86 protein-coding genes, 2 tRNA genes and 3 pseudogenes are annotated in these 89,174 nt (G+C 67.6%); 45 read left to right on the forward strand and 46 right to left on the reverse strand.

The window, feature by feature from the left end; translation table 11 throughout:
* Window positions 1–133 precede the first annotated feature (133 nt).
* The 3 genes from BU28_RS22895 to BU28_RS0112455 all read right to left on the reverse strand — a co-directional run bounded on the left by BU28_RS22895 (window position 134) and on the right by BU28_RS0112455 (window position 1,484).
* A complete protein-coding gene (locus tag BU28_RS22895; protein WP_036762821.1) occupies window positions 134–625 on the reverse strand; it encodes a BrnA antitoxin family protein in 492 nt (163 codons plus the stop codon).
* Between the two features lie 207 nt (window positions 626–832).
* Window positions 833–1,060 (reverse strand): DUF1150 family protein, encoded by a 228-nt coding sequence (locus BU28_RS0112450; protein WP_028719773.1) that lies wholly within the window; start codon window positions 1,058–1,060, stop codon window positions 833–835.
* Between the two features lie 13 nt (window positions 1,061–1,073).
* Window positions 1,074–1,484 carry an Hsp20 family protein gene (locus tag BU28_RS0112455; protein ID WP_028719774.1) on the reverse strand — a complete coding sequence of 137 codons (411 nt, stop codon included), beginning with the start codon at window positions 1,482–1,484 and terminating at the stop codon, window positions 1,074–1,076.
* 181 nt (window positions 1,485–1,665) lie between these two features.
* Between BU28_RS0112455 and BU28_RS0112460 the strand changes: the two genes are divergently transcribed.
* The 3 genes from BU28_RS0112460 to BU28_RS0112470 are packed head-to-tail and all read left to right on the forward strand — an operon-like array spanning window position 1,666 to window position 3,455.
* On the forward strand, window positions 1,666–1,884 hold the full coding sequence (locus BU28_RS0112460; RefSeq protein WP_028719775.1) for a YdcH family protein: 219 nt from the start codon (window positions 1,666–1,668) through the stop codon (window positions 1,882–1,884).
* A 49-nt stretch (window positions 1,885–1,933) separates the two neighbouring features.
* Window positions 1,934–2,419: a 5-(carboxyamino)imidazole ribonucleotide mutase gene (purE, locus tag BU28_RS0112465; RefSeq protein ID WP_028719776.1), complete on the forward strand. Its 486-nt coding sequence runs from the start codon at window positions 1,934–1,936 to the stop codon at window positions 2,417–2,419.
* On the forward strand, window positions 2,412–3,455 hold the full coding sequence (locus BU28_RS0112470; RefSeq protein WP_028719777.1) for a 5-(carboxyamino)imidazole ribonucleotide synthase: 1,044 nt from the start codon (window positions 2,412–2,414) through the stop codon (window positions 3,453–3,455). Before purE ends, BU28_RS0112470 begins: the two co-directional genes overlap by 8 nt.
* Here BU28_RS0112470 and cobD read toward each other — a convergent pair.
* Window positions 3,439–4,404, reverse strand: coding sequence for a threonine-phosphate decarboxylase CobD (gene cobD, locus BU28_RS0112475; RefSeq protein WP_028719778.1), 966 nt, complete (start codon window positions 4,402–4,404; stop codon window positions 3,439–3,441). The genes BU28_RS0112470 and cobD overlap by 17 nt on opposite strands.
* A 213-nt stretch (window positions 4,405–4,617) precedes the next feature.
* On the opposite strand from cobD, the gene BU28_RS0112480 reads away from it, so the two are divergent.
* The 3 genes from BU28_RS0112480 to BU28_RS0112490 all read left to right on the forward strand — a co-directional run bounded on the left by BU28_RS0112480 (window position 4,618) and on the right by BU28_RS0112490 (window position 6,995).
* The gene (locus tag BU28_RS0112480; RefSeq protein ID WP_028719779.1) at window positions 4,618–5,121 is read left to right on the forward strand and encodes a type III secretion system chaperone family protein; all 504 of its coding nucleotides are present in this window, start codon (window positions 4,618–4,620) and stop codon (window positions 5,119–5,121) included.
* A gap of 46 nt (window positions 5,122–5,167) precedes the next feature.
* The gene (proC, locus tag BU28_RS0112485; protein ID WP_028719780.1) at window positions 5,168–5,971 is read left to right on the forward strand and encodes a pyrroline-5-carboxylate reductase; all 804 of its coding nucleotides are present in this window, start codon (window positions 5,168–5,170) and stop codon (window positions 5,969–5,971) included.
* 70 nt (window positions 5,972–6,041) lie between these two features.
* Window positions 6,042–6,995, forward strand: coding sequence for a 2-hydroxyacid dehydrogenase (locus BU28_RS0112490; RefSeq protein ID WP_028719781.1), 954 nt, complete (start codon window positions 6,042–6,044; stop codon window positions 6,993–6,995).
* 3 nt (window positions 6,996–6,998) lie between these two features.
* On the opposite strand, the gene BU28_RS0112495 is transcribed toward BU28_RS0112490, so the two are convergent.
* A complete protein-coding gene (locus BU28_RS0112495; RefSeq protein WP_036762823.1) occupies window positions 6,999–8,117 on the reverse strand; it encodes an amidohydrolase family protein in 1,119 nt (372 codons plus the stop codon).
* A 174-nt stretch (window positions 8,118–8,291) separates the two neighbouring features.
* Between BU28_RS0112495 and BU28_RS0112500 the strand changes: the two genes are divergently transcribed.
* Complete coding sequence (locus BU28_RS0112500; protein ID WP_028719783.1) at window positions 8,292–9,242, forward strand: magnesium transporter CorA family protein; 951 nt, start codon at window positions 8,292–8,294, stop codon at window positions 9,240–9,242.
* On the opposite strand, the gene BU28_RS0112505 is transcribed toward BU28_RS0112500, so the two are convergent.
* The 4 genes from BU28_RS0112505 to BU28_RS0112520 all read right to left on the reverse strand — a co-directional run bounded on the left by BU28_RS0112505 (window position 9,239) and on the right by BU28_RS0112520 (window position 14,136).
* Entirely contained in the window at window positions 9,239–9,919 is a 681-nt protein-coding gene (locus BU28_RS0112505) for a DUF1045 domain-containing protein (RefSeq protein ID WP_028719784.1), read from the reverse strand. The two genes, BU28_RS0112500 and BU28_RS0112505, sit on opposite strands and share 4 nt — an antisense overlap.
* A gap of 90 nt (window positions 9,920–10,009) precedes the next feature.
* Window positions 10,010–11,821, reverse strand: a complete 1,812-nt coding sequence (locus tag BU28_RS0112510; protein ID WP_028719785.1) for an aminopeptidase P family protein — start codon at window positions 11,819–11,821, stop codon at window positions 10,010–10,012.
* 20 nt (window positions 11,822–11,841) lie between these two features.
* Window positions 11,842–13,704 (reverse strand): cobaltochelatase subunit CobT, encoded by a 1,863-nt coding sequence (gene cobT / locus BU28_RS0112515; protein WP_028719786.1) that lies wholly within the window; start codon window positions 13,702–13,704, stop codon window positions 11,842–11,844.
* A 66-nt stretch (window positions 13,705–13,770) separates the two neighbouring features.
* Complete coding sequence (locus BU28_RS0112520; protein WP_028719787.1) at window positions 13,771–14,136, reverse strand: carboxymuconolactone decarboxylase family protein; 366 nt, start codon at window positions 14,134–14,136, stop codon at window positions 13,771–13,773.
* Between the two features lie 67 nt (window positions 14,137–14,203).
* On the opposite strand from BU28_RS0112520, the gene BU28_RS0112525 reads away from it, so the two are divergent.
* Window positions 14,204–14,533, forward strand: a complete 330-nt coding sequence (locus BU28_RS0112525; RefSeq protein ID WP_198406656.1) for an ArsR/SmtB family transcription factor — start codon at window positions 14,204–14,206, stop codon at window positions 14,531–14,533.
* Window positions 14,530–15,045, forward strand: a complete 516-nt coding sequence (locus tag BU28_RS0112530; RefSeq protein WP_028719789.1) for a rhodanese-like domain-containing protein — start codon at window positions 14,530–14,532, stop codon at window positions 15,043–15,045. The genes BU28_RS0112525 and BU28_RS0112530 overlap by 4 nt, the downstream gene beginning before the upstream one ends.
* A 102-nt stretch (window positions 15,046–15,147) precedes the next feature.
* Here BU28_RS0112530 and cobS read toward each other — a convergent pair whose 3' ends face one another.
* Entirely contained in the window at window positions 15,148–16,122 is a 975-nt protein-coding gene (gene cobS, locus BU28_RS0112535; RefSeq protein ID WP_028719790.1) for a cobaltochelatase subunit CobS, read from the reverse strand.
* Window positions 16,123–16,260: 138 nt separating this feature from the next.
* Between cobS and BU28_RS0112540 the strand changes: the two genes are divergently transcribed.
* Together BU28_RS0112540 and BU28_RS0112545 are read left to right on the forward strand one after the other, a co-directional pair.
* Window positions 16,261–17,226, forward strand: a complete 966-nt coding sequence (locus BU28_RS0112540) for a DUF808 domain-containing protein (RefSeq protein WP_028719791.1) — start codon at window positions 16,261–16,263, stop codon at window positions 17,224–17,226.
* A gap of 123 nt (window positions 17,227–17,349) precedes the next feature.
* Entirely contained in the window at window positions 17,350–18,723 is a 1,374-nt protein-coding gene (locus tag BU28_RS0112545; protein WP_028719792.1) for an FAD-binding oxidoreductase, read from the forward strand.
* An 82-nt stretch (window positions 18,724–18,805) separates the two neighbouring features.
* On the opposite strand, the gene BU28_RS26330 is transcribed toward BU28_RS0112545, so the two are convergent.
* Entirely contained in the window at window positions 18,806–18,949 is a 144-nt protein-coding gene (locus BU28_RS26330; protein WP_233144994.1) for a hypothetical protein, read from the reverse strand.
* 6 nt (window positions 18,950–18,955) lie between these two features.
* Here BU28_RS26330 and tnpB point away from each other — a divergent pair.
* Window positions 18,956–19,132: pseudogene (gene tnpB, locus BU28_RS26335) on the forward strand (IS66 family insertion sequence element accessory protein TnpB); the annotation flags it as partial.
* 143 nt (window positions 19,133–19,275) lie between these two features.
* Here tnpB and BU28_RS22900 read toward each other — a convergent pair.
* From BU28_RS22900 to BU28_RS0112570, 3 genes are all read right to left on the reverse strand, one after another.
* Window positions 19,276–20,925: a GMC family oxidoreductase gene (locus tag BU28_RS22900; RefSeq protein WP_051578178.1), complete on the reverse strand. Its 1,650-nt coding sequence runs from the start codon at window positions 20,923–20,925 to the stop codon at window positions 19,276–19,278.
* A gap of 4 nt (window positions 20,926–20,929) precedes the next feature.
* Window positions 20,930–22,492 (reverse strand): acetolactate synthase large subunit, encoded by a 1,563-nt coding sequence (locus BU28_RS0112565; RefSeq protein WP_233144991.1) that lies wholly within the window; start codon window positions 22,490–22,492, stop codon window positions 20,930–20,932.
* A 62-nt stretch (window positions 22,493–22,554) separates the two neighbouring features.
* Window positions 22,555–23,802 (reverse strand): CaiB/BaiF CoA transferase family protein, encoded by a 1,248-nt coding sequence (locus BU28_RS0112570; protein ID WP_028719795.1) that lies wholly within the window; start codon window positions 23,800–23,802, stop codon window positions 22,555–22,557.
* Between the two features lie 219 nt (window positions 23,803–24,021).
* Here BU28_RS0112570 and BU28_RS0112575 point away from each other — a divergent pair, with 219 nt between their 5' ends.
* From BU28_RS0112575 to BU28_RS0112595, 5 genes are all read left to right on the forward strand, one after another.
* On the forward strand, window positions 24,022–24,768 hold the full coding sequence (locus tag BU28_RS0112575) for a TetR/AcrR family transcriptional regulator (protein WP_158212785.1): 747 nt from the start codon (window positions 24,022–24,024) through the stop codon (window positions 24,766–24,768).
* Window positions 24,769–24,990: 222 nt separating this feature from the next.
* A complete protein-coding gene (locus BU28_RS0112580; protein WP_143809722.1) occupies window positions 24,991–26,244 on the forward strand; it encodes an extracellular solute-binding protein in 1,254 nt (417 codons plus the stop codon).
* Between the two features lie 71 nt (window positions 26,245–26,315).
* Window positions 26,316–27,407, forward strand: coding sequence for an ABC transporter ATP-binding protein (locus tag BU28_RS22905; protein ID WP_036762824.1), 1,092 nt, complete (start codon window positions 26,316–26,318; stop codon window positions 27,405–27,407).
* Window positions 27,404–28,315, forward strand: coding sequence for an ABC transporter permease (locus BU28_RS0112590; RefSeq protein WP_028719798.1), 912 nt, complete (start codon window positions 27,404–27,406; stop codon window positions 28,313–28,315). The genes BU28_RS22905 and BU28_RS0112590 overlap by 4 nt, the downstream gene beginning before the upstream one ends.
* 72 nt (window positions 28,316–28,387) lie before the next feature.
* Window positions 28,388–29,170 carry an ABC transporter permease gene (locus BU28_RS0112595; RefSeq protein ID WP_198944951.1) on the forward strand — a complete coding sequence of 261 codons (783 nt, stop codon included), beginning with the start codon at window positions 28,388–28,390 and terminating at the stop codon, window positions 29,168–29,170.
* A gap of 24 nt (window positions 29,171–29,194) precedes the next feature.
* Here BU28_RS0112595 and BU28_RS0112600 read toward each other — a convergent pair whose 3' ends face one another.
* Window positions 29,195–30,487: an NAD(P)/FAD-dependent oxidoreductase gene (locus BU28_RS0112600; protein ID WP_028719800.1), complete on the reverse strand. Its 1,293-nt coding sequence runs from the start codon at window positions 30,485–30,487 to the stop codon at window positions 29,195–29,197.
* Window positions 30,488–30,941: 454 nt separating this feature from the next.
* Here BU28_RS0112600 and BU28_RS22910 point away from each other — a divergent pair, with 454 nt between their 5' ends.
* The 5 genes from BU28_RS22910 (at window position 30,942) to BU28_RS0112625 (ending at window position 36,079) form a co-directional block, all read left to right on the forward strand.
* Window positions 30,942–33,146 carry an oxidoreductase gene (locus BU28_RS22910; protein ID WP_051578179.1) on the forward strand — a complete coding sequence of 735 codons (2,205 nt, stop codon included), beginning with the start codon at window positions 30,942–30,944 and terminating at the stop codon, window positions 33,144–33,146.
* Complete coding sequence (locus BU28_RS22915; RefSeq protein ID WP_051578180.1) at window positions 33,109–33,519, forward strand: cupin domain-containing protein; 411 nt, start codon at window positions 33,109–33,111, stop codon at window positions 33,517–33,519. Before BU28_RS22910 ends, BU28_RS22915 begins: the two co-directional genes overlap by 38 nt.
* Before the next feature lie 33 nt (window positions 33,520–33,552).
* Window positions 33,553–33,837, forward strand: coding sequence for a hypothetical protein (locus tag BU28_RS0112615; protein ID WP_028719801.1), 285 nt, complete (start codon window positions 33,553–33,555; stop codon window positions 33,835–33,837).
* 58 nt (window positions 33,838–33,895) lie between these two features.
* Window positions 33,896–34,390 carry a VOC family protein gene (locus BU28_RS22920; RefSeq protein ID WP_051578181.1) on the forward strand — a complete coding sequence of 165 codons (495 nt, stop codon included), beginning with the start codon at window positions 33,896–33,898 and terminating at the stop codon, window positions 34,388–34,390.
* 111 nt (window positions 34,391–34,501) lie between these two features.
* A complete protein-coding gene (locus BU28_RS0112625) occupies window positions 34,502–36,079 on the forward strand; it encodes a GMC family oxidoreductase (protein WP_028719802.1) in 1,578 nt (525 codons plus the stop codon).
* 335 nt (window positions 36,080–36,414) lie between these two features.
* Here BU28_RS0112625 and BU28_RS0112630 read toward each other — a convergent pair whose 3' ends face one another.
* Window positions 36,415–37,281 carry an alpha/beta fold hydrolase gene (locus tag BU28_RS0112630; protein ID WP_028719803.1) on the reverse strand — a complete coding sequence of 289 codons (867 nt, stop codon included), beginning with the start codon at window positions 37,279–37,281 and terminating at the stop codon, window positions 36,415–36,417.
* 339 nt (window positions 37,282–37,620) lie between these two features.
* On the opposite strand from BU28_RS0112630, the gene BU28_RS0112635 reads away from it, so the two are divergent.
* The 4 genes from BU28_RS0112635 (at window position 37,621) to BU28_RS0112650 (ending at window position 42,583) form a co-directional block, all read left to right on the forward strand.
* The gene (locus tag BU28_RS0112635; RefSeq protein ID WP_028719804.1) at window positions 37,621–39,567 is read left to right on the forward strand and encodes a 3-hydroxyacyl-CoA dehydrogenase NAD-binding domain-containing protein; all 1,947 of its coding nucleotides are present in this window, start codon (window positions 37,621–37,623) and stop codon (window positions 39,565–39,567) included.
* Window positions 39,568–39,645: 78 nt separating this feature from the next.
* On the forward strand, window positions 39,646–40,785 hold the full coding sequence (locus BU28_RS0112640; RefSeq protein WP_028719805.1) for an acyl-CoA dehydrogenase family protein: 1,140 nt from the start codon (window positions 39,646–39,648) through the stop codon (window positions 40,783–40,785).
* Between the two features lie 100 nt (window positions 40,786–40,885).
* The gene (locus BU28_RS22925; RefSeq protein WP_051578182.1) at window positions 40,886–41,704 is read left to right on the forward strand and encodes an IclR family transcriptional regulator; all 819 of its coding nucleotides are present in this window, start codon (window positions 40,886–40,888) and stop codon (window positions 41,702–41,704) included.
* A 180-nt stretch (window positions 41,705–41,884) separates the two neighbouring features.
* A complete protein-coding gene (locus BU28_RS0112650) occupies window positions 41,885–42,583 on the forward strand; it encodes a VIT1/CCC1 transporter family protein (RefSeq protein ID WP_028719806.1) in 699 nt (232 codons plus the stop codon).
* 16 nt (window positions 42,584–42,599) lie between these two features.
* Here the strand turns inward: BU28_RS0112650 and BU28_RS0112655 are convergent, their stop codons facing one another.
* The 4 genes from BU28_RS0112655 to BU28_RS0112670 all read right to left on the reverse strand — a co-directional run bounded on the left by BU28_RS0112655 (window position 42,600) and on the right by BU28_RS0112670 (window position 45,455).
* Window positions 42,600–43,157 (reverse strand): cytochrome b/b6 domain-containing protein, encoded by a 558-nt coding sequence (locus tag BU28_RS0112655; RefSeq protein ID WP_028719807.1) that lies wholly within the window; start codon window positions 43,155–43,157, stop codon window positions 42,600–42,602.
* Window positions 43,150–43,407: a PepSY domain-containing protein gene (locus tag BU28_RS0112660; protein WP_028719808.1), complete on the reverse strand. Its 258-nt coding sequence runs from the start codon at window positions 43,405–43,407 to the stop codon at window positions 43,150–43,152. Before BU28_RS0112660 ends, BU28_RS0112655 begins: the two co-directional genes overlap by 8 nt.
* Window positions 43,408–43,476: 69 nt before the next feature.
* Entirely contained in the window at window positions 43,477–44,796 is a 1,320-nt protein-coding gene (locus BU28_RS0112665; RefSeq protein ID WP_028719809.1) for a sensor histidine kinase, read from the reverse strand.
* Window positions 44,796–45,455, reverse strand: coding sequence for a response regulator (locus BU28_RS0112670; protein ID WP_028719810.1), 660 nt, complete (start codon window positions 45,453–45,455; stop codon window positions 44,796–44,798). Before BU28_RS0112670 ends, BU28_RS0112665 begins: the two co-directional genes overlap by 1 nt.
* A gap of 154 nt (window positions 45,456–45,609) precedes the next feature.
* Here BU28_RS0112670 and BU28_RS0112675 point away from each other — a divergent pair, with 154 nt between their 5' ends.
* Window positions 45,610–46,230 (forward strand): methyltransferase family protein, encoded by a 621-nt coding sequence (locus BU28_RS0112675; protein ID WP_036762825.1) that lies wholly within the window; start codon window positions 45,610–45,612, stop codon window positions 46,228–46,230.
* 10 nt (window positions 46,231–46,240) lie between these two features.
* On the opposite strand, the gene BU28_RS0112680 is transcribed toward BU28_RS0112675, so the two are convergent.
* Both BU28_RS0112680 and BU28_RS0112685 read right to left on the reverse strand, forming a co-directional pair.
* Window positions 46,241–48,184, reverse strand: coding sequence for a heavy metal translocating P-type ATPase (locus tag BU28_RS0112680; protein WP_028719812.1), 1,944 nt, complete (start codon window positions 48,182–48,184; stop codon window positions 46,241–46,243).
* A gap of 123 nt (window positions 48,185–48,307) precedes the next feature.
* Complete coding sequence (locus BU28_RS0112685; protein WP_028719813.1) at window positions 48,308–49,192, reverse strand: LysR family transcriptional regulator; 885 nt, start codon at window positions 49,190–49,192, stop codon at window positions 48,308–48,310.
* A gap of 93 nt (window positions 49,193–49,285) precedes the next feature.
* Here BU28_RS0112685 and BU28_RS0112690 point away from each other — a divergent pair, with 93 nt between their 5' ends.
* The gene (locus BU28_RS0112690; RefSeq protein WP_028719814.1) at window positions 49,286–50,275 is read left to right on the forward strand and encodes an aldo/keto reductase; all 990 of its coding nucleotides are present in this window, start codon (window positions 49,286–49,288) and stop codon (window positions 50,273–50,275) included.
* Window positions 50,276–50,326: 51 nt separating this feature from the next.
* Here the strand turns inward: BU28_RS0112690 and BU28_RS0112695 are convergent, their stop codons facing one another.
* The 11 genes and pseudogenes from BU28_RS0112695 to BU28_RS0112745 all read right to left on the reverse strand — a co-directional run bounded on the left by BU28_RS0112695 (window position 50,327) and on the right by BU28_RS0112745 (window position 60,773).
* Window positions 50,327–51,061 (reverse strand): SDR family NAD(P)-dependent oxidoreductase, encoded by a 735-nt coding sequence (locus BU28_RS0112695; protein ID WP_028719815.1) that lies wholly within the window; start codon window positions 51,059–51,061, stop codon window positions 50,327–50,329.
* A complete protein-coding gene (locus BU28_RS0112700; RefSeq protein ID WP_028719816.1) occupies window positions 51,058–51,792 on the reverse strand; it encodes an SDR family NAD(P)-dependent oxidoreductase in 735 nt (244 codons plus the stop codon). The genes BU28_RS0112695 and BU28_RS0112700 overlap by 4 nt, the downstream gene beginning before the upstream one ends.
* Window positions 51,793–51,935: 143 nt before the next feature.
* Window positions 51,936–52,487: a TetR/AcrR family transcriptional regulator gene (locus tag BU28_RS22930; RefSeq protein WP_051578183.1), complete on the reverse strand. Its 552-nt coding sequence runs from the start codon at window positions 52,485–52,487 to the stop codon at window positions 51,936–51,938.
* A 182-nt stretch (window positions 52,488–52,669) separates the two neighbouring features.
* Window positions 52,670–53,827: a YncE family protein gene (locus BU28_RS0112715; protein ID WP_028719817.1), complete on the reverse strand. Its 1,158-nt coding sequence runs from the start codon at window positions 53,825–53,827 to the stop codon at window positions 52,670–52,672.
* 19 nt (window positions 53,828–53,846) lie between these two features.
* Window positions 53,847–56,012, reverse strand: coding sequence for a TonB-dependent siderophore receptor (locus BU28_RS0112720; protein ID WP_028719818.1), 2,166 nt, complete (start codon window positions 56,010–56,012; stop codon window positions 53,847–53,849).
* A 276-nt stretch (window positions 56,013–56,288) separates the two neighbouring features.
* Window positions 56,289–56,420, reverse strand: a pseudogene (locus tag BU28_RS26340) (IS5-like element ISNeu3 family transposase); the annotation flags it as partial.
* 115 nt (window positions 56,421–56,535) lie between these two features.
* Window positions 56,536–57,780 carry a cytochrome b/b6 domain-containing protein gene (locus BU28_RS0112725; RefSeq protein ID WP_028719819.1) on the reverse strand — a complete coding sequence of 415 codons (1,245 nt, stop codon included), beginning with the start codon at window positions 57,778–57,780 and terminating at the stop codon, window positions 56,536–56,538.
* Window positions 57,777–58,355, reverse strand: coding sequence for a thymidine kinase (locus BU28_RS0112730; RefSeq protein WP_028719820.1), 579 nt, complete (start codon window positions 58,353–58,355; stop codon window positions 57,777–57,779). The genes BU28_RS0112725 and BU28_RS0112730 overlap by 4 nt, the downstream gene beginning before the upstream one ends.
* Before the next feature lie 69 nt (window positions 58,356–58,424).
* Window positions 58,425–59,861: a DEAD/DEAH box helicase gene (locus tag BU28_RS0112735; protein ID WP_051578184.1), complete on the reverse strand. Its 1,437-nt coding sequence runs from the start codon at window positions 59,859–59,861 to the stop codon at window positions 58,425–58,427.
* Between the two features lie 231 nt (window positions 59,862–60,092).
* Entirely contained in the window at window positions 60,093–60,542 is a 450-nt protein-coding gene (gene dtd / locus BU28_RS0112740; RefSeq protein WP_028719822.1) for a D-aminoacyl-tRNA deacylase, read from the reverse strand.
* A gap of 3 nt (window positions 60,543–60,545) precedes the next feature.
* Window positions 60,546–60,773 carry a hypothetical protein gene (locus BU28_RS0112745; protein WP_028719823.1) on the reverse strand — a complete coding sequence of 76 codons (228 nt, stop codon included), beginning with the start codon at window positions 60,771–60,773 and terminating at the stop codon, window positions 60,546–60,548.
* Between the two features lie 88 nt (window positions 60,774–60,861).
* Between BU28_RS0112745 and BU28_RS0112750 the strand changes: the two genes are divergently transcribed.
* On the forward strand, window positions 60,862–61,113 hold the full coding sequence (locus BU28_RS0112750) for a DUF2312 domain-containing protein (RefSeq protein WP_028719824.1): 252 nt from the start codon (window positions 60,862–60,864) through the stop codon (window positions 61,111–61,113).
* A 37-nt stretch (window positions 61,114–61,150) separates the two neighbouring features.
* On the opposite strand, the gene BU28_RS0112755 is transcribed toward BU28_RS0112750, so the two are convergent.
* Window positions 61,151–62,026 (reverse strand): hypothetical protein, encoded by an 876-nt coding sequence (locus BU28_RS0112755; protein ID WP_028719825.1) that lies wholly within the window; start codon window positions 62,024–62,026, stop codon window positions 61,151–61,153.
* Between the two features lie 369 nt (window positions 62,027–62,395).
* Complete coding sequence (gene tig, locus BU28_RS0112760) at window positions 62,396–63,730, reverse strand: trigger factor (RefSeq protein ID WP_028719826.1); 1,335 nt, start codon at window positions 63,728–63,730, stop codon at window positions 62,396–62,398.
* A 322-nt stretch (window positions 63,731–64,052) separates the two neighbouring features.
* Between tig and BU28_RS0112765 the strand changes: the two genes are divergently transcribed.
* Window positions 64,053–64,128, forward strand: a tRNA-Ala gene (locus BU28_RS0112765).
* 147 nt (window positions 64,129–64,275) lie between these two features.
* Here the strand turns inward: BU28_RS0112765 and ssb are convergent.
* Window positions 64,276–64,761, reverse strand: a complete 486-nt coding sequence (ssb, locus tag BU28_RS0112770) for a single-stranded DNA-binding protein (RefSeq protein WP_028719827.1) — start codon at window positions 64,759–64,761, stop codon at window positions 64,276–64,278.
* Between the two features lie 222 nt (window positions 64,762–64,983).
* Here ssb and BU28_RS0112775 point away from each other — a divergent pair, with 222 nt between their 5' ends.
* Window positions 64,984–65,622, forward strand: coding sequence for a lytic transglycosylase domain-containing protein (locus BU28_RS0112775; RefSeq protein ID WP_028719828.1), 639 nt, complete (start codon window positions 64,984–64,986; stop codon window positions 65,620–65,622).
* 31 nt (window positions 65,623–65,653) lie between these two features.
* Here BU28_RS0112775 and BU28_RS0112780 read toward each other — a convergent pair whose 3' ends face one another.
* Entirely contained in the window at window positions 65,654–66,208 is a 555-nt protein-coding gene (locus tag BU28_RS0112780) for a lipid-binding SYLF domain-containing protein (RefSeq protein ID WP_088239192.1), read from the reverse strand.
* A gap of 83 nt (window positions 66,209–66,291) precedes the next feature.
* Window positions 66,292–67,290, reverse strand: coding sequence for a porphobilinogen synthase (hemB, locus tag BU28_RS0112785; protein ID WP_028719830.1), 999 nt, complete (start codon window positions 67,288–67,290; stop codon window positions 66,292–66,294).
* 173 nt (window positions 67,291–67,463) lie between these two features.
* On the opposite strand from hemB, the gene BU28_RS0112790 reads away from it, so the two are divergent.
* Window positions 67,464–68,012, forward strand: a complete 549-nt coding sequence (locus BU28_RS0112790; RefSeq protein ID WP_028719831.1) for a hypothetical protein — start codon at window positions 67,464–67,466, stop codon at window positions 68,010–68,012.
* A gap of 45 nt (window positions 68,013–68,057) precedes the next feature.
* Window positions 68,058–71,513, forward strand: coding sequence for a transcription-repair coupling factor (gene mfd, locus BU28_RS0112795; RefSeq protein WP_028719832.1), 3,456 nt, complete (start codon window positions 68,058–68,060; stop codon window positions 71,511–71,513).
* Window positions 71,514–71,613: 100 nt separating this feature from the next.
* Here the strand turns inward: mfd and clpA are convergent, their stop codons facing one another.
* Window positions 71,614–73,935 (reverse strand): ATP-dependent Clp protease ATP-binding subunit ClpA, encoded by a 2,322-nt coding sequence (gene clpA, locus BU28_RS0112800; RefSeq protein ID WP_028719833.1) that lies wholly within the window; start codon window positions 73,933–73,935, stop codon window positions 71,614–71,616.
* A 264-nt stretch (window positions 73,936–74,199) separates the two neighbouring features.
* A complete protein-coding gene (gene gloB, locus BU28_RS0112805) occupies window positions 74,200–74,946 on the reverse strand; it encodes a hydroxyacylglutathione hydrolase (RefSeq protein ID WP_028719834.1) in 747 nt (248 codons plus the stop codon).
* Between the two features lie 51 nt (window positions 74,947–74,997).
* Between gloB and BU28_RS22935 the strand changes: the two genes are divergently transcribed.
* The 7 genes from BU28_RS22935 (at window position 74,998) to BU28_RS0112840 (ending at window position 81,429) form a co-directional block, all read left to right on the forward strand.
* Window positions 74,998–75,795 carry a class I SAM-dependent methyltransferase gene (locus BU28_RS22935; RefSeq protein WP_036762831.1) on the forward strand — a complete coding sequence of 266 codons (798 nt, stop codon included), beginning with the start codon at window positions 74,998–75,000 and terminating at the stop codon, window positions 75,793–75,795.
* A gap of 304 nt (window positions 75,796–76,099) precedes the next feature.
* Window positions 76,100–76,660 (forward strand): F0F1 ATP synthase subunit delta, encoded by a 561-nt coding sequence (locus tag BU28_RS0112815; protein ID WP_189654915.1) that lies wholly within the window; start codon window positions 76,100–76,102, stop codon window positions 76,658–76,660.
* A complete protein-coding gene (atpA, locus tag BU28_RS0112820; protein ID WP_028719836.1) occupies window positions 76,660–78,195 on the forward strand; it encodes a F0F1 ATP synthase subunit alpha in 1,536 nt (511 codons plus the stop codon). The genes BU28_RS0112815 and atpA overlap by 1 nt, the downstream gene beginning before the upstream one ends.
* 14 nt (window positions 78,196–78,209) lie before the next feature.
* Window positions 78,210–79,085, forward strand: a complete 876-nt coding sequence (locus BU28_RS0112825) for a F0F1 ATP synthase subunit gamma (RefSeq protein ID WP_028719837.1) — start codon at window positions 78,210–78,212, stop codon at window positions 79,083–79,085.
* A 19-nt stretch (window positions 79,086–79,104) separates the two neighbouring features.
* Entirely contained in the window at window positions 79,105–80,529 is a 1,425-nt protein-coding gene (gene atpD / locus BU28_RS0112830) for a F0F1 ATP synthase subunit beta (RefSeq protein ID WP_028719838.1), read from the forward strand.
* A gap of 9 nt (window positions 80,530–80,538) precedes the next feature.
* Window positions 80,539–80,985: a F0F1 ATP synthase subunit epsilon gene (locus BU28_RS0112835; protein WP_028719839.1), complete on the forward strand. Its 447-nt coding sequence runs from the start codon at window positions 80,539–80,541 to the stop codon at window positions 80,983–80,985.
* A 96-nt stretch (window positions 80,986–81,081) separates the two neighbouring features.
* A complete protein-coding gene (locus BU28_RS0112840) occupies window positions 81,082–81,429 on the forward strand; it encodes an H-type lectin domain-containing protein (RefSeq protein WP_028719840.1) in 348 nt (115 codons plus the stop codon).
* A gap of 35 nt (window positions 81,430–81,464) precedes the next feature.
* On the opposite strand, the gene BU28_RS0112845 is transcribed toward BU28_RS0112840, so the two are convergent.
* Together BU28_RS0112845 and BU28_RS0112850 are read right to left on the reverse strand one after the other, a co-directional pair.
* Window positions 81,465–82,235 carry an alpha/beta fold hydrolase gene (locus BU28_RS0112845; protein WP_028719841.1) on the reverse strand — a complete coding sequence of 257 codons (771 nt, stop codon included), beginning with the start codon at window positions 82,233–82,235 and terminating at the stop codon, window positions 81,465–81,467.
* Window positions 82,232–82,831 (reverse strand): 2-hydroxychromene-2-carboxylate isomerase, encoded by a 600-nt coding sequence (locus BU28_RS0112850; RefSeq protein ID WP_028719842.1) that lies wholly within the window; start codon window positions 82,829–82,831, stop codon window positions 82,232–82,234. The genes BU28_RS0112845 and BU28_RS0112850 overlap by 4 nt, the downstream gene beginning before the upstream one ends.
* Before the next feature lie 85 nt (window positions 82,832–82,916).
* Here BU28_RS0112850 and BU28_RS0112855 point away from each other — a divergent pair, with 85 nt between their 5' ends.
* Complete coding sequence (locus tag BU28_RS0112855) at window positions 82,917–83,936, forward strand: ribose-phosphate pyrophosphokinase (RefSeq protein WP_028719843.1); 1,020 nt, start codon at window positions 82,917–82,919, stop codon at window positions 83,934–83,936.
* A gap of 14 nt (window positions 83,937–83,950) precedes the next feature.
* On the opposite strand, the gene BU28_RS0112860 is transcribed toward BU28_RS0112855, so the two are convergent.
* The 3 genes from BU28_RS0112860 to rlmB form a co-directional block, all read right to left on the reverse strand.
* A complete protein-coding gene (locus tag BU28_RS0112860; protein WP_028719844.1) occupies window positions 83,951–84,403 on the reverse strand; it encodes a CoA-binding protein in 453 nt (150 codons plus the stop codon).
* 185 nt (window positions 84,404–84,588) lie between these two features.
* On the reverse strand, window positions 84,589–85,017 hold the full coding sequence (locus BU28_RS22940; RefSeq protein WP_224767387.1) for a YHS domain-containing (seleno)protein: 429 nt from the start codon (window positions 85,015–85,017) through the stop codon (window positions 84,589–84,591).
* 86 nt (window positions 85,018–85,103) lie between these two features.
* Window positions 85,104–85,901, reverse strand: a complete 798-nt coding sequence (gene rlmB / locus BU28_RS0112870; protein WP_028719845.1) for a 23S rRNA (guanosine(2251)-2'-O)-methyltransferase RlmB — start codon at window positions 85,899–85,901, stop codon at window positions 85,104–85,106.
* Window positions 85,902–86,060: 159 nt separating this feature from the next.
* Here rlmB and BU28_RS0112875 point away from each other — a divergent pair.
* The 3 genes from BU28_RS0112875 (at window position 86,061) to BU28_RS0112880 (ending at window position 87,835) form a co-directional block, all read left to right on the forward strand.
* Window positions 86,061–86,144, forward strand: a tRNA-Tyr gene (locus BU28_RS0112875).
* Between the two features lie 65 nt (window positions 86,145–86,209).
* Window positions 86,210–86,464, forward strand: a complete 255-nt coding sequence (locus BU28_RS26800) for a DUF6538 domain-containing protein (protein ID WP_415839777.1) — start codon at window positions 86,210–86,212, stop codon at window positions 86,462–86,464.
* 24 nt (window positions 86,465–86,488) lie between these two features.
* A complete protein-coding gene (locus tag BU28_RS0112880) occupies window positions 86,489–87,835 on the forward strand; it encodes a site-specific integrase (protein ID WP_028719846.1) in 1,347 nt (448 codons plus the stop codon).
* A gap of 20 nt (window positions 87,836–87,855) precedes the next feature.
* On the opposite strand, the gene BU28_RS25480 is transcribed toward BU28_RS0112880, so the two are convergent.
* Window positions 87,856–88,317, reverse strand: coding sequence for a hypothetical protein (locus BU28_RS25480; RefSeq protein WP_143809723.1), 462 nt, complete (start codon window positions 88,315–88,317; stop codon window positions 87,856–87,858).
* A gap of 721 nt (window positions 88,318–89,038) precedes the next feature.
* Between BU28_RS25480 and BU28_RS25485 the strand changes: the two are divergent.
* A pseudogene (locus tag BU28_RS25485) lies at window positions 89,039–89,174 on the forward strand (IS110 family transposase); the annotation flags it as partial.

An 89,174-nucleotide genomic window follows, 5' to 3' on the forward strand; every position in this document is an offset into this window, starting at 1 on the left:
AGTTCGTCCAGCAGTTCGTTCGAAATCGTCATCGTCCTTGCTCCTCTCAGAAAGCATGGACCAGATCACCGATACACAGAAGATCGGACACTCTCACTTTCTCTGGCTTGTCACCGCCTTCCGTCCGCCCCCCTCACCGCCCCCGCCTCCCATCCAACTCCACCTTCAGCACCGCCGAGGCCACCCGCTCCTCCCCTACCGGCACCCCCACCTCGCCGAACCGGGTTACCGCATCCCCCAGCACCTCCTCTTCCATCCGCTGCAGGTCCCCCCAGCGCGGCCGACGTCCGTCGTGGCCTTCCTCGACCCGCCGCTTCATGTAGTCCATCGTCTCGGCGCCTCGGATCATCCCCGCCAGCCGCGCGTGCATCCAGACCGACAGCACCCGATTCAGCCGCGGCTGCCAGTCCGCCCCGGTCGAGCGAAAGAACCGCACGATCTCCTCGTCCAGCCGGATCGTCACGCGGGTCTTTTTCGACTGGCCCTTCTCGCGCGCGATCTCGTGCCATTCGGCGGGGATGCGCAGCTCCTCCATCAGCCGCTGGTGCAGGTCCCATTCCAGCATCCGCATGGCGTCGGCCATGTAGTGATAGTTCATCCGCCGCTGCTCGTCCGCCTTCGCCATCGCGCACCCTCCGTCCAGGACCGAAGGCCATGATCGGCTCGCGGGGGTTAACGAAACCGTAACGCGGCGCGCGTTGCCGGTGTACGCGCGGTGTACGCCCCGTGCACGGCCGGGGGACGCATGGTGCGGCGCGGAAACGGGCATGAAAAAACCGGCGCTCCCCCTTCGGGGAAGGCCGGTCCGTGACCCTGGGGGCCGGATCTGGGGTCAGTGGACGCTGACCGGCTCCAGCTCGTTCTGGCGCGCCAGCATGAAGGCCAGGCTGCGGTCCTTGACCAGTGCAAGGCGTTCGCCATCCGCGCCGTGGACGGCATAAAGCGCATCCACATCAGGCACTTGCCGGCGAACCTCGTCGGGAAGCGTGTCCATCGCCACGCGGCGGATATAGACGGTGTTGCCCGAGGTTTCCGGGCCGAAATCGAATTTCTCGTTCATCTGCGATCCCCTTTCACTTGCGGCTGATCGGTATGGTCTGCACGACGCTCTCGGGTGTCGAGCGGCGCAAGTCTATGTTAAGCAAGCCGTTTTCCAGCTTCGCCGCGACCACCTCGACCCCGTCCGCTAGGACGAAGCTGCGCTGGAACGCGCGCGAGGCGATGCCCCGGTGCAGGAACACCCGCTCCTCCTCCGGCTCGGTCTGGCGGCCGCGCACCACCAACTGCCGGTCCTCAAGCGTAAGCGCCAGATCTTCCTCGGAAAAACCGGCAACCGCCAGGGTGATGCGGAACCCGTCCGGGCCCTGATGCTCGATATTGTAGGGCGGATAGCCCTCGGCACCCTTGGCGGCCCGTTCGGCCAGACGCTCCAGCTGATCGAACCCCAGCAGGAACGGATGTGCGGCCAGCGAAATCTTGGTCATGTTCAGCCCATCGTGCAGCGACTGTTACGGACGGGCCCCGATGCGGCGACCCGCTTGATGGCAATATGGGCAGCGCCCCGCCCCGAGACAAGGGGCGGCATTCGTTAACCAATTCCAGCAAGGCCATTAACACCGCGGAAACCGCGGGTTATAACGGGGCAGTCCAGCCCGAGGCCCGATCATGAACGCCCAGTACGAAATGTCCCATGACGAGATCGCGCGCGCCCGGCTCGAGGTGCTCAGGCGCGAGCATCGGGACCTGGACGAGGCGATCGAGGCGCTCGCCAGCCAGAGCCTGACCCATTCGCTGACCCTCCAGCGCCTGAAGAAGCAGAAGCTTGCGCTGAAGGACCGGATCGCCCGGCTGGAGGATGAGCTGACCCCGGACATCATCGCCTGATTGCATCGCGCGCCCCTGCGCGCTAGGGCGGGGCGAAAAGGGGGCACGGATGGAAAGACCCGTCGGAATCATCATGGGCAGCCAGTCGGACTGGCCCACCATGCGCGAGGCTGCGGCCATTCTGGACGAACTGGGCATCGGCTATCAGGCGCGCATCGTCAGCGCCCACCGCACGCCCGACCGGCTGTGGGACTATGGCAGGACGGCGGTCGAAAGGGGCCTCAAGGTCATCATCGCCGGCGCGGGCGGGGCGGCGCATCTGCCCGGCATGATGGCCAGCAAGACGCGGGTGCCGGTGATCGGCGTGCCCGTCCAGACCAAGGCGCTGTCGGGCGTCGATTCGCTTTATTCCATCCTGCAGATGCCCAAGGGCTATCCGGTTGCGACCATGGCGATCGGGGCGGCGGGGGCGGCGAATGCCGGGCTGATGGCCGCCGGGATCCTGGCGATTTCCGACCCCGATCTTGCCGCGCGGCTGGATGCCTGGCGCCAGGCCCTGTCCGATTCCATCCCCGAGGAGCCCAAGGATGACTGAACTGAAACCCGGCGCCGCCATCGGCATCCTGGGCGGGGGCCAGCTGGGGCGGATGCTGTCGGTCGCGGCCAGCCGGCTGGGCTATCGCTGCCATGTCTATGAACCGGGCGCGGCGCCGGCGGGCGACGTGGCCCATGCGGTGACGAACGCCCCCTATGAGGATCAGGACGCCCTGCGCGCCTTCGCCGAATCGGTCGATGTGATCACATACGAATTCGAGAACGTGCCGACTTCGGCGCTGGACCTGCTGGAATCGCTGCGCCCGATCCGCCCGAACCGGCGGGCGCTGGCCGTGTCGCAGGACCGGCTGACGGAAAAGGACTTCCTGACGGGCATCGGGCTGACCACCGCGCCCTATCGCAACGTCGAGACCGAGGCCGACCTGCCCGCCGCGCTGGCCGACCTTGGGGCGCCCGCGATCCTCAAGACCCGGCGCATGGGCTATGACGGCAAGGGGCAGATCCGCTTTTCCGACGCGGGACAGCGCGACTGGACGGGCGCGCCCTCGGTCCTGGAGGGCTTCGTCGCGTTCTCGGCCGAGGTCAGCGTCATCGTGGCGCGCGGCGCGGACGGGCAGGTGGCCGCCTATGACCCGGGGCTGAACGTGCATCGGGGCGGCATCCTGCGCACCACGACCGTGCCTTGCGGGCTGCCGGCCAGCCTGCTGACCGACGCGGTGCTGATCGCGGCTCGCATCGTCAATGCGCTGGATTATGTCGGTGTCATGGGGGTCGAACTGTTCGTGACGCCCCAAGGGCTGATCGTGAACGAGATCGCGCCGCGCGTCCACAACTCGGGGCACTGGACCCAGGCGGGCTGCGCGGTCGACCAGTTCGAGCAGCACATCCGTGCCGTCGCCGGCCTGCCCCTGGGCGACGGCCAGCGCTATGCCGATGTCGAGATGGAGAACCTGATCGGCGACGACATCGACCGCATCCCGGATCTGCTGCGGCGCCCCCGCACCCAGGTCCATCTGTATGGCAAGGGCGAGGCGCGGCCGGGCCGCAAGATGGGCCACGTCAACCGGGTGCTGTAAGCGCCGTTGCCACCCGCGCGAATTCCTCGCGCCCGCCGGGGATGCCCAGGCGGACCCAGCGGGGGTGCCAGGGAAAGATCCGGCTCCAGATGCCGGCGCGGGCCAGCCGGGCCTGCGCCGCCCGAGCGTCCGGCGCGTCGTACAGCCGGAACAGATGCGTGCCCCCGGCCAGGTTCCAGCCCGCCGCCAGGACGATCTGATCCAGATGCAGCGCCGCCTCGGCCAGCCAGGTCACGGTTGCCTCGCTCCACGCCTCATCGGCCAGCGCCGCCGCCCCGATCTCCAGGGCGGGGCCCGACACGGGCCAGGGGCCCGCGCGCTCGGCCATGCGGGCCAGCAGCGCCGGGGCGCCGATGGCAAAGCCCAGCCGCAGCCCCGCCAACCCCCAGAACTTGCCGAAGGACCGCAGCACGGTAACGTTCGGCGGCGGCGCGCCGGCCACCGACAGATCGGGCCGGGGGTCGGCGAAGCTTTCATCGACCAGCAGGTGGCCCACGGTCGCGGCGATCCGGGCGATCTGCCCGGGCTCGAACGACCGCCCGCAGGGGTTGTTGGGATTGACGATCACCCCCAGGTCGGCGCCCGCCAGCGCCTCGGGGGTCTCGGGCGTCTCGACCCGCCAGCCGGCGGCGGCAAGGCTGGCCGCGTGTTCGTTGTAGGTCGGCGACAGCACCGCCGCCCGCCGGCCCGGCACCGCATGGGGCAAAAGCTGGATCCCCGCCGACGCCCCTGCCAGCGGCAGGATGGCCTCGGGCGCAGCGCCGTAGCGGGCCGAGGCCGCCGCCACCAGCCGCGCCTGGTCGGCGCGCGTCGGCAGGGCACTCAGCGCATGGGCCGACAGCGGCGCCGGGACATAGGGCCGCCGGTTGATCCCGGTGGACAGGTCGATCCATGCCGCACCGCCGAAGTCGCGTGCCGCCCTGTCCAGATCGCCGCCGTGGTCGCGCATCATTCCTCCTGCCCCTGTGGGCGCCTGACCGGTCCCGCCTGTCGCGCCCATCGTTGTGCACATGCAGCAATCGGAGGGGGTGGTAACGGAATTTTCTCTTTACACCCTCATGGAACCGGAACACGATATCTAGTAAGCACATTCCGGCAACTACGCCGGGTGTAGTCGGCGCCCACCATATGGCGGGCTGGCCCTGTTTCGAAAGGCAGGAAGATGACGCAGCTTGGCGACTTCATCCACAGCGACGAAATCCATCCCATCGACATCGTCGAGACGGTCGCGGCCCATCACGACTGGGACTTCGACCGGCTGGCCGAGGACCAGATCGCCATGGCCGTCGAAGGCCAGTGGCGGACCTATTCGCTGACCCTTGCCTGGTCGCCGCGCGAGGAGGTGCTGCGCCTGATCTGCACCTTCGACATGGACCCGCCCGCCGACCGGCTGCCGGCGCTGTATCACGTCCTGAACCTGGCCAACGATCAGGTCTGGGACGGCGGCTTCACCTTCTGGGCGGCGCAAAAGCTGATGGTCTGGCGCTATGGGCTGGTCCTGTCGGGCGAGGCCATCGCGAGTCCCGAACAGATCAACCAGATGATCCGCAACGCCATCGAGAATTGCGAGCGCTTCTATCCCTGCTTCCAGCTGGCCTGCTGGGGCGACGCCTCGCCCGAGGCGGCAATGGACATCGCCCTGGCCGAGGCTTACGGTCGCGCCTGAACCCGCCCGGGAGGACCGGGCAGGGGGCGCAAGCCGAGGGGGCAGCATGGATTTTTCGGATGTGAACGCGCGCGGCCTGGTGCTGGTCGGCTGCGGGCGGATGGGCGGCGCGCTGCTGGACGGCTGGCTGCAGAACGGGCTGGCGGCGGGCGCGGTGCATGTGATCGACCCCAATCCGCGGGCGGAGCTGTCGGATCTGGGTATTTCGGTAAACGGTGAATTGCCCGGCGATCCCGCCGTCCTGCTGATCGCGGTCAAGCCGCAGATGATGGCCGAGGTGCTGCCGCGCCTGTCGGTCGGCGGCGATACGCTGGTCATCTCGGTCGCGGCGGGCGTCACCATCGCGGCCTATGAGGCGGCCTTTCCGGCGGCGCCCATCGTGCGCGCCATGCCCAACACCCCCGCCGCCATCGGCCAGGGCATCACCGCGATCATCGGCAACGCCCGCGCGGGCGCGGCGCAGATGGCGCTGGCGCAGGCGCTGCTGTCTGCCGTCGGGCGCGTCGTGCGGCTGGACTCCGAGGACCAGATGGACGCGGTGACGGCGCTGTCGGGTTCGGGCCCGGCCTATGTCTTTCACCTGATCGAGGCGATGACGGCGGCCGGCGCGGCCGAGGGCCTGTCCCCGACCCTGGCGCTGGAACTGGCGCGCGCGACGGTCGCTGGCGCGGGCGCGCTGGCGGTCGCCCAGGACGAGGATCCGGCCCGGCTGCGCGAAAACGTGACCTCGCCCGGCGGGACCACGGCGGCCGGCCTGGCCGAGCTGATGGACCCGGACCATGGCCTGCCGCCCCTGATGCGCCGCACCGTCGCCGCCGCTGCGGCCCGCGGGCGGGAGCTGGGCCGATGATCGGCGCGGCGGGCGATGTGGTGGTGATCGGCCCCGACCAGCCGGTCCCCCTGGGCGCAAGGATGTTCTGATGAAGCTTCTGGTCACACGGCGCATGACCGAACGGGCCGAGGCCGCGTTGCGCGCGCGCTTTGACACCACCCTCTTGGAGCGCACCCAGGGGCTGAACCCTGCCGAGGCGGCGCAGGCGATGCGAGACTATGACGCGGTGATGCCGACGCTGGGCGATCGTTTCAGCGCCGAGGCGTTTTCCCAAGGGCTGCGCTGCCGGCTGCTGGCGAATTTCGGCGCGGGCTACAACCACATCGACGTGGCGGCGGCGGCGGCGGCCGGGATCGCGGTGACGAACACCCCCGACGCCGTGACCGAGGCGACCGCCGACATCGCCCTGACGCTGATCCTGATGACCGCCCGCCGCGCCGGCGAGGGCGAGCGGCTGCTGCGCCGGGGCGACTGGATCGGCTGGCAGCCGACGCAACTGCTGGGGCGCCATGTCAGCGGCAAGACCGTGGGCATCATCGGCATGGGCCGGATCGGCCAGGCCATCGCCCGCCGCTGCCATTTCGGCTTTGGCATGACGGTCGCGTTCCACAACCGCTCGCGCGTGACCGGCCTCGATTTTCCCGCCCGCCAGGCCGAGGGGCTGGAGGCGCTGCTGAAGGCCGCCGATTTCGCGGTCGTCGCGGTGCCGGGGGGCGCGGGCACACGCCACCTGATCGGCGCGGCGGAACTCGCGCAGCTGGGCCGCCAGGGCATCCTGGTCAATATCGCCCGGGGCGACGTGGTGGACGAGGCGGCGCTGGTCGCCGCGCTGCGGGACGGCACCATCGCGGGGGCGGGGCTTGACGTCTATGAACGCGAACCCGTCCTGGCCCCCGGCCTGATCGACCTGGAAAACGTGACCCTGCTGCCCCATCTGGGCACTGCGGCCGAGGAGGTGCGCACCGACATGGCGATGCGTGCGCTGTCGAACCTGCTGGCCTTCGCCGAAGGACGCGATCTGCCCGACCGGGTGAACCGCTAGGCCCTATTCGGCCGCGATTCCCATGTCGTCCCGGCCGCGCGGCAGCACGGCGGCAAAACGGTCGCGCGCCTGCCCCGTCAGGTGGATCAGTCGGCCGGCGCTGATCGTGGCCTCCACCGCACCGCTGTCCTGTGCCACCACTACCAGATCGGCGCGGCATCCCTGGTCCAGCCGGCCCCGGTCGGGCAGCCGCATGATCTCGGCCGGGTGCTGCGACAGCAGCGCCCAGATCCGGGGCAGGTCGGCCAGTTCCGGCCCCGCCAGCGCCAGCGCCAGCGCCACCAGCCGCCCCGGCGCCCCGTCCGAGACGATGGCGTCGCCGAAGCCGCCGCGCAGGAACTCGACCAGCCGCTCGTCCTCGCGCGCCGACAGCAGCACCGGGTCGCCCATCGCCCGCGCCGCCGCGGCGGCCGAGGGGGCGGCCGGGCAGGCGGCCAGCCCCGCGCCGATCATGGAATGCGTCTCGCGCATGGCGCCGCCGGTGTCGCCGATGCTGCCATAGCGCGCGCGCGCCTCGTCCAGCGCCTCGGCCAGGCGGCACAGGTGGCGCGGCACCTCGCGCCGGCGCAGGGCGGCGGCCTCAAGCTGCAGCGCCAGCGCCGCCGGGTCCAGCGCCAGCCGCCGCGCCTCGGCCCCAAGCGCCGCAGGGTCGTGCTGGTGCAGGTCCTCGAGCCGGCCGAAGTCGCTGGCGAACCAGGCAAGCTCCGGCCGCGCCTCGCGGCACAGCGCGACCAGCGCGTCGGTGCAATCGGTGCGATAGCTCTCGATCCGCAGCGCCGGGCGCAGGTCCGGCCACCCCCCGGGCCGCAGCGCGCGGACCAGCGCGGCGCAGGGCTCGGGGTCGTCCTGCCAGCCCCACAGCGGCGCGGGCCAGGCGGTGGTGATGCCGTGGCGGGCGGCGACCCGGGCGCAGGCCCGCAGCCTCTCGGCGGCGGAGCCCCGGGCAGGGGGCACGAACAGCAGGTCCACGATGCCCGGCAGCACCAGATAGCCCTGCAGGTCCACCGCCGGCAGCGGCCCCCGGGTGATGCGGCCCCGCGCAATGGCGACCGAGCGCTGGCGCAGTTCGCCCTCGCGCAGGATGGTGGCGCCGGTCAGGCGGATCGGGGGCAGGTGGGGCATGGTCCGTCTCGTGCCGATGGTTCGGGCAATGATGCGCCATGGTTGTGAAACGCCCGTGACATCCGGCCCGGTTCCGGCGCCGGATCGGTCCGGTCCCGGGGACCAGCCTGGCCCTTGACGCCGCCCGCGCGCCCGGCGCAGGCTGCCCGCCGGATCGCCTGCAAGGGGGAAGGGATGCTTTACGCCTATGCCACGACCGGCACGGCGCTCGTGCCGCTGGCACCGCAGGCCGACCTGTCGGCGGCGATCTGGGTCGACCTCTATCGCCCGCTCGGGTCGCAGGCGACGGCGGTCGCCGCCCTCGACTATGAGATCCCCACCCTGGCGGATATGGAGGAAATCGAGCTGTCGAACCGCCTCTACATGGACCGCGGCACCGCCTACATGACCGCCGTCCTGCCCGGCCAGCTGCCCGAGGGGGGCAGCGCCGCCATGCCGGTGACCTTCATCCTGAACGCCCGCCGGCTGGTCACCGTGCGCCACCACGCGCCCCGCCCGTTCGAGACCTTCCCCCGCCGCGCCGACCGCGGCAGCACCGGCTGCGACACGCCCGAACGGGTGTTCCTGGGCCTGGTCGAGGAGATCGTGGGCCGGCTCGCCGACCTCTCCGAGGGCGTGGGCAAGGTGCTGGACCGCATCGCCGGCCGGGTCCTGTCGCGCGACGCCACCAGCGAAACCGAGTTCCTGCAGGACGCGCTGGTCACGATCGGCCAGCAGGCCGAGCTTCTGGGCCATGTGCGCATGGGGCTGCTGTCCCTGGACCGGATCCTCGTCTATCACGCGGCGGTCACGCCCCGCGACCAGGCCCCGCGCGGCCTGGCAAAGGGCATCCAGCGCGACATCCAGGCGCTCGAGGTGCATGCCGATTTCCTGACCTCGCGCATCGGCATGACCATCGATGCGACCATGGGGATGATCGGGCTGCAGCAGAACGAACGCGTCCGCATCCTCTCTGTCGTTACGGCCCTGTTCCTGCCGCCGACGCTGATCGCCAGCATCTACGGCATGAACTTTCGCGTCATCCCGGGGCTGGAATGGTCGATGGGCATGCCCATGGCGCTGGGGATGATGGCGGCCTCGGTCGCGGGCGTGCTGGCGCTTTTGCGGTGGAAGAACTGGATCTAGCCGCGCAGCGGGACCTCGCCTAGCAGATGAAAGCGGCCCCCGGCGTCCTCGCCCAGCAGCGACACCGCCCGCACCGGCATCGGCGCCCGGATCAGGGGGGCAAAGACCGGCTCCAGCGCGCGGACCAGCTGCCCCGCCGCTTCGGCCTCCAGGCTTCCCGACAGCGTCAGGTGATAGGCGAACAGGCCCAGCACCCAAGGGTAGCCCCAATGGTCCAGATGGGCGCGGGCCGTCTCGGGCAGGGTCTCGGGACGCCGCCGCTCGCGCTCCTCGGCCGTCAGGGGCGCGCGCAGATCGTCAAGCCGCGTGACCAGCGCCTGCTCCAGCGCCAGCAGGGCGGGGGGCTGCTGGCGCGGGCGCAGCGCGACGAAGCCGTGCCACGCACCCAGTTCCAGCGCCAGGTCGAAGGGTGCCAGGTGGTCGCAGACCAGGGCCGCGCGGCGCAGCAACTCGTCCGGCCCATGCCCGGCGGCCAGCCGGAACGGCGCCTTGAGCGTCGCGTGAAAGCCATAGGGCCGGGGCGCGCGGGTCAGCGCCTCGGCATCGCCCGGCAGCCCCCTGACGACGGGCCGGGCGGCCGGTGACCCCCTGCGCGGGTCCCAGCCCAGCCAGGCCGTCCCCATCTGTGCCAGCGCGCCCTCGGGCAGATGATAGATCGCATAGCGCCGAAATTCCATCTCGTCCCTTTTTGACGCCCGGCTCTTCACCGTTTCCCAAATACCCAAGGCCGCCCGCGCCACCGGCACCGCCGCCCGCAGCAGGGGCGTTCAGCCCGCCAGGGGGCGCGTCGCCCGGTTCAGCCAGTCCCGCACCTCGGGGTCGACCAGCGGGCCGATCTGGTCCCGCACCCGGGCGTGATAGGCGTCAAGCCAGGCCACCTCGTCCCCCGACAGCAGTGCCGGGTCGATCAGCCGTTGGTCGATGGGGGCCAGGGTCAGCGTCTCGAAGCCCAGCATGGCGCGCCCGTCCGGGCTTTCGACCGGGTGCACCACCAGCAGGTTCTCGATGCGGATGCCGAAGGCGCCCTCGCGGTAATAGCCGGGCTCGTTCGACAGGATCATCCCGGGCTCCAGTGGGATGTCGGACACGCGGGAAATCCTGACCGGCCCCTCATGCACCGAAAGCCCGGCGCCGACGCCATGGCCCGTGCCGTGGTCATAGTCCAGCCCCTCCATCCACAGGGGCGCGCGGGCCAGCGCGTCCAGGTGACAGCCGGCGACGCCGCGCGGGAACTGCGCCCGCGACAGTGCGATCATGCCTTGCAGCACGCGGGTATAGGGCCGGCGCACCGCCGGATCGGGGTCGCCCATCGGCAGGGTGCGGGTGATGTCGGTGGTGCCGTCCGGATATTGCCCGCCCGAATCGACCAGCAGAACCTGGCCCGGCAGGATGCGCAGGTCGCTGTCGGCGCTGACCCGGTAATGGCAGATCGCGCCATGCGGCCCGGTGGCCGAGATCGTGTCGAAGCTGATGTCCAGGATCCCCCGCGCCATGCGCAGTTCCTCGAGCTTTCGGGCGACGCCGATCTCGGTCAGCGGCTCGTCCTCCAGCCGCGGCGCGCGCCGGTCCAGCCAGCACAGCAGTTCGGTCACGGCGGCGCCGTCGCGCAGATGCGCCGCGCGCATGCCGGCGATCTCGGCCGGGTTCTTGGCGGCCTTGGGCAGGATCACGGGGTCGGGCGCCTCGGCGATGCGCGCGCCCATGCTTTCGACCAGCCGGAACACCTGATCGGGGGCGGTGGCGGGGTCCAGCCGCACCGGGCCGCCCAGGTTCGTCAGCGCGGGCGTCAGCGCCTCGGGGGGCAGGATGGTGACGGCGTTCCCCAGCGCTGCGCGAACCTCGGGGCCGAACTTGGCGGGCTCGGCAAAGACGGCGACGCGGGCGTCGTCCTCGATGATGGCAAAGCCCTGGACGACCGGGTTCTTGGGCACGTCCGTGCCCCGGATGTTCAGCAGCCAGGACAGCGAATCCGGCAGCGTCAGCACGGCGGCGCGCTGCTCGGCCGCGCGCAGGGCGGCCGCGATGCGCTCGCGCTTCTCGGCCGCCGTCTCGCCTGCCACCGCATCGGGCCACAGCCGCACCGCGCCGGCCGGGGCCGGTGGCTGGTCGCTCCAGACCGCGTCGATCGGGTTCGTCTCGGCCGCGATCAGCGCGACGCCCGACCCGGCCAGCCCCTTTTCCATCTCGCGGATCTCGCGCCGCGTGTGCAGCCAGGGGTCATAGCCCACGCGCCCGCCCTGCGGCAGCGCCTCGGCCAGCCAGGCCGAGGGGCGCACCTCGGGCCAGGGCACCGGGATGAAATGCGCCGCGTCGATCTCGGCCTTGACCTGCACGCGATAACGACCGTCGACGAACACGCCGGCGCGGTCCCCGGTCACGATGGCAAAGCCCGCGCTGCCGGTAAAGCCGGTCAGCCAGGCCAGCCGGGCGTCGCGGGCGGCGACATATTCGCCCTGATGGGCGTCGGCGCGCGGCACGATGAACCCGTCCAGCCGGCGCGAGGCAAGCTCGGCCCGCAGCGCGGCCAGGCGCGGCCCATGCGCCGCCGGGTCCGAATGGCTGTCGTAGGTCTGGAACATGGCTTTTCCTTTCGACGCCCTCAGCCGGCGCGGCGCTGGTGCATGGCGCGGGCGCGCTTGCGCGGGTCGCTTTCGAACAGCGCGGCCAGCTGTTCCGTCATCGCGCCGGCCAGCTGCTCGGCGTCGGTGATCGTCACCGCGCGCTGGTAATAGCGCGTCACGTCATGGCCGATGCCGATGGCCAGCAGCTCGACCTGCTTCTTCTTCTCGATCATGGCGATCACGTCGCGCAGGTGCTTTTCCAGATAGTTCGCCGGGTTGACCGACAGCGTGCTGTCGTCGACCGGCGCCCCATCCGAGATCACCATCAGGATGCGGCGCTGCTCGGGGCGGCGCACCAGCCGGCGGTGCGCCCATTCCAGCGCCTCGCCGTCGATGTTTTCCTTGAGCAGGCCTTCCTTCATCATCAGCCCCAGGTTCGGGCGCACCCGCCGCCAGGGCGCGTCCGCCGCCTTGTAGATGATGTGGCGCAGGTCGTTCAGCCGCCCCGGATGCGCCAGCCGGCCCTCGGCCAGCCATTTCTCGCGGCTCTGGCCGCCCTTCCAGGCGCGGGTGGTAAAGCCCAGGATCTCGACCTTGACCTGGCTGCGCTCCAGCGTGCGGGCCAGCACGTCGGCGCAGATCGCGGCGATGCTGATCGGCCGCCCCCGCATCGAGCCCGAGTTGTCCAGAAGCAGCGTCACCACCGTGTCGCGGAACTCGGTGTCCTTCTCGACCTTGAAGCTCAGCGGCGTCGTCGGGTTCGCCACCACGCGCGCCAGACGGCCCGCGTCCAGGACGCCCTCCTCCTTGTCGAACTCCCAGCTGCGGCTCTGCTGCGCCTGCAGGCGGCGCTGCAGCTTGTTGGCCAGCCGGCTGACGGCGCCGCGCAGGGGCTCCAGCTGCTTGTCCAGATAGGCGCGCAGCCGTTCCAGCTCGGCCGGGTCGGCCAGGTCCTCGGCCCGGATCTCCTCGTCGAAGTCCTGGGCATAGACCTTGTAATCGGCGCTCGCCTCGCTGACTGGGGGGGGCAGGTCGGGCGGGCTCTCGGCCTCGGACATCTCGGCCTCGTCGGCCATCTCCTCGTCGGACTGGTCGTCCATGCTGACCTGGGCCTGGCGCTCGTCCTGGGTCTGGTCCTGGCTGCGCTCGGGGCTGGCCTCGGCCTCCTCGTCCTGGCTCTGGTCGCGGGACTGGTTGTCGCCGGCCTCCTCGTCCTGCTCGGCGTTCTCGTCGGCCTCGTCCTCCTGCGGCTCGTCCGGGTCGTCGCCCAACTGGTCCCCATAGCCGAGGTCGGAAATCACCTTGCGGGCCAGCCGCGCAAAGGCCGCCTGATCGCCCAGCACGCCGTTCACCTGGTCCAGGTCCGCGCCCGCCTGCTCCTCGACGAAGGGCCGCCACAGGTCGGCGACATGCTGGGCCGAGGACGGCAGCGCCCGTCCCGTCGCGGCCTGCCGCACCAGATAGCCCGCCGCCACCGCCAGCGGCGCATCGGCCGGCGCCTTGATCTGGCCATAGCCCTTGCGGTCGGCTTCCTGACCCAGCTTGGCGTCGATGTTGGATAGCGCGCCGGGCATGTCGCGCGCGCCCAAGGCCTCGCAGCGCGCCGTCTCCATCGCCTCGTAAAGGTCGCGCGCCATCGGGCCCGCGGGGACGTATTTCGCATGCGTCGCCGCGTCGTGATGGCGCAGCTTCATCGCCAGCGCATCCGCCGTGCCCCGCGCCATCAGCACCTCGTCGCGGGTCATGCGGCGGCTGACCTGCGGCAGGCGCATGGTGTCGCCCGAGACGCCCGAGGGATCGGCGCTGAAGGTCACGTTCAGCTCATGCTCCTCGGCCATGGCGCGGGTGGCCTCGGTCAGGGCCTTCTTGAACGGATCGGCGGGGTTGTCGGATTTTTTCATGCCCTGTTTTTGGGCCAGATTCCCGCCGCTGTCGAGGGGCCAGTCGCCCCTCGGTGTCGGTCCCGCTCAGGCCGCGCGGGCGGAGGCGGCGGCGAACTGGTCATAGGCGCGCAGCGCGTCGGCGGCATACATCAGCGCCGGCCCGCCGCCCATGTAGACGCACAGGCCAAGAACCTCGGCCACCTCGTCGCGGCTGGCGCCCAGTTCGACCAGCGCCTTGCCGTGAAAGCCGATGCAGCCGTCGCAGCGCTGCGTGACGCCGATCGCCAGGGCGATCAGTTCCTTGGTCTTGGCATCGACGCTGCCCGAGGCGGTCGCGGCGCGGGCCAGCGCGCCAAAGCCCTGCATGACCGGCGGAACTGTGCGACGCAGCTCGGCCGTATAGGCGCCGATGCCGGCGATGATGGCGGGATAGTCCTTGTCCGGGGTCATGGCGAATCTCCTCTTTTCAATTCATTAATCATTGATATAAGGGAAGCATGAATTGTAAAGGCCGACCATGAACCTGCCACCGGATCTTCTTTCCGACCTCGACGCTATGGCGGCCAGCGCCGGGCGCGCCTCGGGCTTTCTCAAGGGGCTGGCCAATCCGCAGCGCCTGCTGGTGCTGTGCTGCCTGGCGCAGGGCGAACGCCACGTCGGCGCGCTGGTTCAGGCGACGGGCATCGGCCAGACCTCGATGTCGCAGCATCTCGCCCGGCTCAAGGCCGAGGGCATCGTCGCCGTCCGCCGCGACCACCGCACGCTTTACTATCGCATCGCGCATCCGGCGGTGGCCGAGATCATGCAGGTGCTTTACCGCCACTTCTGCGAAGGAAAATCCGAATGACCCAGACGCTTGTTTCCGCAACCCAGGTCGCCCGCTGGCTGGCCGAGGGCAGCGCCGTGCTGGTCGACGTGCGCTCGGCCGAGGAATTCCGCGCCGAGCATGTGGCGCTGGCGGTGTCGGTGCCGCTGGACAGCCTGCCGGCGGCCTTGCCCGCCCTGGCCGGGCGGCGGGTGGTGTTCCAGTGCCAGCGCGGGACACGCGGCGCCTCGGCCTGCGCGCTTGCGGGCGCCCGCGATGGCGAGAGCTACAATCTAGAGGGCGGCATCGAGGCCTGGAAGGCCGCCGGCCTGCCGGTCGTCACCGCCTCGCGCGCGCTGCCGCTGTTCCGCCAGGTGCAGATCGCAGTCGGGCTGATCGTGCTGGCGCTGGTGCTGGCAGGGTTCGCGGTCGCGCCGGCGTTCTTTGCCCTGGCCGGGCTGATCGGCGCGATGCTGGCGCTGGCCGGCATCACCGGCTGGTGCGGCATGGCGCTGCTGTTGCAGCGGATGCCGTGGAACAGGGCGGGGGCGTGAGGGGCTAGATCGCGCGAAGGCCTTCTGTTGCAATCATGTGGCGAACACAGGACGTGCTCGCATGGCTCGAATTGCTGACGCTCGAACGGTCCTGCGCCCCCATCACCCCGCCTTGACCGCCGCGCTTTCCGGCAGTTCCTCGTCGAACAGGCGCTGATAGAACTCGGCCACCGTCTGGCGCTCCAGCTCGTCGCATTTGTTCAGGAAGGTCAGGCGGAAGGCATAGCCCACGTTGTCGCCGAAGATGCGGGCGTTCTGCGCCCAGGCGATCACCGTGCGGGGCGACATGACGGTGGACAGGTCGCCCTGCATGAAGGCGGTGCGCGTCAGGTCGGCCAGCGTCACCATCTGGTTGATGATCTTGCGGCCCTTCTCGGTGTTGTAGGTCGGGTTCTTGGCCAGCACGATGGCGGCCTCGGCGTCATGGCTCAGATAGTTCAGCGTCGAAACCAGCGACCAGCGGTCCATCTGGCCCTGGTTGATCTGCTGCGTGCCGTGGTAAAGCCCCGTGGTGTCGCCCAGGCCCACCGTGTTCGCCGTCGCGAACAGCCGGAAATACGGGTTCGGAGAGATCACCTCGTTCTGGTCCAGAAGCGTCAGCTTGCCCTCGGCCTCCAGCACGCGCTGGATCACGAACATCACGTCGGCGCGGCCGGCGTCGTATTCGTCGAAGACGATGGCGGTCGGGTTGCGCAGCGCCCAGGGCAGGATGCCCTCGTGGAACACCGTGACCTGCTTGCCGTCGACCAGCTTGATCGCATCCTTGCCGATCAGGTCGATGCGGCTGACGTGGCTGTCCAGGTTCACCCGCACGCAGGGCCAGTTCAGCCGCGCCGCGACCTGCTCGATATGGGTCGACTTGCCGGTGCCGTGATAGCCCTGGATCATCACCCGGCGGTTATAGGCAAAGCCCGCCAGAATCGCCAGGGTCGTGTCCGGGTCGAACTTGTAGGTCGGGTCGATCTCGGGCACGCGGTCGGCGCGTTCGGCAAAGCCCTTGACCTTCATGTCGCTGTCAAGGCCGAAGACCTCGCGCAGGTCGATTTCCTCGGTCGGTTTCGCGTTCACGTCCAGCATCGTCGGGCCCTTTCCTCGCATCCGGCCCTTGATTGCGCATTCGGGCAGCGCGCGCAAGCGCCAGCAGGGATGAACCCGTCTTGCCCTCGTCGCGTTCCGTGGTCACTCTGGAACAGGAAACAACGGGACAGGTGACGGATGAGCGGATTGCTGGCGCTGCTGGATGACGTGGCGGGGATCGCCAAGATCGCGGCGGCCTCTGTCGACGACGTGGCGGGGCAGGCGGTCAAGGCCGGGGCCAAGGCGGCGGGCGCGGTGATCGACGACGCGGCGGTGACGCCGAAATACGTCCACGGCTTCACCGCCGCGCGCGAGCTGCCGATCGTCTGGCGGATCGCGCGCGGCTCGTTCTTCAACAAGCTGGTGATCCTGCTGCCCATCGCGCTGCTGCTCTCGGCCTTCGCGCCCTGGCTGATCACGCCGCTCCTGATGATCGGTGGCGCCTATCTGTGCTTCGAGGGCGCCGAGAAGGTCCTCCACGCGCTCAGCCACCACCAGGTCAACGAACCCAAGCTGACCGTCACCCCCGAAGGCGCGGCCGGGCTCGAGGAAACCCGCGTCAAGGGCGCGATCAAGACCGACTTCATCCTGTCGGCAGAGATCATGACCATCGCGCTGGCCACGATCCCGACCGACGACACCATCTGGCAAAAGGCGTTGATCCTGGCGGTCGTGGCCATCGGCATCACGGTGGCGGTCTACGGCTTCGTCGCGCTGATCGTGAAGGCCGACGACGTGGGCCTGCATCTCGCGCAGCGGGGCGGCGCGACGGCGGGACTGGGGCGCGGCATCGTGCGCTTCATGCCCGGCTTCATGAAGGTGCTGACGATCGTCGGCACCGCCGCGATGATCTGGGTCGGCGGCCAGATCGTGGTGCACGGGCTCCATGTCCTGGGCCAACACCAGCCCTACGAATGGATCCACCACATGGCCGAGGCCGCGGCCCAGGCCCTTCCCGCCGCCCCGGGCGTCGCTGCCTGGGTGACGACGGCCTTCTTCGACGGCATCCTGGGCCTCATGCTGGGCCTTGTCCTGATCCCCGTCGCGAACCACGTCATCACCCCCGCCATCGGCGCCGTCCGCGGCGCCCTCGGCCGGGCCTGAGACAGCGCTTTCACCGTTTTCCAAATACCCACCCCGACCCGGTGGCGCCGGGCCGGGCGCCGCCCCGCTTGCCCTTCGCCCCGCCGCGGCCTAAGCCTCTGCCATACGAGTTGGAGGACAGCCATGCCGATTCCCGCCGCCGCCAGCGATGCCCTGGCTCGCCTGCTGGGTCCGCGCTTCTCGCAGGCCCAGGCCGACCGGGACCTGCATGCCCAGTCCGAAACCGCCCATGCCGCGCCCCCGCCCGATGCCGTCGCCTGGCCGCTCTCGACCGACGAGGTCTCGGCCATCCTGGCCCTCTGCCACGAACACCGTGTGCCGGTCATCGGCTGGGGCACCGGCACCTCGCTCGAAGGCCATGCGCTGGCGACCCAGGGCGGGCTGGTCCTCGACCTGATGCGCATGGACCGCGTGCTCGACATCCGCCCGGGCGATCTGCAGGCCGATGTCCAGCCCGGCCTCACGCGCGAGGCGTTGAATCAGGACCTGCGCGCCACCGGCCTTTTCTTCTCGGTCGATCCCGGCGCCAACGCCAGCCTCGGCGGCATGGCCGCGACCCGCGCCAGCGGCACGACGGCGGTGCGCTACGGCACCATGCGCGACAACGTGCTGGCGCTGCAGGTCGTCCTGGCCGACGGCCGCGTGATCCGCACCGGCACCCGGGCCGCGAAATCCAGCGCCGGCTATGACCTGACCGGCCTTTTCGTCGGGTCCGAGGGCACGCTCGGCATCATCACCGAACTGACCCTGCGCCTGCACGGCCAGCCCGAGGAGGTGGCCGCCGCCGTCTGCGCCTTCCCGACGCTCGACGCGGCGGTCGAATGCGTGACCATGACCATCCAGTCCGGCATCCCGATGGCGCGGATCGAATTCGTCGATGCCGACGCCGCGCGCGCCTTCAACGCCTTCTCGGGCGCGGCCCTGCACGAACAGCCCCATCTGATGGTCGAATTCCACGGCTCGCCCGCCTCGGTGGCCGAGGACGCGCGCCGCTTCGGCGAGCTTGCCGCCGAATGCGGCGGGCAGGGCTTCGACTGGGCGACGACGCCGGAACAGCGCGCGCAACTGTGGCGGATGCGGCACGGCGCCTATCGCGCCTGCCTGGCGCTGCGCCCGGGCGCGACGGCGGTGGTGACGGATGTCTGCGTGCCGATGTCGCATCTGCCCGAAGCCGTCGCCGCGGCGGCGGCCGACATCCGCGCCGAGGGGCTTCTGGGCCCCATGGTCGGCCATGTCGGCGACGGCAACTTCCATTCCCAGATCCTGGTGATGCCCGGCGACGCGGCCGAGCTTGGCGCCGCCAAGCGCGTCGCCCTCCGCATGGCCGAGCGCGCGCTGGCGGTCGGCGGTACGATCAGCGGCGAACACGGCATCGGCATCGGCAAACGCCCCCTGATGGCCGCCCAGCACGGCGAGGCGCTGGGCCCGATGCGCGCCATCAAGCAGGCGCTCGATCCCCACGGGATCATGAATCCGGGCAAGCTGATTCCGGATTGAGGGATAGGGCCAGCGGGACGCCTTCGCTCAAATTGCTTGGGGCGAGGCTATGGCAGGGTCCCAGGTTCATCCCTGCCCTCTATCAGATGGGCGTCGGGATGATCTGCTGGATGTCGATGATCAACTCCTGTTCCAGCTCAAAGGGCGTGACCTTGACGCACTTTACCTCGATCCCGCGGCTCAGGAGCCAAAGCACCGCCGCCGTCACCTCGCGCCGGAGGTTCACGGCGATGGATATCTGGTAAAGGTCATCTGGTGGGACGGCCGGGCGGCCTGCATGTTCATGAAGTGGCTTGAGCGGGGCCGGTTCGTCTGGCCCTCGGCCAGGGAGGGCAAGGTGGCGCTGACACCGGCGCAGTTGTCGATGCTCCTGGAAGGGATCGACTGGTGTGCCCCGGCGCGGAGCTGGTGGACCTGTTCCGCCCTCCCTATGGCGTCGATATGTTGCACGGGCATTTGCAGGAGTGCCGGGGTTGCGGCCCGGAGCGGGACCGAAATGGACAGCAACGAAGCGCATAAACCGTCCGCGCGTCTGATACCGGCGTCCCGCGTTCAGCGGGTCGCAGGCGTTTCCTCAGGTCTGGCGAAAACCGTCCGCAGCATGGCGTCGGCGACGCGCAGCGCGTTGGCGGCAATGGTAAGAGAGGGATTGGTGCCGCCGCTCGTGGGCAGGAACGATGCGTCCACCACATAGAGATTGGCCGCCTCATGGGTCCGGTTGTTGCGGTCCAGCACGCTTGTCGCCGGATCATCGCCAAAGCGGCAGGTGCCGCAGACGTGGCCCAGCATGGCGTTCAGATGCGCGCGATGGATCGGGCGAACCCGGAAATCGGACAGGCTCTGGCCGATCAGACGGCGGAAGCGGGCAAGCCGCTCCTGGTCGGCCGGCGGGATCTTGTAGGCAAGCCGGATGGCCCGGCCATCCTCGCCCAGCGTGATCCGGTTTTCCGCATGGGGAAGGTCTTCGAGGAAGCTGACGAAGATGTGGCTGCGCCGAAGCATCCGCGCCACCTGCCATTCCACCGCCGGGCGGGCCAGCGGCCAGAGCGCGTCGAACGGGCCGATATGCGGACGCCAGTCGGCGCGCAGGCCAGCGGCAACGATACGGGCTGGTGGCATGCGTCCATTGGCCTGGAGCGTCCCCAGCTTGGTGCCTTCGTGATGGTAGAAATCATTCAAGGCCAGCTGCTTGACTGGCCCTGGCTCGGCCCGAGCACGGGTGCGCACCAGATAGTAGTCGATCAGATGACGCATCAGGTTGCGCCCGACCTGACCCGAGCCGTTTGCCAGCCCTCCCGCCCCGCCGGACCGCAGAAGGAGCGCGGGCGAATGCACAGCGCCTGCCGCAAGCGCGACTATGCGGCCCTTGATGAAGACCGCTTCGCCCTGCCAGCTGGCTTCGACGCCCACCGCCTCTCCGTCCCGTGCGCGGATCCGTTCGACGGTGCAGCCGGTCAGCAGATGCGCCTTGCCGCTGGCCAGCGCGGGTTTCAGGCAGGCCCGCGCGCTGTCGTTCTTGCACGCCATTGGGCAGAGAAAACCCAGACATTCGCGGCAGCCGTCGCGGTATTCGCAGGCCATCGGCACATGATAGGGATGCAGGCCGCGCCCGCGCAGTCCCTGGGCCAGTTCGCGGCTGACGGCATGAAGGGGCGGCGGTTCCTTGATGCCCCTTGCGCCCGCGCCTTCGTGCAGCGGGTCCGGCGTTGCGCGCACGCCGTAAAGCGCCTCGGCGCGGGCATAGAAGGGCGCCATTTCGTCATAACTGACCGGCCAGCGCTCTGGCAGGTTTGCGCCGCCGGATTTCGGGAACCAGTCGCCGGGGGCGAAGTCCGAGGGAAAGAAGCGCTCCATCACCATGCCGTAAAGCGCGCTGCTGCCGCCGGTTCCGATGCCCAGCAGGGGAAGGATCGGCTTTGCCTCACCCGAGGACACATCCGAGATCGGCGCGTCCAGGCGGCCGGCACGACGCCTCTCCTCGGAGTTCGGGCCTTCGGGGCGCGCAGGGACGAGGGCCTCCAGCCAGTCGCCCGCGATGCTTCCGGCCGCTCCGTTGAACTGTCCGCGCTCCAGGAACAGGACCGACAGGCCGGCCTGCGCCAGCGCATGGCCCAGCGTCGCCCCGCCGATCCCGGTGCCTACGACCACCGCATCCCAGACGCGGTCGATCAGGGCGCGGGCCTCGTCCTGCAGAGTTTCCATGGCGTCAGATCATAAGTTCGATCAGGAACGGACCGGGCTGCGCGAAGCTTTGGCGCATCAGGTCCGCGCAGCCTTCCAGCGTTTCGGTGCGTGCGGCCTCGACACCCATGCCATTGGCGATGTGCAGCCAGTCGATCGATGGGTTCGACAGGTCAAGCATGTTCATCGCCGTCGGCCCGGCCACCGCTCCGACGCCGCCATATTCGCCTATCAGGATCTGGTACTTCCGATTTGACAGAATAATGGTGGTGACGGGAAGCCGCTCGCGCGCCTGGGTCCAGAGCGATTGCAGCGAATACATCGCCGAGCCGTCCGCCTGAAGACCGATCACGCGGCGTCCGCCGCCCGCCACGGCGGCACCTGTGCCCACCGGCAGGCCGTCACCGATGGCGCCGCCGGTCAGGTGCAGCCAGTCATGCGGCGGCGCGCCATGCGTTTCGGCGTAGAAGCCCCGACCATAAGAGATGCTTTCGTCCGAAATGATCGCATTCTCGGGCATCACCGCCGCCACCGTACGGGCCAGCCCTTCGGGGGTGGGGGCGCCGGTGGCGATATCGGGCCGCGGCGCGGCAGCGGGAGGCGCGACTTTCGGCGCACCAAGGGCCTCGGCCAGCGCGGTGAGCGCCGCCACCTCGTCCTGCTCGGGGCGGGTGAGAATATGGAAGACCGCCGCCGGATCGTGGTGGATCGAAGGTTGGCCGGGATAGCCGAAGAAGCCCACCGGCGGCCGCGCGCCGACGAGGATGATGTGGGTGAAGCGCGCAAGCCGCGCCTTGGCTGCGGCCAGGGTATAGGGCACGCGCTCGATCGGCACGCGGCCCTGCCCGCGGCTCATGCGGGCGCAGACATATTCGGCCAGGATCTCGGCGCCGGTGGCCGCGGCCACGCGATAGGCCGCTTCCTGCGCGGTCGCCAGAGTGGCGCGGCTTCCCAAAAGGATGAGGGTCGACCCAGCGTGCTCGCGCAGGATGCGTGCCGCGCCATCCACGGCATTGGCATCGACCGGCGGCGGCGCAAGATCCGGGAAAGGCTGTGCCACCTGTCCGCCCCCGTCCCATGACGCATCCGAAGGCAGGATCAGGGTCGCGATGCCGCCACCATGGCGGCGGGCGATCTGCATCGCCATCGCGCCATCCCGACCCACTTCGGATGCGGCGGCGCTTGTCCGCACCCAATCCGAGGCTGTGCGGGCCAGCGCCTCGGTGTCTGCAGTCAGCGGTGCGTCGAACGGGCGGTGCCAGGTCGCCTGGTCGCCGACGATATTGACCATGCCGCTGCGCGCGCGGCGGGCGTTGTGCAGGTTCCCCAACCCGTTCGCGAGACCGGGGCCGCAATGCAGAAGCGTGGCGGCAGGCTTGCCCGAAATCCGGTAATAGCCGTCCGCCATGCCGGTAACGACGTTCTCTTGCAGGCCAAGGACGCAGCGGATGCCGGGAATCTGGTCCAGCGCCGCGACGAAATGCATCTCGCTTGTGCCGGGATTGGCGAAGCAGGTTTCAATCCCGCCGGCGATCAGCGTCTTTACAAGGCTTTGCGCGCCGTTCATCCCATTCTGCCTGTCGGTCATTCTGACGCCTTCCATCGGTCTTTGGCTGCGATCCAATCATGTCCTGCCCGGCTGCGCCCGGATCATGCCGCCCCGGATTTAGTCGGCGCGGGGCGGCCGTGGCACAGAACGACGCCGCGCGCCGCCATGTCGTCGATCCGCGCCGCGTCGTAGCCCAGCACCTCTTGCAGCACGCTCCGCGTATCCTCGCCCAGAAGCGGTGGGGCTTTGACTGCCCTGCCTTCCTGCGCGGCAAGGCCATGGGCCGGGCGGATCAGTGCCACCGGACCGAGTTCGGGATGCTGAAGCGTCTGCACCACGCCGCGCGCCCGGACGGCGGGGCTGTCAAGCGCCTCGGCCACGGTCTTGACCTGCCCGGCGGGTACATCGGCGCGCAGGCAGGCGTCGATCCAGGATGCGCAATCCCGCTGCCTGAAGATCTCCACCAGGATCGGCAGCAGGTCGTCGCGATGCAGGGCGCGCTGGTGCGACGTCAGGAAACGCGGATCGCGGGCCAGATCAGGGCGGTCGATCACCTTTTCGCACAGATCCTTGAACATCCGGTCGTTGCCAACAGCCAGCGCAAAGGTGTCGTCCGCGGCATCGAACAGCTGATAGGGGACGACGGTCGGATGGGCATTGCCATAGCGTCCGGGGATGATCCCTGCATTCAGATAGCCTGTCCCCACGTTGATCAGCATGGTCAGGGTCGTCTCAAGAAGCGCGACGTCGATCTTCTGGCCTTGGCCGGTGGCCTTGCGTTGGTAAAGCGCCGCGAGGATCGACTGCGTCGCCACCATGCCGGCCACCACATCGGCGAATGCCACGCCCAGCCGGTTCGGTGGGCCGTCCTTCTCGCCGGTGATGGACATCAGCCCGCTTTCGGCCTGCATGATGAAATCGTATCCGGGCCGATTGCGGTCGGGGCCGGTCTGGCCGTAACCCGAGATCGAGCAGAGAATGATGCCTGGATTCACGGACCGCAGAGCGTCATAGCCGATCCCCAGCCGGTCAATGGTGCCGGCGCGGAAATTCTCGACCACCACATCGGCACGGGCCGCAAGATCCAGCACGATCTGGCGGCCTTCGGGTGCCTTGAGGTCGACGGCGATGCTGTTCTTGCCGCGATTCGCGCAAAGATAATAGGTGCTGACACCCTTGTAGCTCGGGACCGACCAGGCGCGGGTATCGTCTCCGCCTCTGATGTTCTCGATCTTCCAGACCTCTGCTCCAAGGTCGCCCAGACTCATCGTGGCCCATGGCCCCGCAAGCACCCGGCTCAGATCCAGAACCTTCACATCTTGAAGTGGCAGGGCGGCCTGTCTTGGCATCTTGGTTCTTCCCTTCCCGGCGGCCGTCTCGACCGAACTTGAACGACACGTTGCAGATTTCCATCGGCAGGTCAATAAAATGAAATTATATTTTGTTTTCGTAGACAGTGATGCGCTGACGAACCGGGGGTGGCGTTGACCTTGTGCGGGGCTTTCGGCATCGTGGTCGTCCGGCAAATAGACGGCGCCCGAATCCGGTGCCGACACTTGGGGATGATCATGGAACGCGGCATGCGAGACGGGGATGAGGCCGACGCTCCCGAGCCGGAATCCGCTGCCTCCGCCACGGTTCGCCCGCGCGTGACGCGCCGCAAAAGCCGGACGCTTTCGGTGGAACACAAGGCCCGGCGTCCGCTGCAGGCCCGCAGCCAGGAACGGTTCGATCAGATCCTCGCCGCACTCGAAGAACTGCTTCAAACGGCGCATGTCGCAGACATCAGTTTCAATGACATCGCGGCGAAGGCGGGGATTTCTCCTGCCTCCATCAACTATCTCTTTCCTTCGATGGCTGCGATCCAGATCGAACTTGCGGGGCGCTACCTGCGGCAATCGACCGATTTCATCCTGCAGACCAGAGTCGAGATCGAGGCGCAGGACAGCCCGCGCTGGCAGGACTGGCTGACCAGGCTGGCGACCGCCTATCGCGACCATTGCAACCAGAACCGCCATGTTGCCGAGATCATCCTGGGCCCGGCGCTGCATCACGACACGCGGCGGGCCGCGGCCGAGCAGAACCGCCAGCTTGCCGCCGAGATTAGCGCGGCCTTCCACCAGTTCTATCGGATGCCCGATATTCCCGAACTGGCCGAATACATGCGATATACGATGGACTGCATCGATGCGCTCTGGGCGCGCTCCTACTCGCAGCGGGGCTATGTCGATGACGACACCTTCCGTCACGGGGTGGCCATTCAGCTGACATATCTGCGCACGATCCTGCCGGAGACCCTGCTGCCGCGACGCTGACGCGACTCACCTGAGCCATTCCTGATCTTTGTCAAATTTTTGCCTGTCCTGCTGTGCTTGGCCAAGCACCTGGCTTTTTGGAGGGGGTGTTTGGCAGAAAAAGTGGTGGCCAAAAGCATTCATATAAAAAATCAATGTCTTGAAGATAGATCCGGACTGCCGGACCGAGCTTCCCGGGCGGCAGGTCGTGGCATTTTTGAAAAATGGAACTAAAGTTCTCTATTGATCGATCCGCAGCCATTTTCTAGCTTAAAAACAGATTTCACCAATGCGACCAGTACAGGGCCCCATTGCGAGATCGGGAAGAAGGCGGCCGGTAAAGGCCGCACGGGATCAATCACCATCAGAGAGGATCTGAACATGGCTAGCGTGAACCGACGGACCTTCCTTACGACCGCCGCATCCGCGACGGCGCTCCTGGCCAGCCCGGCCCTGGTCCGCGAGGCCCGTGCATCGTCGGGGGTCATCAACTACATCGGCTGGGCCGGGCTCGACTATTCCCCCGTTTTCGACGGGTTCGAGAAGGCGACGGGCATCAGGATCAATCTGATCGCCCAGCCCGAGCAGGACACCATGCTGGCGCAATGCCGTCTGGCGGTGCAGGACGGGTCCGGCGATATCGCACTGCCTGGCCACCAGTCGCTGCCTTCGTGGTACAGTCTCGACATCGTCCAACCCTTCGACACCACGCGTTTTGACGTGACGAAGTATCTGCCCGGCATGACCGGCACCGTCGAAGGGGATGTCGGCTGGCACAATGGCGCGATGCACTTCGTCCCTTCCTCCTGGGGAACCGAAGCGCTGATCTATCAGGCCGACGATCCGAACAGCGCTTACGGCACAGCAAGCCTCGAACACCTGTTCTCGCCGGATTATCAGGGCATGGTGACGGTGCGCGCCCATTCCGCGCTTGCCGCGCTGGGCCGCGTGCTGGAGGCGCAGGGAAAGCTGCCGATGCCGTTCCGCGACAGCTATGCTTCGGAACAGGCGATGCGACAGGTCTGGGATGTCATTCTTGCCGAGGCGATTCCCCGCAAGCGCAGCGTCGGCCAGTTCTGGGGCAGCGAGACCGAGGCGCAGGGCGCGTTTCTGGCCAACGGCTGCACCTTGGGTCTGAACTGGGAATCGACGGGGCAAGCCATCGCGTCCGAGGGCTTCACCTTCATCGCACCGAAAGAGGGCGCCTTTGCATGGAGCCAGGGCTATGTGCTGCTGAAAAATGCAAGGAACACCGACCAGGTCTATGAATTCCTGAAATATGTGTCGGACCCTGCGGTTGCGGCGCTGGTCGGCGTGGCCGAGGGCGCAAGCCCGGTCATCAAGGGATCGACGGAGCTTCTTCCGCCTGAAATCGCGGAATTCCAGGCCAAGGCCTACCCGGGTGACGCGGTCGAGAAAATGTGGTGGTGGCCGCCCCAGGACACCTGGTTCCTGAAGCTGCGCGGCGAATATGCCGACAAGTGGCGCTCGGCCTGAGCCGACCTTCGTGGGGTGGCGGCCTTGGCGCTGCCGCCCATCCTTTCTAGTCAAACAGGAGAATGCGCAGAATGTCCGAAGGCGTCAGTCTCGAGAATGTCCGCGCCGACTTCGGCTCTTTCCGCGCAGTCGATGATGTCAACGTAACCATCGGCGCGGGCGAGTTCTTCTCGTTCCTTGGGCCGTCCGGCTGCGGCAAGACCACGCTGCTGCGTATGGTTTCGGGCTTTGTCACGCCCTCGGCGGGACAGATCCGCATCGCGGGGCGCGACATGGCGGGGATCGGGCCGAACAACCGCCCGACCGCGCTGATCTTCCAGAATCTCGCCCTTTTCCCGCTGATGAGCGTGTGGGAAAACATCGCCTTCGGGCTTGAGGTGCGTGGGGTGGACAAGCGCCGCCGTCGCAGCCGCGCCGAGGAGCTGCTGAACCTGATCGAACTGCCGGATGCGGCCGACAAGATGGTCAGCCAGCTGTCGGGCGGGCAGAAGCAACGCGTGGCCATCGCCCGCGCGCTTGCAGTGGAGCCGCAGGTGCTGCTGCTGGACGAACCGCTTTCCGCGCTGGACCTCAAGCTGCGCCAGCATATGCGCACAGAGCTGCGCGCCATTCAGAAGCGGACGGGTGTGACCTTCATCTACATCACCCATGACCAGGGCGAGGCCCTGGCGATGTCCGACCGCGTCGGCGTCATGAACAAGGGCCGCCTTCTTCAGGTCGGCACCCCGGAAGAGATCTACAACCGGCCCGAGAACGGCTTTGTCGCCTCTTTCGTCGGCGAGAACAACCGCATCGCCGGCAAGGTGGCAGGCCGCCAGGGTGACACCGTGATTTTCGACACCGCTTTCGGTCAGTTGCGCGGGCAGGGCGGGGCCGACATGCGGTCGTCCGGGCCGATCCTCTATGTCCGGCCCGAGAATATCCGGCTGTCCGACAGCGCGGCGGCCGGGAACGCAATTCCGGTCATGATCGAAAGCGTCGCCTTCGAGGGCAACTTCATCAACGTCCATGCCCGCCATGACAGCGGGCAGGCATTCATCGCACAACTGCGCAACGAGGTCGGTCTGTCGGTGCCGCCGGTCGGTGCGCGGCTTTTCCTGGGCTTCGCTCCCGACGCGGCGCGGGTGCTCGACGGCAGCCCCGCGCAGGGAGAGGCGGCATGACCGAGCTGACCCGCCGCTACGGCACTCCGATAGGCATTGCCATCCTTCTTCTGGCGGCCTTCTGGATCCTGGTTCTTGTCGTCCTGCCGAACCTGCAGCTTTTCGAGCAATCGTTCCGTCCTTCACTGCCGCCGGGCGAGCAGGGTGGACCAGCCGATGTCTATTCGCTGGACAATTACGCGATCATGGTCTCGACCAATTCGACGACGCGGGTCTGGTTCATCGACATGCCGATCCACCTGTTCATTTTCCTGCGGACCATCTGGCACAGCTGCCTTGTCACGCTGGTCTGCCTGGTCCTGTCCTATCCGGTGGCCTGGTGCCTGGCTTTGGTGATGTCCCCCCGGTCCGTCCCGACGATCCTGATGCTGCTGGCCATTCCCCTGCTGGTCAGCGAACTGCTGCGCGCCTTCTCGTGGTACATCATCCTTGCCTTCCAGGGCCCGCTGAACGGTATCGGCGCCTGGTTCGGTCTGCCGAAGGTGCGCTGGATCTCCGGCTCGACCGGGATCGTGGTGACGCTTATCTATACCAACATCCTGCTGATGGTTCTGCCGATCTACAACAGCCTCTCGACGCTGGACCGCAACCTGATCGAGGCGGCGCGCGACCTTGGCGCCAGCGGCTGGCAGGTGCAGCGGCGGATCGTCATGCCGCATGCCAAGACCGGGATCGCCTCGGGATGCACGATGATCTTCATGTTCTCGGTCGGCTCGGTGGTGATTCCGATCATGATGGCATCGCCGGATTCACGCTGGTTCACCGAAGTCATCACCCAATGGATGTTCGAATCGCAGGACTGGCATACCGCCGCGGCCTATGCCTTCATCCTTCTTGTCACCTGCACCGTCTTCGTCGCGCTGATGATGCGGCTGTTCCGGGTGCAGCTTGCCGATATTGCGAAATAGGCACCCAAGATGACAAAAAGCACTTTTGCACGCGCTGTCCTTTACGGTTATGTGGCGCTCTTTCTTGCCTATATGCTGCTGCCGCTGGTGGTGACGGCCGGCGCCGCCTTCAATGACTCGCGCTTTCCGTCGGTAATTCCCTGGCGGGGGGCGACGTTGCGCTGGTTCGTCGATTTCTGGCACGATGAGCAGATGTGGCGCGCGATCCGGAACACGGTCTGGGTCGGACTGACGGTGGTCGTGCTTGCCCTTCCGCTTGGAACGGCCGGCGCGCTGTTGATCACCAGCGTCAGTGGGAAGCTGCGGATCCTGTGCTACGGGCTCATGGTCGCGCCCATGCTGACGCCCGGCGCCGTCATCGGTATCGCAACACTTCTGTTCTGGGCGAACTACGGTGTGTCGGCCGGGCTGCATCTGTCGGTGTTGGGGCAGACCTCCTATATTGCGACCTTCGTCATGCTTCTTGTGCTGGCGCGGTTGCAATCCTTCGACCGGGCGCTTGAAGAGGCGGCCCTGGACCTGGGGGCAACCCACGGGCAGGTGATCCGCCGGATCCTGCTGCCGCATCTGATGCCGGCGCTGGTCGGCGGCGCGGTCGTTGAGTTCTTTCAGTCGGTCGAGAACTTCAACGTCACCCTGTTCACGCGCGGGAACTCGGACACGCTGATGGTTTATGTCGGATCGAAGGTCCGCACCGGCATCACCCCCACGATCAACGCGCTGGCAGTGGTGCTGATTGCCATCGCCGTGCTGGGCGCCCTGGCCTATGAGCTGAAGCGCCGGTCGGTGGAGCGCCGCATCCGCGCCGACGAGCGCAAGGCCCGTCAGGCCGAGCTGATCGAAACCCGGGGATGAGATCGGGCGCAAAGCGCCCGACCGTCATGCATCGAGATCGAGGCGCGGGGTCATCTTCGCGGCGATGCGGCGGTTGCCGCGGCGCCGGTCATAGATCACCTTGCGCGCGACCGCAGAGCTCAGCAGGAAAGGCGGCCAGCGCCGCTTGGCGCGCGCAAACAGCCACAGCCGGCTTGCCTCGCCGTCGGGCGACAGCGCAAGCTCGGCCAAGGTCCTGCCGTTTCGGAAGCCGATCGCCATGCCGTGACCCCAGCAGCCACAGGCATAAAGAATGCGCGGATCACGGGCGATTCCAAGGTGCGGCGTCCAGTCGGCCGTAATCGAAATCGGGCCGCCCCAGGTCTGCGCCGTCTTCAGATGCGCCAGCCGCGGGAAGAACGTGCCGACCACCTTGCTGCTTCTCAGCGGGGCATGGACCTCGGGCATCAGGGCGCGATCGGAGGGCGCATGCGTGTTGTAGCCTCCCACCCAGAGCATCCCACCCTGCACCGTGGGCGCGAACGAGAAGAAAAGCTGTGACAGGATGTTCACCCCGGACCGCCTCGGCCATCCGGCAGCCTGCCAATCGGCTTCGGACAGGGGCTCGGTGATCGTGCCGCGTACGATCAGCGGATATTGCGCGCGCGTCAGGCCAAGCGCCTGCGCCCCGCCCAGAAGATGGGTATAGGCGTTCGTCGCCAGAACAAGGCGATCCGCCTCGAGCGCGCCCTGTCCGGTTTCGATCCGCACCCTTGGCCCGTCCGTGCCGATCGTCGCAACCGGACTGTTTTCGAACAGTTGTACGCCGCGCCGCAGTGCCGCCGCCTTCAGCCCTCGTACCAGCTTGAGCGGGTTGAACTGTCCGCCGCGCGGATCGTAAAGCGCACCGCCGATCAGCGGGCTGTGCAACTCCTCCTCGACCTGCGACGGGTTCAGATAGTGCAGATGCCCGCCATGGCCGACCTGCTCGAATATCCTTTGGTAGCGCTCGATCTCCGCGTCTCCCTCGACCCGCAGGGCCGCCTTCAGATAGCCGGTTTCGCGGAAGTCGTAATCGAACCCTTCGGTGGCGGCGACGGATTTCATCGCCTCGATGCCTTCATTCACATAGGTCAGCGCCTGTCCCACCTTTTCGGCGCCGTGGCGCCTGACCTGTGCGCCAAGATCGCCGCCGCCGAATGTGACCAGAAGCTGCCCCGCATTGCGGCCGCTGGCGCCGTAACCCGCGACCTCGGCCTCGAGCAGCGCGACCCGGGTGCCGGGGGAGGCGCAGGCGAGATGGTAGGCCGTCGAAAGCCCGGTCACGCCTCCGCCCAGGACGCAGACATCGACGCGCATGTGACCCCTGAGCGGCGGCTCTGGCGCGCAGGGGTCCGCGGTCTCGTGCCAATGCGACCGCGAGCGGTAAAATCCGGCGGCCTCAGGCCTGTCAGCAAGCATTCTGTGGTCCTCTCATCTTGGGGTGGCGCCGGTAAGTGGTCGGCAGTCTTGTCCCGATCGCACGGCGGGATGGCGCTATAATTCAACTTATATCAGAAAAAGTAAGGGCCTATCCAGAGATTCCGGGATGGGGATCTAGATGGCCAAGGCGGAATTCGGCTTGATGAGGCGAAACAATCCGCGATCATGGCAGAAGAATGAGTGAAATTACCTAGAACATTTTCCAAATCTGCGAAAAATGGAAAAAATGCCCGATATCTTCGGGCGCAAGGCGGAATGATCTTGCCAAGACCGGATGACTTCGCCAGTATTTTTATATAATCAGGTATTCTGAAGGACGGAAGCCCCCTCGATGGCAGAAAACCCCTATCCCCTGCTTACCTCGCCGCTGGTGATCGGCAAGGTTGCCCTGCGCAACCGGATGGTCTTCACCGGCCACAATTCGAAATTGCAGGAAGGCGATGGGCTGATCGGCGAGCGCTACATTGCCTATCAGGTGCGCCGCGCGCGCGGCGGTGCCGGTCTGCAGGTGCTGTGCGGGGCCACCGTCAACGACATGAGCCTGACCTCGCAGGACCAGCTTCGTCTTTCGGATGACGCGGCAATTCCCGGCATCCAGCGGATGGTCAGGGCAGTCTCTGACGCGGGCGGCATCATCTTTGCCCAGTTGCTGCACCCCGGCCGCGAGATCTATGAAACCGCGGACGGCACGCGTCCCCGGGCCTATTCGGCCTCCGAGGTGCGCAGCCAGCGCTTCTTTGTCGTGCCGCGCGCGCTTACCCTCGACCAGATCCGCGAGACCATCGCCGATTACGCCACCGCAGCGCAGCGCGCCGTGCGCGCCGGGGTGACGGGGATCGAGATCGTCGCCAATCAAGGCAATCTTCCAGCGCAGTTCCTGACCGAGTCGACCAATACCCGCACCGACGAATATGGCGGCTCACGCGAGAACCGGCAGCGCTTCCTCGTCGACGTGACGCGGGCCGTGCGCACGGCGATCGGGCCGGATGTCGCGCTGGGGGTGCGCATCTCGGTCTCGGATATGGACAATGTGGGGCTTGGAGAGGACGACAGCATCGCCATGTGCCGCAGGCTGGATGAGGAGGGGCTGGTCGATTACCTGCATGCCGTGCTGGGAACGCCGGCCACGCGGGCGGGTGCGATGCACATCGTCGCGCCCATGCACGAGCCTACGGGCTACATGACCCCCTATGCCCGCCGCGTGAAGGAGGTCGTGCGAGTCCCCGTGATCGCGACCGGCCGCTATAATTCCCCGCAGGCCGCAGAGGAGGCGATCCGGTCGGGCGCGGCGGATGCCTGCGGCATGACCCGCGCGATGATCTCGGACCCTGACCTCGGCATCAAGCTCATGGAGGCACGGCCCGACGATGTCCGCGCCTGCATCGGTTGCGTTCAGGCCTGTATCGGTCATTTTCAGAAGGGCTATCCGGTGTCCTGCATCCAGTATCCCGAAACCGGGCGGGAACTGACGCTCGGGGCCTATGGACAGGCGGCGGCGCCGCGCCGGGTTCTGGTGGCGGGCGTCGGGCCCGCGGGCATGAAGGCCGCGGCGGTCGCGGCAAGCCGGGGGCATCGCGTGACGCTGTGCGAGGCCGGACCGCAACTCGGCGGCCAGGCCCTTCTGGCGGCACGGCTGCCCGGCCGGGCGGAGTTCGGCGGCCTGGTGACGAACCTTCAGCGCGAACTCGAACAGCATCAGGTCGAGATACGCCTGCGCAGCCATGTGACCCGCGAGATGGTCGAGGCGATGGCCCCGGATGCGGTCATCATTGCCACCGGCGGCAAGGCCGAGGTGCCGCAGGATGACATGCTGCAGGACATGCAGATTGTCCATGCCAACGATATCATTGCCGAGACGGTGCGCCCGGGTGGCCGGGTGGTGATCGCCGATGCAACCTCGGACTGGGTCGGATCGGGCGTGGCGTTGCAGCTTGCGGCGACCGGGCACAAGGTGACGCTTGCCGTCACCGGCCCGATGGCTGCCGAGGCTGTGCCTCCCTATGTGCGCGACGCGACGAACGGCCGCCTGTTCGAGGCCGGGGTGGATGTCGTGCCCTATGCGCGGCTTTTCGGCGCGATGGCCGGTTCCGTCTTCTTCGAACATGTCGTCGCGCTTCGCCCGATCGAAATCGAGAGTGTCGACACCCTGGTCATCTGCAACGGCGCCATCGCCGAGCGGGGGCTGGAAAGCGACCTGGCCGGCTGTGTCGTCGAAACCCATGTCATCGGCGATTGCTGGTCCCCCCCGCACGGCCGAGGAGGCCGTCTTGGAAGGGCTGAAAATCGCCGCCGCCCTCTGACCAACCATCTGGAGTTTCGGGAAGGAGCCAGAATTGAGCGTCACGATCGAAAAGCACTATTTTACCGGCAATGGTCGCGTGCCGAACTCGCGCCTGCCACTGCTGATCTACCGACAGGTTCTGCGCGGTCCCGAGAAGGCCATCGAGGATGCGTTGCGGCTGAACCGCTGGGTGCCCAACTGGTACTCCGGCGAGGGCATGTGGCCGCATCACCATTTCCATTCCGAAGCCCATGAGATCATCATGGTCACCGCGGGCACGCACAAGGGCAAGTTCGGCGGCCATGACGGCCGGGAAGCCACGCTTCATGCCGGCGACGTGATCGTGATTCCCGCAGGCGTCGGGCATATGGGGCGGGGCATCAGCGACGATCTCAAGGTCACCGGCGGCTTTCCGCTGTCGAATGGCATCGTGGATTTCCGCTACGGCCTGCCCGACGAATACGACGACTGTGCCCGCCGCGCCGCCGAAGTGCCGCTCGAATCCTTCGACCCGTTCTTCGGGCTGGGCGGTCCGCTGGCGCAGATCTGGGCCGATGCCGACCGCGGCGTCAGACGGCCCGAACCCGAGCAATACGACCCCGCTCTCATGACCTACCTTGCAGCCTGATCCGCCCATCACGGACCGATTTCGGAGAATGCCATGACCATGAAACAGACCAAGGCCGAAAGCTTCGACGTGCTGGCCCATCAGGAAGAATATGCCCGTGCCAGCGCGGGGGGCGAGGATGCCGACCACGTCGCGAACCTGCAGTTCCTGCGTGACCAGCTTTTGCGCAAGCGGCGCTTTCTTGCACAGGACGCGGTGACCTATCCGATCACCTACATGGGCAGAGCGCTGGATGTGGCGCGATTGCAGCCGGTGATCGACATGCTGGACCGCGCGATCGAGGAAGAGCGCGGCCTTGCGGCCAGGGCTGGTAAGTGACAGCGCGCGCCCGGTACGCCCGCGCCGGAAGTCATCCCGTCGGCAGGAACGTATTCCCATGATCCGCAGCTTCCATCACGTGGCCCTTGCGACCCGCGACCTGGACCGCCTCGGCGATTTCTACATCGCGCATTTCGGCTTCGCCGCAGGGCCGACCTTCGGCTGGCAGGTCGGTCAGGGTCCGGTCGCGGACCTGCTCATGGGTCTGCAAGGTTCGGGCGCCGAGGTCCGCCTGCTGACCCGCGACGACATCTGCCTCGAGCTCTTCCGCTTCGATGCCCCCCTGCCGAGCGCGCCGGTCGCTGAACGCGGGCTTCACGAAACGGGCGTATCGCATCTGTGTTTCGTGACCGATGACATTGCGGCCGACCACGCCAGGCTGACGGCTGCGGGCTGCCGGTTCTATTCCGAACCGCAGGATCGCATCCATCACAGGATCGCCTATCTGCGCGACCCCGATGGCAATGCGATAGAGCTTCTGGAAATTCTGTCGGGTCCGCACCCTTTCGGCTGGGTCCGGCCTGAAAAGCGCCGCGAACCCGGGTGGGAATGACGGGTTGCCCGGCGTCTGCACCGCGCCGCGTCTGCGGGCAAGGCCGGAGAAAGGCACGAATGTGCAGGCAGCCTGCGGCCTCGGATCCGAATTGAAAGTGGGAGCAATCTCATGAGCCATGATTTCATCATTCTCGGCGCGGGCTCGGCTGGCTGCATTCTGGCCGAACGGCTCTCTGCCGACCCGAATGTCAGCGTGGCCCTGCTGGAGGCGGGGCCGTGGGACTGGAATCCGCTGATCCACCTGCCGATGGGCGCGCGCAAGCTGTTCCAGTACAGCAAGTACCAATGGGGGGATCTGTCCGAGCCGGAACCATCGGCGGGTGGCCGGCGGATGCCCGTCCCGCATGGTCGCGTCATCGGCGGGACAGGCTCGCTCAACTTCATGGCCTTCGTGCGGGGCAGTCCTGTGGATTTCGACCGATGGGAGGCCATGGGCGCAACGGGATGGGGCTATGAGGCCGTTCTGCCGTGGTTTCGCAGACTGGAGGACTGGCAGGGCGGCTCATCGGCCTGGCGGGGTGCGGGCGGCCCCATCCATGTCGAACGCCCGGCGACGAAGGACCCGATTGCCGACGCCTGGCTGAGCGCCGCGCAAGAGATCGGCCTGCCGGTGGTCGAGGATTACAACGGTCCTTCATCCGAAGGGATGTCGCGCCTGCAATATTCGGTGCGGCGCGGGCGCCGGTCGAACTCGGCGACGGAGTATCTGAAGCCTGCCCGCAAGCGACGCAATCTGACGGTGCTGACCGGCGCTCATGTCACGCGCCTTGTGCTGGAGGGTGGACGGGCGACGGGGGTCGAATACCGTCGCGGCGGCCGGAAGTGTCGGATGGAGGCCCGGCAAAGGGTCATCCTGTCGCTTGGCGCGATCAACACGCCGCAGCTTCTCATGCTTTCGGGGATCGGCCCGGCAGATCACCTGCGCCAACTGGGGCTGCCGGTCCATGCCGATCTGCCGGTGGGAGAGGGGCTCGAGGATCATCTGGCTTTCCCCATGGTATGGGAACGCAACGAACCCGATCCGTTCCACATGTTCCTGCGCTTTGACCGCGCCGCCTTCAATGCCCTGCGCGGGTGGTTCCTGCGCTCCGGGCCGATGGCGGGAATGCCGGGCGGGTTGACGGCGTTCGTGCGGTCCGGCCCCGGTGTCGATGAGCCCGACATCCAGCTTGTCATCCCCCTCATGTCGCCCGAGGCGGATGTATGGTGGCCCTGGAACCGCCCTGCGCGCGGGGCCTATTCGCTCAAGGTGAACCTGGTGAACCAGCGCAGTCGCGGCACGGTCCGCCTGCGATCGGCCGATCCGATGGCGCGCCCTGCCATCCGCTATGAAAGCCTCAGCGATCCCGCCGATGTGGAGGCCATGCGGCGCGGCTACCGGCTTTCGCTTGCTCTGGGAAACAGCCGGGCGATGGCCTCCTTCCGCAAGGGATCGACGGTGATCGGAGGCGAACATGCCACAGACGAGGCGATCGACGCCTATATCCGCGAAACATCGTTCCAGCAGTATCATCCCGGCTGCACCTGCGCGATGGGCAAGGTCCTCGAGCCCGACCTGTCGGTGCGGGGGATCGCGGGGCTGTCCGTCGTCGATGCCTCGGCCATGCCAGCGCTGCCAAGAGGCAACATCAATGCGGTGGTCATGATGATGGCGCTGGCCACGGCCACGCGGCTGGCAGACGGTTGAAACCGTCTGCCGCAACCGCTTTCTGAAAACGGCCACAGGCGCCTTCATCTGCACGGCGCTCCGCCCCGCCTATTGGCCGCTGCGGCAGATCGCTGTCCACGATCCGCGCCGATGATCTGGCCGTATCGCCAAGGGTCACGCCGATGCACGACAATCCCGGCATCGAAGCCGTCGTTCAGGCGTGCCGGGTGTTTCCAGCAAAGATCGTCCCGGCCCGGATCGTGCAGCGCAAGGCCATCGCCATAAGTCATCCCCGGAACATGTCGGAGCGCGCGCCTGCATCCGGTCAGTTCGGAACAAACACGCGCCCGGGCGAGAGGCGCAGCGGAAGGATTTCAGCGCTGGTCGCAGCGGGCAAGGACCGCGCGTATCGTGCCCAGCGACGCCGGTTCGTCAAGAAGGTTGGAATGACCGCGACACTGCACATGCACCAGCGTGCAATCGGGCAGCGCATCGGCCATCTTCTGGGCCTGCTCCCGTGAAAGATAGTCCGAATTCTCGCCCCGCAGCAGCGCGACCGGGCAGGTCAGCCGCGCAAATTCCGGCCAGAGCGTCGGGGTGTCGGCCTTGAACCGCTTCAGCTCCTCAAGCCACAGGGGGTCGAAATCGCGTACATACCCCTGGCCGCGATCCGCATAGATCTGCCGCGCATAGACCCGCCAGTCCTCGGGGCCGAAGTCGGGGAAATGCGGCGCCAGAGCATTGCGCAGCTTCTCTGCCGCCTCGTCCAGCGTGTAGCTGCCGTGATCGGCGTTCGCGATCATCTTCTTGCCCGAGGGAGAACTGGTTTCGGTGCCGGTATCGTTGGCGATGATGCCCACCACCCGGTCGGGCTGGGCCGCGCCCATGCGCCAGGCCATGAATGCACCAAGCGCAAGGCCCGCAAGGACCATCCGCTCGATTCCCAGATGCCCTGCCAGCGCCCAGACATCCTCGATCAGCCTGTCGAAATGATAGGCCGAGGCGTCACGCGCCCGCGCAGCCTTGCCCCTTCCGCGCGTGTCGATGGTGACGATGCGCCGCTCGTCGGCAAGCAGGGGGGCCACGCGGTCGAAGTCGCGGGCCGTGCGCATGAAGCCCGGCAGATAGAGGATCGGCGCGAGGCCCTTGTCCTCGACAGGCCGGTAATCGGTATAGGCGATATCGAGACCGTCGCCGACATCGAACGTGCTTTCGGTGACGGTGTAGCGGGATTTGCGCATGGGATCTCCTTGGGTGGCTGGCGGACCGTCGCGAGGGCCGGCCGGTTTCGGGTGAGGACGGGCTTGGTGCGTCGCGCGGAGCACGCCGGCCTGGTGCCTGACACGTCCGACATGTGGCCGTGGTTCCTGAAGTGGCAATGGAAGGTTGGCACGACCCCCGATGAAGATCAATAATTTTTTAGAATATAATTTCATTTACTATAATGATTGCTGCCGGCACGTCTCGAGCCGCCGAAAATATAAATGGAACTAAATTTCATTTCATTGACCTTGGTCTGGAAAGTTGCGATGAAATGGCCTGTGGCGCGCCGCCCGGCATCGTCGAAGGAGGACAGGGAAATGGGCATTTCGATCAGGACCGAGGCAGGACTCGCCATCGTGACGATAGACAACCCTCCGGTGAACGCCCTGTCACGGCGGGTCCGGGCGGCGCTTGTGCAGGCGGTTGCGGACCTGGACGCGGACGACGAAGTCCGGGCGGTTGTTCTGGCCGGAGCGGGCAGGCTGTTCGTCGGCGGCGCGGATATTGCCGAATTCGACCTTCCCCCGCAGGAGCCGCATCTGCCCGACCTGCTGCATGGCATCGAAACCGCGCGCAAGCCCTGGATCGCAGCCTTGCGCGGCGCGGCGCTTGGGGGCGGGCTGGAGATCGCGCTGGCCTGCGCCTTTCGGGTGGCGACGCCGGATACGCGTCTTGCCCTGCCCGAGGTCAACCTCGGGATCATACCCGGCGCGGGCGGCACGCAGCGGCTGCCCCGCCTGATCGGCGTCGAGGCGGCCGTCGGCATCGTGGCGGAAAACCGGGCGCTGGATGGCCGGCAGGCGGTGGAACTGGGGTTGGTCGACCGCCTGGCCGAAGGCGACCTGATCGAAGAGGCCTGCGCGCTGGCGCGGGAGTGGGCGGATCGGCCGCGCCCGACTGCGGCCATCGCACGGAATGTCACGGCGGATGCGGAGTTGTGGTCCGCAGCCGAGACGCGGATCGCGCGCGCGGCGAAGGGCAACCCCGCTCCGCTGGAAGCCCTTCGCGCCATGCGCCTGGGCGTGGATGAAGGGGCTGCCGCCGGCCTGGCCCATGAACGCGAGGCATTCCTGCGGCTGCGCGCCGCTGACGAGGCGGCGGCCCTGCGGTACCTTTTCTTCGCTGAGCGCGGTGCGCACCGTCCGGCCGCGCTGAAGGGAATACAGCCGCTCGATCTGCATCAGGTGGGCTTCGTCGGGGGCGGCACCATGGGGTCCGGAATCGCGGCCGCCCTTCTGGCCGCCGGGCTTCGGGTCACGCTGTCCGAGCGCGACGACACGGCGCTTCAGCGCGGGCTTGAAACCGTGCGCGGGCTGGTCGAAGCCGTGGCGAAGCGCGGCCATCTGCCGGACGCCGCCGTGCGCGACCGGCTGGACCGGCTGGAAGGCTGCGTCGGCCTGGCCGCCATGGCCGGCTGCGATCTGGTCATCGAGGCGGTCTTCGAAAAGCTCGAGGTCAAGCGCGCGGTCTTTGCCGAACTCGGTCGTCTTTGCGGGCCCAGGACGATATTCGCCACGAACACCTCTTATCTTGACCCACGCGTCATAGCCGAGGGCCTGCCGGGGCCGGAGCGGTTCCTGGGGCTGCACTTCTTCAGCCCCGCGCATGTGATGAAGCTTCTGGAAATCATTCCGACCGATCGCACCGCGCCCGAGGTGCTGGCCACGGCTTTCGATCTTGCACGCCGGCTGGCCAAGATCCCGGTCCGCGCCGGTATCTGTGACGGTTTCATCGGCAACCGCATCCTGCGCCGTTATCGCGCCGCCGCCGAGGCGCTGGTGCGCGAAGGCGTTCCGATCGCCGATGTCGATGCCGCGATGCGGGCTTTCGGCTGTGCCATGGGTCCCTTCGAGATGCAGGACATGGCCGGGCTCGATATTTCCTGGATGCTGCGTCAGGCCGCCCGCGAAAGGGGCGAGACCGTGCCCGAGGAAGCCGGCGACCTGCTGGTCGCGGCGGGTCGCAAGGGGCAAAAGACCCAGGCAGGCTGGTATGACTACCGGCCCGGTGACCGGACCCCGCAGCCCTCTGCCGAGGCGGCGCGGATCATCGCTCCCTTGGTTTCGGGGGAACTGACGCTTTCAGGAACTGCCATTGCCGACCGTCTTGTCCGCGCCATGGCCGAGGAGGGCAGGGCGATCCTGGACGAAGGCATCGCCACGAGGCCCGAAGACATCGACCTGGCCGAAGTGCATGGCTACGGTTTTCCCAGGATCAAGGGCGGGCCGATGTTTCTGGCAAGCCGCGATGCGCCGCGCGAATGACGGGCTCGCCGCTGCGTCCTGTTTCCCCGTCAACAATCCACGCCATCCGCGCCCCTGTCCGCATGTGAAGGAAATCCCATGATCCGCGACCCCGAATTGATCTCCGACCTTCTACAGACCGTTCGCCGGTTCGTGCGCGAGCGACTGGTCCCGGCCGAACAGAGGGTGGAGGAGTCCAACGCGATCCCCGAAGAGATCATTGCCGAAATGCGGGCCATGGGCCTGTTCGGCATGTCGATCCCCGAGGAATATGGCGGGCTGGGCCTGACGATGGAAGAAGAGGTTCTGGTGGGCTTCGAGCTTGGCTATACCTCGCCCGCCTTCCGTTCGGTGATCGGTACCAACAACGGCATCGGCTCGCAGGGGATCATCATCGACGGCACCGAGGCGCAGAAGAACTACTGGCTTCCGCGCATGGCCTCGGGCGAGGTCATCGGCTCGTTCGCTCTGACGGAACCCGATGTGGGATCCGATGCCGCGTCGGTCAGGACCACGGCGCGGCGCGACGGCGACAGCTATGTGCTGAACGGGACCAAGCGCTATATCACCAACGCGCCGGTGGCCGATGTCTTTACGCTGATGGCGCGGACCGGAGGATCCGGAGCATCGGGTGTCACGGCCTTCCTCGTGCCGGCAAGCACGCCCGGCATCACCCTGGGCACGGTGGATCGCAAGATGGGCCAGCGCGGCACCCGGACCTGCGACGTGATCCTTGAGGATGTGCGCGTGCCTCTCGACGCGGTCATCGGCGCCGTGGAAGGCCAGGGCTTCAAGACCGCGATGAAGGTGCTGAACCGCGGCCGGCTGCATATCTCGTCGGTGGCGGTGGGCGCGGCAGAGCGGCTGTGCGACGAATCCGTGGCCTTCGCCCGCGACCGGCAGCAATTCGGCAAGCGCATCGCGGATCACCAGCTCATTCAAGCCATGCTGGCCGACAGCGGGGCCGAGACCTGGGCCGGGCGATGCATGGTGCTGGAAACCGCGCGCCGCTTCGACGAGAAGGCGCGGATCGTAAAGGAGGCTGCGGCTTGCAAGATGTTCTGCACCGAGATGGTCGGGCGCGTGGCCGACCGTGCGGTGCAGATCCATGGCGGCGCGGGCTACATGCAGGACAGCGCGGTCGAGCATTTCTACCGTGACGTGCGCCTTTTCCGGCTGTACGAGGGCACGACCCAGATCCAGCAGATCATCATCGCCCGCGAGATGACCGCCGGGTAATGCCTGCGGCGCGGCGTGATCCGGGGCTTGCATGGCCCGATCTACCGCACGCGGCGCTTTGATGCTAGCGTCCGCCTGCGGGTAGCGTTCGGGAACAGCGATGAGAAAAAGAGCAAAATCCACGCAGGAAAAAGACGCGGACCAGGCTCCGAACAGCGCAGCCTCGCTGACGCGGGGTCTTGAGATCCTTCGCGCCTTCGGTCCGGAAGACGAGACGCTGGGCAATCAGGACATCATCGACCGGACCGGCCTGCCCAAGGCCACCGTTTCGCGTCTTACGCTCGCGCTCGTCCAGCTCGGCTATCTGCGCTACATTGAATCGCTCGGCCGCTACTGCATCGGCGCGGCCACCGTGTCGCTTGGCTATAACGGCCTGAGTTCCATTGCCGTGGTGCGCATGGCGCAGCCGATTCTGCAGGATCTGTCGGAACAGACCGGCCTTGCCGCCGCCATCGGTACGCGCGACCAGCTTGAGATGGTGTATCTTGCGAATTCCCGTGCGATGGGGCCGGTGTCGCTGCAACTGAACGTCGGCTCGCGCCTGCCGATGCTGCGCACGGCGATGGGGATGGCCTATCTCGCGGCGATGAGCCCGGCCAAGCGCGAGGAAGTCTCTGCACGGATAATCGCGCAGCAGCCGGATCAGGCCGATGACCTGCGCCGCCAGATCGATACGGCGATCGAAAGCTATGAGGCAAAGGGGTTCATCGGCTCCTACGGGGTGTGGTACAGCTACATCAACGCTGTGGGAGTGGCCTTCCGCCCTGAGGACGGATCGCCGCTGATGGGTCTGACCTGCGGCGGAATTGTCGATATCGCCTCGCGCGAGAAATGCGAGACGGTCCTGAAGGACGCGCTGCTGCGCTCGGTCGAGCGGCTGAAAGCGGTGTTGCGCACGGGGCGTGATCCCGGACGCTGAAGCCCGTCACCCAAGACCGGCCTCTCCCTGGCATCCCTTCATCCGAAGTGAGAACAGCGGTGGGACAGGTGTATTTTGCCGCCCTGGGCCAAACGCCCGGACGGCCCGGGCCATGAACCTTGCGGCTGCGGTCGAAAAGCGGGAACACGGGTCAAGACAGTTCATTCAGGTTAGAAGGCCATCATGCGGGCGATTCATGCGGAAAACCACCGGACCCACCGGATCGGCTGGCTGCGCGCCGCCGTGCTGGGCGCGAACGATGGGGTGGTCTCGACCGCGGCGCTGATCGTGGGCGTCGCCGGGGCGGGGTCGGATCGCGGGACGGTGCTGATCGCCGGGCTGGCGGGGCTGGTCGCGGGGGCAATGTCGATGGCGGCGGGCGAATATGTCTCGGTCAGTTCGCAGGCCGATGCCGAGGCCGCGGATCGCGCCCGCGAGCAGGAGGAGCTTGCGACGATGCCCGAGGCCGAGCTTGCCGAATTGCGCGACATCTATGTCGAACGCGGCCTGGATGCCGAACTCGCCACCCGCGTGGCCGAACAGCTGATGGCAGGGGACGCGCTGAAGGCCCATCTGCGCGACGAACTGGGGATCACCGAAAGCCTGGCCGCGCGCCCGCTTCAGGCGGCGGCGGTTTCGGCGGCGACCTTTTCGGTCGGGGCCGCCCTGCCGCTGGGCGTCGCGGCACTGGCGCCGTCGCATGTGGCGCTGTGGGTCTCGGTGGCGACGCTGGCCGTCCTGCTGGTGCTGGGCGGCCTTGGCAGCCATGCAGGCGGCGCGCCCATCCGGCAGGGCGCCATGCGCGTCGCCTTCTGGGGCGCGCTGGCGCTGATCGCGACGCTGGCCGTCGGCATGGTCTTCGGCGTGGCGGCGGGCTGATCCCCCCGCCGGTCCTTCATTCGCCGCCCGGCCCGGCGCCCAGCGGCCGCTTGCGGCCCGTGATCATCGACCGGGTCAGGTTCTCGTGATGGCGCAGGCTTTCCAGGGCCACGCCGCCGACGTGGAAACCGACCAGGACCAGGATCAGCGTGGCCAGGCTTTCGTGGACATCCTCCATCGTCTCGGAGCCGAAAAAGGCGTCGGTCGTCTGCAACCAGCCAGTCAGGGCCGTCGCCGCGATCACCGCCAGCAGCGCCACGATCATCGCGCCGCCCGCCGGATTGTGGCCCAGATAGCGCCGCTCGCGCCCATGGAGCAGATCGCCCAGATAGCGCAGCACCGCGCGCGGCCCGCGAACGAAATCGGCGAACCGCGCGTGGCGCGGCCCCACGATCCCCCACAGAAGGCGCAGCGCGACCAGCGCCATGACCGCATAGCCGATGCGTTCGTGCAGCCATTTCCATTCGTCGGCCGTGATCCAGGCCGCCGCGATCAGCGCGGCCTGGGACCAGTGATACAGGCGCACGAACGGATCCCAGACCGTCACCGGGACCGCGTCCGGGGCGTCAGTCATCCGACCCGACCGCCTCGAACGTGGCGGGATCGAAGAAGATCTCGACCCGCTTGCCCGTGTCGTCCTTGCCATAGACCTCGTAGCAGCCGTCCTCGGTCTTGACGTTGGCGATCTGCCAGCCCTTGGCGGTCAGTTCGGCCTTCAACTCGTCCACGGGACGCCATTTTTCCTTGGGAACGTCGCAGCGGTCGGCGGCAAGGGCGGGCAGCGCGGCGCCGGCCATCACAAGGGCAACAAGAAGGGTGCGCACGGGAAACCTCCATCGTCAGGGGTGCGATGGGGGCGGTGTGGCAGGCGATCCTTACGCCAGGCTTACTGGTCAGGGCAGATGCAACCGCGCCTCGAACCCGTCCGCGCGGCCCGGCGCCGGAGAGTGCAGCTCCAGCCGCCCGCCCGCCTGCTGCGCGATCTGCCGGGCGATATGCAGGCCAAGGCCGAAGCCGCCGCTGCGGCGGCTGGCGAACCGATCGGTGATCCGCGCCAGATCCGCCGCCGCGACGGGCGCCCCCCCGTTGCGCACGACCAGCACCCCCGCATCGTCCAGGACGATATCCACCGGCGTTCCCTCGGGCGCGTGTTGCAGGGCGTTGTCGATCAGGTTGCCCACCACGATCGCCAGCGCGTCCGCGTCCATCTGCGACGGAACCGGACCCTCCGGCAGCACCACCCGCAGCCGCGATCCGTCGCCATGCGCGTCGCGCAGGACATGCGGCAGCAGCCGCGCGACATCGACCGGCGCCGCCCCGCGGCCGATGCCGGATTCGGCCCGCGCCAGTTGCAGCAGCCGCGTGACCAGCCGCGACATCCGGTCCAGCGCCCGCCCGACGGCGGCCAGCCGGTCGCGCTGCACGTCGTCGGCGGTCTCGTGCTGCATCCGCTGCACCTGCGCCAGCGCGATGGCCACCGGCGTGCGCAATTCATGCGCGGCGTTCGAGGCGAAGGCGCGTTCCCCCTCCAGCGCCTGCGCCAGCCGCGCCATGAAGCCGTTCAGCGTGGCGATGACCGCCGAAAGCTCGGCCGGATGGGCCTCGGCATCCATCGGCGACAACATCTGGCTGTCGCGCCGTTCCACCTCGGCCCGCATGCGGTCGAGCGGTCGCAAAGCCTGCGCGGTGATCCAGCGCACCAGCATATAGCCCAGGGGCAGGATCGCCAGCATCGGCAGCAGAAACGCCAGATAGCTGTCGCGCCAGGCCTCGGCCCGTTCCGCCAGCGGATCGGCGAATTCCAGCGCGAACCCCGCCGCGTCATATCCGGTCGCATAGACCATATGCGTCGCCGTCCGGCGATGGCGAAGCGGGGCGATCCGGTCGGGGAACATCGCCGCCACCGCCACCGGGGCGCTGGCCACCACCCGCCCGCTGCGGTCGATCAGCCGCCACAGCAGCGCCTCGTCCAGATCGACCGCCTGCGCGGGATCGCCTCCGCCGTCCGGCGGCAGCAGGCCCGCCCGCCATGCGTGGCTGAGAACGGGCAGCAGCGTTTCGGCCGAAACCTTCAGCTGCTGGTCGTAAAGCTCGTCCTGTTCATGGCGCAGCACCATCGCCATGGTCAGCAGCGCCACCACCCAGACCGCGCCCAGCCCCAGGCTGACCAGCAACGCCAGGCGGCGCGCCAGCGTGGGGCGGCGCGCGGCCATCACACGGACCCCATGCGATAGCCGAAGCCGCGCACCGTTTCGACCGCGCTGCGGCCCAGCTTGGCGCGCAGGCGGCTGACATGCGCCTCGATGGCATTGCTTTCGACCTCGGCGTCGAAGGCGTAAAGCGCCTCCTCAAGCTGGTCGCGGGTCACGATCATGCCGGGGCGGCGGCTGATGCGTTCGATCACCGCCCATTCCTTGCGCGTCAGGTGGACGGGGGCATCGTCCAGCAGCGCCGCCTGCCGTTCGGGCAGCAGAGCCAGCCGGCCAAAGCGCCGCTCGGGCTCGGCCCGGCCGTCGATGCGGCGGCGGATGGCGGCGATCCGGGCCAGCATCTCGTCCAGGTCATAGGGCTTGACTAGGTAATCGTCGGCGCCGGCGTCCAGCCCCTCGATCCGTTCGGTGATCCGGTCGCGCGCGGTGCCGATCAGCACCGGCACCCGGACCCCGCGCCGCCGCAGCCCCCGCAGGAAGGCGATGCCGTCGCCGTCGGGCAGGTGCAGGTCCAGCAGCAGCAGATCGTAATCCACCCCCGCCAGCGCATCGGCGGCGGTGGCCAGATCGGCCGCCAGATCGACGGCATGGCCCTGCGCCGCCAGATGATCGGCCACCGCCGATGCCAGATCGCCTTCGTCCTCGACCACCAGCAGCCGCATGTCACGCCCTCTCCCGACCTGCCCGTCAGCCAACCGTAAGGTCCGCGCGCGACAGGGCAGCACCGAAACTAGCGGAACGGACCATGCGCGAACAGATCCCGGCACCCGTGCCCGCGCAGGCGCACCCCGGTCCGCAACCACAGGTTCTGACATAATGTCCAAACCGGCCCTTGCCGTTCGTCCCGCCAACCAGCGGCTGCGCATCGCCACCTTGCGCCTTTTCTTCGTCGCGGCCCTGATCCCGATCCTGTGGGGCGTTCCCGTCTGGCAGGCCGTTCCGGTCCAGGCGCTGATGCGCACGGCGGGCAGCCTGTGCATCGTGGCGGCCGTGCTGGGGCGGTTCTGGGCGATCCTTTACATCGGCGGGCGCAAGAATGCGCAGGTGATGCAGACCGGACCCTATTCGATCTGCCGCCATCCGCTGTATTTCTTTTCCACCATCGGCGCGACGGGGTTCGGCCTGCTGCTGGACAGCCTGCTGCTGGCCGCGCTGTTCGGGCTGGGCGCCTTTACGATCCTGTCCGCCACCGCCCGGCGCGAGGAGGACTATCTTCGCTCCATGTTCGGACCTGCCTATGAGGACTATGCCGGCCGCGTGCCGCGCATCCTGCCCCGGCCCTCGCTGTTCCGGGCGGGACCGGGGCTGATGCTGAACCTGAACGCCCTGCGCACGAACCTGGCCGACGCCCTGGTCTTTGTCGCGGCCTTCCCCGTGGCCGAGGCGATCGGCGCCCTTCACGACGCGGGGCTGGCGCGCGGGTTCCGGATCTTCTGACAGCTGCAACTCAGGCACGGGCGGGCTTCGGCTGCGCCGCCCCGGACCGCCGCGCCGCCTGCCTTTGGTCCCGGTCGCTGCGGATCGGATCGGCCAGCAGGCGCAGCCCGTTCAGCACCACCAGCACCGTGCCCCCTTCGTGCCCGATCACGGCCAGCGGCAGGGGCAGGGAAAGGAACAGGCTGGAGGCGACCAGCAGCGCCATCATGCCCATGGCGAAGATCAGGTTCTGCCGGATCACCCGCCGCGTCCGGCGCGCCAGCCGGTGCGCCGCCGCCAGCCGGCCCATGTCGTCCGACAGCAGCGCCACATCCGCCGCCTGCAGCGCGACCTCGCTGCCCGCCGCGCCCATGGCGATGCCGACATCGGCCCGCGCCAGGGCGGCGGCGTCGTTCACCCCGTCGCCCACAAAGGCCACCTTGCCGCGCCCGGCCAGTTCGCCCACCAGCCGAACCTTGTCCTGGGGCAGCAGGTCGGCCATCACCTCGTCGGGCGCAAAGCCCAGTTCAGCCCCGATGCGAAGCCCGACGGCGCGCCGGTCGCCGGTCATGATCCTGATCGTGCCGACCCCCTCGCCGCGCAGCGCCGCCAGCCCCGCGGCCGAGCTTTCGCGCGGGCGGTCGGCCACCGTGACGGCGCCCAGCAGGCGGCCGCCCCGACCAAGCCATGTGACCGTCTGCGCCGTGTCGCGCAGCGCGGAGAATTCCGGCCCGTCGACCTGGGCCCCCATCCGCGCCGCCAGCCGGCGGTTTCCGGCCCAGACCGTGCCGCCCGCATCCGTGCCGGTGATCCCTTCGCTGGGGATCGCCTGCACGTCATGGACGGGCGCGGGGGCGATGCCGCGTTCGGCCGCGTGGCGGCGGATCGCCTCGGCGATGGGATGTTCGGATTGCGCCTCGATCCCGGACAGCAGCGCCAGGAACGCCGCCTCGTCCCCAAGGGCGATCAGCCCCGTCACCTCGGCCTTGCCGGTGGTCAGGGTGCCGGTCTTGTCGAAGGCGAAGGTGTGGACGTCGGCCAGCGTCTCCAGCGCGGCGCCGCCCTTGAACAGCACGCCGCCCCGCGCCGCCGCCGCCAGCGCCGACAGGATCGCGGCGGGAACCGAGATCACGATGGCGCAGGGGCTGGCCGCGACCAGCAGCGTGGCCGCGCGGTAAAGCGCGTCGTTCCACGACCAGCCCAGGGCCAGAAGGACGCAAAGCGCCAGGCTCGATCCCGCCAGCACCGCAACGGTATAGCGCTGCCCGAACCATTCGCTGAAGCGTTCCGAAGGCGCGCGGGCGGCCTGCGCCTCGGTCACCAGCGCGATCATCCGCGCCACCGTGCTGTCGGCCACGGCCTGCGTGACCTGTACCCGAAGCACGGCGTTCAGGTTCACCGTCGCCTCGAACACCTTGGCGCCGGGGGCCTTGTGGACGGGCATGGATTCGCCGGTGATCGTTGCCTCGTCCAGTGCGCCGTCGCCGTCCAGGATCACTCCGTCCACCGGCACGCGGGCGCCGGGGCGCAGCACCACCACATCGCCGGGCACCAGGTCGGCCACCGGCACCTCGTTGACCCTGCCGTCCGGGGCCTGCCGCAGGGCCGTGTCGGGGCGCAGCGCCATCAACGCCTCGACCGCGCGGCGGGCGCGGCCCATGGCGCGATGTTCCAGCGTGGTCGAGATGCTGAACAGCGTCAGCAGCACCGCGCCTTCCAGCGGCGCGCCGACGCCCGCCGCCGCCAGGGCCGCGACCACCATCAGCAGGTCGATGTCCAGCACCCGGTCCCGCCACAGCACCGACAGCGCCCGCAGCCCCGCCGGCACCCCGCCCGCCAGATAGACCAGAAAAAGCCCCGCAGCCCCCCAGAGGCCGGGAACGACAAAGGCGCCGAAAGCGGCAAGCCCCATGCCGAATACGGTGGCAAGGGTCCACGCCATCATCAGGCGGTCGGAAGAAAGATCGAAGGTCATGTCCTGTCCTGGCTGTGCCGCATGTGCGGCAGTGGCTGGGTCGAAATTCAGAAACATCCTGACGCCTTCCTGACGGATTCCACAATCCAAAGCGCAAGCATGCGGGGGCGGACTGCGGCGGCGTCAGCACCGGAAGAAGTCGATGAACGCCCGCAGGGCGGGCCGCATCTGACGGCGCGAGGGATAATAGATGTAGAAGCCCTCGAAGGGTGGGCACCAGTCGTCCAGCACGGCCGTGAGCCGGCCGTCGCGCAGGTCGCCGGCCACCACGTCCTTGAACAGGAAGGCCAGGCCCAGGCCCTGCAGCGCCGCGCGGCGGATCAGGTCCTGCTGCGGCAGGATCAGGTTGCCGGTGACGCTCACGCTCAGCGCGCGGCCGTCCTTTTCCAGTTCCCACCGATAGAGGCGGCCGCTGGCGAAGCGCCGGCGGATGCAGTTGTGGTCCTTGAGGTCGCGCGGATGCCGGGGCTTCGGATGGCGGGCGAAATAGTCGGGCGCGCCGACGATGACGCCCCGGCGGGGGCCGCTGGCACGGACGGCGATCATGTCGGTCTCAAGGCTTTCGCCCAGGCGAAGGCCCGCGTCGCAGCCGCTTTCGACGATATCCTCGAAACGGTCCGAGGTGCGGATGTCCAGTTCGATCAGCGGATATCGGGCGACGAACTCGGGGATGCGGCGCATCACCACCTCGTCGGCGGCCAGGTGCGGCATGGTGATGCGCAGGGCCCCCGAGGGGACCTCGGGCCGGGCGGCGGTCTCGGCCAGGGCGGCCCCGATCTCGTCCAGCGCGCCGCCCACCCGTTCCAGCAGACGGGCGCCTTCGTCGGTCGGGCGGGTGGACCGCGTGGTGCGGGCCAGCAGGCGCACGCCCAGATCCGCCTCGAGCAGGGCCACGGCCTGGCTGACGGCCGAGGGCGCGATGCCCAGGCGATCCGCCGCGCCGCGAAAGCTGCCAAGCTCGGCCACGGTGCGAAGGACGACCAGACGGGACAGATGCGCGCGCTCCATTGTTCTGTTCGATAGAACGGGCCGCGCAGGATTGCACGGATTATCCGCAAGCCGGCCCGCCGCTAGGATGCCTGCATGAACAAGGAGACGATCATGCGACACCGGACACTCGGCCCCCTCGACGTATCGGCAATCGGGCTTGGCTGCATGGGCTTCAGCCAGGCCTATGGCGCGCAGGACGAGGCCGCCTCGGTCCACACCCTGCACCGGGCGCTGGACCTGGGCATCACCTTCTTCGACACCGCCGAAGTCTATGGCCCGCATCGCAACGAGGCGCTGCTGGGCCGCGCGCTGAAGGGCCGCAAGGCCATCGTCGCGACCAAGTTCGGCTTCACCTACCGGCAGGACCGCCACGATTTCGGCGAGGTGACGGGCACCGACGGCAGCCCCGCCAATGCCCGCCGGGTGGCCGAAGCCTCGTTGAAGCGGCTGGGGCGCGAGGTCATCGACCTTTACTACCTGCACCGCGCCGATCCCGCCGTGCCGATCGAGGACAGCGTGGGCGCGATGGCCGATCTGGTGGCCGAGGGCAAGGTCCGCGCCATCGGCCTGTCCGAGGTTTCCGCAGACGGCCTGCGCCGGGCCCATGCGGTGCATCCCATCGCGGCGCTGCAAAGCGAATATTCGCTCTGGACGCGCGAGGTCGAGGCGAACGGCGTGCTGCGGACCTGCGCCGAACTCGGCATCGGCTTCGTGCCCTTCAGCCCGCTGGGGCGCGGCTTTCTGACCGGCACCATCGCCTCATCGGCGGCGCTGGAGCCCGGCGACTTCCGCCATCAGGTGCCGCGTTTCCACCCCGAACATGCCGAGGCGAACCGCAGGCTGGTCGCGGTGGTCCAGCAGGTGGCCCAGGCGCGCGGCGCCACGGCGGCGCAGGTCGCGCTGGCCTGGGTGATGGCGCAGGGCGACCATATCGTCCCGATCCCGGGCGCCAAGCGCATCCCGCACCTGGAACAGAACGCGGCTGCGGTCGATCTTGTGCTGGAGGCCGCCGAGCTTGAACTGCTGTCGCGGACCTTCGCCGCCCAGGCGGTGTCGGGAAGCCGCTATTCCCCCACGTTCGAGGCGATGACCCAGAAATGAGGCCGTGAGGAGGCATGGCGGCTCGCGACCGCCGCCCGCCGTCCTGACGGTTTACGGCAGGCTCAGCTTGGCCATGCGGCCGCCGTCGACGGTATAGACCTGCCCGGTGACGAAGCCCGCCTCGTCGGCGGCCAGGAAGGCGACCAGGGCCGCGACCTCCTCGGGCCGTCCGGTGCGCGCGACGGGGTGGATGCGGCCGATGTTCTGGCGAAAGGCCACCGGATCCGGCATGCCTTCGATGAAGGCGACGTTCAGGTCGGTGTCGATCCAGCCCGGCGCGACCGCGTTGCAGCGGATGCCCTCGGGGCCGTGGTCGACGGCGACGGCGCGGGTCAGCCCGTGCAGCCCGGCCTTGGAGGCGCAATAGGCGGCGTGGCCGGGATTGGAGCCGAGCCCCTCGATCGAGCCGATGTTGACGATGCTGCCCCGCGTCCTGCGCAGATGGGGCAGGGCGGCCCGGATCGTCAGGAAGGGCGCCGTCAGGTTGACCGCCAGATTGCGCTGCCAGTCCTCGAGCGACATCGCCTCGACCGAGGATTCCTGCATCATCCCGGCGTTGTTGACCAGCACGTCCAGCCGCCCGGCGCGCTGCGCCACCTCGGCCACGACCCGGGCGGGGCTTGCGGGATCGGCAAAATCGGCGGGGATCGCCTCGAATTCGCCGTCACCGCCGCGCTGGGCGGTGAAGACCCTTGCGCCCTCGTCCCGAAGCCGCCGGGCGACGGCCCGCCCGATGCCCGAGCGGCCGCCCGTGACCAGGGCCACCTTGTCCGAAAAGCGCATCATGACACGGGCTTCCCGCCATTGATCTCGACCAGCGCGCCGCACATGTAGCGCGCGGCATCCGAGGCCAGGAACAGCACCACGTCGGCGATGTCCTCGGGCTCGGCGATGCGGCCGATGGGCACGGTCCGGCCCAGTTCGGCCACCGCCGTGTCGGGGTCGAAGCCGCGGCGGGCAAAGCCCGTGCGCAGCATGGGGGTGTTGACCTCGTTCGGGCAGACGGCGTTCACCCGGATGCCCTGATGGGCGTGGTCCATGCCCATGCATTGCGTCAGCGATGCGATGGCCGCCTTGGTCATGCAATAGAGCGCATGGTTCGGCCCCGGCGCCTTGCCGCCCCAGCAGGACGAGACGTTGACGATGGCACCGCCGCCCGCTTCCGCCATCAGCGGGATGGCGGCGCGGCAGATGCGGAACGGCGCCTCGACATTGACGCCCAGGGACAGGGTCCAGTCGGCGTCGGTGCTGTCGGTGACGGGGCCGCGCGTGATGACCCCGGCGTTGTTGACGACGATGTCGAGCCCGCCCAGGGCATCGCGCGCCGCCCGCGCCAGCCCGTCGGCATAGGCGGGGTCCAGAAGGTCGCCGGGCAGATGCGCCTCGGCCGCGATGCCGCCGGTATCGCGGTCGGCTGCGGCCACCCGCGCCCCTTCGGCGCCAAGCAGCCTGACGATGGCCGCGCCGATCCCGCCGGCCGCGCCCGTTACCAGCGCGGCCTTGCCTTCAAATCTCATGATTGTCCCTCCCTGGGATCAGAAGCTGGCGACAGGGTCGCCGAACATGTCCTTGTCGGGCACCACGCCCAGGCCGGAATCATCGGGCAGGTCATGGGCGTAGGCGTGGATTTCACGGATCTTCATTCAGCTCTCCGAACAGGTCAGCAGATGCCCTCTGCCGAAAGCGCCGCGCGTGCCGCCCGCATCGCCGCCCGGGTGGCCCTGTCGCGCCCCTGAAGCCGTGCCGCCTGCGTCATGCCTTCGTGCAAAAGGAAAAGCGTCTCGGCCAGGTGCCGGGTGTCGCGACCGGGTGCGACACGTTCCAGGCGCAGGCGGAATTCGTCTGCCAGCCGGGCCTTGTGGTCCAGGACCGTGTCCGCGATGGGCCGGCTGTCGGGGTATTCCGCAAGCGCGTTCAGGAACAGGCAGCCGGTGTTGGCGACCTCGGCCAGCCAGTCGCCCAGGCGCACCAGCGGGTGCAGGACATGGTCCACCCCGTCCTCGGGCCCGCCGGCCAGCCAGTCGAAATAGGTGCGGTCGCGGTGTTCGAGCGCACCGACGATCATCGCCTCGCGGCTGGGGAAGTGCTTGTAGAGCGTCCGCAACGAGACGTCGGCCTCGGCCCGCAGGGCTTCGACGCCCTGTTCGGCAAAGCCCTGCTCGGAAAAGCTGCGCTCAAGATCACTGGCGATTCGGGTTTTCGTGTCGGTCATGGGGCCAGTGTAGAGCGATCATTCTACTTCGCAAGAAGAAAGTACAGTGATCGCTCTACTCCCCGCGCCGGATGATGGTGAGGGCCGCTGCGGGGGCGAGGCCTGAGCGCCTGCCCGCAGCGCGGGCAAACCGTGGTTTCGGCAAGGGGCGGCCGCCCCCGCGGCGCCTGTCCGCCGCGGTCCTAGCGGATCGCGGCGTTCAGTGCGGCCAGGTCGATGCGCAGGACGCTGTCGGCGGCGCCTTCGCGATAAGCGGGATGCTCTTTCTCCATCGGCGCCTTCACCGTGACGAACAGCGTCTTGCCTTTGTCGCCCACGGACAGGCTGTTCGGATGGACGGGCAGGGGAATGCTGACCTGGGGCGCATAGTCGCTGCCGTCCAGCACCACAAGGCCGCCGCTGCCCTCGGGATGCTCGCGGTCGACGCCGCGATAGGTGACGAAGATCTGGTCCGACTGCGCGACATAGGTCACGTCCAGCACGCCCAGGCCGATGGGCACGGTCTTGACCGCCTTGCCGCTGGCGATGTCGAAGACGTAAAGCTGCCCGCTGTTGGCATCGGCGGCGAACAGCCGTTCGCCCTTGGCGTCCAGCGCCAGGTTGATGAAGAAATGCTTCGAGGCGTCCTGGCCCGGCTCGGTGGTGTCGCCGGTCGAAAGCGTGCCGACCCGCGCGCCGCTGCGGCCGTCGACGATCAGGATCTCGTTCATGCCGCCGCCGCTGACATAGACGCGGCCCGAGGCCGGGTCATGCGCCAGTCCCGCCGCCCAAAGCCCGGCATCGTCGATCCGGGTAACGGCATTGCCCGCTGCGGTGTCGACGATCCACAGCGTCCCCGCTTCCGAGGGGCTCGAGACGAAGACGCGGCCGCTTTCCCCGTCGATCTCGATCATGCGGGTGTGTTCGAAGCCGTCGCCCTCGGGCTTGCCCAGCTGGATGACCTCCAGCAGCACGCCGCTTCTGGCGTCCAGCACGCTCAGCGAGCCGTCCAGTGTATTGCCGACGATCAGCCGGCCGCGCTTGTGGTCCATGGCCAGCGCAAAGGCGCGGCGCGGCAGCTCGATCCGCCGGATCGGGCGCAGGTCGGCGGCGTCCAGCAGGTCCACATAGCCCGGCGTGCGCGCATCGAAGCTGGGGGTCGAGGCGACGAACAGCGCCCCCAGGTCCGGCGCCTCGGCCGTTTCGTAGACGCCGCGGATCATGTCCTGCCGGATCGCGGCCGAGGCCAGCGCCGCGGGCGGCAGCACCTTGGCGCCGGAGTGGTCCTGCGCCAGCGCGGGCAGCGCCAGCAGGCCCAGGGCGGCCATCGTGCCCGCGACGCGGGAAAGTCTGCGTTTCATGGTCGTGTTCCTTTCTGCCTCAGAACAGTGTGCGCACGGCCAGTTCGGCGGTGCGGCCCTCGCCATAGACGACCGTGTCGTAGAACCCGGTCGTGGCGTAATATGTCTTGTCGAAGAGGTTGTTGACGCTGAGCGTCAGTTCGGTCCGCGCGTCGATCCGAAGCGAGCCGTTCAGGTCAAAGACCGCAAAGCTGCCCTGGTGGACGTTCGGCTGCTCGACATCCGAGGTGAAGTCCATGCTGTCGGTCCCGCTTTGCCAGCGCAGCGCGCCGCCGAGGGTCAGCCGGTCGTCGAGGACGCCCGCAACCCGATAATCAGTCGCCAGCTTCAGACTGTGCTTGGGCTGGTCGGCGTAAAGCGTGTTGCCGTCCTTGTCCTTGGAGGTGCGATAGGTATAGCCGGCCGAGACGTTCCAGCGGTCGCTGATCGCGCCTGCCACCTCAAGCTCGAACCCGCGCGTCTTGGTGCCGTCGATGCTTTCATAGACGCTGCGGGCTTCCTCGTCGATGTAATCGACGTATTTCGCCACGTCCTTCTGGTCGGTCTGGAAGATCGCCGCCGAGGCCAGCAGCGCCCCGTCCAGAAGGTCCGCCTTGACGCCCAGTTCATAGTTCCAGCCATAGGTCGGTGGCAGGTACTGCCGGTCGATGTCCTGCGCCAACTGGGGCTTGTAGATGCTGGTGACGCTGCCATAGGCGGTATAGGTCGGATTCAGGTCATAGGTGAAGCCGACATAGGGCGTCACCTCGCCCGAGAACTTGTAGGACGCCGTCGTTCGCGTGCCGTCGCCGGACATGCCGTCCCACCAGTTCACCCGCGCGCCGGCCAGCACATGCAGCGCGTCGGTCACGGCAAGGCGCGTGGTGGCGTAAAGCCCGTATTGCGTGATCCGGCTTTCGTCGACATAGGTCGGCGCTTCGGACAGGACCGGCGCCGGAAACTTGCCGTTCAGGCGATAGCGGTTGACCGGGAAGGTCTCGCCCGCGCCATAGCCGTAGTATTTTCCCCTGCCCTTGGAGTACATCGCGCCCATGACGAACTGGTGGTCGCGGCCAAAGGCCTGGAAATCGCCGTTGACGATGGCGTTCAGGTTGTCCTGCCGGTAGCCGCCGTCATAGCGCGTGCCGTATCCGCTCATGCCCTCGCCTGTCTCGCGGTCGGGCGTGCCGTGGATCCAGGCCAGCGTCGCATCCATGTCGTTCCGGACATGGGTGTAGACCAGCCGTCCGGTCCAGCCGTTCTGGAAAACGTGCTCGAGCGATGCGAAGAATTCGGTTCGCTCGGTGTCGACATAGGTCCAGTCGGTGCCGGTGCTGGCGCCCTTTTCCCAGTCGATCAGCCCGCCGTCGGCGTAGAAGGGCTGCAACCCGCCCCAGGTGACGCCATCGGCCTTCGTCTTCTGATAGGTCAGCCCGGTGCTGAGGATCGTGCTGTCGGTCAGGTCGGCTTCGAGCGCGCCGAACAGGACGTATTTCTTCTTGTGATAGCGGTCCAGCGTACCGTCGCGGCTGTCCGCGACGCCGATCAGCCGGCCCCGGATGGTCCCCGCCGGGTTCAGCGGGCCCGAGACATCGGCCTCGACGCGGCCGCCCCTGGGATAGGCCAGCGATACCGCGGCCTCGTTGCGCAGACTGTCGGTGGGGCGTTTCCTGATGAAGTTGATCGAGGCGCCCGGCTCGCCCGCGCCCTGCATCAGGCCGTTGGCACCCCGCACGATCTCGACATGGTCATAAAGCGCCATGTCGGGGTTGTTGTCGTCGAATTGCCAGGTCCCGTCGCGCGGGATCGGCACGCCGTCGTATTGATAGGCGTCGATCGGAAAGCCGCGCGCGTAGTAGTTGATCCGGTCGCTTTCGAAGGCCTGGACGGTGATGCCCGTGGCCGCCTCCATCGTCTCCGAGATGGTGGTGATGTTGCGGTCCTTCATCTGCTGATCGGTGATCACGCTGGTGGATTGCGGCGTTTCCTTCTGGCTGAGGACGAGGCCGGTGGCCGAACGCATCCATTCAGTGGTCCAGCTGCCGCTGTCCTGGGTCGTGGTCGCTGGCGCGGCGGTAATGACGACCTCGTCCAGCGTGACCGGCGCGTCCTGCGCCAAAAGCGCGACCGGCAGCAGGAACGGCAGAACGCCCGCGACCAGCGATGTGGTGGCGGCCATCCGACGGCGCATGGGGTGACTGGTCATTCCGTAACGATTGCCTCCGTTCGTTGATACGGCTGGCATTCGCTGGCATGGGGTTCCTATCTGCCCGTCTGCCGGATCTGGCAAGATGCCAGGTGGTCGGCTGGGCCGACGATGTGACATGGATATCACGGAACCAGGGCCTGTTGGACCGGACTGCCGTTCCCCGGCCGGAGGCCGCACACCGTCAGGGCGACCCTGCCGTCTCCGGACTGCCGAACAAAGTGATCAGCCCCTTCGCCAGCACGGCATTGCCGATCTGCCCCCAGATGTCGCCGGAGCTTGCGTGATGTCGCCGATCTGACCGGCGGTGATGATGAAACGCAGTGGCCTGCCAAGCGCATCGGCCAGCATGTGGATCCCGGAGGTCAATCCACCTCGGGAACGCCCCAGCGCCTGATCCTTGGCGCCTCTTTCCCGGATGCCGCGTTCTGTCGTGCGCCCGGGATCGCCAGCCTCGGTGATCAAGCGCGGTCGCCCATGAAGCAGTCTTCAAGCGATGTGGAAAGCCTGAATGTTGTTCGGCCTAGGGCTGGCGGCTGGCAGTCAGATCGAACCGGATCGCCACGCCGAAGCCCACGGTGCTTTCGTCCGCGTAGCCCGCACCGACGCCGAAATCGCGGCGGTCCACGGTCAGCGTGCCCCGCGCAGTGGCCCGGTCGCCGTCGATCGTCAGCTCGAAGGGCAGGGTCGTCTCGACCGGCTTGCCGGCGATGGTCAGCGTGCCCTGGGCGACATGCGGGCCGCCCTGGGTCTGCGGCGGCAGGATCCGGGCGTCGAAGCGGGCCTGCGGATGGGCGGGGGCGTTCAGGAAGTCCGGCCCCTTGGCGGAATCGCTGACCGCACCCAGGCTGAGCGAGGCGACGTCGATCAGCACCTCGACATGGCCCGAGCCCGTCGCCGGGTCATAGTCGATGTCGGCGCTCCAGCCGCCGAACGTGCCCTGCACGGGATTGCCGCCCTGGGTGACCTCGATGCCCAGGGTGCCTTGCTGGACGGTCCAGGCGGTGCCTTGCGCGGCCGTTGTCGCCGTCGTGGGCGCGGCGGGCTGGGTCGCGGCAGGCTGGGTCGTTGCGGCGGGGGCCGTTTCCTCGGGCGCCTCGGCCGACAGCAGCGCGGTCGCGGCCCAAAGCCCCAGCGCCAGCAGCGCCGCAAGGACATGGATCAGCGGCCGGCGCGGCGCCTGGGGCGGCTGCGGCGCGCTTTCGGGATCCCCGGCCATGCGGGCGAGGGTGCCGTCGCGGTCGATCAGCGCATGCTTCAGCGCGCCGGCGACATGCAGCGCGACCAGCCCCGCAAGCACCCACCAGCCGGTTTCGTGGAAGGCGGCGAAGCGGTCCGACAGGGCCGCGTCCTGGGGCACCAGCGGCAGGCGCTGGCCCAGCGGCCACAGGATGCGGGAAAACCCGCCGGGTGCGGCCGAATGCAGCAGCCAGCCCGACAGCGGCATGATGACCATGCCCAGATACAGCGCCCAGTGCACCGTCTCGGCCAGGAAGGTCTCGGCCCGACGATTGGGGTGCAGGGGACGGGGACGGGGTTGGCTCAGCGTCCACAGGATGCGGCCCAGGGCGAGGATCAGCACCGCGACGCCCACCGTCTTGTGGACCGAGAATGTCGCGAAGATCGCCTGCATCTGGTCCTGCGTGCCCTGCGGCAGGCCGCCCGCGTAAAGCCCCAGCGCGATGGCCGCCAGGATCAGGACCGCGACGGTCCAGTGGAAGAAGCGGGCGACCCAGCCATAGGCGCGGGCTGTGTTGCTGGCGTTCATCGGATTTCTCCCATCGCTTCGCGCCAATGGCGGCGGCAGAGCGAGACATAGGTTTCATTTCCGCCGACCTGGACCTGCGCGCCGTCGCGCAGCGCCCGGCCCTGGTCGTCCCGGCGGATGACCATGGTGGCGCGTCGGCCGCAATGGCAGACGGTGCGCACCTCGCGCAGCTCGTCCGCCCAGGCCAGCAGCGCCGCCGAGCCAGGAAACAGCTGCCCCCGGAAATCGACGCGCAGGCCATAGCACATCACCGGCAGGTCCAGGTCGTCGACGACGCGGGCGAGTTGCCAGACCTGTGCCTGGCTGAGGAACTGGGCCTCGTCCAGAAGGACGCAGGCGCAGCCCGCGCCCCGGTCGCGGACCAGGGCGAACAGATCGGTGTCGGGGGCAAAGGTCGTGGCGGGTTCGGCGATGCCGATGCGGCTGGCGATCAGGCCCGGTCCGGCGCGGTCGTCCAGCGCAGCCGTCAGCAGCAGCGTGCGCATGCCGCGTTCGCGATAATTGTGCGAGGCCTGCAAAAGCATCGTGCTTTTGCCCGCGTTCATCGTGGAATAATGAAAATAAAGCCTGGCCATGCACGCCACATAGCCGCGCTGGGGGCAGGGGGGCAAGCCGCCGCGCGGGGGCGGCGGCTCACGCTGTCGTCAGTCCCGCTGGGCGGCCTTGGGCGCGCGCGACGGGCGGCGGGCCGGACGCTTGCGCGCGGGCTGCTGGCCCGAGGGCGCGCCGCGGCCGACGGGGCCGCCGCGTTCGCGCATCCTGGCCGCCTCGAAGGGCACCTCGCCGCCGACCACGGGGATCGAGGCTTTCATCGCCTTTTCGATGGCGCGCAATTCGCCGATCTCGGCCGGGGCGCACAGCGCGATGGCGCGGCCGTCGCGGCCGGCGCGGGCGGTGCGGCCGATGCGGTGGACATAGTTTTCCGGCACGTTCGGCAGGTCGTAGTTGTAGACATGCGCCACCTCGGGGATGTCTAGGCCCCGCGCCGCCACGTCGGTCGCCACCAGCACCTTGGTGTCGCCGCTGCGGAAGCCTGCAAGCGCGCGCTCCCGCTGGCCCTGGCTTTTGTTGCCGTGGATCGCGGCGACCTTGAAGCCCCACTTCTCAAGCAGCTTGGACAGCTTTTCCGAGCCGTGCTTGGTGCGGCCAAAGACGATCGCCAGTTCGTCGCGGTGCTTGCCGAGGTATTCCGCCAGCAGCGTCGCCTTGTCGCCCTGGTTCACGAAATGCACGCCCTGTTCGATCTTGGCGGCGGCCTGGCCGGGCGGGTTCACCGCGACCTTCAGCGGATCGGTCAGGTAGCTGTCGGCCAGCTCTTCCATCAGCTTCGGCATGGTGGCCGAGAACAGCAGCGTCTGGCGTTCGCGCGGCAGCATCTTGGCGATGCGGCGCAGCGCGTGGATGAAACCGATGTCCAGCATCTGGTCGGCCTCGTCCAGCACCAGGTATTTGGTCTGCGACAGGTCGACCGCGCCGCGCTCGATTAGGTCGATCAGCCGGCCAGGGGTGGCGATCAGCACGTCCACGCCGCGTTCCATGCGCATGGTTTGGGTGTTGATCGAGGCGCCGCCGACGACGCGGAACTGCCGGATGGCGGTGCCAGCGGCATAGGCGTCAATGTTGGCGGCGATCTGGGTCGCCAGTTCGCGGGTCGGCGCCAGGATCAGCGCGCGGCAGGTCCGCGGCTCGGGCTTGCGGCCGATGTTCAGGAGCCGGGTCAGCATCGGCAGGCCGAAGGCCGCCGTCTTGCCGGTGCCGGTCTGGGCAAGGCCCAGCAGGTCGCGGCCCTCGACGATGCCGGGGATAGCCTTTTCCTGGATCGGCGAGGGCGCGTCGATGCCCATCGGCGACAGGTTCACCGCGACGCGGGCGTCGATGCCCATGCGGGTAAAGGGCGTGTCGATGTCGGGGATGGCCCGGCGGATGAACTTTTCCTCGGGCTCGTCGCGGTGGCGGCGGTGGTTGACCGGGGGCTTGGCGTCGCGGAAGGCGGGCTTGCCGCCCTGGCCACGCGGGCGGGCGTCGGCGCCACGGGGTTGCGGTTTGCCCGAGCGGGCCGGGCGAGCGGTTTCTTGCGTCATGTCATCTTTCGACCCGGACGCCAGCCGTATCGGCGCGCCAGGCTTGGGGCCACGCGTCATGGCGCGGCGGGTTACGAGGGGGCGGGCCATTACGGAACCCGCCTGCCTCCCCGCGTGAATGGGAAACTGGAAATCGTGCCGAACCTGGACGCAAGGTGCGTCGGCTGCTCACGCGGCAGCGGTTGGCTACCCGGCGGATATGAGGCAGCGTGACGCGAAAGTCAACCCTGATCACACCCGGTCGGTCGAATCCATCCAGATCGTCACCGGCCCGTCGTTGACCAGGGCGACCTGCATGTCCGCGCCAAAACGGCCGGCTTCGACGGTCAGGCCCAGGTCGCGCAGCGCATCCGCAAAGCGCAGGTACAGCGTCTCGCCCCGGGCCGGGCCTTCGGCGCTGGAAAAGCCGGGGCGGTTGCCGGTGCGGGTGTCGGCGGCCAGGGTGAACTGGCTGACCACCAGCACCGCGCCGCCGATGTCCTGGACCGAGCGGTTCATCTTGCCGGCCTCGTCGCGGAAGATGCGCAGCTTGGCCACGCGGGCGGCAAGCTTCTCGGGCGCGTCGTCGGGATCGCCCTGCATGGCGCAGACCAGCACCATCAGGCCCGGACCGATGGCGCCCACGGTTTCGCCCGCGATGGTGACGCGCGCCTCGGTCACGCGCTGGATCAGGGCGCGCATCCTCTAGCGCCCCAGCATGATGCCAAGGACGACGAACATCAGGCCAAAGACCGATGCCCCCAGCGCCGCCATGTTGACCGCCACGACCCGGCGCATGACCGCGCGCATCCGGTCTTCGGGCAGGGCCCGCGCCTTGGCGCGCGCCGCCATCACGATGCACCAGACCAGCGCCGCCAGCCCCGCCAGCGTCAGCGCCGTTCCGCCCCAGATCAGCCCGTCCCAGATCGTCATGCGCACCTCCATCCGTCGCGGACCGCCTAGCGGCGATTGCACCCGCCCGCAAGACCGCCTACACCCCGCCGCAAAGAAGGAGCGGACGATGCAGGACGACAACGCTTATGGCATTGCGGCGGGCGAGCTGCGCCAGTTCATCGAGCAGTTCGAGCAGCTCGAGGCCGAAAAGAAGGACGTGGCCGAGCGCCAGAAGGAGCTGATGGCCGAGGCCAAGGCGCGCGGCTATGACACCAAGGTCATGCGCAAGGTGATCGCGCTGCGCAAGCGCGACAAGGACGACATCGCCGAGGAGGAAGCGATCCTCGAGATGTACAAGGCCGCGCTGGGCATGGTCTGAGGAAACGGGGGCCGCGGCCCCCTTTTTCATGGCCCGTTCAGGGCGCGATGAATTCGATCCCCGGCAGCGCGGCGATCTGGGCCACGTCCTCGTCGTAAAGATCGCTCAGGCGGTCGACCAGGTCCTGGGTCCAGCCGGGCAGCGACACCTCGATCTCCATCTGCTCGGGCAGGGCGTGGCGGGCCAGCGCGGCCGAAAAGATGGCGCGGCGGCTGTCGACCGTCAGCCGTTCCTGCTTGGCCATCTCGTCATGGATCATCTGGATGCCTTCGGGGCGCAGGATGTCGCCCAGGATCTGCAGCCCCGCCTTCAGCGGCACGTCGCTGGGCATGGTGGCGATGCGACGCACGACCTCGGGCCAGATCAGCGAAGTGTCCTCGTGGCACCACAGCACCAGGCGCAGGCCGGGGATTGCGGCCTGGATGCGGCGGATCGCCGGGGCCCACCGCAGCCGCTCGGGGTCGATGCCGGCCATCACGTCCTCGTACCGGCCGCTGCCGTCCTGGGCAAAGACAAAGGGCAGCAGCGTCGCGGGGTTCTTCATCGCCAGGAAGAACTCGACCTCGGCCGAGGGGAAAAGATTGGCCAGCGCCGCCATCTTCTCGCCCGCCGCCGCGTAAAGCCCCTCGGCGGAAATCGCCCGCTCGGCCTTGCCGAGGAAGGTGGGCGTGCTGAAGATCACGCGTTCGGGCTGGTCGGTGTCCAGGATCGCGTCCAGCATCACCTGTTCCATGTCGGGCGTGGCGGGGCCGCCGCGCAGCGCGGTCAGCGCATCGTTGAAGATCTCGCGGTGCTTGTTCGGCGGCAGCGCCTCGATGCGGTTCTTCAGCAGCCAGTCGCGGTTCTGCATCAGGGTCTTGACCATGCGGGACAGATCCGTGCCGTGGACACCGCAATGAAAAACGACCTGCATGAAATGCGCACCTCTGATTGCTTCTGAGCGCACACTAGCCTTCATTGCCGGTCAGGAAAACCACCCGCGGCCCTATCCCTGCGACGAAGGCGCGGCGGGGGAACGGGGACAGCCGGGCGGGTCCCACCACGAACCCGCCCGGCAGCGCCGGACATGAACCAGAACAATCGCTTACCACCACAACAAGCAATCGCTTGCCGACAGGGAAGTTATGCCCGAGCCCGCCCGCAGGGGGTAGCTGGCTATTTCGTCAATTCCCGCTGTGGGCGACCTGTCCCTTTGGGCAGGTCGCGGGGCGCGCGAGCGCCCGAAAACGAAGAACGCTCCCCCGGATGGGGGAGCGTTCGGGTCGGTCCGAAGCTTGGGCGATCAGACGTCGTCCAGCGCCTCGATGGCCTTTTCCAGCTCGTCCTTGGTCACGGTCTTGTCCGTGACCTTGGCGCCTTCGACGATGTGGTCGACGACCTTGTCCTCGAAGATCGGGGCGCGCAGCTGTTGCTGGGCCTGCGGGTTCTGCTGGATGAACTCGAAGAACGCGCGTTCCTGGCCCGGATACTGGCGGGCCTGGCGCAGCACGGCCTGGGTCATTTCCTGGTCGGACACGGTGATCTCGGCCTTCTGGCCGATCTCGGCCAGCAGAAGGCCAAGACGGACGCGGCGCTCGGCCAGCTTCTTGTGTTCGTCCGTGGGCTCGATCTCGCCATGGTTGTGGCCGTGATCGTCCGGATGCTCTTCGTGGTAAAGCTGGTGGGCGATCTGTGCCGCCTCGGCCTCGACCAGCGATTCGGGCAGGTCGAACTTGACCAGCGCATCCAGCTTGTCCAGCAGGGCGCGCTTCAGCACCTGGCGCGACGCGCCCTTGTATTCGGCTTCCAGCCGCTCGCGGATCTGGGCCTTCAGCGCGTCGAGGCTCTCGGCGCCGAACTTCTTGGCCAGTTCGTCGTCAAGTTCGGCGGCCTTCGGTTCCTTGACGGCCTTGACGGTGGTCTCGAAGACCGCGTCCTTGCCGGCCAGGTGCGGCGCGCCGTATTCCTCGGGGAACTTGACCTCGACCTTGATCTCGTCGCCGGCCTTGGCGCCGACCAGCTGCTCCTCGAAGCCGGGGATGAAGCTGCCCGAGCCCAGCACCAGGGGGTAATCCTCGGCCGCGCCGCCCTCGAAGGCCTCGCCGTCGACCATGCCCTTGAAGTCGATCACGACCTGATCGCCGTCCTTGGCCTTGGAGCCCTTCTTGCGGTCCTCGAAGGACTGGGCGTTCTTGGCAAGGTTCTCAAGGGCTTCGTTGACCTGCTCGTCGCTCGCCTCGACCACCAGCCGCTCAAGCTCGATGCCCGACAGGTCGGCTTCGGGGATGGCCGGCAGGGCCTCGTAGGTCACGTCCACGACCAGGTCGTCGCCTTCCTTCCAGGATTCGCCGCCGACCATTTCGACCTTCGGCTGCAGCGCCGGACGGTCGCCCGAGGTCTCCAGGTGGTTGCGCAGCGCGCTGTCGATCGCTTCCTGCATGGCATCGCCCATGACGCGGGGGCCGAACTGCTTTTTCAGCATCGCCATCGGCACCTTGCCCTTGCGGAAGCCCTTCATCTCGACTTCGGGCTGGGCCTCTTTCAGCTTCGCCTCGACCTGCGCCGCAAGATCGGCGGCGGGCAGGGTGAATTGATAGCCGCGCTTCAGCCCTTCGTTCTGGGTTTCCTTGACCTGCATTTGGGTTCCTTCATCCAACCTTGCTGCGGTTGAGGGGGCGTTCCCCCGGCCGGGCGCCGTGCCCGGCCCCCGCCGTTTCAGCGCGCTAGCTATGGGATTTCGGCGCCCATAGCAAGGAGGAAGGCCGGTTCCGCGCCTGCCCGCAAGGCCGTCCTGCGGGGTTTTTCCCGCCGCCCGTGCCGGCGCCCGACACGCCGCAGGGTGCGCATCCCGGCCGGCGCATTTTCTTTCCGGCGGCGCATTTTTTTCGCTTGCGCCCGTTTCGCGGCCCCCCTATACGACGCCCCACGCAGACGGCGGCAACGTCATCTGGACCTCCGGTGGGGCCATAGCTCAGTTGGTAGAGCGCTTGAATGGCATTCAAGAGGTCAGGGGTTCGACTCCCCTTGGCTCCACCAAATTATCCTTTCCCGAAACGACAAGACGACTGCATCCGCGGGCGTTTGCGGCTGTTCGGCGCTTGTCGCGCGCCGTCACTCGGCCAGTAAAAAGCGCCGCGTCCTTGCGGAGCGGCGCTGCCTTGGGCCCTGGTTCCCGCGAAGGGATCAGAACGGGATCTCGTCGTCGAAATCGGGACGGCTGGCAGGAGAGGAGCTGCGGCCCGAGCCGCCGCCCGAGGAGCCGCCTTCGTAGCCATAGCCCTCATCGCCGCGACCGCCGCCGCCACCGCCCGAGCCGCCACGGCCGTCGAGCATGGTCAGCTCGCTGCGGAAGGGACGCAGCGCCACCTCGGTCGAATAGCGGTCGTTGCCTTGCTGGTCCTGCCATTTGCGGGTTTCCAGCTGGCCCTCGACATAGACCTTGCTGCCCTTCTTCAGGTATTGCTCGGCCACGCGGACCAGGGGCTCCGAATAGATGGCGACGGTGTGCCACTCGGTGCGTTCCTTGCGTTCGCCGGTGTTGCGATCCTTCCAGGTCTCGGAGGTCGCGATCCGCAGGTTGGCGATCTTGCCGCCGTTCTGGAAGCTGCGGATCTCGGGGTCTTGACCCAGATTGCCGATCAGGATCACCTTGTTCACGCTGCCTGCCATCGAAACGGTCCTTTCTTCGCTCGTCACGCCGATGTAGCGCCTTGCGAGGGGGCGCGACAAGGGCCTTGCGGTCCGTGGCGGCCGCTCGGACCGACGCTTGAGGGCTTGGCGGAAATCCGCCCAAGACGAGCCGATGCCCGGGCGGCCCGAAACGACTTGCGCCATCGCCCCGGCTTTGGGCTATAGTGCCACGCAAAAAGACGTCGGCATGAGGGACGAGACATGTTTGCACGCAGCGCTGCGCGGCGCCTGGCCCGCGCCGCCCTGGCCTTGAGCCTGGGACTTGGCCTTGCTGTTCCGGCCATGGCCGACGGGCTTCGCATCCAGAAAAGCGGCAAGTCGCGCATCGCACAGTTCGAACGCCAGACCCGGCTGCTGGATTCGCGGCTGGCCGGGCAATACCAGCAATCCGCGCGGCTGCGGCCCAAGGGGACCTCGACGAAAAGCGTGGTGGACCTGGCCGTGCCGGGGACGATTCCCGCCTATTCCGGCAACCGGCGCAGCCAGTACCTGCCCCATGCCCGGGCGATGGCGCGCAAGCACGGCGTGCCCGAGGACCTGTTCCTGCGCCTGGTGCAGCAGGAATCGGGCTGGAACCCCTCGGCCAGGTCGAACAAGGGCGCGCGGGGGCTGGCGCAGCTGATGCCGGGCACCGCGGCCAAGCTGGGCGTGGACGCCAGCGACCCGATCCAGAACCTGGAAGGCGGCGCGCGCTATCTGCGGATGATGTACAACACCTTCGGGAACTGGCGGCTGGCGCTGGCGGCCTACAATGCCGGGCCGGGGGCCGTGCAGAAATACGGCGGCGTCCCGCCCTATCGCGAGACGCGGAACTACGTCCGCATCATCCACGGAAGCTGAGGGAAGGGGGCCGCATCGCGGCCCTTTCGCTTCAGAAGGTCGAGGGGATGATCCGCGTGTACTTGGTCCCGGCGATCGCCGCTCCGGCCATCAGGCCGGACTGGCCAAAGACCATCGCGATGATGGGCTGCTGCGCGCTCAGCGTGTCGCCGCCGACCGACATGCCCTTGGCGGGCAGGGCGTAATAGGCGCCCGCCTCGGCCACCCAGCCGGGGGCGCGGCGGAAATCCGACAGTGCCGCATCGGTCTGGAAGATCAGCACATGGGCGTATTGCTGGGCCCCGATCTGGAAGCCGACGCTGGCCTGCGTGGCAGAATAGTAGTCCACCGTCGCATTGTTGATGCGGAGCGCGCCTTGCCCATAGGCGCCGCCGACGCCGAAGCCCGCCTCGGTCATCAGCGGCATGTAAAGGACGCCCTTGGCCGATTGCAGCATGGGGGCGACGGCGGGATAGTTCTGCAGCAGGAAGTTGCGCGTCGCATCCACCCGCGCGTCCAGCCGCGCCGGAGCGTCCTGGCCCACCGCATTGTTGCAGGCCGCCAGCCCAAGCGCCGCGGCGCCCAGCAGCAGGCCGCGCCTGCTCATCGCGTTGAAATCCATATTCGCCCTCGTCCCATGAATGGCGGTGGACCCGCCCTTAGCTGTTGATGATACGTGCTTTCCCGGCGTCACGCCAGCCTTTCGGCCACTTGGGGGGCGTAATAGGTCAGGATGCCGTCGCAGCCCGCGCGGCGGAACGCGAGCAGGCTTTCCAGCACCACGTCGCGCGAAAGCCAGCCCTGGCGGATCGCGCCTTCCAGCATTGCGTACTCGCCGCTGACCTGATAGGCGAAGGTTGGCGCCGCGAACTGGTCGCGCACCATCCGGCAGATGTCCAGATAGGGCATGCCGGGCTTCACCATGACCATGTCGGCGCCCTCGGCCAGGTCGCGGGCGACGCAGCGCATCGCCTCGTCGCGGTTCGCGGGGTTGATCTGATAGGTCTTCTTGTCGCCGACCAGCCGGCCCGAGGCGCCCACCGCATCCCGGAACGGGCCGTAGAAGCCGCTGGCATATTTCGCCGCATAGGACAGGATCGCCACATCCTTGTGGCCCTCCTCCTCCAGAAGCGCCCGCAGCGCGCCGATGCGGCCGTCCATCATGTCCGAGGGACCAAGGATGTCCGCCCCCGCCTCGGCCTGGACCAGCGCCATGCGCCCCAGCGCCTCGACCGTCTCGTCGTTCAGGATCACGCCGTTACGCACGATGCCGTCGTGGCCGTTGGCGTTGTAGGGGTCCAGCGCGATGTCGGTCATCACCGCCAGATCCGGCGCCACCTCCTTGATGGCGCGGATGGCGCGGTTGCCGATGTTGTCTGGATCCCAGGCCCGTTCGCAGTCCTCGGTCTTCTGGTCCGGGTCCGAATGCGGAAAGATGCAGATCGCCGGAATGTCCAGCCGCATCGCGGTCTCGGCCGCCCGTTTCGCGCCGTCCAGCGTCAGACGCTCGACCCCCGGCATCGAGGGGATCTCGCCCGCGCCGCCCTCGATCTCGGTCACGAAGATCGGCCAGATCAGGTTCGCGGGGGTCAGGTTCACCTCGGTCGTCAAGGCGCGCAGGGCCGGGGTGCGGCGCAGGCGGCGCAGGCGGGTCAGCGGAAACGGGGCGATGATCGGGGTGGGAGACATGGGCGATCCTTGGCTTGCGGGGCCGGGGGCGGGGCCCGGCCAGATGCGCCCAAAGCCTGCACATTCAGTTGCAGCAGCGCAACCCCTGCCGGCCGGTCGCGCGGTCCGACGGTTTTCCTTTTCGTCGTCCGGGGTTAGGCTTATCCTGCCACCATGCGGGAGCTGACCGGACCTTGATCCAGGCCATACTGTCCATCCTCGACAGCCGATCCTTTGGCTCGATCTGGTTCTGGCTGCTGCTGGTGCTGGTCTGGGGCCACGCCGGCCGGCGCGTCCTGGGCGTTCCGGTCGATATCGCGCAGGCCGCCCGCGGGGGCGACGAGCCCGCCGCGCTGCTGCTGCTCGACTGGCTGTCGCTGACGCTGCCGCGCTGGCGGCTGGGCCCGAAGGAGGGCGCGGTTCTGCTGGGGCTTGGCGCCTTCGGGCTGAGCGCGCTGGCGGTGCTGGGCTTTGGCTATGGGCTGGAAATGGCGCAGGCGCTGGTTCTGCTGGCGCTGCCGCTGGCCCTGCTGCTGGCGCTGGAGGTCCAGCTGGCACGCCGCCTGTCCGCGATCGTCGCGGCGGCCGAGGCGGGCAGCCTGCCGGTGGACCGGGCGGGGCGTGCGGCCTCGAGCCTGATGCGGCGGCACCGGCGGGTGGTGACGCTGGCCTCGTTGCTTGCGGTGGCGGCGACGGCCTGGCGCGGCGCCCTGTGGCTGGTCGCCCATCCCTTCGGCTTCTGAAAGGCGCGTCTTGACTTCGGTCCCGCCCGCGCTAGGTCACACCGCATGGCCGAACATCTGATCCTTTCCGGGGCGCCCGAGGGCCTTGACGCGGCGCTGATCGCCCGCGAGCTGGCCCGAGGCGCGCCCGTCATCCATATCGCCCGCGACGACCGGCGCATGGCCGCGATGCGCGCGGCGCTTGGCTTCTTTGCGCCCCAGGCGGTGGTGCTGGAATTTCCCGCATGGGACACCACGCCCTATGACCGCGTTTCGCCCGCGCCTGCGGTGATGGCGGCGCGCATGGCGGTGCTGACCGCCCTGGCGCATGGTGCGATCAAGGGGCCCTTCGTCCTGCTGACGACCCTTGCCGCCGCCATGCAGCGGGTGCCGCCCCGCGATGCGCTGCGCGAGGCCAGCTTTTCCGCCCGCGTGGGCGACCGCATGGACGAAGGGGCGTTGCGCGCCTTTCTGGCCCGTATGGGCTTTTCCCAGGCGCCCACCGTGACCGAGCCCGGCGATTTCGCGGTCCGAGGCGGCATCATCGACATCTATCCCCCGGGCGATTCCGGCCCGATCCGGCTGGACATGTTCGGCGACGTGCTGGAATCGGCCCGCCGCTTCGATGCCGAGACCCAGCGCTCGACCGAGAAGCTGGACCACCTCGACCTGGCCCCGATGTCCGAGGTGATCCTGGACGAGGCCGCGATCACCCGGTTTCGCCAGAACTATCGCGCCGAATATGGCGGGGGCGCGAACGATCCGCTGTACGAAGGCATCAGCGCCGGGCGCAAGATGGCCGGGATGGAACACTGGCTGCCCTGGTTCCACGACCGGTTGGAAAGCCTGCTGTCCTATCTGCCCGAGGCCTCGGTGGTGGCCGACGACCATCTGGACCAGGTGCGCGACGCCCGGCTGCACACGATCCGCGAACAGTTCGATGCCCGGCGCGAGGCCCTGGCCCGCAAGGGCGGCACCGACACCGTCTATCGCCCGGTCCCGCCGCGAGCCATGTTCCCCGACGAGGCCGAATGGGCGGACTGGCTGAAATCGCATCGCGTGCTGCGTCTTTCGGTCCTGCCCCAGCCCCCGGGGCCGGGCGTGCTGGACGCCGGCGGACGGGTGGGGCGCAATTTCGCCCCCGAACGCCAGGCAGAAAAAGGAAACCTGTTCAAGGCGCTGGCCGATCACGTCCGCAGCCTGCAAGCCTCGCGCCGGGTGGTGATCGCCAGTTTCTCGGAAGGGGCGCGCGAACGTCTGTCGGGGTTGATCGCGGACGAAGGGATCAGGGGCGCCAAGCCCATCGCCGACCTGCGCGACCTGCCCGACCAGCCCGGCGCGCTGGGCCTTGCCGTCTGGCCGCTGGAGGAGGGCTTCACCTCGGACGGGCAGGCGACCGGGCCGCTGGCGGTGATTTCCGAACAGGACGTTCTGGGCGACCGGCTGATCCGGGGCGCGAAACGTCGTCGCAAGGCCGAGAATTTCCTGCGCGACACCACGACGCTGACCCCCGGCGATCTGGTGGTTCATGTCGAACATGGCATCGGCCGCTACAAGGGGCTGGAAACCGTGATGGCGCTGGGCGTGCCGCACGACTGCGTGGCGCTGGAATATGCCGGCGGCGACCGCCTGTTCCTGCCGGTCGAGAACATCGAGCTGCTCAGCCGCTACGGGCACGAAGAAGGCTTGCTGGACAAGCTGGGCGGCGGCGCCTGGCAGGCCCGCAAGGCGCGGCTCAAGGAACGCATCAAGCTGATCGCCGACAAGCTGATGCGCGTCGCCGCCGAACGCCTGCTGCGCCCCGCCCCGGTGCTGGAGCCCGAGCATCACGAGGTCGAAAGCTTCGCCGCCCGCTTCCCCTATGCCGAGACCGAGGACCAGGCCGCCGCCATCGCCGACGTGGCCGAGGACCTGGCCGCCGGCCGGCCGATGGACCGGCTGGTGGTGGGCGACGTGGGCTTCGGCAAGACCGAAGTCGCCATGCGCGCGGCCTTCATCGCCGCAAGCCAGGGCCGGCAGGTCGCCGTGGTGGCGCCGACCACGCTGCTCGCGCGCCAGCATTTCCGCACCTTTGCCGAACGCTTCCGGGGCACGGCGATCAACGTGCGCCCGCTGTCGCGCTTTGTGTCCGCCAAGGACGCTGCCGAGACCCGCAAGGGCCTGGCCGAGGGCACGGTGGACATCGTCGTCGGCACCCATGCCGTGCTGGCAAAGCAGGTCCGGTTCAAGAACCTGGGCCTGCTGATCGTCGACGAAGAACAGCACTTCGGCGTGGCGCACAAGGAACGGCTGAAGGAGTTGCGCAGCGACATCCACGTGCTGACCCTGACCGCGACGCCGATCCCGCGCACGCTGCAGTTGTCGCTGACCGGGGTGCGGGACCTGTCGATCATCGGCACGCCGCCGGTGGACCGGCTCTCGATCCGCACCTATGTCAGCGAATTCGACAGCGTCACCATCCGCGAGGCGCTGCTGCGCGAGAAATATCGCGGCGGGCAAAGCTTTTTTGTCGTGCCGCGCCTGGCCGACCTGCCCGAGGTCGAGGACTGGCTGAAAGAACACGTCCCCGAGGTGTCCTATATCGTCGCGCACGGCCAGCTGGCGGCGGGCGATCTGGACCAGCGGATGAACGCTTTCTACGACCGGGGCGCCGACGTGCTGCTGGCCACGACCATCGTCGAATCGGGGCTGGATATCCCGACTGCGAACACCATGGTCGTCTGGCGTGCCGACATGTTCGGCTTGGCACAGCTTTACCAGATCCGGGGCAGGGTGGGCCGGTCCAAGACCCGCGCCTATTGCTACCTGACGACCAAGCCGCGGGTGCCGCTGACCCCGCAAGCGATGCGGCGGCTGAAGTTCCTGGGCTCGATCGACAGCCTCGGGGCCGGTTTCAATCTCGCATCCCAGGACCTGGACCTGCGCGGTGCGGGCAACCTTCTGGGCGAGGAGCAGTCCGGCCATATCAAGGAGGTCGGCTTCGAACTGTACCAGCAGATGCTGGAGGAGACCATCGCCAAGCTGAAGTCCGGCGAGATCGAGGGTACGCCCGAGGACGAATGGGCGCCGCAGCTGAACCTGGGCGTGCCGGTGACGATCCCCGAAAGCTATATCCCGGACCTCGACGTGCGGCTGGGGCTTTATCGCCGGCTTGCGGAACTGACCACCAAGGTCGAACTGGAGGGCTTCGCCGCCGAGTTGATCGATCGCTTCGGTCCGCTGCCGCGCGAGGTGAACACCCTGCTGCTGGTCATCCGCATCAAGGCGATGGCCAAGCGGGCGAACATCTCCAAGCTGGACGCAGGGCCGAAGGGCGCGACGGTGCAGTTCCACGGCGACAAGTTCCCGAACCCCGCCGGGCTGGTCGCATTCATCCACGATCAGGGCGGCCAAGCCAAGGTCTCGGACAACAAGATCGTGGTGCTGCGCGATTGGCCCTCGGATGCGGACCGCATCAAGGGCGCCTTCGCCATCGCCAAGGATTTGGCGGCCAAGGTCAAGGAAGGCCGGGCGAAGGGATAGCAGGACGCTGCAAGGGGCTCTGCGCCGCGCGGCACCTGTGCGGCCTTTGCACGGCCGGAAACAAGAAAGGCGGCGCGTTTGGCGCCGCCTTTCTGGTCGATCAGTCCGCCGTCAGCAGCGGTGGCTTTGACTTGCTGAGGCGCGGGGCGTCCGGGCCGGTGATGTCGAACACCGGCTTGTCGTCCTCGATCCGCACCCGGACCACGCCGCCCTTGGTCAGGCGGCCGAACAGCAGTTCCTCGGCCAGGGGCTTCTTGATCGTCTCTTGGATCACGCGGCCCAGGGGGCGGGCGCCCATCTTGTCGTCATAGCCTTTTTCCGCCAGCCAGTTGGCCGCTTCCGAGGTCAGTTCGATATGGACGCCACGGTCGATCAGTTGTGCCTCGAGTTGCAGCACGAATTTCTCGACCACCTGGACGATGATATCGCGCGACAGCGGGGCGAAGCTGATGATCGCGTCCAGCCGGTTGCGGAATTCGGGCGTGAAGGTGCGCTCGATGGCGGCGGTATCCTCGCCCTCGCGCTTGTCGCGGCCAAAGCCGATCGCGGCCTTCTGCATGTCCGAGGCACCCGCGTTCGAGGTCATGATCAGGATCACGTTGCGGAAATCCACCTGCCGGCCGTTGTGGTCGGTCAGCTTGCCGTGGTCCATCACCTGCAACAGGATGTTGAACACGTCCGGATGCGCCTTCTCGATCTCGTCCAGCAGCAGCACGCAATGCGGATGCTGGTCGACGCCATCGGTCAACAGCCCGCCCTGGTCGAAGCCGACATAGCCCGGAGGCGCGCCGATCAGCCGGGAAACCGCATGTTTCTCCATGTACTCAGACATGTCGAAGCGCAGCAGTTCCACGCCCAGCGTGCTGGCAAGCTGCTTGGCCACCTCGGTCTTGCCGACGCCGGTGGGGCCGGCGAACAGATAGTTGCCGATGGGCTTTTCAGGCTCGCGCAGGCCGGCGCGGGCCAGCTTGATCGCCGAGGACAAGGCGTCGATCGCCGCGTCCTGGCCAAAGACCAGGCGCTTCAGCGTCGCGTCCAGGTCCTTCAGCACCGCCGCATCGTCCTTGGAGACGTTCTTGGGGGGAATGCGGGCGATCTTGGCGACCACCGCCTCGATCTCTTTCGGGCCGATGGTCTTGCGGCGCTTGCTTTCCGAAACCAGGTGCTGGGCCGCCCCCGCCTCGTCGATCACGTCGATGGCGCTGTCGGGCAGCTTGCGATCGTTGATGTAGCGCGAGGCCAGTTCCACCGCCGACTTGATCGCATCGTTGGTATAGCGGAGGTCGTGGTGCTTTTCGAAGCTGGGCTTCAGCCCCATCAGGATCTTGATGGCATCCGGCACGTTCGGCTCGTTCACGTCGATCTTCTGGAAGCGACGGGAAAGCGCGCGGTCCTTTTCGAAATGCTGGCGGAACTCCTTGTAGGTGGTCGAGCCCATGCAGCGCAGCTTGCCGCCCGAAAGCGCGGGCTTGAGCAGGTTCGAAGCGTCCATCGCCCCGCCCGAGGTCGCGCCGGCGCCGATCACGGTATGGATCTCGTCGATGAACAGGATCGCGTCAGGATGCTCTTCAAGCTCCTTGACGACGGCCTTCAGCCGCTCCTCGAAATCGCCGCGATAGCGGGTGCCGGCCAGCAGCGCGCCCATGTCGAGCGAGAAGATGGTCGAACCGGCCAGCACGTCCGGGGTTTCGCCCCGCGTGATCTTGAGCGCGAGCCCCTCGGCGATGGCGGTCTTGCCGACGCCCGGGTCGCCCACCAGCAGGGGGTTGTTCTTGCGCCGGCGGCACAGGACCTGGATGCAGCGCTCGACTTCGTCGGCGCGGCCGATCAGCGGGTCGACGTCGCCCTTCGAGGCCTTCTTGTTCAGATTGACGCAATATTTCGCCAGGGCGGATTCATCCTTGGCGGCCGGCTGTTCGGCCTGCGCCTGTTCGCCCGGCTGGTCGGCGCCCTGAACCGGCCGGCTTTCGGAAAAGGACGGATTCTTGGCCACGCCATGCGCGATGAAATTCACCGCATCGTACCGCGTCATGTCCAGTTCCTGCAGGAAGAAGGCGGCGTTCGATTCGCGCTCGGCAAAGATCGCGACCAGGACGTTCGCCCCCGTCACCTCGGTCCGGCCCGAGGATTGCACATGGATCGCCGCGCGCTGGATCACCCGCTGGAAGGCGGCGGTCGGCACGGCTTCCGAGCCTTCGACATCGGTGATCAGCGTCGAAAGATCGTCTTCGATGAATTCCACGAGCATCCGACGCAATTCGTCCAGATCGACGTTGCACGCCCGCATGACCTTGACGGCATCGGGCTCATCCGTCAGCGCGAGCAAGAGATGCTCGAGCGTGGCCAGCTCGTGGCGGTGATCATTGGCCAGCGCAAGCGCAGCATGGATGGCCTGTTCCAGCGTGTTCGAAAAGGACGGCACGTTTCAGCTCCTGTCAGTCGGCTGGCGGTATGGGCCGCCAAGATTTAGCGGTCCACCTGACCAGACTGTCACGATACAGTTAAGAATTGGTGGATTTTCGCGCAATTCAAGCGGTATCTGCATCCGCCCTTGCCGAATTTCCGGCGGCTGAGGAAGATGTGATGATCCGATGCCCCAATTTCAAGCAGCGACACTTTGCACCCGCCAGATGCGGATTTCGGGCGGCTGGGGTCGCCTGGCGGCTTGCTGCGTTGCACGAAGGCCTCAGAACGCGTCCTTCATGGTGCGAAGCCGTGCGAAAACATCGACATCCGGTGCGTCCGGCAGCCCCAGCGACCCCCTCAGGGCCGCAACGCGCAGGAAGGGATTGGTCGCGCGCTCATCCTCCAGCGTGGCCGGGGCGCAGGGCCGGCGGCCCGCCGCGGTGTCGTCCAGGCGTTGCCGCAAAGCCTCATTCCCCGGATCGACGGACAGGGCGAATGCGCCGTTGCCCCGGCAGTAGTCATGGCCCGAACAGACCAGCGTTTGGCCGGGCAGAGCGTTCAGCCGCGACAGGCTGTCCCACATCATCTGGGCGCTGCCCTCGAACAGGCGGCCGCAGCCGAGCGCCATCAGGCTGTCGGCGGTAAAGGCCAGGGCCGAGCCGGGCAGGTGAAAGGCGACATGCCCGACCGTATGGCCGGAGACGTCGATAACCTCGGCCGGCTCACCGCAGATGGTGATGGTCTCGCCCGTGCGAACGGGCAGGTCGAGCGGCGGCAGCCGGGCCGCGTCATCGGCATTGCCCATCACCCGCGCCCCGGTCGCCGCCACCAGATCAGACACCGCCTGGATGTGGTCGGCGTGGTGGTGCGTCAGGGCGATCAGGTCCAGCCCCCAACCCCGGGACGCAAGCTCGGCCAGGATGGGCGCGGCCTCGGGCGCGTCGATCAGCGCGGTCTGGCCGTTGCCATGCACCAGCCAGGCGTAGTTGTCCGTCAGGCAGCGTACGGCGATCCATTCCAGCGGCATTGGCAATTCCCCTGCTTTGCCCCAGTCTGGCGCGGTCGGACGAGGGGCGCAATGCATCACGACGTGATCGAACTGCGAAAGTTCTATTACACCCGGGCGCTGGGCCGGGTGGTTCAGCGCGTGCTGCGCGACCGGCTGGCCCAGCTTTGGCCGCCCGATCAATGCGGCGGGATGAGCGTCGTGGGCTATGGCTTTGCCGCGCCCCTGCTGCGGCCTTGGCTGGCGCGCGCGCGTCGCGTGACCAGCCTGATGCCCGGCCCGCAGGGCGTCATGGCCTGGCCCGCCGGCCTGCCCAACTGCTCGGTCCTGGCCGAGGAGACCGCCTGGCCGCTGGACACGGGCAGCGTCGACCGTCTGGTCCTGCTGCACGCGCTGGAAACCGCCGACCATCCCCATGCGGTGCTGTCCGAGGCCTGGCGCGTGCTGGGGCCGGGCGGGCGCATGCTGGTCATGGCGCCGAACCGCGCGGGGCTCTGGGCGCGGTCGGAAAAGACGCCCTTCGGCTTTGGCCGCAGCTATACGGCGGGCCAACTCGAGGCGCAGGCGCGGGACGCGGGCTTCGTCACCGAACGGACCGGGGCGGCGCTTTACATCCCGCCCTCGGACCGGCGCTTCTGGCTGCGCAGCGCGCATATGTGGGAACGCGCCGGCTTGCGCATCAGCCAGGTGTTGGTCGCCGGGGTCGTGATGACCGAATTCAGCAAGCAGGTCCAGGCGCCGGTGGGGCGGGTCGGCCGGGTCAGCGTGCCCAGCCCGCTCGACGTGCTGGAAGGCATCGCCCGGCCCAAGCCCGCCGGCAGCGGCAAGACCGCACGCCACGCGGGGCGCCTGCACCGGAATGGCCGGTAAGACGCGAATCTGTCCCCTTCCCGCCGGCCGTGCAACCGGCCAGGGGACCAGCCCGCCGCGTGTACCGTCCGGCGTTAGCGCAACCGGCGGCCATTCGCCGCCGCGGCGCTGATACCAAGGGCGCAAACCCTCGCATTTCCGTGTTCAATGCGGTTGCGGCAGGGGAAATCTGCTGCTAGAGACACGCCAGATTTCGGGGCGTCCAGCCCGGCACGGCCGGACCCCCTTGACCCGCGCTCCGCGACAGACCGTTCCCCAAAGGGACGGCCCGCCTGCGGAGCTTGCGCAAACCGGAAGGATGACCGTGGCCAATTCCGCTTCGATTTCCGCTGATATCGCCGGGCGTTATGCACAGGCCCTTTTCGATCTGGTGAAGGATTCGGGCGGCATCGATGCCCTGTCCGTGCAAATCGACGAACTGGCCCGGGCCTATGACGACAGTGCGGATCTGCGCGACCTGACCGTCTCGCCGCTGTACAATCGGGACCAGCAAGAGGCCGCGATCGCCGCCCTGGCGGCGCGCGCCGGCTTTTCGCCCGAACTGGCGAACACACTGCGCCTGCTGGCCCGCAACCGGCGCCTGTTCACGCTGCCCCAGTTCATCGCCAAGCTGCGCGGCCTGATCGCCGATGCCAGGGGCGAGGTGACCGCCGACGTGGTCAGCGCCCAGGAACTGACCGAGGATCAGAAGAACCGCCTAGTCGGCACGCTGCACGCCAAGACCGGCAAGAACGTCAAACTGAACGCGCGCGTCGATGAAAGCCTCATCGGCGGCATGATCGTCAAACTGGGCTCGCAGATGATCGACAGCTCGATCCGCTCCAAGCTCGCCTCCCTCCAGAATGCTATGAAAGAGGTCGGATAATGGGAATCCAGGCAGCCGAAATCTCGGCCATCCTCAAGGATCAGATCAAGAATTTCGGTCAGGACGCCGAGGTGGCCGAGGTCGGGCAGGTGCTGTCCGTCGGTGACGGCATCGCCCGCGTCTACGGCCTGGACAAGGTTCAGGCTGGCGAGATGGTCGAATTCCCGGGCGGCATCCGCGGCATGGTGCTGAACCTTGAAACCGACAACGTCGGCGTCGTGATCTTCGGCGACGACCGCTCGATCAAGGAAGGCGATACCGTCAAGCGCACCGGCGCCATCGTGGAAGTCCCGACCGGCAAGGGTCTGCTGGGCCGCGTCGTCGACGCGCTTGGCAACCCGATCGACGGCAAGGGCCCGATCGCCGACCCGATCATGGCCATTGCCGACGTCAAGGCCCCCGGCATCATGCCGCGCAAATCGGTGCACGAGCCGATGGCGACCGGCCTGAAGTCGGTGGACGCGATGATCCCCGTCGGCCGCGGCCAGCGGGAGCTGATCATCGGCGACCGCCAGACCGGCAAGACCGCCATCGCGCTGGACACCATCCTGAACCAGCAGAACTACAACGGCCGCGAGGCCGATGGCATGAAGACCCTGCACTGCATCTATGTCGCCGTCGGCCAGAAGCGCTCGACCGTCGCCCAGCTGGTCAAGAAGCTGGAAGAGACCGGCGCCATGGCCTACACCACCGTCGTGGCCGCGACCGCCTCGGACCCGGCGCCGATGCAGTATCTGGCGCCCTATTCGGCGACCGCCATGGGCGAATATTTCCGCGACAACGGCATGGACGCGCTCATCATCTATGACGACCTGTCCAAGCAGGCCGTGGCTTACCGCCAGATGTCGCTGCTGCTGCGCCGTCCGCCGGGGCGCGAAGCCTATCCGGGCGACGTGTTCTATCTGCACTCGCGCCTGCTGGAGCGTTCGGCCAAGCTGAACGAGGCCAATGGCGCCGGTTCGCTGACCGCGCTGCCGATCATCGAGACGCAGGCGGGCGACGTGTCGGCCTATATTCCGACCAACGTGATCTCGATCACCGACGGCCAGATCTTCCTGGAAACGGAACTGTTCTTCCAGGGCATCCGTCCGGCCGTGAACACCGGCCTGTCGGTGTCGCGCGTCGGCTCGGCCGCCCAGACCAAGGCGATGAAATCGGTCGCCGGCCCGGTCAAGCTGGAACTGGCCCAGTACCGCGAGATGGCGGCCTTTGCCCAGTTCGGGTCTGACCTCGACGCGGCGACGCAGAAGCTGCTGAACCGCGGCGCGCGCCTGACCGAGCTGATGAAGCAGCCGCAGTATTCGCCGCTGACCAACGCCGAGATCGTCATCGTCATCTATGCCGGCACCAAGGGGTATCTGGACAACATCCCGGTCGCGGACGTGACCAAGTGGGAACAGGGTCTGATCCAGTATCTGCGCAACCAGAAGGCCGACCTGCTTGACGACATGACCCGGAACGACCGCAAGATCGCGGGCGAACTGGAAGATGCGATCAAGGCTGCGCTGAGCGGTTACGCCAAGACCTACGCCTGAGAGGGGAGCTTTAGATGCCCAGCCTCAAGGATCTGAAAAACCGGATCGGCAGCGTCAAGAACACGCGCAAGATCACCAAGGCGATGCAGATGGTCGCCGCCGCGAAACTGCGCCGCGCGCAGGAAGCGGCCGAGGCTGCGCGTCCCTATGCCGACCGCATGGCCGCCGTCGTGGCCGGGCTGACCGCTGCGGCGGCCGGCTCGGACGGGGCGCCACGCCTGCTGGCCGGCACGGGCGAGGATCGGCGCCACCTGCTGGTGGTGATGACATCCGAACGCGGCCTCGCAGGCGGGTTCAACTCGTCCATCGTCAAGCTGGCGCGTCAGCGGCTGATCGAACTGCGCGCCCAGGGCAAACAGGTCGAACTGCTGACCGTCGGCAAGAAGGGCCGCGAACAGCTCAAGCGCGAATATGGCGACCTGTTCGTCCATCACGTCGACATGAGCGAGGTCAAGCGCATCGGCTATGACAACGCCCGTGAGATCGCGGACGAGATCCTGGATCGGTTCGACGCGGGCGGCTTCGACGTGGCGACGCTGTTCTACAACCGTTTCGAATCCGTCATCAGCCAGGTTCCGACCGCCCGGCAGATCATCCCCGCCGTGGTCGAGGAAGCCGCCGAGCCGGGTGCCTCGGCGCTTTACGACTATGAGCCGGACGAGGGCGCGATCCTGAACGACCTTCTGCCGCGTTCCGTGGCGACCCAGGTCTTTGCGGCGCTTCTGGAAAACGCGGCCTCCGAGCAGGGCGCGCGGATGACCGCCATGGACAACGCGACGCGCAACGCCGGCGACATGATCGACAGGCTGACGACCGAGTACAACCGCTCGCGTCAGGCCGCGATCACCAAGGAACTGATTGAAATCATCTCGGGCGCAGAGGCGCTCTGACACCGTAGGGGTTAAACACATGGCAGAGGCCAAAGGAAAAATCACGCAGGTGATCGGCGCCGTCGTGGACGTGCAGTTCGACGGCCATCTTCCTGCGATTCTGAACGCTCTGGAGACCGAGAACAACGGCAAGCGCCTGGTGCTGGAAGTTGCCCAGCACCTGGGCGAGAACACCGTCCGCACCATCGCGATGGACGCGACCGAAGGTCTGGTCCGCGGCCTGCCCGTGACCGACACCGGCGCGCCGATCACCGTTCCGGTGGGCGACGTGACGCTGGGCCGCATCCTGAACGTGGTGGGCGAACCCGTGGACGAAGGCGCGCCGCTGGCTGCCTCGGACAAGCGGGCAATCCACCAGCCGGCGCCGGACTTCGCCCAGCAGGCGACCTCGTCGGAAATCCTCGTCACCGGCATCAAGGTCATCGACCTGCTGGCCCCTTATTCGAAGGGCGGCAAGATCGGCCTGTTCGGCGGCGCGGGCGTCGGCAAGACGGTTCTGATCATGGAACTGATCAACAACATCGCCAAGGTGCACTCGGGCTATTCGGTGTTCGCGGGCGTGGGCGAACGCACCCGTGAAGGCAACGACCTTTACCACGAGATGGTGGAATCGGGCGTCATCAAGCCCGACAACCTGTCGGAATCGCAAGTGGCGCTGGTCTATGGCCAGATGAACGAGCCTCCGGGGGCGCGGATGCGCGTCGCGCTGACCGGCCTGACCCTGGCCGAGCAGTTCCGCGATTCGACTGGCACCGACGTTCTGTTCTTCGTCGACAACATCTTCCGCTTCACGCAGGCGGGTTCGGAAGTGTCCGCGCTGCTGGGCCGCATTCCGTCCGCCGTGGGCTACCAGCCGACGCTGGCGACCGACATGGGCGCAATGCAGGAACGCATCACCTCGACCAAGAACGGCTCGATCACCTCGATCCAGGCCGTCTACGTTCCGGCCGACGACCTGACCGACCCGGCGCCGGCGACGACCTTCGCCCACCTCGACGCCACGACGGTGCTGTCGCGCGCGATCTCGGAGCTCGGAATCTATCCGGCGGTGGACCCGCTCGACTCGAACTCGCGGATCCTCGACCCGGCCGTCGTGGGCGAGGACCACTACAATACCGCCCGCGCGGTGCAGGGCATCCTGCAGAAATACAAGTCGCTGCAGGACATCATCGCCATCCTCGGCATGGACGAACTGTCCGAAGAGGACAAGCTGACCGTGGCCCGCGCCCGCAAGATCCAGCGCTTCCTGTCGCAGCCCTTCGACGTGGCCAAGGTCTTCACCGGCTCGGACGGCGTGCAGGTCCCGCTGGAAGACACGATCCGGTCGTTCAAGGCGGTCGTGAACGGCGAATACGACCACCTGCCGGAAGCGGCCTTCTACATGGTCGGCGGCATCGAGGACGTGAAAGCCAAGGCGCAGCGCCTCGCCGCTGACGCGGCGTAAGGGGGCGACATGGCCGACACGATGCAGTTCGACCTGGTGTCGCCGGAACGGAACCTGGTGTCCGTCCCGGTGCGCGAGGTGCGCCTGCCCGGCGCCGAGGGCGACCTGACCGCGATGCCCGGCCACGCGCCGGCCATCGTGAACCTGCGCCCCGGCCTGGTCACCGTGGTCGCCGCGGACGGGACCTCGACGGAATTCGCGGTGACCGGCGGCTTTGCCGAGATCAACAACGATTCCGTCAGCCTGCTGGCCGAACGCGGCCACCCGCGCGCCGAGATGACGCAAGAGGTCTTCAACGAGATGATGGCCCAGGCGCATCGCCGCGTGAAGCAGGCGCAGGAGCGTTCCTCGACGGGCGAAGATATCGTCACCGCAGCCGTCAAGCTGCTGGCCGACATGGAGGCCTTGGGCACCCATATCGGACTGGACCCCAACCAGGCGAACTTCCCGCACTAACGTCTTAAATTCGAGGCAAAAACATGAAGCCCCGGCCAGTCCGGGGCTTTATCACATGCATATTCCGCTTCATTATCGGGGAAAGGAGGCAGGCGTTTGCACCGTTTCGATCATTTTGCCGTCGGCGTTGCGAACGGCATTGTCCATTTTTCGGGATTTGAAACAGACGGCCCGCTTTGGACGGGGCAGGGACCCCGCACCGAGCGGCGCCACATCCGATTTGACGAAGCCTTCGTGCGGCCGCCCGTGGTCCATGTCTCGCTGACGATGTGGGACATCTCGGTCGGTGGCAACCAGCGCGCCGATGTTCAGGCCATCGACATCGACGCCGAAGGCTTCGTGGTCGAGTTCCGCACCTGGGGCGATACCCGCGTGGCCCGTGTCCGGGTCGGCTGGATGGCTATCGGAGCGGTCCGCCACGTCACGGATTTCGACGTGGACTGACGCCGAGGGACCGGAGGGGCCCGGCCCCACCGGGTTCAACTGCGTTCCAGGTTCAGGCGGATCAGGTCGGTGGCGGGGCCCGGATGGGTGATCGGCAGCATATGCGCGGCTCCCGGCACCGTCGCCCGCCCGACATCCGGCAGGCGCGCGGCCAGAGCATCCGCGATCGCGGGAATGACCGGGGGCGAATCGCCCCCCATGACGATCAGCACCGGCGCATCGACCGATTCCAGCCCGCCGTCGCGCAGGATATTGGCACTGTCATGCGCCAGGGCGTCGTTGCCGGCGATGACCATGCCGATCTGCCGGGTCAGCCGGGCACGGCCGGCGGGGGTCTGCTGGTCCCAGTCGATGCCGCCCCAGACCTCCAGGAAACGGCGGGCTGCGTGTTCGGGCCGGCCGGCCTCGGCCAGGGCGTGGATATCCTCCAGCAGGCCGTCGTTCCCGGCCTCGGGCGCGGCGGCGAACAGCACGGGCTCGATCAGGGTCAGGCTGCGCACGGCCTCGGGCGCACCGACCGCGATGCGCAGGGCGACCGTGGCGCCCAGGCTGTGGCCGATCAGGTCCAGCGGGCGGGTGATCAGGGGCGCCACCTGCCGGGTGACATGGGTGTGGAAATCCGGCGGCTCGCCGGGCCAGTCGGGGCTCTGGCCGTGGCCGGGCAGGTCCGGGGCCGTCACCTGCACCAGATCCGCCAGCCCTGCGGCGATCGGGCCCCAGTAGCTCGCGTTGCCCATCATGCAATGCAGCGCCAGCGCCGGGCGGTCCTGCGTGCCCGGCCATGTCCGCAGGTGCAGCCCGGTCATAGGCGCGCCAGGTGCCTGTCCAGAAACGCCAGCCGATCCTGGCCCCAAAACCGCTGGTCCGTCTCGCGCACGATGTAGAAGGGGGCGCCGAAGGCCCCGGCCTCGATGGCGTCCTCCAGGTTGCGCTCATAGACCTGGGCGCCCACGAACAGGCCGGAATTGGCAAGCTCGGGGTCGAACCCCGCGTCCTTGAGCTTGGCGCGGATCACGGCGTCATCGGCGATGTCCTGATCCTCGGCCCAGACCGCGCGCAGGAAGCTGCGAACCAGCCCGCCCAGATCGCCGCCCCCCGCCTTCTGCGCCGCGATCACCGCATAGGACGACGGCGCGCCGTTCACCGGCATGAAGGCCGGCTTCAGGTTGAAGGGCAGGCCCAGGTGCTCGGCCAGGCGCGGCAGGTCCTGAGCGCGATAGTCCAGGCGGTTCTGGTGGCGCGCCGCCGGGCGCGTGCCGCCGGTGCGGTCGAACAACTGCCACAGGTCCAGCGGCTTGTAGGTGATCGTCGCGCCATGCCGCTGGGCGATCTGTTCCAGCTGGTCGCCGGCCAGATAGCAGTAGGGGCTGAATGTGCCCAGGTAATAGTCGATATGCGCCATGCGGGGCCTCCGGGGTTTGCGGGCAGGCTAGCTTGCTGATAAGCGAGGCGCAATCACACGAATCCAGCCTTATACGGAGCCAGCCATGCCGGCCATGACCGAACCCAAGCTGATCGCGGGCAACGCCAACCGGCCCCTGGCCAACGCCATCGCCCGCCGGATGTCCATGCACCGCGGCATGAACGTGGCCCCCATCGAGGCACGGGTCGAGCGGTTCAACGACCAGGAAATCTTCGTCGAGGTCTATGAGAACGTCCGGGGCGAGGACATGTTCATCATCCAGTCCACCTCGAACCCGGCGAACGACAACCTGATGGAGCTGCTGATCATGACCGATGCGCTGCGCCGGTCCTCGGCGTCGCGCATTACGGCGGTCATTCCCTATTTCGGCTATGCGCGGCAGGACCGTCGCGCCAAGGCCCGCACGCCGATCAGCGCCAAGCTGGTCGCGAACCTGCTGACCGAGGCGGGCGTGGACCGGGTGCTGACGCTGGACCTGCACGCGGCGCAGATCCAGGGGTTCTTCGACATCCCGGTGGACAACCTTTATGCCGCGCCGGTCTTTGCGCTGGATATCCAGCATCATTTCCGCGACCGGATGTCGGACCTGATGGTGATTTCCCCCGACGTGGGTGGCGTGGCGCGCGCCCGGGAACTCGCGCAGCGGATCGGTGCCCCTCTGGCCATCGTGGACAAGCGCCGCGAGAAGCCTGGCGAGATTGCCGAAATGACCGTGATCGGCGACGTCAGCGGCAAGACCTGCATCATCGTCGACGACATCTGCGACACGGCCGGCACGCTTTGCAAGGCGGCCGAGGTCCTGACCCAGCACGGCGCGACCGAGGTCCACGCCTATATCACCCATGGCGTTCTGTCCGGCCCCGCGGTCGAGCGGGTGCAGAAATCGGTCATGAAGACGCTGGTCATCACCGATTCCATCGAGCCGACCGAGCCGGTCCGCAACGCCAGCAACATCCGCATCGTGCCCACCGCGCCGATGTTTGCCCAAGCCATCCTGAACATCTGGAACGGCACCTCGGTCAGCTCGCTGTTCGAGGTGGACACGCTGGGCCCGATCTACGAAGGGCTTTATACCGCTTACTAAGGGGGTGTTCCGCGTCAGAGATAGCGCGGAAACTCGATCTTGGGGCAGCGATCCTCGATCACCGTCAGACCGTGGCGGCGGCCGCGCTCGGCCGCCTCGGGGTGCAGGATGCCAAGCTGCATCCAGATCGTGCGCAGATGCGGCAGGCAGGCGACCGCCTCCTCGACGATGGCGGGCACCGCGTCCGAGCGGCGGAAGATGTCCACCATGTCGATTCGCGCCTCGGCCGGGATCGAGGCGAGGTCGGGATAGACCTCTTCTTCCAGCAGCCGCGATTCCGCGTGGCTGGGATTGACCGGAATGACCCGGAAGCCCTGCGATTTCAGGTAACGCGCCACACCCCAAGCGGGACGCAACTCGTTCGGAGACAGGCCCACCATGGCGATGGACCTTGTTTCACGGGCGATTCGTGCAATGTCGTCGTCCATCGGCGATGAGCCGATATCCTTGAGAACGGCGAAATTCATTGTGATCCTCCCCCAGATCTCAATCTAAAGTGGCATATAAAAAGCGCCCGGTCCAGAAGTCTGGCCGGGCGCAAGTCGCGGAACGAGGGACAGTGATCTGAACACGAGCGTTCCGTGCCCATGTTCACGAAATAAATGCACACTGTGGCCGAAAGGTTCCACCCCTCTCGCGATAAAGTGAGGAGTTATTGCTTCAGACGCGCCCAGACCGCCTTGGCCTGTTCAAGGATATGCTGCGGATCGGCCAGAAAGCGTTCCTTGGCCTTTCGGGATCGCAAAAGATAGGTCTTTTGGTCCACCACCGCAAAGTAGCGCGGGTTTCCCGGCTCGGACCGGCCCTCGGACAGGGCCACGACGCACAGGCCGCCAAGCGCCGGCGCATAGGCGCGGGGGTTGGCCTCGAACAGATTGCGGTTCTGTTCGGACAGGAAGTGCCAGGTCTTACCGCGCCACAATGTCACGATGTCCGACCGGCCCGGAACTGCGGCCCCCTGGGTGCCGTAGGCCACCGGGTCGATTCCATCCAGCGCCCAGTCCTGCGCAAGCGCCCCCAGGGCGGGAAACGTCAGCACAAGGGCAAGGGCGGTAGTGCGGATCATGGGTCGGTCTGCCAAGCGGGTTCCTGTCGCCGGATCTGGCAAATCGCCCGCCGATTCTCAACCGGGGTGGCAATCTTATGATCGGGTTGTGATCCGGGCGCTCAGGCCCGTGAAGCGGCGTACAGCGCGACCGCCGCCGCGTTCGAGACGTTGAGCGAGCCGAACTCGGCCGCAAAGGGGATGCGCACGATCCGGTCACAGGTCTCGCGGGTGCGTTCGCGCAGGCCCGGCCCCTCGGCCCCCAGGACCAGGCACAGCGCCCGACCGGGCAGGGCATCCAGCGCCTCGGGCAGGGTTTCGGTGCCGGTGCCGTCCAGGCCCAGGATGACATAGCCCATGTCGCGCAGTTCGATCAGCGTATCGGCCAGGTTGCCGACCCGCAGATAGGGCTGGCGTTCCAGCGCGCCCGAGGCGGTCTTGGCCAGAGCCCCGGTTTCCGGCGCGGCATGGCGCGACGGGGCAATGACCGCGCGCGCGCCAAAGACCTCGGCCGAGCGCAGGATCGCGCCGACGTTGTGGGGGTCCGTGACCCGGTCCAGCGCGACCAGCAGCGGCTTGCCCGCGCCCCCCAGCGCAAGGTCGGCAAGCCCGCCCCATTTCAGCGGCTTCACCTCAAGCGCGGCGCCCTGGTGGACGCTTTCGGGGGGCAGCGGCACCAGCTTGTCGAAGGTCCGCGCATCCGAGATCTCGGGCTCGATCCCCTCGGGCAGGGGGCCGAGCCGGTCCAGCGCGTTCTGCGTGACGACCAGCCGCAGCTTGTCCCGCGCCGGGTTTGCCAGGGCATCGCGGACGGCATGCAGGCCGAACAGCCAGACCGTTTCGGCCGCCGCCGCCCGCCGGGCGCGTTCCTTGTCGATGACCCAGGCGGGCTTCTTGGACTTTTGCGGTTTCTCGGCCATGGCGCACCTTTGCTTTGGGATGGGTTGCGCAGAAATCGCGGCGGAATGCAAGATTGCTGCCCCGGCGCTCTCCCATCCCCGGGCGCGCATTTTTCGCACCATCCCGCTTGACGCCCCCGCGCGCTGCCGGTAATCACCCCGCACGCCGAGGCGTTCGGCGGGCGACGTGCTGCAAGGTGCGGCAGCGGACTGTAACTCCGCCGGGGAGACCCATGCCTGGTTCGATTCCAGGGTCGCCCACCATTCCCCCCGATCTCAAGTGCTTGACGGCTGGCTTCTTCTGGTGCGCCACATAAGTGAGCCACAGGATGCGCCTTGCCGCCTATTTGAGCCGATCCCGCCATGGGGTCTTTTACTTCCGCTGGCCGATCCCGGCCCGTCTTCATCCCGACCGGAAGCGCGGCCATGTGCGCCTGTCGCTACGGACCGGATGCCCGGCTACGGCGCAGCGACTATCTCGATTGCTGGTGCTGTCTGGACAATCGCGGCTTGCATCTGCATCTGCTTCTTGCATGCGGTATGATGAAATCAGGGGACAGGTGGCCCAGCACTTCCAAGAGTAGTTAGCCCGGTTCAAGGCTGGTGTGATGGAGAACGGCCCGCCTGACGAAGATCGCCAAGTGCTGATGCGGAACATCCGCGCCATGCTGGGCCAGAACTGGTCCGCTCATGCAGATCAGATCGGGGCAGATCAGGCTGCGCAGCAGGTGCGGGCGTTCTGTGAGCATCGGGGGATTGATTCTGACAGCCTCGATCCCAATGTGCGGCAAGGGCTGAATGAGGCGCTGGTGCATGGCGTCGGTGCGTTCTGGCAGGAGGCTGCCGGGTTTCTGGATAGCTTGGATCGGTTCGATTTGAGCCCCGCACTTCCGGTTGGTGCTGCCGTTGCGGCTGTTCCTGGCGATGCCCCCGCTACCCATGCCAGCTATCAGGATGTGCTGGTGGAGTATCTGACGGAGTTGCAGCGAACAGGGCAAGTCAGGGGAAAGACAGCAGACAGCAAGCGCGAGGCGCTAGCTTTGTTGGGGGAGATCACGCACAGCAAGCCTATAGCCGCCATGACCAAGGCCGACGCCAGGCGGGTGAAGGACGTACTGCTGCGCTATCCCAAGAACCGGAACAAGATGGCCGCTACCAAGGGCAAGCCGCTGTCTGACGTGCTGGACCTGCCCGGCGTGGAAACTATCGCCACACGTACCGTTAACGCGTATATCAGCGCCTTACAGACTTTCTTTGCCTGGGCCGTATCGCACGGCCACGCCTCCGAGAACATCTTCGACGGCACAAGAGTGAAGCTGTCGAAGCGCGCTAGGGACGATGGCAGGCAGGCATTCACCGACGATCAGTTGAAGCTGCTATTCAAGCATCTCACCAAGAACCCCGATAGACTGGTGCGCAATCAGGATCACAAGTGGATCAGTCTCATTGGTATGTTCACAGGGATGCGGTTGAACGAGATAGCCCAGCTTGATCTTGATGATATGCAGCAAGGTGATGACGGGTTGTGGTTCATTCGCGTGACCGATGAGGGAAGCCCGAACAAGCGCCTCAAGAACAGCGCGTCCCGTCGCCTTGTCCCGCTGCATGACCACTTGGTTGCCGCTGGACTGCCCGCGTTCGTGGAGGATCGCCGCAAGAGAGGCAGCGCGCGCCTGTTCCCTGCGTTGTCGTACAGCACACAGAACGGTTATGGTCGCAATCCCGGACGATGGTTCAACGACAGCCTATTGCCTGCGCTGGGGATGCAGGATGCGGGGCTGGTGTTCCACAGCCTGCGGCACACAATGGCGACGAAGCTGGCACGGGCTGATGTTTCCGACACGCAGGTAAAGGCTATCTTGGGGCATGAGCAGCACGGCGTCACGTTCAGCACGTACTTCCACGGCTTCCGGCCTGCGCAACTCAAGGCGGCAATCGACAAGTTCGAGTTTTAGGCAGGCCAGCCTGCATTCGGTTAGGATCGCCCCGTGACCTTCCAGCCCTTTGGCTTGCGGGGGTCCGGTTGTGCCGCCGTGCTTATCTCGATCACGGTCGAGCCATCAGGGCGCAGGGCAACCGCGCTTGGTGTCAGGCCGCACTGCTGGATCAGCCGTAGAGAACCATCGATCTGTTTGGAGGTGGCCTTCACGCGCCGGCGCGGCGGTGGGGCGGGGGGAACTACCACGGAACGCGCAGATGCGCGCAGCAGACCGAGAAGGGCTTGAAGCAGATCAGCCGTGATGCTCGGGGCAGCATCCTCGCCGGGGGCCGGATCAGGGAAGGCCGCTGCTGCTAGCCGCTGGATTTCATCCCCTGTCATTCCGGGCTGGCTGTCAGCGGTCAGTGGAAGGCCCAGCCCTTCTAGCCCAGCCTTGGTTTCAGACAGGCCGGCTACGACCTGATCCGTGCCGCGTTTGCTATTCCAATGCTGCTTCATATCAAGATGCCTCTGGGAGAGTCTGTGCCGACCGTAGGGCGACGTTTGTGCGGTCGGGTAGGGCGGTACTATTAAGTTGTCTTGTGGGCGCCCCCGGCGCCGCAGGCGGGCGCTGTAGCAGGGCCAGCCCGCAGTCAGCCGCGCGGCGATAGAATAGCTGACGCAGTGCGCGGCGGTGGAAGAACCATATCCTGCATTTGATTGACCCGCGCCAAATTGCATCATGTAGGCGAGAGTTCGGGACACGCCAGCCTTCCCGCGTGTCCCAGAACTGCATACCCGCTGAAAAATCCAGCCCGCCGATATCGTCTTGCAGTTCAGGATGCGGCTGGTTCCCTATGCGCGCCATGAGTTCGTCGCCGGACATCTGGCATAGTTCTTGCCAGGTTGTTCCTAGATGGACCATCAGGACAGCGGCGACCCTCTCAATGGTGCCTTTGGGGTGTTCGTGCCTGAATGCCTGCCAGTCTTGTTCGGACCATTGGCGGTCAGGCTTGCTGTTGGCCCGCGTTATGGGCCGGGGTGGGACGATGGCCCGGAGCAGCTTCTGGGAAACAGTGCCTTGCCGCGCTGCATGGGACAGTGCGTAGTGCAGAACCGTTCGACCGGCTGTTGGGCTGCTGCATGTCTGAACAATGCAGGGCTCTGATGATGTGACCGCCCCCCCGACGGCTTCGCTGTGCCAGGGTGGGTCTGGGACGATCCACAGAGGGGAGAGGTCATGTCGGAGATTACCACGATCGGGCTCGATCTTGCGAAGCATGTGTTTCAGCTTCACGGGGCCGACGCTTCTGGGCGAGCGGTGCTGCGCAAGAAGCTTCGGCGGGACCAGGTGCTGGCGTTCTTCAGCCAGCTAC

Source organism: Paracoccus yeei ATCC BAA-599 (assembly GCF_000622145.1).
In the GTDB taxonomy this organism is placed as follows: domain Bacteria; phylum Pseudomonadota; class Alphaproteobacteria; order Rhodobacterales; family Rhodobacteraceae; genus Paracoccus; species Paracoccus yeei.

Bases quoted from the DNA above. Each gene is read 5' to 3' on its own strand.
- BU28_RS22895 (WP_036762821.1), bottom strand. From the start codon at position 625: ATGGCGAAGGCGGACGAGCAGCGGCGGATGAACTATCACTACATGGCC.
- BU28_RS0112450 (WP_028719773.1), bottom strand. From the start codon at position 1,060: ATGAACGAGAAATTCGATTTCGGCCCGGAAACCTCGGGCAACACCGTC.
- BU28_RS0112455 (WP_028719774.1), bottom strand. From the start codon at position 1,484: ATGACCAAGATTTCGCTGGCCGCACATCCGTTCCTGCTGGGGTTCGAT.
- BU28_RS0112460 (WP_028719775.1), top strand. From the start codon at position 1,666: ATGAACGCCCAGTACGAAATGTCCCATGACGAGATCGCGCGCGCCCGG.
- purE (WP_028719776.1), top strand. From the start codon at position 1,934: ATGGAAAGACCCGTCGGAATCATCATGGGCAGCCAGTCGGACTGGCCC.
- BU28_RS0112470 (WP_028719777.1), top strand. From the start codon at position 2,412: ATGACTGAACTGAAACCCGGCGCCGCCATCGGCATCCTGGGCGGGGGC.
- cobD (WP_028719778.1), bottom strand. From the start codon at position 4,404: ATGCGCGACCACGGCGGCGATCTGGACAGGGCGGCACGCGACTTCGGC.
- BU28_RS0112480 (WP_028719779.1), top strand. From the start codon at position 4,618: ATGACGCAGCTTGGCGACTTCATCCACAGCGACGAAATCCATCCCATC.
- proC (WP_028719780.1), top strand. From the start codon at position 5,168: ATGGATTTTTCGGATGTGAACGCGCGCGGCCTGGTGCTGGTCGGCTGC.
- BU28_RS0112490 (WP_028719781.1), top strand. From the start codon at position 6,042: ATGAAGCTTCTGGTCACACGGCGCATGACCGAACGGGCCGAGGCCGCG.
- BU28_RS0112495 (WP_036762823.1), bottom strand. From the start codon at position 8,117: ATGCCCCACCTGCCCCCGATCCGCCTGACCGGCGCCACCATCCTGCGC.
- BU28_RS0112500 (WP_028719783.1), top strand. From the start codon at position 8,292: ATGCTTTACGCCTATGCCACGACCGGCACGGCGCTCGTGCCGCTGGCA.
- BU28_RS0112505 (WP_028719784.1), bottom strand. From the start codon at position 9,919: ATGGAATTTCGGCGCTATGCGATCTATCATCTGCCCGAGGGCGCGCTG.
- BU28_RS0112510 (WP_028719785.1), bottom strand. From the start codon at position 11,821: ATGTTCCAGACCTACGACAGCCATTCGGACCCGGCGGCGCATGGGCCG.
- cobT (WP_028719786.1), bottom strand. From the start codon at position 13,704: ATGAAAAAATCCGACAACCCCGCCGATCCGTTCAAGAAGGCCCTGACC.
- BU28_RS0112520 (WP_028719787.1), bottom strand. From the start codon at position 14,136: ATGACCCCGGACAAGGACTATCCCGCCATCATCGCCGGCATCGGCGCC.
- BU28_RS0112525 (WP_198406656.1), top strand. From the start codon at position 14,204: ATGAACCTGCCACCGGATCTTCTTTCCGACCTCGACGCTATGGCGGCC.
- BU28_RS0112530 (WP_028719789.1), top strand. From the start codon at position 14,530: ATGACCCAGACGCTTGTTTCCGCAACCCAGGTCGCCCGCTGGCTGGCC.
- cobS (WP_028719790.1), bottom strand. From the start codon at position 16,122: ATGCTGGACGTGAACGCGAAACCGACCGAGGAAATCGACCTGCGCGAG.
- BU28_RS0112540 (WP_028719791.1), top strand. From the start codon at position 16,261: ATGAGCGGATTGCTGGCGCTGCTGGATGACGTGGCGGGGATCGCCAAG.
- BU28_RS0112545 (WP_028719792.1), top strand. From the start codon at position 17,350: ATGCCGATTCCCGCCGCCGCCAGCGATGCCCTGGCTCGCCTGCTGGGT.
- BU28_RS22900 (WP_051578178.1), bottom strand. From the start codon at position 20,925: ATGGAAACTCTGCAGGACGAGGCCCGCGCCCTGATCGACCGCGTCTGG.
- BU28_RS0112565 (WP_233144991.1), bottom strand. From the start codon at position 22,492: ATGACCGACAGGCAGAATGGGATGAACGGCGCGCAAAGCCTTGTAAAG.
- BU28_RS0112570 (WP_028719795.1), bottom strand. From the start codon at position 23,802: ATGCCAAGACAGGCCGCCCTGCCACTTCAAGATGTGAAGGTTCTGGAT.
- BU28_RS0112575 (WP_158212785.1), top strand. From the start codon at position 24,022: ATGGAACGCGGCATGCGAGACGGGGATGAGGCCGACGCTCCCGAGCCG.
- BU28_RS22905 (WP_036762824.1), top strand. From the start codon at position 26,316: ATGTCCGAAGGCGTCAGTCTCGAGAATGTCCGCGCCGACTTCGGCTCT.
- BU28_RS0112590 (WP_028719798.1), top strand. From the start codon at position 27,404: ATGACCGAGCTGACCCGCCGCTACGGCACTCCGATAGGCATTGCCATC.
- BU28_RS0112595 (WP_198944951.1), top strand. From the start codon at position 28,388: ATGCTGCTGCCGCTGGTGGTGACGGCCGGCGCCGCCTTCAATGACTCG.
- BU28_RS0112600 (WP_028719800.1), bottom strand. From the start codon at position 30,487: ATGCGCGTCGATGTCTGCGTCCTGGGCGGAGGCGTGACCGGGCTTTCG.
- BU28_RS22910 (WP_051578179.1), top strand. From the start codon at position 30,942: ATGGCAGAAAACCCCTATCCCCTGCTTACCTCGCCGCTGGTGATCGGC.
- BU28_RS22915 (WP_051578180.1), top strand. From the start codon at position 33,109: ATGTGGCCGCATCACCATTTCCATTCCGAAGCCCATGAGATCATCATG.
- BU28_RS0112615 (WP_028719801.1), top strand. From the start codon at position 33,553: ATGACCATGAAACAGACCAAGGCCGAAAGCTTCGACGTGCTGGCCCAT.
- BU28_RS22920 (WP_051578181.1), top strand. From the start codon at position 33,896: ATGATCCGCAGCTTCCATCACGTGGCCCTTGCGACCCGCGACCTGGAC.
- BU28_RS0112625 (WP_028719802.1), top strand. From the start codon at position 34,502: ATGAGCCATGATTTCATCATTCTCGGCGCGGGCTCGGCTGGCTGCATT.
- BU28_RS0112630 (WP_028719803.1), bottom strand. From the start codon at position 37,281: ATGCGCAAATCCCGCTACACCGTCACCGAAAGCACGTTCGATGTCGGC.
- BU28_RS0112635 (WP_028719804.1), top strand. From the start codon at position 37,621: ATGGGCATTTCGATCAGGACCGAGGCAGGACTCGCCATCGTGACGATA.
- BU28_RS0112640 (WP_028719805.1), top strand. From the start codon at position 39,646: ATGATCCGCGACCCCGAATTGATCTCCGACCTTCTACAGACCGTTCGC.
- BU28_RS22925 (WP_051578182.1), top strand. From the start codon at position 40,886: ATGAGAAAAAGAGCAAAATCCACGCAGGAAAAAGACGCGGACCAGGCT.
- BU28_RS0112655 (WP_028719807.1), bottom strand. From the start codon at position 43,157: ATGACTGACGCCCCGGACGCGGTCCCGGTGACGGTCTGGGATCCGTTC.
- BU28_RS0112665 (WP_028719809.1), bottom strand. From the start codon at position 44,796: ATGGCCGCGCGCCGCCCCACGCTGGCGCGCCGCCTGGCGTTGCTGGTC.
- BU28_RS0112670 (WP_028719810.1), bottom strand. From the start codon at position 45,455: ATGCGGCTGCTGGTGGTCGAGGACGAAGGCGATCTGGCATCGGCGGTG.
- BU28_RS0112675 (WP_036762825.1), top strand. From the start codon at position 45,610: ATGTCCAAACCGGCCCTTGCCGTTCGTCCCGCCAACCAGCGGCTGCGC.
- BU28_RS0112680 (WP_028719812.1), bottom strand. From the start codon at position 48,184: ATGACCTTCGATCTTTCTTCCGACCGCCTGATGATGGCGTGGACCCTT.
- BU28_RS0112685 (WP_028719813.1), bottom strand. From the start codon at position 49,192: ATGGAGCGCGCGCATCTGTCCCGTCTGGTCGTCCTTCGCACCGTGGCC.
- BU28_RS0112690 (WP_028719814.1), top strand. From the start codon at position 49,286: ATGCGACACCGGACACTCGGCCCCCTCGACGTATCGGCAATCGGGCTT.
- BU28_RS0112695 (WP_028719815.1), bottom strand. From the start codon at position 51,061: ATGATGCGCTTTTCGGACAAGGTGGCCCTGGTCACGGGCGGCCGCTCG.
- BU28_RS0112700 (WP_028719816.1), bottom strand. From the start codon at position 51,792: ATGAGATTTGAAGGCAAGGCCGCGCTGGTAACGGGCGCGGCCGGCGGG.
- BU28_RS22930 (WP_051578183.1), bottom strand. From the start codon at position 52,487: ATGACCGACACGAAAACCCGAATCGCCAGTGATCTTGAGCGCAGCTTT.
- BU28_RS0112715 (WP_028719817.1), bottom strand. From the start codon at position 53,827: ATGAAACGCAGACTTTCCCGCGTCGCGGGCACGATGGCCGCCCTGGGC.
- BU28_RS0112720 (WP_028719818.1), bottom strand. From the start codon at position 56,012: ATGACCAGTCACCCCATGCGCCGTCGGATGGCCGCCACCACATCGCTG.
- BU28_RS0112725 (WP_028719819.1), bottom strand. From the start codon at position 57,780: ATGAACGCCAGCAACACAGCCCGCGCCTATGGCTGGGTCGCCCGCTTC.
- BU28_RS0112730 (WP_028719820.1), bottom strand. From the start codon at position 58,355: ATGGCCAGGCTTTATTTTCATTATTCCACGATGAACGCGGGCAAAAGC.
- BU28_RS0112735 (WP_051578184.1), bottom strand. From the start codon at position 59,861: ATGACGCAAGAAACCGCTCGCCCGGCCCGCTCGGGCAAACCGCAACCC.
- dtd (WP_028719822.1), bottom strand. From the start codon at position 60,542: ATGCGCGCCCTGATCCAGCGCGTGACCGAGGCGCGCGTCACCATCGCG.
- BU28_RS0112745 (WP_028719823.1), bottom strand. From the start codon at position 60,773: ATGACGATCTGGGACGGGCTGATCTGGGGCGGAACGGCGCTGACGCTG.
- BU28_RS0112750 (WP_028719824.1), top strand. From the start codon at position 60,862: ATGCAGGACGACAACGCTTATGGCATTGCGGCGGGCGAGCTGCGCCAG.
- BU28_RS0112755 (WP_028719825.1), bottom strand. From the start codon at position 62,026: ATGCAGGTCGTTTTTCATTGCGGTGTCCACGGCACGGATCTGTCCCGC.
- tig (WP_028719826.1), bottom strand. From the start codon at position 63,730: ATGCAGGTCAAGGAAACCCAGAACGAAGGGCTGAAGCGCGGCTATCAA.
- ssb (WP_028719827.1), bottom strand. From the start codon at position 64,761: ATGGCAGGCAGCGTGAACAAGGTGATCCTGATCGGCAATCTGGGTCAA.
- BU28_RS0112775 (WP_028719828.1), top strand. From the start codon at position 64,984: ATGTTTGCACGCAGCGCTGCGCGGCGCCTGGCCCGCGCCGCCCTGGCC.
- BU28_RS0112780 (WP_088239192.1), bottom strand. From the start codon at position 66,208: ATGAGCAGGCGCGGCCTGCTGCTGGGCGCCGCGGCGCTTGGGCTGGCG.
- hemB (WP_028719830.1), bottom strand. From the start codon at position 67,290: ATGTCTCCCACCCCGATCATCGCCCCGTTTCCGCTGACCCGCCTGCGC.
- mfd (WP_028719832.1), top strand. From the start codon at position 68,058: ATGGCCGAACATCTGATCCTTTCCGGGGCGCCCGAGGGCCTTGACGCG.
- gloB (WP_028719834.1), bottom strand. From the start codon at position 74,946: ATGCCGCTGGAATGGATCGCCGTACGCTGCCTGACGGACAACTACGCC.
- BU28_RS22935 (WP_036762831.1), top strand. From the start codon at position 74,998: ATGCATCACGACGTGATCGAACTGCGAAAGTTCTATTACACCCGGGCG.
- atpA (WP_028719836.1), top strand. From the start codon at position 76,660: ATGGGAATCCAGGCAGCCGAAATCTCGGCCATCCTCAAGGATCAGATC.
- BU28_RS0112825 (WP_028719837.1), top strand. From the start codon at position 78,210: ATGCCCAGCCTCAAGGATCTGAAAAACCGGATCGGCAGCGTCAAGAAC.
- atpD (WP_028719838.1), top strand. From the start codon at position 79,105: ATGGCAGAGGCCAAAGGAAAAATCACGCAGGTGATCGGCGCCGTCGTG.
- BU28_RS0112835 (WP_028719839.1), top strand. From the start codon at position 80,539: ATGGCCGACACGATGCAGTTCGACCTGGTGTCGCCGGAACGGAACCTG.
- BU28_RS0112845 (WP_028719841.1), bottom strand. From the start codon at position 82,235: ATGACCGGGCTGCACCTGCGGACATGGCCGGGCACGCAGGACCGCCCG.
- BU28_RS0112850 (WP_028719842.1), bottom strand. From the start codon at position 82,831: ATGGCGCATATCGACTATTACCTGGGCACATTCAGCCCCTACTGCTAT.
- BU28_RS0112855 (WP_028719843.1), top strand. From the start codon at position 82,917: ATGCCGGCCATGACCGAACCCAAGCTGATCGCGGGCAACGCCAACCGG.
- BU28_RS0112860 (WP_028719844.1), bottom strand. From the start codon at position 84,403: ATGAATTTCGCCGTTCTCAAGGATATCGGCTCATCGCCGATGGACGAC.
- rlmB (WP_028719845.1), bottom strand. From the start codon at position 85,901: ATGGCCGAGAAACCGCAAAAGTCCAAGAAGCCCGCCTGGGTCATCGAC.
- BU28_RS26800 (WP_415839777.1), top strand. From the start codon at position 86,210: ATGCGCCTTGCCGCCTATTTGAGCCGATCCCGCCATGGGGTCTTTTAC.
- BU28_RS0112880 (WP_028719846.1), top strand. From the start codon at position 86,489: ATGGAGAACGGCCCGCCTGACGAAGATCGCCAAGTGCTGATGCGGAAC.
- BU28_RS25480 (WP_143809723.1), bottom strand. From the start codon at position 88,317: ATGAAGCAGCATTGGAATAGCAAACGCGGCACGGATCAGGTCGTAGCC.